Here is a 104,630-nt window from a genome sequence, read left to right as displayed (position 1 = left end):
AGGTCAAAGCCCGTCTTGGGCTCGAAGACCGCCTGCATTTCGATACCTCTTCTCGATGGTTACTCGGAGAATCCGGCGGTTGGTGCAGGCCGCTCTAGGTGATCGCCGCGCCGCTGACGGCCACGTAGACGCTGCCGTAGGCGATGGCGCTGGTGACAACAGTGCCCGTGCCGAAACCGGCCCACGTGGACCAGCCCGGGGCCTCCATGGCCTCAAGCTCCTGCATGCCGAGCTCAAGTGCCGGCACAGACAGGTCCTGCGAGAAGTTGGTAACTCCCTGCATGATGTTTCCCTCCCTCTGAAATCGGATTCTCTGTGTGTTCCCCCGTTCTCCGCGCCGTGATCACGGCGCGAGAACGGAAGTCTTTGGTGACGCCGCGTCAGCGCAGGGCTGGTTCCGCGTCAAGTACGGCGCCGTCGAGCAGGCCGCGTACGTCGGCGGCCCGCAGCCCGCCGAGCATCGGCAGCCCGGCTCCCCAGGCGCGCACGGTCCGGGCCGTCACCGTGTCCAGCCGAGCGGCGTCGGCGCTGATCCGCCGGTCCACCAGCCAGGAATCGGTCAGTGCGCCGATCCCCTCCGCCGGATCCTCGGGCAGGGCGTCCGGGGCGGTGGCACGCAGCAGCGCCCAGATCCGGGACAGTCGCCGGGCCGACCCCAGCCGCTGGTCGCCGTCGGCGATGGCCCGCCACAGCGGTTCCAGCAGCGCTGCCACGGCGGTCATCTTGCGCAGCCCGAGCACGGACGACAGCTCGTTGGCGAGATACCAGCCCTTGGCCCCGTACCGGTCGCGTCCGATGTACGTCCAGCCGAGGTGGGTCAGTCCGCTCACCTTGGCGATCTCCAGCCGGATCCGGTCGTCGCTGCGCCCGCCGCCCAGCCGTACGTCACGCAGCTGATGCCCGAGCTGGGCCAGCCGCGTGGCCAGGGTCTCGGCCAGCGCGTCCTCGGTCGGCAGGTCCCGGTGGTCGCCCGCGTACAGGCTCACCACCCGGAACAGGGCCTCCAGCACGCCCTCGGCGATCAGCTCGTCCGGCAGTGTGCTGGTGGCCAGCGGGTCCAGTACGGCGACCTCGGGCTGCAGCGACTCCCCCAGGATCAGCCGCCTGCCCTGGGGGAAGGCCAGGCATGCCGCCGCGCTCACCTCCGCCCCCGTACCGACGGTGGTGGGCACCGCGACCAGGGGAAGGCCGCGCTGGATCCCGGGCGGGAGCAGGATCAGCCCGCTGCGCTGCGGCAGGGTCAGCCGCGTGCGGGCGGCCGGGTTGTTCCGCGCCAGGGCCGCCAGCTTGGCCTGGTCCAGCAGGGCGCCGCCGCCGACTGCGACGATCACGTCCGTGCCGTGGAGGTTGTCCCCCAGCGCGAGGACGCCTTCCGCGTCGCTGGCCCCTTCCAGCGCGAGGACGAGCACGTCACGGCCCGATCCTGCGACCGAGGTCCGCACCCGGGAAACGATCGGGCTGTCGGCGACGGCTGCGTCGACCAGCACGGTGATGTGCCGCACGGCAGGCCGTGCGTCAAGCCATCCGGCGATCCCGTCGGCGCCGAACAGCGTCAGCGTCGGGCAGTGCCAGCTGAGGTTCATCCGGCCACCCCGGCCACCCCGGCCGTCGCGGCCGTCGCCTGCCGCGTGTACGCCGTGAGTCCGGTCCGCACCCGGTCGAGCAGCTCGGCCAGTTCGGCATCACTGTAGGTCAGCGCGGGGAAGAGCTGGATGCCGTGCGGTCCGGGATGCACGATTGCACCCGCCGCTCTGATCGCCGCGACCACGGCGGGGACCTCGGTCTGCGGCAGGGGTGTCCCGTCCCGGCCGCACAGTCGCAGGGCCCGGAAGCAGCCGACGCCGCTGGTGGCGGTGACGTCGGGCCGCTCGGCGACCAGCCGGTCCAGCTCGGTGTCCAGGAGTACGGCCAGGCTTCGGCCGGCGGCGATCGCGTCGAGCCGGCGCATCTCCTCAAGGGTGGCGAGGATCGCGGCGCAGGTCGCCGGGGTTCCCGCTTGGGTCTCGCCGTGCGCAAGCACGGCTCCCGCGTCGTTGAACACCCGGGCCACCTCGGTCGAGACGACGACCGCGGCGGCGGGCATGGTGCCGTTCGTGAGCCCCTTGGAGACGACCAGCAGATCGGGCTGCCCGGCCCACCTCTGCGAGGCGAGGAAGGAACCGGTACGGCCGAAGCCGGTGGCCACCTCGTCGGCGACCAGCAGGAATCCGTGCTCGTCGCGCAACCGCAGCAGAGCGTTCACGTACTCCTCGGTGAGCGGTACCGCACCGTTGCCGAGGACGGGCTCGACGACGACGGCCGCGATCTGGCTCCCCTGCCTGCCGAGCAGCGTCACCAGCTCGGCCGGGTCGTTCGGGGCCACGTGCCGCACCAGCCTCTGATCGACGCCATACACCGACTGGCCCAGATCATCACCGGTCAGCGCAAAGCTGCCGAAGGTCAGGCCGTGGTAGCTGCCGCGCAGACCGACCACCACCTTGCGCCGGGCGTCGCCGCGCAGCGCGTGGTGCAGCCTGGCGATCTTCATCACCAGGTCGTTGGCGGCGCCGCCGGAGGTGGAGAACAGCACCCGGCCGTAGTGGTCGGCGCCGCAGACGTCGACGAGAGCCGACGCGGCCTTGCGGGCGTAGCTGTTCTCGTACCGGAAGACGGAGAGGTAGGAAGCGTCACGCAGGGCCGCCGCCACCGCCTCGGCGATGACGGGATTGCCGTAGCCGATGTTGGTGTTCCACAACCCGCTGGTGCCACAGAGCAGTTCACGGCCGTCGGCGAAGCGGACGCGGACGCCTTCGGCGGAGACCGCGCACAGCGTGTCGTCGCCCTGCTGCGCGGGCGGCAACAGCGAGGGCCACAGGGCCTGTCCGTCGTTCATCGGGGCTCCACCTCTGCTTCCAGCAGTACGGATTCGTGTCGGTCGCCACCGGTGCGCAGCGTGAGGCGGGTGTTCACCCGGAAACCGGCGGCGGCCAGTTCGTTCTCCAACAGGTCGGCCGGGAGGGCCGCGACCGTCGAGGTGCACACGTGGACCGGGCCCTCGGAGAGATCGGCCGCGTGGAGGGTGACGGTGCGCGTGCCGGTCTGCGGGGACCAGTGCTCGTGCAGGTGGTAGAGCCGGCCGCTGGCACCGGCCATGTCGATGCGTATCTCGTCCTGGGTGGATCCGGTGGTGGGATACGTGGTGGAGAGCAGGAACGCCCCGCCGGGGGCCAGATGGTCGCGCACCGTGCGATAGAGCGCGGTACGGCCCTCTTCGTCGAGTAGCGAGATCGAGGTCGTCCCGAGGACGACCGCCCCGAACCGGCGGTCCAGCGTGAAGGACGCCATGTCCCCCTCGATGGTGGTGCAGCGTTCGCGCAGCCGCTCGGGGGCCTCCTGGAGGCGGGCCAGGAGCAGGTCCAGCATGGGGCGTTCCAGTTCGAGTGCCGTGACGTCCCTGCCGAGTGCGAGCAGGGGCATCGTCAACCGGCCCGTTCCGGCGGCGAGTTCCAGGACCGGTCCGGGGCGTCGGCGGACGAGACCGATCAGTTCACGGACCTCATGGGTGTCGTTCCTGCTCAGGTCGTCGTAGATCAGTGAGCCGACCTCGTCGTAGATCCCGCACATGACCACCCGGTCCCCGAGCTCGGCCAGCGCGCGGCCGGCCCGTCCGGGGACCGACCGCGGCGTTCCGCCGACGGCCGTCGCCGTCATCGGACGGCCGCCATCGGGACCGTGAGCCGGGCACCGGCGGAGGAGAAGAGGGTCTCGACCTGAGTCAGCGCGGCACGGTCCGCGTGGGCGGCGGCGGCCTCGACCGATCCGTGGACCAGCAGGGTTTCGGCCAGCTCCGCGGCGCCACGGCCGAGAGCGAAGAACCGGCCGGTGCGGGCACTGTGCACCACGGCGTTCTCCCCGGTCCACAGCAGCAGTGGAGCATCCACGTCATCGCGGTCGGCGGCGCTGTCACCGAGTTCCGCCAGGCCGGGCACCAGACGGGCGCCGAATCCGGAGACTTTGAGGCCGGTGATCCCCCGGGAACGGAGCTCCCGGACGGCGTCGAGTGCGGCCAGATACCGGCCGAGCCACGGCCGTGCGGTCAGCGCGTCCGTACGTGCCCGGTCGGGCACGACGAGGCCCAGGGAGACCGCGCAGGGATGTGCGCTCCCGGAGTTGAGCCTGGTCCACTCCGCCGCCAGAGCGGCGCCGCCGTCGGCGACGGTGCCCAGGGGCAGGGCCACGGGTGAGAGGGACACCTCGCCGGTGGACCGCACGTACAGGCGGGTGAACGGGCCGTCGCCGACCGGGCCCGCGCCCAGCGCGGAGAGGTCGCCGATCCGCACGGCGGGGTCGGTCGCAAAGTCGGCGAACGTACCCTGGTTCCGGGCGCGGTCCGCGTCCGCCAGGTACCCGTCGAAGTCGGCCTCTTCGGTGATCCTGATCAGCGTGGGACCGATCACCGACATGTACTCGCTGGTGGCGTAGTCCTGGGTCTGCAGGAAGAAGGAGTCTCCGACCGACATCTCGTCGCCGGGCTCGGCCAGGGACCCTTCGTACGGGACGACGAGGGGCCCGACCGCACCCGGGGCCTGCGGATCCGCCTGGCGTACCGGGCGGCCGTTCTGGCCGTCCGGCACGAAGACGACGGTCCGGTCGCCGACGAAGTCCGAGGCCAGCACCGGAGAGAGCTGTGCGGCGCTCTCCAGTACGACGGTCGCGGTGCAGGCCTCCTGGGCCGGGCCGTCGTTCCCCGGGCCGGTGCGGCCTGTTCCCCAGGACGCCAACTGCCGCTTGGCCCGCTTGAGCTGACTGTGTTCCATGTCCCCCGTGCCCTTCATTACGCGACAGCCGCCAGAATCGTCTTGAGGTCCGCCATGGCCGCATGATGGCCGTGCAGGTTGAACACTCCGGTCGTGTTCAACACGACCTCGTCCACCCCCGCCTCCCGGTACTCGGCGAGCTGTTCGACCAGTCCGTCGATGTCCCCGTGGAGGAAACCGCGTCCTTCCACGAGTCGCCGGGCGCTCAGTGCCGTATCGCCCTCGTCCACCGCGATACCGGCGCGCTGGAGCATGTCGATGTAGTGCGGTGCCGCGAGGTGTGGAGCGTTGCTGGCCAGCGCGACCTCTGCCGGGTCGCGGTCCGGCCGGCGCAGGGCCAGCGGCACCATGGCCACGATCCGGGGCACCGGCCGGCCTGCCGCCGCGGCACCCTCCCGCAGGGCGGGCAGCACCGTGTCGCGCAGGTACGACGCCGGGGTCAGCCAAGTGATGGCGCAGTCCGCGACCGCACCGGCGACTCGTGCCATGCCAGGGCGCAGCACACCGAGTCCGAGTTCCACCGCAGGAGCCGGGCTCGGCGCGAGGGCGCCGTGGCACGAGAAGTAATCCCCTTCGGCCTGCACGGTTTCGCCGTTCAGCAGACCGCGGACGATGCCGAGATACTCACGGGCCGCAGTCAGCGGGCTGGCGTACGGGGCGCCGACGAGACTTTGCTGGAACGAGGCCCCACCGGGCCCGAACCCTGCCACCACCGGATGGCCGGTGGCCATGGCCAGCGATCTGACCTGGTGCGCCGCCTCGAAGGGATGCCTCAACGGCATCAGCGTGACACCGAGCCCCACCGGGACCCGGAACCCGGACCCCGCCGCGGCGGCGAAGCCCTGGAAGGGATCGACGAGCATCGACTGGCCCTGCCACAGCCGTTCCGCCGCCGTCCAGTCCACCAGAGCGGCATACGGCAGCAACTGTTCCGGCCTGCGTGGCAGGAACGGAACAAGAACTGAATACTTGGTCATCTGTCCCCCCGAATCGCGCACATCGACATTGCGCACAATCGACATCGCGCACATCGACGGTCAGTTCGAGTGCAACGAGAATCCTTGCGACTACGGCGACATATTATGTCTGGTCGCCGCAGAATTCTCCCGCCAAGACCCCTTGCGGGAATCTCGTTGGCGACATGGATAAAAGTAGACGCCGCGGGAGGGCCGACGCCCCCGTCGCGAGGCTAGTATCGCCCCCTCCGCAGACCGGGATGCCCCCCACCTGGCCTCCCTCGGGGTGCCTGCCTGCAGTGACGTACAGATCCACACCGCCGGGGACAGCCTGCGGACCCGTGGAAACGCAGCGTGTTGACACCGGCCCACCTTTCTGTTCAACCTATTCCCTGGCATTCCATTACGGATGGTGCGGGCCGCGGAATCCTTCAAGGACCGATGGCTCGGCGCGAGGGCGAGAACAACGCCCTTTATTGCGGAAACAATGCGATCCAAGGGGCCCTCGCGCCTGTCAACCGACGAACGGAAGGAGTCGCCGATGCCCCGCGTCTCCGTTATATGCCCGACCTACAACCGCAGCCGGGCCATCCTGCCCACGCTGGACTCCGTCCGAGCGCAGTCGATGCGTGACTGGGAGATGATCGTCGTATCCGACGGCAGCGACGACGACACGGACGAGGTCGTGGCCGAGGTCGCGGCGCAGGACGACCGGATCCGGCTGCGGCGGGTCCCGCACTTCGGCTTCCAGGCCGGCCCCACCAACCTCGTTCTGCCCGAGGCGAAGGGCGAGTACATCGCCTACCTGGACCACGACGACCGCTGGGAGAGCGGCCATCTCGGGCTCCTGACAGCCGCCTTCGACGACGGCGCGCAGTTCGTGGCCACCCGGGCGAGGAAGGTGAACGCGTCCGGCACGGTCACCACCACGGCCGATCCGCTGACCATGTGCTGGGCGCCCGAACTCCAGCTGATGAATCCCCTGTTCGAGAACTCGTGCGCCGCGCACAGGGCAGGCCTCGCGGAGTCGGTGGGCGGCTGGCGCGAGTCCCCGGTCGGCCTTGAGGACTGGGACCTGTGGCTGCGCATGACCGACGCGGGGGTCCGTTGCACGACGCTCCTCGACGTCACGGTCAACATGCTGGACGACCCCGGCACTCGGCAGCACAGCCTTCCGTGCGACTACGACCATGAGATCGCGCGGTTCGAGGATGCCCGTGCCGCCCGCGCCGCGTACCGGGCCCTCACCCATCCCCGGCACTTCCGAGCGGGGCTCGAAGCCAGCCGCACTGATCTCCATCACTGGTACGGCTCGCTGGCCGATTCCGGCGAACTGGTGCTGCCCCTCGGCTGGGAAGGCGGTACCGACGCCCTGACCGGCGCCGTCGACCGGCATGTGGAAGCCGTCCGGATGGTGTGGAACAACCTGATCATCGAGCCCAAGGACGGCTACGTCGCCCTCGCGATGGTGCTGGGCACCATGACCGCCGAGCACGCGGAGCGCTACAGCGCCCACTTCCGCACCACGATGGCCCACCAGCAGGCGTTCTTCGAGGACGTCCTGCCCGCGGGAAGTGTGGTGCGGTGACATCCTTGGAGGGGTTCCACCGCGCGCTCGACGACGCCCGGGACCGCATGTTCACCACGGTCCGAAGAGTGCCGCTCGACGCCCTCGCCGGATGGACCGCGGACCCGGCCACCGGGACCATCCGTCATCACGGCGGCCGCTTCTTCACCGTGGAGGGAGTGCGCGTCGACCGCCCGGGGCACCCGGTCGACCACTGGTCCCAGCCGATCATCGACCAGCCGGAGATCGGGATACTGGGCATCCTGGTCAAGGAGTTCGACGGCGTTCCGCACTATCTGATGCAGCTGAAGGCCGAGCCCGGCAACTGCGACGGCATCCAGGTCTCCCCGACCGTTCAGGCGACCCGGAGCAACTACCTCCGGGTGCACGGCGGCAAACCCGTCCCCTACCTCGACTACTTCAGGAACCCGTCCCGGCACCGGGTGGTGGCCGATGTCCGCCAGTCCGAACAAGGTGCCTGGTTCCTGCGCAAGCGCAATCGCAACATGGTGGTCGAGGTCCGGGGCGAGGTGCGACTCCACGACGGGTTCCACTGGCTGTCGCTGCCTCAACTGCACCGGCTGCTGGCCCAGGACGATCTGGTCAACATGGACACCCGTTCGGTGCTGGCCTGTCTGCCCCTCACGGAGCCGGAGCCGGAACCCGGGCGGGAGCGGGAACCCGGGCGGGAGCGGGACGAGTTCGCCATGGCACTGCTCCGGTCGTGCCGTGCGGGCTCGCCCACGCATCACACGGAGCGGAGTCTCCTCAGCTGGATCACTGACACGCGGGTGCGCGCCGACCTCGCCGTCAGCCGGGTGCCGCTGACCGGACTCCCCGGATGGCGGCGGACGGAAGGCCGGATCTCCCACGAAAGCGGCCGGTTCTTCGACGTCATCGGTGTACAGGTGACAGCGGCGGGCCGCGAGGTCGCCCGCTGGGACCAGCCGATGATCGCGCCGCGCGGCATGGGGGTCGTGGGCCTCCTCGTCACCCGTATCGACGGCGTCCTGCACGCTCTCGTCCAACTGCGTGCGGAGGTCGGGTACGTGGACGCCGTGGAACTCGCCCCGACCCTGCAGTGCGTGCCGGAGAACTACGACGTCCTTCCCGCCGCCGCCCGGCCACCGCTGCTCGACGAGGTGCTGGGGGCGCCCGCCTCCGCCGTCAGGTTCGACACGGTCCAGTCGGAGGAGGGCGGCCGCTTCTACCATGCGCGAACCCGGCACCTCATCGTCGAGACGCCGTACCGCCCGGAGCTGGCCGAGCACCCGGACTTCCGCTGGATGACGCCTCACCAGCTGTCCGGCCTGCTGCGTCACAGCCACTACGTGAGCATGGAGACCCGCAGCCTGCTCGCCTGTCTGCACTCCCTGGCCACGGCGCCCCGTCCCGTCGGAGTGCGGTGATGGCCGGGGCCCGGACGCCGGCCGCCCGCCCTCTGGTCACTGTGCTCGGCGCGTCGGGTTACATCGGTTCGGCCGTCGTCGCACTCCTGCGCAGTCGGCCGGTCCGGTTGCGTACGGTGTCGCGCCGCCCTTGCCCCGTGGCCGGTGACGGCCTCGCGGAACCGGACGTCCGCACGGCCGACCTCACCGACCCCGGCGCGGTCGCCGACGCGGTGGCGGGTTCGGACGCCGTGATCCATCTGGTCACCCACCGTTCGGCCACGGGCGACTGGCGGACACGGGACGGCGACCCGGACGGCGAACACGCCAACGTCACCGTGACGCTCGACCTCGTCGAGAGCCTCAGGTCCGGCCGGACCGACGGGCCGCCACCCGCGGTGATCTACGCCAGTACGGTCCTCCCGCCCGGCGGCCCGGCCCCGGCGAACGCCTACGAACGGCAGAAGCTGGCCTCCGAGCGCATCCTGCGCGCGGCCTTCGCGGCGGGCTCGCTCCGTGGCGCGGTCCTGCGCCTGCCGACCGTCTACGGCCAGGGCCCCGTGCCGGGAGATCTCGGCCGGGGCGTAGTGGCGGCCATGATCCGCCGAGGCTTCGCCGGTGAGCCGCTGACCATGTGGCACGACGGCACGATCGAGCGCGACCTCCTCCACGTCGACGACGCGGCCCGCGCCTTCCTGTCGGCGCTGGACCACGCGGATGCCCTCGCCGGCCGGCACTGGGACGTCGGCTGCGGCCTCGGCCACGGCCTCGGGGAAGTGTTCCGGACGATCGCCGAGATCGTCGGTCGGCACACCGGGCGGCCACCGGTACCTGTGCTGCGAGTGGACCCGCCGGACGGTGCCATCGGTCTGGACTTCCGCAGCGTACGAGCCGATTCGTCCGCCTTCCGGTCGGTCACCGGGTGGGCGCCCAGGGCAGTTCTGCGCGACGCACTGGAGCAGGCCGTCGCCGCTCACGCCGTGTCCACGGCACACGTACCCACGCCCACACCCACACCTCACACCGGTCCATCGGCCAAGGAAGGGATCCACCTGTGACCACGTATGTCTGGGACTACCTGGAGGAGTACGCGAAGGAGCGTACGGACCTCCTGGACGCCGTCGAAACGGTCTTCGGTTCCGGGCAGCTCGTGCTCGGCAAGAGCGTGCACGGCTTCGAGACGGAGTTCGCCGCCTACCACGGTGTGGACCACTGCGTGGGCCTGGACAACGGCACCAACGCGATCAAGCTCGCGCTCCAGGCACTGGGCGTCGGTCCGGGCGACGAGGTGATCACCGTGTCGAACACGGCAGCCCCCACCGTGCTGGCGATCGACGCGGTCGGCGCCACCCCGGTCTTCGTCGATGTGCGTGAGGAGGACTTCCTCATGGACACCGACCAGGTCGCCGCGGCGATCACCCCCCGGACGCGCTGCATCCTTCCGGTCCACCTCTACGGCCAGTGCGCCGACATGGAGGTGCTGAAGGACATCGCCACGGCACACGGCCTGGTCCTCCTTGAGGACTGCGCCCAGGCGCACGGCGCCCGACGGCACGGCCGGCAGGCGGGCACCATCGGCGACGCCGCCGCGTTCTCCTTCTACCCGACGAAGGTGCTCGGGGCGTACGGCGACGCCGGCGCGGCGATCACCTCCGACGCGGCCGTGGCCGACCGGTTGCGCCGACTGCGGTACTACGGCATGGAGGAGCGGTACTACGTCGTCGAGACCCCCGGGCACAACAGCCGGCTCGACGAACTCCAGGCCGAGATCCTGCGCCGCAAACTCGGTCGCCTCGACGCCTACATCGAGGGGCGTCGCGCCGTCGCCCGGCGCTACGCCGAGGGACTGAAGGACACCGGGCTGATCCTGCCGGCCACCGCACCCGGCAACGACCACGTCTACTACGTCTACGTGGTCCGCCATCCCCAACGGGACCGCATCATCGAGGCGTTGAAGTCGCGCGGGATCTCCCTCAACATCAGCTATCCGTGGCCGGTGCACACCATGTCCGGCTTCGCCCACCTCGGCTACTCCCGCGGCGCGCTTCCGGTCACGGAGGCCCTCGCGGGCGAGATCTTCTCGCTTCCCATGTACCCCTCACTGCCACGCGATGTGCAGGACCGGGTGATCGGCGCGCTGCTCGACGTACTGGCGGAACTGTCGTGAAGGCACGCGAGCTCTCCGTTCCCGGCGCGGTGGAGTTCACCCCCACCCGCTACCCGGACGACCGGGGCCTGTTCGTCTCCACCTTCGAGGAGCGGTCCGCCGGGCCGCTCTTCCCGGTGAGACAGGCTAGTCAGAGTCTTTCCCGCAGGGGCGTGGTACGGGGTGTGCACTACACCGCCGTGTCCCCGGGCACCGAGAAGTACGTCCACTGCCCGCGCGGTTCGGCCCTGGACCTCGTCGTCGACCTCCGCGTCGGTTCGCCGGCGTTCGGCACCTGGGACTCCGTCGTACTGGACGACCGGAGCTTCCGCGCCGTATACATCCCACCCGGCGTGGGGCACGCCTTCGTGGCCCTGGAGGACGACACGGTCATGTCCTACCTGCTGTCGACCGGCTACGTCGCGGAGCACGAGCTCGCCGTGTCCGTCCTGGACCCGGAACTCGGCCTACCCATTCCGCGTGACATCACCCCGGTCCTCTCGGAGCGGGACCGGCTGGCGCTCACCCTCGCGGAAGCGGCCGCCGAGGGCATGCTCCCGCTCTTCGCACACCCTCAGGAGAACCGATGACCATCTGCCGTATCTGCGCGGGCCCGCTGACCGAGTTCCTCGATCTGGGGGCGCAGCCCAACTCCGACGCCTTCCCCAAGCCCGGGGAGACGCACGGCGAGTTCTTCTTCCGGCTCGCCGTCGGGCGGTGCGGTTCCTGCACGATGGTGCAGCTGATGGAGGAGGTTCCGCGCGAGCGGATGTTCCACGAGGACTACCCGTACCACTCCTCGGGATCCTCGGTGATGCGGGAGCACTTCGAGGCCACGGCCCGGGGCATTCTCGCCACCGTGGCCGCCGACCCGGACCCGTTCGTCGTCGAGATCGGCTGCAACGACGGCGTCATGCTGGCCACCGTCGCCGGGGCCGGGGTGCGTCATCTGGGTGTCGATCCCTCAGCAGGCGTGGCCGACCGGGCGCGGGCCAAGGGAGTGCGGGTCCGTACCGCGTTCTTCGAGGAGGAGACGGCGCTCGCCATCGCCGCGGCCGAGGGCCGGGCGGATGTCGTCTACGCCGCCAACACCCTGTGCCATCTCCCGTACCTGGACTCGATCTTCCGCGGCTTGGACGCGCTGCTCAAGCCGGAGGGGGTGTTCGTCTTCGAGGACCCCTACCTCGGCGATATCGTCGAGCGGACCTCGTTCGACCAGATCTACGACGAGCACTTCTACTTCTTCACGGCCCGTTCGGTGCAGAGCATGGCCCACCACTACGGCTTCGAGCTGGTCGACGTCCTCCGCCTGCCCGTGCACGGCGGCGAGGTCCGCTACACCCTCGCACGCCGGGGTACGCGGGTGCCCACGGCGTCCGTGGCTGAGCTGCTGGCCGACGAGGACAGCAAGGACCTCGCCGAGCCGGTCACGCTGGAGCGCTTCGCCGCCGAGGTCCGGCGCACCCGCGACGAGCTGACCGCTCTGCTCACCCGGTTGCGGGCGGAAGGCCGCCGGGTCGTCGCCTACGGTGCCACGGCCAAGAGCGCCACCGTCGCCAACTACTGCGGCATCGGACCCGAGCTGATCTCCTTCGTCTGCGACAGCACCCCCGCCAAGCAGGGCCGGCTCACTCCCGGCTCCCACATCCCGGTCCGGACCCCGGATGCCTTCGGCGACCCCTACCCCGAATACGCGCTGCTCTTCGCCTGGAATCACGCGGAGGAAATCATGGCGAAGGAGCAGAGGTTCCGCGAGCAGGGCGGCAAGTGGATCCTCTACACCCCGGACGTGCGCATAGTCTGAACAGCGTCGACAGAGGGTGCGAGCGGACTACGGAGCGTCGGGCGCCGGGCAGGACCTGTCAGCGCGCCGGGACCGCGTCTGAGTTCCACAGGGGCCTCGCCCTGCTCCTGGACGGCCTGGGCCGCTGACCCACCGGGCCGCCTGCCGCGTGCCCCGCCTGGCGCCCCGCCGAAGCGCCGTGTTCCCACCCTCCGCGCCGTACGGCACACTGGAGGTTTGACCTGAATGAAACGGGGCGCCGCGCGTGAATGGTCCACTCATCGTCCAGAGCGACAAAACCCTCCTTCTCGAAGTCGACCACGAGCTCGCCGGAGCCGCCCGGCGTGCCATCGCCCCCTTCGCCGAGCTGGAGCGGGCCCCCGAGCACATCCACACCTACCGGATCACCCCGCTCGGCCTGTGGAACGCCCGGGCCGCCGGCCATGACGCCGAGCAGGTCGTCGACGCGCTCGTCGAGTACTCCCGCTACCCCGTCCCGCACGCACTCCTCGTCGACGTCGCCGAGACCATGGCGCGCTACGGCCGCCTGACCCTCTCCAAGCACCCCGTCCACGGACTGGTGCTCACCAGCACCGACCGGCCGGTGCTGGAGGAGATCCTGCGGTCCAAGAAGGTCGCCCCGCTCGTCGGTGCGCGGCTCGACGCCGACACCGTGGCCGTGCACCCCTCCGAGCGCGGGCAGATCAAGCAGACGCTGCTCAAGCTGGGCTGGCCCGCCGAGGACCTCGCCGGCTACGTGGACGGCGAGGCGCACCCGATCGACCTGGCCGAGAACGGCTGGGCCCTGCGGCCGTACCAGCAGCAGGCCGTCGAGGGCTTCTGGCACGGCGGCTCCGGTGTGGTCGTGCTGCCCTGCGGCGCCGGCAAGACGCTGGTCGGCGCCGGGGCCATGGCGATGGCCAAGGCGACGACGCTGATCCTGGTGACCAACACCGTCTCGGCCCGCCAGTGGAAGCACGAGCTGGTCAAGCGGACCTCGCTGACGGAGGACGAGATCGGCGAGTACTCCGGTACCCGCAAGGAGATCCGGCCCGTCACCATCGCCACCTACCAGGTCCTGACGACCAAGCGGAAGGGCGTCTACCCGCACCTGGAGCTCTTCGACTCCCGGGACTGGGGCCTGATCGTCTACGACGAGGTGCACCTGCTGCCCGCGCCGGTCTTCAAGTTCACCGCCGACCTGCAGGCGCGCCGCCGGCTCGGCCTGACCGCGACGCTGGTGCGCGAGGACGGGCGGGAGTCGGACGTCTTCTCCCTCATCGGGCCGAAGCGGTTCGACGCCCCGTGGAAGGAGATCGAGGCGCAGGGCTACATCGCGCCCGCCGACTGCGTGGAGGTCCGGGTCAATCTGACGGAGTCGGAGCGGCTCGCGTACGCGACGGCCGAGACGGAGGAGAAGTACCGCTTCTGCGCGACGACGGCGACGAAGCGCAAGGTCACCGAGGCGCTGGTGGCCAAGCACCGCGGTGAGCAGACCCTCGTCATCGGGCAGTACATCGACCAGCTCGACGAGCTGGGCGAGCACCTGAACGCCCCCGTCATCAAGGGCGAGACCTCCAACGCGCAGCGCGAGAAGCTCTTCAACGCCTTCCGCGAGGGCGAGATCAGCGTGCTGGTCGTCTCGAAGGTCGCGAACTTCTCCATCGACCTGCCGGAGGCCACCGTCGCCATCCAGGTGTCGGGCACCTTCGGCTCCCGCCAGGAGGAGGCCCAGCGCCTGGGCCGCGTGCTGCGGCCGAAGGCGGACGGCCACGAGGCGCGGTTCTACTCGGTCGTCGCACGCGACACGATCGACCAGGACTTCGCGGCGCACCGCCAGCGGTTCCTCGCCGAGCAGGGGTACGCCTACCGGATCATGGACGCCGACGAGCTGCTGGCGAGCGACTGACTCCGGCACGCGCGGGCCGTCAGGACGGCCAGTAAGGGAGCGCACCAGACCCACAGCGGCGGCCAGTCCAGTACGAGGGCCCGGGCCGCTTCGGCCAGGTGCCGGGTCCAGAACTCGGCGGAGGCCTCCGGCAGGACCAGCAGCCCGAGCAGGGCGGTCCCGGCCGAGGCCGCCAGCGCGGTGAGCCCGGCGCGGACGCGGCGGGTCAGCAGGAGGTACGCGGCGATGGCCGCCGGGGCGAGGGTGATCCCGGCGGCGACGCCCAGCGCGAAGCCCTTGCCGAGCGCGGAGCGCGGCCGGCCGAGGTCCCACAGCACCAGGCAGGCGAGCGCCAGGTTGATCAGACCGGGCAGCGGTGCCTGGAACAGCGGCTGCAGCCACAGCCCGGCGATGGTGGCGGCCAGCACGGGCCCGGGCCGGGACCGGAGTCCCGCGAGGCGGCAGGACAGGGTGATCAGCAGGGCGAGCAGGCCGGCGTTGCCGAGGACGAGGACGGCCTTCAGCGCGCCGCTCGGCAGCCACGCGGCGGGCGTGAACAGGATCGCGGCGAACGGCGGATACGTGGCGGACGGCCCCCACTCGGCGGCGGAGAAACCCTGGACGAGGGCGTCGGCCACCGGAATGCGCAGGGCGATGCAGAGCACGCCGAGCAGCAGCAGCGAGCCGGTCAGCAGCACACCGGCGAAGGACGACGGTGAGCGGCTGGGAACGGGACTCCGGGTCACCCGCGAGACCCTAGTGGATCAGTGGATGTGCTGCGCGGGACCCGAGGTCAGTGGCGTATGACGCCCGCGTCCTCGGCGTATTCACCGAGCACGACGACGCTGACGGCGGTCGCCGCGAAAATCTTGACGGCGCGCAGCATGCCGCCGAGGCCGTTGCGCGGAAGGGAGTCGGATTCGGCGCCGCTAGGACGGCTGCCCTGGATCGAGGTGAAGGTTGCGGGGCTCATGCATCCATGGTGCGTTTTCGCGCCGTCCCGCACATCGCTCCCGGGAGGGAACCTCACGGCCCCCCGGGTCCTCCTCCCGTCGCATGCGTACCCCTAGGGGTGGATACCAAGGTCTGACACTCCCCGGTACGACGCGGTACGACACCCGTCCGGATGCACGGGGGCCGCTCGGGACGGACCCTGGGAAGGTCCGCGGTGCCGGCGACCACGCCAGGGGAGTGATCCGCATGACCCACCGTTCCCGGACGCAGCGCCTCGCGCTGCTCTCCGCATCGACAGCCCTCGCCACAGGAGCGCTGCTGCCGTCCGCCACCGCGTTCGCCGCCCCGGCACACGCCGCCGCGGTCGCTATCGCTGCCGCCCCCACACCCACACCCACACCCACCCAGCCCGCCCAGGGCGCGGTGAAGGCCACCGATCCCCCCAGCGGCATCACGGCCGAGCTACCCGGAAAGGCCGAGGTCCGCATGGGTGCCGTCCCCATGGAGGGCGGGTCGGTCGACGCCCGCGTGTACGGGGTGGAGACCCCGGGCGGAGCCACCGGCTTCGCCGTCTACGACATGCCGGGCGACCGGATCCCGCTGGAGGACGCCCTCAAGGGCTTCATCGACGCGTACGGCCTGACCGGCGGCGGGACCCTGACCAGTGACAACGTCCGCAAGACGACGGTGGACGGCCGTCCGGCCCTCGACGCGAGCCTCTCCGGCGAGGACGCCGACGGGGCCGCGGTCGGCTCCATCCGCTTCATCTCCGACGACGACCATCTCGTCATGGCCCTGACCTACGGTCCCGAGGCCAAGGAGAAGGACCTGAAGGAGATGCACCAGCAGCTCCTCTCCTCCCTCACGATCCCCTGATCCGCGCCTTCGATATTCGTTCGCGTCGCACCGCCCCGGTGGCTAGAATCTCCGCTCTTGCCGCCTCCCGCCGCCTCATTGGGGAGAGCCGCCCTCCGGCCGGAAACCGGCGGGCCATCTGTTCCGCATCCAGCAGCTGGAGGCAGTTCCGTGCCCGCGCACGCCCCCGAGACCACGCAAGACGACCCGACCGCGAGCCCGACGGCGGACCCGACCGCGGACCCGGCGGCGGACCCGGCGGCGGACCCGGCGGCGCCCACCGACCCGCTGGGCCGTGAGCGGGCCCACCTCACCGCCTCGCGTTCCGCCCTGCGCGCCATGCGCGCGGACGTCGAGTCCCTCGACATCCGCGACGTCACCGCGAACTGGGTCAACGCGATCGTCCTCCAGGCCCAGATCGACGACCGCATCAAAGCCCTCGCCGACCTCGCCCACACCCCGCTGTTCTTCGGCCGCCTCAACTACCTGCACGCACCCGGCGCGGAGCTCGCCGAGGGTGCGGAGGGCGAGCAGTTCTACATCGGCCGCCGCCACGTCCACGACGCCGGCGGCGACCCGATGGTCATCGACTGGCGCGCGCCCGTCTCCCAGCCGTTCTACCGGGCCTCCAAGACCGACCCGCAGGACATCTCCCTGCGCCGCCGCTTCGGGTACACCGGCGGCGAGCTGACGGCGTACGAGGACGAGCACCTGTCCGACCCCGGCGAGGCGGCCGCGGTCAGCAAGCTGCTCCAGCAGGAGATCGAGCGCCCGCGCGTGGGCCCGATGCGGGACATCGTCGCGACGATCCAGCCCGAGCAGGACAAACTCGTCCGCTCCGGCCTGACCGGCTCCGTCTGCGTGCAGGGCGGCCCCGGCACCGGCAAGACCGCCGTCGGCCTGCACCGGGTCGCGTACCTGCTCTACGCGCACCGCGACCGCCTCGCCCGCACGGGCACGCTCGTCATCGGGCCGAACCGTTCCTTCCTGCACTACATCGAGCAGGTCCTGCCGGCCCTGGGCGAGCTGGAGGTCAAGCAGGCCACCGTCGACGACCTGGTCGCCCGCGCCGGCCTGGAGGTACGCGGCACGGACGCCGCCGAAACCGCCGTGGTCAAGGGCGACGCCCGCATGGCGGAGGTACTGAACCGCGCCGTCCGCTCGCACGTCACCCGCCCCACGGAGCCGCTGATGGTGGTCCGCGGCTCGCGCCGCTGGCGGGTGCCCGCGTACGAGCTGGAGGAGATGGTCGAGGAGCTGCAGAAGCGCGACATCCGCTACGGCGCGGCCAGGGAGGCCCTGCCGCAGCGCATCGCGCACGCGGTGCTCGTACGGATGGAGCAGGCGGGCGAGGCCCCGGACGACCGGGTGCAGGACGCGGTGGCCCGCAACGCGGCGGTGAAGGCGGCGGTCAAGGAGATCTGGCCGGCCGTCGAACCGGCGAAGCTGGTCCTGCGGCTGCTGTCCGACCCCGAGTTCCTCGCGCTGCACGCGGCGGACGTGCTCACCGAGGACGAGCAGAAGCTGCTGCTGTGGCCGAAGCCGTTCCGGAGCGTGAAGTCGGCGAAGTGGTCGGCGGCGGACCTGGTGCTGATCGACGAGGCGGCCGACCTGGTGGAACGGACGCATTCGCTGGGCCACGTGGTCCTCGACGAGGCCCAGGACCTGTCGCCGATGCAGTACCGGGCGGTGGGACGGCGCTGCACCACGGGCTCGGCGACGGTCCTCGGCGACCTCGCGCAGGGCACCACGCCGTGGGCCACGCGCAGCTGGGACGAGGCCCTCACGCACCTGGGCAAGCCGCAGGCGGTGCTGGAGGAACTGACGGCGGGCTTCCGCGTGCCGCGCGAGGTGATCGCCTACGCCTCCCGGCTGCTGCCGTCGATCTCCCCGGGCCTGGCCCCGGTCTCCTCCGTCCGCGAGACGCCGGGATCGCTGCGGATCGAGGAGGCGGCGGACCTGACGGCGGCGGTGGTCGCCGCGTGCCGTGACTCTCTGGCCAACGAGGGGTCGATCGGCCTGATCGCGGCGGACGCGCGGATCCCGGTGCTCGCGGAGGCGCTGGCGGAGGCGGGGATGCCGTACCTGTCTCCCGGCGAGGAGACGACCGCGGAATCCCGCCTGACGCTGGTCCCGGCGTCGCTGGCGAAGGGTCTGGAGTACGACTACGTGGTCCTGGACGAGCCCACGGCGATCGTGGACGGCGAGCCGGACGAGCGGACGGGCCTGCGCCGCCTGTACGTCTGCCTCACCCGCGCGGTCTCGGGCCTGACGGCCCTCCACGCGGCCCCGCTCCCGACCGCCCTGTCCTGACCTGCGGCCCGCCCTCCCGGGGCTCCGCCCCGGGTATTTCAGCCCCGCCGGCGTTTGAGGCGCGGGGGTCCGGGGCGGAGCCCCCGGCAGCGGCGGCGCGCCCGACCGCCGGACCCCGTCAGGACAGGGCGGCACGCCCGACCGCCGGACCCCGTCAGGACAGGGCGGTGCGCCACTGCGCGACGGCCGCCGCCGAGACCGGCCCGCCCCACCCGGAGGGCCGCGCCGCGCCGCCGATGTGGAAGGCGTCGATCCCGCCCGCACGCAGCACCGGCAGGTGCGCAAGCGTCAGCCCGCCGCCCACCAGGATCCGCGCCCCGTACCCCGGCTCACCGCCGCGCCCCGCCTCCGCCAGCAGCACCGGCAGCCCGGCCTCCACCCCCGCCGCCGCGCCCGCCGTGAGGTACGTGTCCAGCCCCGGCACATCGGCCAGCGCCTTGCGCAGCTGGTCCCGGTCCGCCGCGCGGTCGATCGCCCGGTGGAAGGTCCAGCGGCAGCCGTCCAGCTCCGCGACGACCGCCTCGACCGCGGCCAGGTCGGGGGCCCCGTCGGCGTCCAGGAAGCCGAGGACGAACTCCCGCGCGCCCTCCGCCCGCAGTTCCCGTGCCGCCCGGGCCAACGCGGAGACGTCGTCGGCCGCGAAGCCGTCCGTCTTGCGGAGCATCACGCGCAGCGGGATGTCGACCGCCGCCCTGATCGCCGCGAAGGTCTCGCGCGGCGGGGTGAGCCCGTCGGCGGCCATGTCGGTGACCAGTTCGAGTCGGTCCGCCCCACCGGCCTGGGCCGCGACCGCGTCCTCCACGTCGAGGGCGATCACCTCCAGGAGCGCACGGTTGCTCATTCGATCCCATCCTTCTTCGGAAAGCTCGGGAAAACTCCGGAAATAGGTCTAGTCCAATATTCAGAATACGGGCCTCCACCCGCCCTTCACCAGCACAATCACGCCACCCCACAATGTGCCCATGGACACAGGCACCCAGAGCAGCGACACCCACCCGGACACCGCCGGCCTGCGGGCCCGCTGGCAGGCGACCGTCACCGCCGCCGGCGCCGCCGCCGACCGTGATCCCGCGCCCTACGCCGACCGCCTCCTCACCGCCTGGGCGGAGCCGCAGCGCCGGTACCACACCACCGCGCACCTGGCCGACGTACTCGCGCGGATCGACGTACTGGCCCCGCACGCCGCCGATCCGGCCGCCGTTCAGCTCGCCGCCTGGTTCCACGACGCCGTCTACCGCCCCGACCGGTCCGAGAACGAGGAGCGCAGCGCCGCCCTCGCCGAGCGCGCCCTCCCCGAGCTCGGCATCGACCCCGCGCGCACCGCCGAGGTGGCCCGCCTCGTCCGGCTCACCGTCACCCACGACCCCGCCCCCGGAGACACCGACGGCGAGGCCCTCTGCGACGCCGACCTGGCCGTCCTGGCCGGGGATCCCGACGCGTACGCCGCCTACGCGGCCGCCGTCCGCGCCGAGTACGGCTTCGTCCCCGACGACGCCTTCCGCACCGGCCGCGCCGCCGTCCTGCGCCAGCTCCTCGACCTGCCGCGGCTCTTCCGCACGCCCTACGGAGCCGCGCACTGGGAGGCCCCGGCCCGCGCCAACCTCGCCGCGGAACTCACCGGCCTCACCGGCCTCACCGCCGACGACCGGGGAATGTGATCGCGTTCGCGCTGGTTGGTGACAGTCATGCCCGCAGCAGCCGCACGCCCCCGCATGCCCGTCGCCGTGTACGTCCTCGGACTGTCCGTGTTCGCGCTCGGCACCAGCGAATTCATGCTCTCCGGTCTGCTGCCACCCATCGCCGAGGACATGGGCGTCACCATCCCGCAGGCGGGCCTGCTCATATCCGCCTTCGCGATCGGCATGGTCGTGGGCGCACCGCTGCTGGCCGTGGCCACCCTGCGGCTCCCCCGCCGCACCACCCTCATCGCCCTCATCAGCCTCTTCGGCCTCGGGCAGGTCGCGGGCGCGCTGGCCCCCACGTACGAGCTCCTCTTCGCCTCCCGCGTGGTCTCCGCGTTCGCCTGCGCCGGCTTCTGGGCCGTGGGCGCGGCCGTCGCCATCGCCATGGTCGACAAGGACCAGCGGGCCCGCGCGATGGCCGTCATGATCGGCGGCCTGTCGATCGCGAACGTCCTCGGCGTCCCCGCAGGCGCCTTCCTCGGCGAGCACCTGGGCTGGCGCTCCGCCTTCTGGTCGGTCGCCGCCGCCTCCGCGATCGCCCTCGCCGGCATCCTGGCGCTGATCCCGAAGATCCCGCTGCCCGCCGAGAAGCCGTCGCTCGGGCGCGAACTGCGCATCTACCGCGACCGCCAGGTGTGGCTCTCCATCGGCATCACCGCGCTGGCCGCGGGCGGCGTCTTCTGCGCCTTCAGCTACCTGTCACCGCTGCTCACGGACGTGGCCGGGCTGGACTCGCGGTGGGTCCCCTGGATCCTCGGCCTCTTCGGCATCGGCGCGCTCGCCGGCACCACCGTCGGCGGCCGGGTCGCCGACGCGCATCTGTTCGGCGTGATGATCTGGGGCATCACCGCCTCCACCGTCTTCCTCACCGCGCTCGCCCTGCTGGCCTCCACCGCCGCCGCGGCGATCGCCCTGGCCTTCCTGCTCGGCTTCTCCGCCTTCTTCACCGCCCCGGCGCTCAACGCCCGTATGTTCAACGTGGCCGGCGCGGCCCCGACCCTGGCCGGCGCCACCACCACGGCCGCCTTCAACCTCGGCAACACCGGTGGCCCCTGGCTCGGCGGCACCGTCATCGACGCCGGCCTGGGCTTCGCCGCCACCGCCTGGGCGGGCGCCGCCATGACCGTCACCGCGATCGCCCTCACCGTGCTCGCCCTGCGCCTGGACCGCCGCCGTACGCAGCCGCAGGCGACCCGCGTGATCGCCACCGGCGGCGTCACCGCGAGCCCCGCCGAGGAGCCCGCCCGCGCCTGACCGCGCCTGACCGCCGGGCCCTGACCGCGCCTGACCGCGGTCCCGGTCGCCGCCCCGGACCCGCCTTCCTACGATGAGAAGGTCCGCTCGGGGAGCCGGGGACCGCTCGGGGACGTGCGTCAGAGGAGATCCTCCATGGGCCGGTACCGCACGCCCACCGTCTTGGCAGCCGCCTCCCTGCTGCTGACCGCGCTGTGCGCGGGCCAGGCCCCCGCGGCCGCCCCGCCGGGCCGGGTCGACATCGACCCGGTGATCGCCGAGCAGCTCGACGACGCGATCACCGCGGCCATGCGCAAGGCCGCCATCCCCGGGGTGGGCGTCGGCATGTGGATCGACGGCGAAGACCCTTACGTGCGCACCTTCGGCACCGCCGACAAGGCCACCGGCGTCCCCATCAAGACCGACATGCACACCCGCATCGGAAGCGTCACCAAGACGTTCACCATCACCGCCGTCCTCCAGCTCGTCGACGACGGGAAGGTACGGCTCGACGCGCCGATCTCGACGTACCTCGACGGCGTGCCCGGCGGCGAGAAGATCACCGTCCGGCAGCTCGCCGACATGCGCAGCGGCCTGTACGACTACACCGATGACCCGCGCATGCTGGCCGGCTACAAGGCCGACCCGCACCGCGCCTGGACCCCGCAGGAGCTGCTGGACATCGCCTTCGCGCACCCCGCCGATTTCCCGCCGGGCGCGCGCTGGGAGTACTCCAACACCAACACCGTCCTGCTCGGCCTGCTCGTCGAGAAGCTCGGCGGGCAGCCCCTGCACACCTACCTGGAGCAGCACGTCATCGAACCGGCCGGTCTGGACGCGACCTCGCTGCCGACCGGCGCGGAGATCGCCGCCCCGTACGTGCACGGCTACACGAACTTCACCCCGGACGGCGCGACCGTCGACGCCTCCACCTGGAACCCGTCCTGGGCCTGGGCGGCCGGCGCGATGATCTCCACCATGGACGACCTGCACTCCTGGGTCCCGACCCTGGTCAGCGGGAAGCTGCCCGACGGCGACCGGCTGCTGGAGCCGGGCACCCAGGCCCAGCGACTGCGCATGCTGCCCACCGGGCACCCCGACGTGGGCTACGGGCTCGGCATCGCCGAGCTCGACGGCTGGATCGGCCACAACGGCGAGCTGCCCGGCTACGAGACCGTCGCCGTCCGGCTCCCGCAGGCCCGCGCCACGATGGTGATCGTGGTGAACTCCGACGTCGACGGGAAGTTCGGCAACCTGAGCTCCCTCATCGCCAACACGGTCACCAAGATCGTGACCCCGGATCACGTCTGGGCGCTCCCGGCGGCGGCCCAGCCCAACGCCGTCCCGGAGCCGTCCGCGCCCTCGACCCCGAAGCCGGGTTCCTAGCCCGCCGGCGGGCCCTTCGGGTGGTCCGGCCGGAGCCCCATCATGGCCCCGGGTCATTCGCCGTCGAAGATGTCCTCGGCTGCCGGGGCGGTGACGGCGCGGGTGAGCCAGCGGCGCAAGGTGTCGGGGTCGTCGCAGCCGGTGATCCGTTCGCGGACGTCGTCGGGCACGTCGAGGCCGCGCTGTTCCAGCACGATCAGCAGGTCCTCGGCGCGGCCCTGGGCGCGGCCTTCGTCCCGGATCTCTTCGGAGATGTACGACTTGTAGAAGGAGAGGTCCACGGCCACCAGGGTCCTCCAGAGCTCGTTGGCCGGGCGGTTGCCCAGCCCCTGTGCGGTGAATTCGATCATCGGGTCGGCGACGTTCTCAGGGACGTCCCGCAGTAGGCGTCGGGCCTGGTGCGGCAGCCGCCGCAGGTGCCCGGTTCCGGGCCGCGGAAGGCGCGGTCGCAGTTGTCGCAGTTGTGGAGCGGGTGCCTGGCGGCCGGGGGTGCGTCCCGGGCGCGGAACGGCGGCACGGGCGGGAGCTGGGCGGCGAGGCGGTGGGCCAGGAGGGCGGCCGGGCGGTGCAGGGGCTCCGACGGCAGGTCGGCGGTCAGGGCGTGGTGCACGGCGCTCGGGGGCAGATCGCGCTCCAGCCAGGCCGCGACTCCGGGGGCGAGGTGCTCGACCTCCGTGAGGGAGAGCAGGAGGCGGGGATCCCCACGGCGGAGGCCGACGAGGACCTCGATGGCGGACTGAAGCAGGTCAGGGGCGGGGTACGCGGGCTGCGGCACGGCGGGCAGGGCACGGCGCGGCGGCTCGCCCTCCCGGCGGGCGGGGCGCTTGGGCTTCGGTTTCGGCTCCGGCTCCGGGCCGTCCGTGGCGCCGGACCGGCCCGGCTGGTTGCAGGAGACCGTGCGGGTGACGACGCGGCCGCTGCTGGTGCGTTCGCAGGTGCGGCGCAGATAGCCGTGGGCCTCCAGTTCGCGCAGGGCGGCGGCGATCCGGGTCTTCCCCTCGGGGAAACGCGCGGCGAGGGTCCTGATGTCGATGAGGGAGCCGCCGGGAAGGGACTGGATGTGGACGGCCAGGCCGATGGCCAGCAGCGACAGCTCGGCGTGCTGGGCGAGGTGATTGCCGATCACGGTGAAGCGCGTGGTGTGGCGGGCGTTGTCGTGGATGACACCGCCGGAGCGTGTGCGCGCACGGGTGCGCCGGGACGGGTGGTTTTCCCCGTCGTTACGGGACTGGGCGTGCGGGCGCGCGCTAGTGTTCTGGGTATCCATCGGGAAGGTCTCGACTTCCTCGGTGGTCAGGCCCTCGCACTGGGATTGCAGTCCCGGCGGGGGCCGACGTATGTCAGCGGTGATGTGGTGTGTCGCGCTGAGCGTAGATCAGGCAACCCGTCCCGAAGCCAGCCAAGTTGGTGTTTTTCACTCAAGTGAGTGAGCGTGCGCCATGGGCGGGAGGGGTGGGGTTTGGTGTGGTCCTTTGCCTCCCGTGTCTTGAATCCTGGGATCGCCCCTGCCACCGGAGGCCCAGCGCGCGGGCTCCGGTGCGCGAACGATATCCGCAGGTCAGGGGCGCGGCAGGGCGAGTTCGGCCCCTACGGTCTTCCGGGGGACGGGACGGGCCGAGCCCGACCCCGCACCGGTCGGCGGGCGCCCCGCCGAGGAGCAGGCCGTGGGTGGCGGCGTTCGCGGTGAAGCCACTACGCCGCCGGCCGGCCCTTCGGGCGGCGCAGGCCCGCCGCGGTGAGGCGGCGGACGAGTTCCTTGCTGCCGATCTCCACCGCACCGGCGGCAACCGCGTCCGCGTACCGGTACGAGGGCACGTCGTAGTGGTCCCGCTCGAAGGCGCGCGGCGGGCAGCCGATGGCCGCCGCGAAGGCGTGCAGCTCCTCGTACGAGATGTCGCTGACCAGGTGCGACCACATGCGGCCGTGGCCCGGCCAGGTCGGCGGGTCGATGTAGACGGTCACCGGCGGCTCACCGGAGTCCGAAGACCGGGCCCAGGCCGCCGATCGCGGCCACCTTCACACCCGCCTCCGAACACACCCAGTGCGGGTCGGGTCCCAGCTCCGGCTCCACGTCCAGCGCGTGCGGCTCGCCGTGGCCGCAGACCGGGCACAGCGGCCATCGTCCGTACTTCTCCAGCAGCGCGTCCTTCACGTCTTGGGCTACGAGTCCGGCAAGGTAGTCGACACCCTCCGGCCACTGCTCCACCCACCACCGGCGGTGCGTGACCGAGTCCTCGACGAGGGAGACGACATCGGCTTCGGCGACCTCGCCGGCGGCGAGGTCGGCGAGAACAAGGGCGCGGGCGACGTGCAGCGCCTGCTCCAGGGGGGTCGCGTGGTCCATGCGCCCATTGTGGACCCGCAAGGGCCCGGCGATGAAGGCCCTCTTTCCGGGGGCCCAATGGCGTATTGACCGGACCTTGCGCTGAAAATAAATTTCAAGAGTGAGCCAGAACCCGAAGGAAACTGCCAGCCACACCCCCGTCCCCGCCTCAGGCCGCGCCGCAGACCCCGGCGCAAGCCCCGCCCCGGCTCCCCCGCCCCACGCCCTCCGGGCCCGGATCCGCAGCCTCGGCCCCTCCATGACCCGCTCCGTGCAGGCCGTCGCCGACGCCGTCGCCGCCGACCCCGCCGCATGCGCCCGGCTCACCGTCTCCGCCCTCGCCGCACACACCGGCACCAGCGAGGCCACCGTCGTCCGCACCGCCCGCCTGCTCGGCTACCCCGGCTACCGCGACCTGCGCCTCGCGCTCGCCGCCCTCGCCGCCCAGCAGGAGTCCGGCACCGCCCCCGCCGTCACCGTCGACATAGCCGTCGACGACCCGCTCGCGGACGTCGTCGCCAAGCTGGCCCAGGAGGAGGCGCAGACCCTCACCGACACCGCCGCCGCCCTCGACCTCACCCAGCTCGCCGCCGCCGTCACCGCGCTCGCCACCGCCCGCCGCATCGACATCTACGGCGTCGGCGCCTCCGCCCTCGTCGGCCAGGACCTCGCCCAGAAGCTGCTGCGCATCGGCCTCCTCGCCCACGCCCACAGCGACCCCCACCTGGCCGTCACGGGCGCCGTGCAACTCCGCCCCGGCGACGTCGCCGTCGCCATCACCCACTCGGGCACCACCGGCGACGTGATCGAACCGCTGCGCACCGCCTTCGAGCGCGGTGCCACCACCCTCGCCCTCACCGGCCGCCCGAACAGCCCCGTCACCCGCCACGCCGACCTCGTACTGACCACCTCCGCCGCCCGCGAGAGCCAGCTGCGCCCGGCCGCCATGTCCAGCCGGACCAGCCAGCTGCTCGTCGTCGACTGCCTCTTCGTCGGCGTCGCCCAGCAGAACTACGAGACCGCCGCCCCCGCCCTCGCCGCCTCCTACGAAGCCCTCGCCCACCGCCACAAGTCCAGCCCCGCCACATCCAGCCCCTCCGGCGTTTGAGGAGCGGAGCCGGGGGCGGAGCCCCGGTGTTCCAGCCCCTCCGGCGTTTGAGGAGCGGGGTCCGGGGCGGAGCCCCGATCTTGCAGCTCAGCCCGCGCACCACCCGCCACCCGCCGCCCGCCACCCGCCACCCGCCAGGGAGCCACGTGACCGCGTACGAAGAACTCCGCGCCCAGCTGGACACCCTCACCACCGAGGCCTTCCGCCAGGACCTCGCCGAGATCGACCGGCTGTCCACCCTCGACATCGCCCGCACCATGAACGCCGAGGACGCCACCGTCCCGGCCGCCGTCGCCGCGCAACTGCCCCGGATCGCCGCCGCCGTCGACGCGATCGCCGAGCGGATGGCCCAAGGCGGGCGGCTGGTTTACGCGGGCGCGGGCACGGCCGGCCGGATGGGCGTCCTGGACGCCAGCGAGTGCCCGCCCACCTTCAACACCGACCCCGCCGACGTGGTCGGACTGATCGCGGGCGGCCCCTCCGCCATGGTCAAGGCCGTCGAGGGCGCCGAGGACTCGAAGGAGCTGGCCGCCGAGGACCTCACCGCGCTGGACATCGGGCCGCACGACACGGTCGTCGGCATCTCCGCCTCCGGCCGCACCCCGTACGCGATCGGCGCCGTCGAGTTCGCCCGTACCCGCGGCGCCCTCACCGTCGGGCTCTCCTGCAACGCCGGATCCGCCCTCGCCGCGGCCGCCGACCACGGCATCGAGGTCGTCGTCGGACCCGAACTCCTCACCGGATCCACCCGCCTGAAGGCCGGCACCGCGCAGAAGCTCGTCCTCAACCTCATCTCGACCATCACGATGATCCGCCTCGGGAAGACGTACGGGAACCTGATGGTCGACATGCGCTCCTCGAACGAGAAGCTGCACGCCCGCGCCCGCCGCATCGTGGCGCTGGCCACCGGCGCACCCGACGAGGAAATCGAGGCCGCCCTGACCGCCACCGGCGGCGAGGTGAAGAACGCCGTGCTCGTCGTCCTCGGCGGAGTCGACGGCCCCACCGCCGCCGAGCTGCTCGCCGCCTCGCAGGGCCACCTGCGCGCCGCCCTCGAACGCGCCCTCGCCCACACCCGCTGACCCCCGAGCCAAGGCGATCCCCCATGTCCACTGACAAGAACCGCGCCACCGCCGCCGCGATCCTTCCGCTGGTCGGCGGCCCGGACAACATCACCTCGATCGCGCACTGCATGACCCGCCTGCGCATCTCGCTGCGCGACCGCTCGCTGGTCCAGGACGAGGCCCTGCGCGCCCTCCCGGCGGTCCTCGGTGTGGTCGAGGACGACACCTACCAGATCGTGCTGGGCCCGGGCGCCGTCGCCCGCGTGACCCCGGAGTTCGAGGCACTCGTCGAGGAGGCCCGCTCGGCCACGCCGGCAGCCCCGGCGGCCCAGCCCTCCGGCGGGATCACCGCGGACGACCTCGCCGCTCAGGGCGCGGCGCTGAAGGAGGCTCAGAAGGCCCGGAACGCCACGCCCTTCAAGCTGTTCCTGCGCCGCATCGCGAACATCTTCGTTCCGCTGATCCCGGCACTGATCGGCTGCGGCATCATCGCCGGGCTGAACGGCCTGCTGACGAATCTCGGCTGGGTGCCCGCCGTCGTCCCCGCCCTCGCCGCCATCGCATCCGGCTTCATGTCCCTGATCGCGGTCTTCGTCGGATACAACACGGCCAAGGAGTTCGGCGGTACGCCGGTCCTGGGCGGCGCGGTCGCCGCGATCATCGTCTTCCCGGGCGTCGCGAAGATCGACGCCTTCGGCCTGGAGCTCAAGCCCGGCCAGGGCGGCGTCCTCGGCGCGCTCGCCGCCGCCCTCCTCGCCGTGTACGTGGAGAAGTGGTGCCGCAGGTGGGTCCCGGAGGCCCTGGACGTCCTGATCACCCCCACCCTCACCGTGCTGATCTCGGGCCTGGTCACCCTTTTCGGCCTGATGTACCTCGCCGGTGAGGCCTCCGCCGCCATCGGCACCTTCGCCAACTGGCTCCTCGCCAGTGGCGGCGCCTTCGCGGGCCTGGTCCTGGGCGGCCTCTTCCTCCCCCTCGTGATGCTCGGCCTGCACCAGGCCCTGATCCCCATCCACACCACCCTCATCGAGCAGGACGGCTACACCGTCCTGCTGCCCATCCTGGCCATGGCGGGCGCGGGCCAGGTCGGCGCGGCCATCGCCGTCTACTACCGCCTCCCTCGCAACGTCTCGCTCCGCGCCACCATCAAGTCAGCGCTCCCGGCCGGGTTCCTGGGCATCGGCGAACCGCTGATCTACGGCGTCTCCCTGCCGCTCGGCCGCCCCTTCGTCACCGCCTGCATCGGCGGCGCGGCCGGCGGTGCCTTCGTCGGCCTCTTCCACCAACTGGGCGTCGCCTTCGGCTCCACCGCCATCGGCCCCTCAGGCTGGGCCCTGTTCCCCCTGCTCGACGGCCGCTCCGGCGCGGGCATCACCCTCGCCATCTACGCGGGCGGCCTGCTGGTCGGCTACCTGGCGGGCTTCACCGCCACCTACTTCTTCGGCTTCACCCGCCAGATGCTGACCGACCTCGACACCGACACCGGCCCGGACCAGGCCCCGGACACCACGACGGCCACCACCGGAACACCCCCGAAGGAACGGATCCCCGCATAGCCGAGCGGTCCGTCATGATGCAGGGATGATCAACTCCATACCTCCCGTGGTCCCCGCCGGCCGGATGCGCGCCCTGCCGCAGCCGGAGTTCGAGCTGCCGGGCGGCCTGCTGCTGCGCCGCTGGGCGGCCCACGACGTCCCCGCGCTCGTCGAGTCCTGCCTCGACCCGGACATCCGGCACTGGAACCGGCCCGCCCTCCTGACCCCGGCCGAGGCCGAGGAGCGGATCGCCCGCTGGCACGCCCGCTGGCAGGACGAGGAGGCCGCGATCTGGGCCGTCGCCCCCGCCGGCGGAGCCCCGGCCGTCGGGCTCATCGGCATCGGCGACCTCGATCTCGCGGGCGGCAGCGGCGAGATCCTCTACTGGCTGCTGCCCGCCGGGCGCGGCCGCGGGGCCATGGTGGCGGCCACGGAACGCGTCACCCGCTGGGCGTTCGAGGACCTCGGCCTGCACCGGATACGGATCACCCACTCGGTGGCCAACCCGGCCTCGTGCGCCATCGCGACGAAGGCGGGCTACCCCCTGGAGGGCACCATGCGCGGCGCCCTCCTGCACGCGGACGGCTGGCACGACGAGCACCTGCACGCCCGCCTGCGTACCGACGCCCCGGTGTGAGAGGGGGTCACCGGGCCTGGGGCCGGGGCTGGAGCGGTGGCTGGAACGGGGTCGGAGTCGGGGTCGCGGTCGGAGTCGGGCTCACGGTCGAAGGCGAGGGCGGGGTCGCGCCCTTCTCGGTGGCGCTGGCCTTTTCCAGGAGCTCTGTGTAGGGCGTCTCCGCCGTGGAGCCGCGCACCGGCGAGAGACCGTACCGTTCACGGGCCTTCTCTTCGTTTTTGCTGGGGTTTCGGGGGTCGAAGGGGATCCGTTCATCCGGTGGCGACACATCCACAATGACGTGCGGATTCTTGCCGCCGGTCCTCCACAGGGTGATGCGCTGTGGGCCGCGGGTCACGTTCAGGACTTCGCTGCTGTTCGAGATCCCGGTCCGGTACCTGTACTTCGCATCGGCCGGATCCCCCGGCTGGCAGTCCTCCTTGATCTCCTTCTCCGTCATCCTGGAGCGCTCGTATTTCGCGGTCAGCCTCATTCTGTCTTTCCTGATCACGTACACCTCGGTCCGGGCCCTGACCGCTTCGTACTTGTGAGGAACCGCACCGTCTATCTCAATGACCGCGTCCTGGGCAATCTCTTCCCCTGGATGCAGTACGCGGCCGACCGGCGAGACGAAATCGCCATCGTAAATCAAGTCGGCCGCGGCAGGCTTGGCGTCGAACTTGCTACTCGCAGGCACGCCATGGACCCAGTAGATGCTGCCGAGGACGTAGACGGGCACTTGGCCGGCGTTCTTAACGAATAGATGCACCGTCACATACACCCGCTGCGACCCCTTCTCCATGTTCGACTCCTTGAACTCGGCCCCACTTTGGATCAGCGGCATCGTCACAAAGGGAACATAGATCTGCGAATACGCAAGGTTGGCGGTGGCGAGAAGGGTGGAAATTATCAACCCGATCGCGACCTTCCTGGGAACGCGGAGCCCCTTCCACGCCCCGCATTTGAGAAGTCCGTACAGGGCCACCGAGGACCAGACACCGAGGGCTATCCCGACCTCGGTGTAACCCGTGAACCGCTCGCCGATCTGCAGCAGGAGCAGGGCGACGCTACAGAGGAGGGAGATCACGACTCCGACCAGAACGACCACTCCCGAGTAATGCCACCGACGCTTGGTCCAGTAGTCGATGGCGGCCACGGCGGCCGACATCTCCACCACGGCCACGACGAGGATGGTGAGTCCCGCGATCCGTCCGGCGTACGTGAGGGCATCGCCGCTGTCCGACAGTCCGATCCGGAAGAGCGGACATGCCGTTGTGAGGAGGCCGACGACCATGAAGAAGCAAATGGTTCGCCGCACCCACGCCACGTCCGGCCAGACGGTGTGGTCTCCGCCGAGCCAGTGGATCTCGTGCCCCGGTTCCACACCAGCACGATCCAGGATTTTTCGGAGTTCCTTGAGGGACCCAGCCTTGCCGACCCGCCTGCCGCCCACCGAAACCGGCCGCAAGCCGAGGTCTCCAGGCGGCCCCACGGATACCTCGGGCGTGTTCGCCATAACACCAGCCTGCCGCTCGACCGCGAGCGGCGCCCCTCGTGCGCCCCTTTGTGCGCCCCCCACCAGGGTGCGCCCGACCCGCCGCAGAGGGAGGCTGGTGTTGACGTGTTGATGTCGCTCGACCCCCGGAGGAGTCCATGCGTACTCGAATTCTTGCGGTCACCGCCGCCCTCGTACTGGCCGCCTTCGGCGCCACGGTCCCCGTTGCACAGGGCGCCGTACCGACTGTCTCCGGACCGTTGTGCGAGCACAGAGGGGGAACCGTGGAGTACGACTCCGCCACCGGCGTGTGGAACTGCGTAGGCGGCACGTACGACGGCGAACGCATCACCAGCTGAAGCTGAATACGGCTCAGCCCGCGGCAGTACGCAAGAACCGCACCAGGTCATCGACGCCGTAGCCGAGCTTCGGCCCGCGCTCGGCGGCCATCAGCAGCAGCTGGCCCACGATCTCCGCGCCCCAGCCGTCGGTACCGTCCTCGGACCACTCCCACAGCTTCTCGATGCCGAGGTCGGACATGAGCAGCCCGTGCTCCGTCCGGACCTCCCGGCAGGTCTCGGCGACGGCATCCAGCAGCCGCGCCCCCGGCCGTTCGCAGCGCAGCCCGAAGTACCCGCCGACGTACTCGACCACGCACCCCTGCGGCGGCCGCGCCTCGATGCGCTCGTAGCTCGGTGACTCCCCCACCGGGCAATGGATCAGAGTGAACCGGTGCCACCCCGGCGGCGGAGGCGGCTTGGGGCGCCACGCGGTCAGCCCGAAGGCCTCTTGCACCAGCGCGGTCGCCTCGTCCGCAGTGGCGGCCGTCCGCGCCTCCCGCCGCTCCCCGTCGTCCCCGACGGCCGTCCAGAGCGTGCCGCCCTCTTCGCCCTGCACGCGCACGGACAGTCCCATGCCTCCACGCCTCCACGCGCCACTGGCCAGGGCCGTCTCCAGCCCCCGCAGCTTCCAGCCGAGTTCGAAGGCGAAGTTCACCGCCTCCACGGACTCGCTCACGCGCCCGCCGCCCGCTCGTGCAGTACGGCGGCCAGCCGGAGCGCGGTGTCCAGGTTGCAGCGGCCGAGGTCGACCAGCGGCAGGCCGTACGTACCGGCGGCCGAGACCCGCTCCACGTCCAGCGAGGGGAACAGCACCCCGACCCCGGCGAGGGATTCCCGCAGCTGCTGGACGGCCTCCTCGGCCGCCTGCATGCGCTCCTGTGGGGAGAGCACCATGACATGTCACCTTTCTACTCTGAGTATCCGACTTCTTCACACAGAGTGGCGACGCGCTCACTAGCCTTTCAAGTGCGGACCCCGCAACAACCGCACATGTTGCTCAGGGAGTTGCCATGGCACGGAAGAACCTCGATCCCTCCTCCTCACCCCGCGCCCTCCTGGGCGCGGAACTGCGCGTAGCGCGCGAACGCGCGGGCATGAGCCAGGCCGAACTCGGCGAACGGCTCTTCGTCAGCGGGTCGTTCATCGGCCAGCTCGAAGCGGGCACGCGTCGTATGCACCTGGAATTCGCCAAGCAGATCGACGAGATCCTCGGCACCGGCGGCTTCTTCGCCCGTAACTGCGGGGCGCTGGCCAAGTCGAAGTACCCGAACCACTTCGCGGAGGCCGCTGAAGCAGAGGCGGAAGCGAAGACGATCCGGGAGTACGCGCCCCTGGCGCTACCCGGGATGCTCCAAACGAAGGCATACGCCCGGGCTGTTTTCATCGCCTACCAGCCAACAGCTACCGAGGAGGTCATCTCCGAACTGGTGCAGAACCGGCTGGACCGGGCCGGTGTCCTCAGCGATCCAACAACCCCGTTGTTCTGGTGTGTACTCGACGAATCGGCCCTTCGACGAGTCGTCGGCAGCCGGGCAGTGATGGCCGAAGTCCTACGCCACATCGCAGCCCTGATCCGGGCACGCCGGATCTTCGTGCAGGTCCTGCCCTTCAGCGCCGGAGCCCACTCGTCCATGGGCGGCACCCTGAAGCTGATGACCTTCGAGGACGCTCCCCCACTCGCGTACGTCCAGGGCAACGACATAGGGGTGCTTCTGGACGATCCGGCAACCGTGACACGCCATTCGCTGACCTACGATCTCCTCACGGCCGGCGCGCTGTCACCCAGCGAATCACTGGCTTTGATCGAGTCCGTGGCGGAGGATTACGAACATGACCAGCACGCCTGAGTACGACCTGTCAGCGGCCATTTGGCACAAGTCCAGCTACAGCGACGGCACTGGCGGCGACTGCCTGGAGATGGCCACCTGGCGGAAGTCCACCCACAGCGGCGGCAGCGGCGGCGACTGCCTCGAAGTGGCCGACGGCCACCCCGGCCTCGTCCCCGTGAGGGACTCCAAGCAGCCCGAAGGCCCGCACGTGGTGTTCCACGCACGGGCCTGGGCGACCTTCGTCGCGGCGCTCTGAGCGATCAGAGACCGTCGGTGAACAGCAGCTTGTTCGGGCTGTCGTCGCTGAGGTTCTGGACGATGTCCTTCGTGGACACCTCGTCCAGGAAGTCCGACACCTCCGCCGGCAGCGCGTTCGGGTGCTCCGACTTGTAGAGCGCGGCCACACCGGCGACGTGCGGCGCGGCCATGGACGTACCGTTCAGGGCCACGCTGCCGCCGCCCAGACGCGCGGAGATGATGTCCTTGCCGGGGGCGTAGAGGCCCAGGCAGGTGCCCCAGTTCGAGAAGTCGGTCTCCTCGTCGAAGCGGTTCGTCGCGCCGACCGTCACCACGCGCGCGGCGGACGCGGGCGAGACCCGGCAGGCGTCGATGTTGTCGTTGCCCGCCGCGATGACCGGCAGCACGCCCCGGTCGGACACGGCGGTCGCGGCCGTGTTGACCGCTTCGAGCCGGCCGCCGCCCAGGGAGGCGTTCAGGACGGCGGGCTGCCGGATGTTGTTGGCCACCCAGTCGAAGCCGGCGATGATGCCCGCCCAGGAACCGCGGTTGTCACACCCGAGGACCCGGACGCTCACCAGGCTCACCTTGCGCGCCACGCCGAACGTCTCACCGCCGACCGTGCCCGCGACGTGCGTGCCGTGGCCGTTGCAGTCCGCGCCGTTGCGGCCGTCCCCGATCGCGTCGAAGCCCGCCTGCGCGCGGCCCCCGAATTCGGGGTGCCGGAAGTCGATGCCGCTGTCGACGATGTACGCCGTCACGCCCTGACCGCTGCGGTTGGCGCTGAAGTCGTTGTTCAGCGGCAGGAACCGCTGGTCGATGCGGTCCAGACCCCAGGAGTGGGCGGGCGACTTGGTGCCGATCCCGTTCGCGGGGGTCGGCGGCGCGGTCACCATCGCGTCCTCCGACACAGACGTCACACCTTGCGTCGCACGAACCGACTTCAGCTGCTCCGCCGTGAGGGACGCCGCGAAGCCGTTGATCGTCTTGGTGTAGGTGAACTTCGCCGCCAGGCCCAGCCGCTTCGCGAACGCCGCCGGGGCGACCTGCTGGTCGAGGGTGACGATGTAGCTGCCCGGGATGGCGTCCGCGGACGTGAGGAGCGGCGCCGGGGTCGGCTCCGGGGTGTCGGCGGAAGCCGCGCCGGCCGCGACGGGTGTCAGTGCGAGGAGGGCTGCGGCGGTCAGGGCTGCGAGCTGACGCATGAAGGGAACTCCCTGAAGTGCGTGGTAGATCGGCGTGGGGGAGCCGCCCCCGCGGTCTGGAGTCCTCCGCGGGTGCGGCCCTCACCTTCATCGGGTCCGGACCGAAGAGGACTTGAGCCGCCCGCCTCCGCCTGGCGGATATCCCGGGGCGGCGGCGGGAGGGCTTTCGAACCCGGTGCAGAAAGGGTCATTCCGGGCTGCCGTCGGGGCCTCGCCCCGATCGGACAGCCTCGGAAGATTCACTCGTACGAGCACCCGGGCGCCCGTATCCGGACCGGGTCAGAGACCGCCGGTGTTGAGCAGCTGGTTGGGGGAGCTCTTGCTGACCTTGGACAGGACGTCCTTGGCGGACTCCTCGTCGATGAACTCGGCGATCGCCCCCGGCGTCTCGGTCGGGTGCGCCTGCAGGTAGAGCGCGACGACGCCGGTGACGTGCGGGGCGGCCATGGACGTACCGCTCTCGCTCATACTGCCTCCGCCGAGCTTCGCCGAGACGATCTCCTCGCCGGGTGCGTAGAGCTCGACGCACGTACCCCAGTTGGAGAAGTCCGTCTCCTCGTCGTAGCGGTTGCTCGCCGCCACGGTCACCACCCTCTCCGCGGACGCGGGGGAGACCTGGCAGGCGTCCTTCGCCTCGTTGCCCGCCGCGAGGACCGGCAGGACGCCCGCATCGCTGAGCGCGGTGGCAGCGTCGTTGAGGGCCTTGGACAGCGAGCCGCCCAGCGAGCCGTTCAGCACGGCCGGCTGCTTGGCGTTCTTGGCCACCCAGTCCATCCCCGCGATCATCCCCGCGTAGGTGCCCTGGCCGTCGCACCCGAGGACGCGGACGCTGACGAGGTTCACCTTGGTCGCCACGCCGTACGTCTTGCCGCCCACCGTGCCCGCGACGTGCGTGCCGTGGCCGTTGCAGTCCAGGCCCTTCTGGGTGGCGGCGTCGGGCATGGCGTCGTAGCCGAACGTGGCGCGCGGGCCGAACTCGGTGTGCGTGTAGTCGATACCGGTGTCGAGGATGTAGGCGGTCACCCCGGCGCCGTTGCCGTTGACGGTGAAGCTGTTGTCGAGCGGCAGCTGCTTCTGGTCGATCCGGTCCTGGCCCCAGGACGAGGCCACGCCGAGGGTGGAGGCACCGTCGTCACGGGACCGGGACGACGGGGCGGACACCTTGGTGTCCTGTTCGACGGACTTCACGCCGAGCGCGTTGCGGACGATCGTCAGCTGGAGCGGGGTCAGCGGGACGGCGAAGCCGTTCAGTGCACTGCCGTAGGTGAAGGTCGGCTGCACGCCCAGCGTCTTGGCCAGTTTCACCGCGTCCACACCCTTGTCGAGGGTCACGATGTACTGGCCGGGCACGGCGTTCGCCGAGGCGATCAGCGGGGCCGGGGTCGGCTCCGGGGCTGCGGCCGAGGCAGTGCCGGCCAGGGCGGGCGTCACGGTGAGCAGGGCAGCGGTCGTCACTCGTGCGAGCAGGCGCATGGAAGGAACTCCCTGGCGGGGTGGAAGGCCGGCATGGGTGAGCCGCCCCTGCGGCATCACGTGCTCCTGCGGGGGCGGCCCGACGTTCCATCGGTCCCACCTCTCGGCGGGTTGAAGCCTCACCCCCGCCCGGCCGCTCGTCCGCCGCCGCCGCGGGTACGCCCGCCGCCCGCACTGCAGAAAGGATCATCCCCCTGTGCCGTCAGGACCGTTCCCCGGCCCGTACGCCCCGTGGCGCCCGTAACAAGATCACCCGTACGGTCCGCCGCCACCTCAGGGGGGCGCACGGCCGGTGCGCCGCCCATGCCCCCGCCACACCCCCGGACACCCCCGGACCTCGTTGACCTGCCCCGCAGCGCGTGATGGCCTCGGTCCATGCGCATCCGTCTGAGCCGAGCCCTGCCCGTGGCCGTCGCCGTACTGGCCGCCGTCTCCGTACTGCCCGTGGCCGCGGCCACCGCCGACGTGCCGGAACCCGTACCGCACACGGCTCCCGCCGCCGATCACGCCACGTACATCGTCACCGTGCGCGAGGACAGCGACCCCGCCGAGGTGGCGGACCGGGTCGGCGCCACCCCCGTCCACGTCTTCCGCTCCGTCCTGCACGGCTTCTCGGCCCGGCTGAGCCCCGAGCAGCTCACGGCCCTGGAATCGATGCCGGACGTCGAGTCCATCGAGGAGGACGGTCAGGCGACCGGCAGCAACGTCTCCGGCCGATACTGGGGGTGGGGGTCCTCGGGCGTGTGACCCGCGGTCGCGCCCGCGGTCAGGCCCCCGGTCCGGCCGGCCGACCGACGGGGGAGACACCCGAGTTGAAGATCAAGCAGGGCGCTGCGGTGCTCGTCGTGTCCCTCGCCCTCACCGCCCTCGCCCTCACCGCCCTCGGCGGATGCGGCCTGACCGGATCCGGCGACGCGGACCCCGGCTCCGACGGGATACCCCTCGCGGGCACCAGTACTTCGCGCGACGCCGCCGCCGCGGTGGAGAAGGTGTCGGCCGAGCTTCGCGGCCTCACCGGAGTCGAGGGGAAGCCGTCCGAAGGGCTGGCCGGCGTCACGGAGTGCCCGGGCAGGGACCCGGCCAGGTACTTCCAGGTCTTCCACCCGTGGAGCTTCCACCCCGCCTCGGACGACCGGCTCGACGAGGCGATGGAACGGCTCAAGGCCGCGCTCCCCGCGCACGGTTGGAAGGTCGCCCGGTACGGACCCGACACGAGCCAGAACAAGAACCTCAGCCTCACCGCCGACAACGGAGAGAAGAAGTACGGCGTCAGCGTCGTGCAGATGAAGAAGAACGACCCGCCGAAGCTGAGCCTGACCGTCGTCTCCGGCTGCTACGAGGTCCCGGAGGGCAAGGAGGTCGAGAGGTTCTGACCTCTCGATCCGGTCGGCGGGGACACTGTGCCCATGCAGCTCCCCGCCGAAGTCCTGACCGGTACCGCGTTGATCGAGGTGGTACGGATCTCCGCCCTCCCGGCGAAGAACGGCGCCCCGTACCCGGGCAGGACCGTCGCCCACTGGTCCGGGAGCGAGGTGACCGACGCCCTGGCGCTCATCGGGACCCTGCCGGGCCGCGGTCGGCACCGTTGCGGCTTCTCTCCGGGATGGAGCATCCGCGGCTACGAGGACTCCCTCGAACTGGTCCTCTTCGAGGCGGCGTTCTGCTTCAGCTGCCACGAGGTCCGCATGCACGGACCGGCGGTCCCGCCCGCCCTGGCCACGCAGTTCTTCCACGCGGACGCGCCGCCCGCCCAGGCCCTTCTCGCCCTCTTCCGCGCGGCCGGGCCGTGACGTCGGCCGGCCGCCGTCACCAGCCGAAGACCGGATCCATGTCGAAGATCGGCGGCAGCAGGCCCTTGCGGTCCAGATTGACGAAGACGTAGGAGCCGGGCGGGCCGGGGTAGAACGCGAACCGCTCGCCCAGCGGCAGGTCGCGCAGGACCGTGGGCTCCGCCCGGCCCCTGCCGTCTGCCAGGCCGCGGTGGGTGAGGTACGTCCACCAGCGGCCGGAGGTCACCACGCCGACCTCTCCCGGGCCGGTCGGGGCCAGCCCGCGGACCTCCTCGTCGCCGGCGCCCGCCTGCCAGAGGCGACGGCCGTCGGTGAGGGAGTAGGCGGACACGCCGTTCTTCTTCCCCTGCTTCACCGCGGTGACCAGCGTGTCCCCGGTCAGCAGCGGGGACGGCTCGGACAGCAGGTCCCCGTCCGGGCCCGAGGCGGGTACGGAGCCCCGCACGCGGCCCGTGTCGTCGAGCAGCAGCACCGCGTCCATGCCGCGTTCCGCGGTCTCCGTGACGCGCAGGACCGGCGGGACGGCGGACAGCACCCGTACCTCGCGCAGCCGGCTCGCCGTCGGCAGCGCGCTCTGCCAGGCGCGGGTACCCGTACGGGAGTCGACGGCGGTGATCCGGGCGGCGTCGCCGCACTCCTCCACGTACAGGGCGTGTCGCTCCGAGCCGTCGACGGCCTTCACCGTGCAGTCGGCGGGTATCGGGACCCGCCAGCGCTCCGTGCCGCTGCGCAGGTCGAGGCCGGTCACCGTGTCTCGGTCGGCCACGACGGCGCTCGCGCCGGCCGCGGCCACCAGCGCCCGGCCGGCGTCCCGGGTCCACTCGACGTGGCCGTCGGCCAGGTCCACGGCGACGACCTGCGAGCCGCACGCCCCCGGGCTCTCCCCGTAGGTGAGGAGGCCGATGCCCGACGGGGTCGTCCGGCTGAGCGCGCAGAGCGGCGTACGCTCCGGGGCGGGCAGCCGCCAGCCCCTGCGGCCCTCCCCGTTGTAGGCGACGAGGCCGTCGGTCCGGGCCCGTACGAGCATTCCGGGCCTGGGCGCCCAGACGCCGACCGGGGCCGCCGCCGGATGCACCGCCTCCTGCCACCCGGACAGGTCCATGTGCGGGCCGCGCGCGTACTCGAAGCCCAGCCAGCCGGGGGCCGGCGCGGCCAGCGCCACGCAGACGGCGATCACCCGGACGTGCACCGGGGCGCGGCCGTGGCCGCGTTTCCTCGGCGTCCGCCACAGCAGCCACGCGGCGGCGGCGCACAGCGGGGCGAGGAGCGCGAGGCCGCCCGTGCCGCGCGGGCAGCTGTCGATCCCGCACACGCGGCCGGGGCCGTCGGTGAACACCAGTTTGGCCAGGAGGATCAGGTACAGCGCCGCCACCGCGGCGAACGCGGCGGCCGCGGTGAACGCGAGGTGGCCCAAGAGCCGTGCGGGCCGCGATCGTTCCATGTCCATGATCCCCTCCGACCGCAGCCTAACCGGGGGCTCGGAACTCAGAGCGCGGAGCCTCCGGTGGCGTCGACCACACGCCCGGTCACCCAGCGAGCGGCGTCGGAGGCGAGGAAACCGACGACGTCCGCGATGTCCTCGGGACGGCCGACGCGGCCGAGCGCGGAGAGGGATGCGGCGTGCGCCTCGGCCTCGGCGTTGCCGCGCAGCCAGCCGGCGTTGACGTCGGTGTCGACGATGCCGGGGGCGACCGAGTTCACGGTGATGCCGCGGGCGCCGAGGGCCTTGGCGAGGTTCAGCGTCAGGGTGTCGAGCGCGCCCTTGGTGGCCCCGTAGGCGAGGATCTCGGGCATCGCGATGCGGGCGGCGCCGCTGGAGATGTTGATGATCCGGCCCCCGTCGCGCAGCCGCCCGAGTGCCTCCTGCACCACGAAGAACGGCGCCCGCACGTTCACCGCGAAGACGCGGTCGAAGTCCTGCTCGGTGATCTCGCCGAGTGGAATGGGCAGTCCGATGCCCGCGTTGTTGACGATGATGTCGACCCCGTCCAGCCCCAGCTCGTCGTACGCCGCCCAGAGCGCGGCGGCGGAGCCGGGGCTGCCGAGCTCCGCCCGCAGGGTGAAGGCCCGGCCGCCGTCCTCGGCGATCCGCCGGGCGGTCTCGTGGGCGGCCGCCTCGTCGCTCGCGTACGTGAGCACCACCGTGACGCCGTCGGCGGCGAGCCGCTCGGCGATGGCCCGGCCGATGCCCCGGCTGCCGCCCGTGACCAGTGCTGTCCTGCTCATGAAGTCCCCCGCGAGATTCCGTAATGATCACTACAGAATTAACCTAACACGGTGCGCCGGTCCGTCAAGCCCCGAATGTTCGCGCCGTGACGCGGGGATCCGCGCGAGGCGCAATGGAGTCCAGCCCACTCCCCCGACACACCACAGAGGACCGTCCCCATGACCTTCACGAGGACCCGTCGCCTGGCCTTCGCCCTCGTCGCCCTGCTGGCCGGCCGCCCGACTCCCGTCCGCGTCGCCGGCTGACCCCTGCCGCGGCGAGCCGTGTTCCACCGGTCAGTGCGCTCGGGCGGCCTCGATGAAGGCGCGGATCAGCTCCGGCGACTTCACGCCACGCTCCCGCTCCACCCCGCTGGACACGTCCACGCCCCAGGCCCCGGTGGCCGCGAGCGCCGCCCGCACATTGCCCGGGTTCAGTCCGCCGGCGAGCAGCCACCGCCCCTCGGGCGCGGTAAAGTCCGCCGCGCCCCAGTTCCACGGCTTGCCGGAGCCCGGGTCGGGCGCGTCCAGCAGCAGCAGGTCCTCGCCGTACTCGCCGCAGCGCTTCACGTGCTCGGCGGTGGCCCGCAGCAGGGTCCGGCCGTCGGCGCGCAGCGCCGCGAAGTCCTCGGGGCCCTCCTCGCCGTGCAGCTGCACCCCGCGCACCCCGCTCTCCTCGGCGAACCGGCGCACCTCCGCCACCGCCTGCCGCCGGAACACCCCGACGGTCAGCACCCCGTCCGGCACCCGCGCGGCGAGCTCCCGCGCGGTGGCGGCATCGACCGTACGCGGGCTGCCGGGCGCGAAGACGAACCCGACGGCGTCCGCCCCGGCGGCCACGGCCACGTCGACATCGTGCGCGGTCCTGAGCCCGCAGATCTTGACGAAGAGATCAGCCATGCGCCCAGCCTATGCGGACGGCCGCGTCAGCGGCCCAGCTGCACGGGACCCAGCACCGACCCGCCGATCGCGGCCGCGAGATGGGCCGCGCCCGCCTCGTCGGCGTACCGGAAGTGCACGTAGACCGTGTGCCGGCCGTCGGGATGCTCCTCGTTGACGTCGAGTTCCACCCGCTGGTTCGTCGACTCCTCCACCGCGGACGGGATCTCGGGGACGAACGGCCAGGCTCCGTACCAGAGCATCGTGGCCGCCCCGCGGCCCAGCGCACGCAGGAAGGCCTGTTCGACCGGGCCCGGAGCGGCGTACGCGTCGACGGTCAGCGGCAGTTCGGCCGCCAGCTCCCGGTCGTCGCCGGGCAGTTCGGCGCCCACGAACCAGACGTCCCGGTCCCAGTCGTACGACGGATCGAACCGGCCCGCGGGAAGGACCCCCGCCAGCCCCCGGGCCTCCTCGACGGTGTGCGCCTGCGCGCACAGCCACATCTCCGCGTCCAGTGGCTTCATCCGCCCGCACAGCAGGCGGGCCCGCCGGTAGGCCTCGGCGAGGTCGTCGGTCCGGAACACGGGGTAGGCCCTCGAACTTCCCATCCCGCGCTCAGCCCCGCTCGGCGGGCCGGGCGAGCAGCACAGACGGATGTGGAGCCGTGCCGCAGGCCTCGGCGGTGCGCAGCACGGGATGAGCGACGGAGTTCCCCATGGCCGACCGTCACACGGCCACACCCGCCCCGGCCAGCGGTTTTCACCACCCGATCGAAGGGGACCGCTCCGAGCACCGGGCGAGGCCCGTGTCACGGCACTAGCCTGAAACGAGGCACGGGCTCAGCACTGCACGCCATCCGGAGGAATACGGTGACGATCATGATCGAGCGGGCCACACCCATAGAGACGTCGTCGGCGCCACCGGCCTTCGAGGACCTTCTGCGCACGGTCGCGGAGATGGACACGCCAGACGGTTTCAAGGCCGAGCTCATCCGGGGGAAGATCGTCGTGTCACCGTTTTCCAGGCTGCGCTACTCCCGTCGCATGCGCCTGTTGCGCGAGCAGCTCCAGTCTCACGTGCCCGACGGTCACTTCGCTGACACCTCCCCCTTCCTCTTCCGGTTCCCGTCGGCAGAGCGCGGCTACGGACCGGACCTGTACGTCGCGGACGAGGCAGCCTTCGAAGAGGACGGGCTGCATGCGGACGGAGCCGCACTGTCCCTGGTCGGAGAGTTCACGTCCGTCTCCACCAAGGACGCCGACTGGAACGAGAAGCTCGACGTCTACGGACGCCTCGTACCCGTCTACCTGGTCGTCGACATGCAGGACTCGGAGATCACCTGCTTCTGGGACCCCTCCCCGCACGGGTACCGCTCCCGCACGACGGTGTCCTTCGGCAAGCCCCTGCACGTCCCGGAGCCGTTCGACTTCGCGATCGACACCGCCGGCTTCTGATTCCGGGGAACATGGAAACGCCCGAGGGCGGCACCCCTTGCGGGGTGCCGCCCTCGTTCGAGAACAGCCGATCAACCAGTGGCCGGAGCCGGGGTCGATCAGAAGTCCATGTCACCACCCGGCATGCCGCCGCCCGCGGGGGCACCGGCCTTCTCGGGCTTGTCGGCGATGACGGCCTCGGTCGTCAGGAACAGCGCGGCGATCGACGCGGCGTTCTGCAGCGCGGAGCGCGTGACCTTCGCCGGGTCGATGATGCCCTCGGCGATCATGTCGACGTACTCGCCGGTCGCGGCGTTCAGGCCGTGACCGATCGGCAGGTTGCGCACCTTCTCGACGACGACGCCACCCTCAAGACCACCGTTGACGGCGATCTGCTTGAGCGGGGCCTCCAGCGCGAGCTTCACGGCGTTGGCGCCGGTCGCCTCGTCACCCTCCAGCTCCAGCTTCTCGAAGACCGCGGAAGCCTGCAGCAGCGCCACGCCACCACCGGCGACGATGCCCTCCTCGACGGCCGCCTTCGCGTTGCGAACGGCGTCCTCGATGCGGTGCTTGCGCTCCTTGAGCTCGACCTCGGTCGCGGCACCGGCCTTGATGACGGCCACGCCGCCGGCCAGCTTCGCGAGGCGCTCCTGGAGCTTCTCGCGGTCGTAGTCCGAGTCGGAGTTCTCGATCTCGGCGCGGATCTGGTTCACGCGACCGGCGACCTGGTCGCTGTCACCGGCACCGTCGACGATGGTGGTCTCGTCCTTGGTGATGACGACCTTGCGGGCGCGGCCGAGCAGGTCGAGACCGGCGTTCTCCAGCTTGAGGCCGACCTCCTCGGAGATGACCGTGCCGCCCGTGAGGATGGCGATGTCACCGAGCATGGCCTTGCGGCGGTCACCGAAGCCCGGGGCCTTGACGGCGACGGACTTGAAGGTGCCACGGATCTTGTTGACGACGAGGGTGGAGAGCGCCTCGCCCTCGACGTCCTCGGCGATGATCAGCAGCGGCTTGCCAGACTGCATGACCTTCTCCAGGAGCGGCAGCAGGTCCTTGACCGAGCCGATCTTGGAGTTGACGATCAGGATGTACGGGTCGTCGAGGGACGACTCCATGCGCTCCATGTCGGTGGCGAAGTACGCCGAGATGTAGCCCTTGTCGAAGCGCATACCCTCGGTGAGCTCCAGCTCCAGACCGAAGGTCTGGGACTCCTCGACGGTGATGACGCCTTCCTTGCCGACCTTGTCCATGGCCTCGGCGATGAGCTCGCCGATCTGGGTGTCGGCGGCGGAGATGGAGGCCGTCGAAGCGATCTGCTCCTTGGTCTCGACATCCTTCGCCTGGGCGAGCAGGGCGGCGGAGACGGCCTCGACGGCCTTCTCGATACCACGCTTGAGGGCCATCGGGTTGGCACCGGCGGCCACGTTGCGCAGGCCCTCGCGGACGAGCGCCTGGGCCAGGACGGTGGCGGTGGTCGTACCGTCGCCGGCGACGTCGTCCGTCTTCTTGGCGACTTCCTTGACCAGCTCGGCGCCGATCTTCTCGTACGGGTCCTCGAGCTCGATCTCCTTGGCGATGGAGACACCATCGTTGGTGATCGTGGGGGCGCCCCACTTCTTCTCAAGGACGACGTTGCGACCCTTGGGGCCAAGGGTGACCTTGACGGCGTCGGCGAGCTGGTTCATCCCACGCTCGAGACCACGCCGGGCCTCCTCGTTGAACGCAATGATCTTGGCCATCTGAAGTGGTCCTCCCGGACAGCGGTGGATTGCTCCCAGGACCGCGCCCGCGCCCGCGACGGACGGCCTGCGTGCCCGGCGGTTCCTTCCCGCCGGACCCTGCGGGCCTCACCGACCCGGTCCTCGTTTCAGTAGCACTCTCACGTGGAGAGTGCTAACGCCAATGATTAGCACTCGACCCCCGAGAGTGCAAGCGGCTTCGAAGAAGCCTCGTTGAGGGGTGGCGGTCGGGTGACGGGTGGGCGCAAGCGGCTTCGCGCAACGCCCCGCTACTCCCGGGCACACGCACGAGGGGCCCCCATCCCGTGTCCAGGATGTGGGCCCCTCGTGGTGTTCCAGGTCTTCGATGAAGACTGTGCGTCGGTGGTCGATCGCTCCAGGACTAGCCGAGTGCGAGCTTGACCATGTCCGCCTGCGGACCCTTCTGGCCCTGCGAGATCTCGAACTCGACCCGCTGACCCTCTTCAAGGGTGCGGTACCCGTCCATCTGGATGGCGCTGTAGTGGACGAACACATCCGCACCACCGTCGACCGCGATGAAGCCGTAGCCCTTCTCCGCGTTGAACCACTTGACGGTGCCCTGAGCCATGCCTAACTCCCCTATTACTGGCCCTTGCGCAGGAACGCACTTCACGATCCCGGGTCAGAACTTGCGTCGGAACGCGTCGACCGAGGCTGAATGTATCTGCGCGGATGCTGTCTGCAACAGGTCAATCCGATGAGAATTCTGGACACCGAGAAACATTGAAATAGAGTGAAAATTTGCCATACTCCAGGGCAACTCGGGCCTGACATATCTCGCCAAAGCCCCATACCGCACCTGCACATTGGCCCAATGTCGACCCTCACGCGGCCCGTTCATATGCGGCGGGCAAAAACAGCGGAGGGGACTTCCCCAACCCTACCGTGCCCAATCAAGCAGAATTGCCCCCTCCGCTTTAGCGGAGGGGGCAATTTCGGTTTGCGCGTGTCACCTAAGCGGTGACCCGGGCGATCCGGGAGATCCCGGATATCCCGGATATCCCGGATATCCGGGGAATCAGCAACCGCCGGCGACGGCCGGGATGATCGAGACGCCGGCGCCGTCGGGCGTCGCCGCCTGCAGCCCGCCCTCGAAGCGCACGTCGTCGTCGTTGACGTAGACGTTCACGAAACGGCGCAGCTTGCCCTGGTCGTCCAGGACGCGCGCGGCGATGCCCGGGTGGCTCTTCTCCAGGGACTCGATGACCTCGGCGAGGGTCGCGCCCTCGGCCGGGACCTCGGCGACGCCGCCGGTGTAGGTGCGCAGGATGGTGGGGATGCGGACGTTGACGCTCATGGCGCTACTGCCTTTCCGGTAGGGCGGAGGAGAAGGGGAGGGGGGTCCGGCGGGTCAGGCCCGGGCCCGGCCATGACCCGCCGGACACCCCCTAGGCCAGGCCGGCGGCGCGGAACGCGTCCAGGCTCGGGCGGATGGTGGCGGTCTGCCCGCTGTCCGCGGCCACCGCCTCCAGGGTCTTGAGGCCGTCACCGGTGTTGAGGACGACGGTGGTCAGCGCCGGGTCGAGCTGCCCGTTGTCGATGAGCTTCTTCGTCACGCCGACGGTCACACCGCCCGCGGTCTCGGCGAAGATGCCCTCGGTCTGCGCAAGGATCTTGATGGCCTCGACGACCTGCTCGTCGGTGACGTCCTCGACGAAACCGCCGGTGCGGCGGGCGATGTCCAGGACGTACGGGCCGTCCGCCGGGTTGCCGATGGCCAGCGACTTGGCGATGGTGTTCGGCTTCTGCGGGCGGACCACGTCGTGACCGGCCTTGAAGGCGGTGGACACCGGGGAGCAGCCCTCGGCCTGGGCACCGAAGATCTTGTACGGCTTGTCCTCGACGAGGCCGAGCTTGATGAGCTCCTGCAGACCCTTGTCGATCTTCGTCAGCTGCGAGCCGGACGCGATCGGGATCACGATCTGGTCGGGCAGCTGCCAGCCGAGCTGCTCGCAGATCTCGTACGCGAGCGTCTTGGAGCCCTCGCCGTAGTACGGGCGCAGGTTGACGTTGACGAAGCCCCAGCCCTCGCCCAGCGGGTCGCCGATGAGCTCGGAGCAGAAGCGGTTGACGTCGTCGTAGTTGCCCTCGATGCCGACCAGGTCGCCGCCGTACACACCGGCCATGACGACCTTGCCCTGCTCCAGGTCGTGCGGGATGAACACGCAGGAGCGGAAACCGGCCCGGGCGGCCGCGGCGCCGACGGCGCCGGCCAGGTTGCCGGTCGAGGAGCAGGACAGGGTGGTGAAGCCGAAGGCGCGGGCGGCCTCGACGGCGATGGCCACGACGCGGTCCTTGAAGGAGTGCGTCGGGTTGCCGGAGTCGTCCTTGACGTAGAGCTTGCCGGTGATGCCCAGTTCCTTGGCCAGGTTGGCCGCGTCCACGAGCTTGGTGAAGCCGGGGTTCAGGCTGGGCTTGCCGGCCACGTCCGCGGGGACGGGCAGCAGCGGCGCGTAGCGCCAGATGTTGTTCGGGCCGGCCTCGATCGCGGCGCGCAGGGCCTCGGGGTCGCCGGTCGGCAGGTCGTAGGCGACTTCCAGCGGTCCGAAGCACTCGGCGCACGCGAAGATGGGGCCGAGCTCGAAGCGGGTGCCGCACTCGCGACAGGAAAGGCCGGTGGCAGGTCCGAGATCAACAGAGGTGGCGACAGTCTGTGCAGCCATGATGGCGAGGCCCTTTCTCCTCATCTTCCCCATGGCGCACTTCGCCATGAGACGGAATTGGCACCTTCCCTAGCCGGGGACCTCGCTGACGAGCGCTGACGCGCGATCGCGAGAACCGACTGGAGGGTTGCCGGGGCTTCAACGGGCCGTGTCCCTCTGCCCCTCTGGATGAGCGGTATGGCACCGGCACACGCGCTCTATGGCGCGCCGGTGCGTTTGTACGCGGGGACCCCCGGCATGCGGTGGTCCTTCGCGTTGTTCAAGACTGTAACCGAAGGCCCGGGCGGTTGAGACAGCCGTCCGAACCGCGAGATGGATCACATAAGGGCGAATATCACCGACACGCAGGGAGTGCTGAGGGTGCTGGAAGAGGTGGAGCGATGGCTGGCCGACCGCTCCTGGTCCGCCGCCGACCGACCGCTCGACCAGCTGCTCGACCGGAAACGGGCGGCCGGGACCACGGTCAGCGTCGTGCTGCCCGCGCTGGACGAGGAGGCGACGGTCGGCGCGATCGTCGAGACCGTCCGGCGTGAGCTGATCGAGGGACTGCCGGTCCCCCTGGTCGACGAACTGGTCGTCATCGACTCGGGCTCCGCCGACCGGACCGCGGAGGTCGCGGCGAAGGCCGGGGCCCGGGTGGTGCACCGCGACGAGATCCTGCCCCGCCTCCCGGCGCTGCCCGGCAAGGGCGAGGTGCTGTGGCGCTCGCTGCTGGCCACCGGCGGGGACATCGTCTGCTTCGTCGACGCCGACCTGCGGGACTTCTCCGCCACCTTCGTCTCCGGCATCGTCGGACCACTGCTGACCGACCCCGACGTGCAGTTCGTCAAGGCGATGTACGACCGCCCGCTCGGGGACACCCCGGGCCAGGGCGGCCGGGTCACCGAGCTGGTCGCCCGCCCGCTCCTCAACCTCCACTGGCCGCAGCTGGCCGGCTTCGTGCAGCCGCTGGGCGGCGAGTACGCCGTACGCCGCTCCCTGCTGGAACGGCTGCCGTTCCCCGTCGGGTACGGCGTCGAGCTGGGCCTGCTGGTCGACGCGCTGCACACGGTCGGGCTGGACGCGCTGGCCCAGGTGGACGTGGGCGTACGGGTCCACCGCCACCAGGACGGTCAGGCGCTGGGCCGAATGGCCGCGGCGATCTACCGCACCGCCCAGGTACGGCTCTCCCGCGGGCACCTCGTACGGCCCGAGCTCACCCAGTTCGAGCGCGGAGCGGAGGGCTTCGTACCGCGGACGTACCCCGTGGACACGGAGGAGCGGCCGCCGATGGCGGGCATCAAGGAGTACGCGCTGCGTCGCGTGGCGTGAGGGAACGTACGGTTTGAGCGGGCGCGGGCCGGGCTAGGTTGGCCGCATGGCTTCCCAGGTGCTCGTCGCAGCGAACCGCGGCCCCCTCTCCTACGCCCTCGCCGAGGACCGGACGCTCAGCGCCCGGCGCGGCGGGGGCGGTCTCGTCTCCGGACTCTCCACGGCCCTCGCGGAGCAGCCGGAGGCGCTGTGGATCTGCGCGGCCCTGTCGGACGCGGACCGGGAGGCGGTCCGCCGGGGCGTGGCCGAACCGGGCGTCCGGATGCTGGACATCGATCCCACGATGTACGACGACGCGTACAACGGCATCGCCAACTCTGTGCTGTGGTTCACGCACCACCACCTGTACGACATCCCGCGCGAGCCGGTCTTCGATGCGGAGTTCCGGCGGCGGTGGGAGTCGTACGAGCGCTACAACCAGGCCTTCGCCGAGGCCCTGGCCGAGGAGGCCGCCGAGGGCGCGCAGGTGCTGGTCCAGGACTACCACCTGGCGCTGGTGCCCGGAATGCTGCGGGCGCTCCGTCCCGACCTGCGGATCGCCCATTTCACGCACACCCCGTGGGCCGCGCCCGGCTATCTCGCCATGCTGCCGGACGTGGTCCGCGAGACCCTGCTGTGGGGCATGCTCGGCGCGGACGTGCTCGGCTTCCACACCGAGGCCTGGGCGGCCGAGTTCCTGGGCTCCGCGCGGCTCGACGACGCGTGGGGGCGGTCCGAGGTGCGCGACGGCTCGGTGGTGGAGCACAGCCGGTACACAATGTGGCCCACCCGCACCACGCACGTGCGCACGTACCCGCTGGGCGTGGACGGGGACGAGCTGCGGGCGCTGGCGCACCGGCCGGAGGTGAACGCCAAGCTGGCGGAGCTGCGGGCGGAGGTCGACGGCCTGCGGACGATCGTCCGCGTGGACCGCACGGAGCTGTCGAAGAACGTCCTGCGCGGCCTGCTGGCCTACCGGGAACTGCTGACCACGCGCCCGCAGTGGCGGGGCCGGGTGGTGCACCTGGCGTCGGCGTACCCCTCGCGGCAGGACCTGAAGGTGTACCGGGACTACACCCAGTCGGTGCGGGATCTGGCGGCGGAGATCAACGCGGAGTTCGGTACGGCGCAGTGGCAGCCGGTGCTGCTGTCGGTGAAGGACGACTTCGAACGCTCGCTGGCGGCGTACCGGCTGGCGGACGTGGCGCTGGTGAACCCGGTGCGGGACGGGATGAACCTGGTGGCGAAGGAGATCCCGGTGGTGTCGGAGGCGGGGTGCGTGCTGGTGCTGTCCACCGGGGCGGGGGCGTACGAGGAGCTCCGCCAGGACGCGCTGACGGTGAACCCGTACGACGTGACGGCGACGGCGGACGCGCTGCACGCGGCGCTGTCCATGCCGGTGGGTGAGCGCGCGGAACGCACCAAACGCCTGGCGGCGGCTGCCACGTCCCTCCCCCCGACGGCCTGGTTCACGGCCCAGCTGTCGGCCCTGACGCCGCCCGCCTGACCGTCCGCTGCCGGGGCGCCGCCCCAGACCCCGCCGAATCCAGCCCCGCCAGGGGGCACCTCCCAGCGGTAGCTGGGGGAGTTTGAGGCGCGGGGGTCCGGGGGCCGGCCCCCGGACCGACGGCCCTGCTGCCGGGGCGCCGCCCCAGACCCCGCTCCTCGATCGCCGGAGGGGCTGGATATGCCGCTCCGCGGCCAACCAGCCCTCCGGGCGGCGTTCGCGGCTGAAACGTCAGCGGCGGATGGCCTCGGCCAGGGTGGAGAGGAAGGCGGCCACCGAGGCCGGGCCCGGGAGGACGAGGTCGGCGCGTGAGGCCAGTTCCGGCACCTCCGCGGAGCCACTGCACACCAGCAACCCCGGCAGCCCGTCCTTACGGCCCTCCTCCACGGCCGCGAAGGCGGCGAGGTCACCCAGGTCGTCGCCCGCGTACAGCACCGCCTCCACGTCCCGCTCCGCCAGGAACTCGGTCAGGGCGACGCCCTTGTCCATGCCGGGCGGCCTCAGCTCCAGCACCGCCCGCCCCGGTTCGACCATCAGCCCGTGCCGCGCCGCGAGCTCCGCCAGCGGCTCCCGCAGCGCCGCGAAGGCCGCCGCCGGATCCTCCGCCCGGCGGGTGTGCACGGCCAGTGCCCGGCCCTTCTCCTCGATCCAGGTGCCGCGCCAGGCCCCGATGGAGTCCAGGAACCCCGGCAGCTCCGCCCGGACCGCCGCCACCCCGGGGTGCTCGGCGGGCGCGTGGACGATGCCGGTGACGGCGTCCCACCGTTCGGCTCCGTAGTGGCCGAGGACGACCAGGTGCTGCAGGCCGGGGACTCCGGCGAAGCCCCCGTAGCGGACGGCGACGCCCGCCGGCCGTCCGGTGATGACCGCCACCGAGTCGACCTCGGGGGCGAGTGCGGACAGGGCCGGGACGGCTCCGGGGTGGGCTCGGGCCTGGTCCGGGTCCGGGACGATGTCGGCGAGGGTGCCGTCGAAGTCCAGGGCGACCACGGACCGGCGGGGTGCGCGCAGCAGGGCCGCGAGTCCCTCGCGTCCGGCTGCGGTGACGGGCATCGGCAGGTCGTGCGGATGACTCCCCATACGCACGACCCTAACGGCCGGGCGGTGCCACGGCTACGGCTATCGCCGGGCTCGCTGGGCCTCGCGGATCCTGCGCAGCCGGTTGACCGTGCCCGGGGCGTGGGCCAGGGCCCGCGGGTCGTCCATCAGTGCGTTGAGCAACTGGTAGTAGCGGACGGGGGTCATCCCCAGCCCTTCCCGTATGGCCCGTTCCTTGGCTCCGGGCCCGGGCCAGGTGCGTCCCTCGTACGCGAGCACCGCGGCCTCCGTGGCCGTCAGCTGCCCCTCGTCCGTCATACCGCCAGATTAACGCCGCGCTCTGACACCCGGCCCGCCGCCACCGGTCAGCGCGGGTCCGCCGCCCGGGCGGTGGTGGCGAGCTGCTCCAGCACCTTCGCGGGCTGTCCGCCCGGCTGGACGGTCTTGCCGATGTTCTGCTTGATGTCCTCGCTGACGCCCGCCCAGGACTTCTTGCCGACCGGGTACAGCCGGGAGCTGGGCAGTGCCGCCAGGAAGGGCTTCAGCGGCGCGGCCGAGCCGCCCGTGGCGGCCTGCTTGGCCTGGTAGCCGCTGGTGGTGGCGGGCAGCAGGTCGTACTTCTCGGTGAAGGCCGTCACGTTCTTCGGCTGGTACAGGAAGTCCAGGAACTTGCCGGACTCCTGGCGGTGGCCGTTCTTGAAGGCCATGACCCAGTCCGCGACGCCCATTGCGGGCTGGTCGCTGCCGTCGGACGTGGGCAGCGGCACCATGCCGAACTTCACGCCCTTGGCGGCGGCCTGCTTGAGCAGCGTCGGGTGCCCGTTGAGCATGCCGACCTCGCCCTTGGTGAAGCCGTCGAAGGCGGCCTGGCGGTCCAGCTTGCCGGGCTCCACGGGGCCGGTCAGCCCCTGGCCGACCATCTTGTCCCGCAGGAACTCCAGCGCCCTGACGTTGGGGGCGGAGTCGATCGAGTACGACTCCTCGTTGTCGGTGTAGCCGCCACCGCCCGCGAGCATCCACATCATGGTCTCGGCCTGCGCCTCCTCGCGGCCCAGCGGCAGCGCGAAGGGGGTGGGCACGTTCGCGGCCTTGAGCTTCTTGGCGGCGGCTTCGAGGTCCGCCCAGCTCTTCGGCTGCCAGCCCTTGGCGTCCTTGCCGATCACACCGGCGTCGGCGAGCAGCTTCTCGTTGTAGAAGAGCAGCCGGGTGCTGGCCACGAAGGGCATGCCGTACTGGACCTGCTTGACCTTGCCTGCGTCCGCGAGCGGCCCGAGGAAGTCGGCCTCGGTCTTCACGGAGAGCAGTTCCTCCGCCGAGTACAGCTTGCCGGCGGCCGCGTAGTCGGAGTAGGCGCCGATCTGGGCTATGTCGGGGGCCTTGCCGGCCTTGACCATCTCGGCGACCTTGGCGTCGACCTCGGACCAGGAGTAGACGCTGACCTCGACCTTGGTGCCCGGGTTGGCCTTCTCGAAGCCCGCGGCGAGGTCCTTCCAGTACGCCACGGAGGAGTTCTGCGGATTGTCCCCGTAGTCGGCCGCCACGACCCGCAGGGTCACCTCGTTGTCTCCGGTGAGTCCGCCGATGGCTCCGCAGCCCGTCAGCGTCACGGCGGTCAGGCACAGCGCGGCGCCGGACGCGGCCAGGCTCAGGTAACGGCCCTTCACAGTTCTCCATCCACCCCTTCTTGTACGTACGATCCACGTAAGGTCTACACCACTTTGGCGGCTCGTCCACATCGGGCTCCCGACCTGGGTCCCGAATTTGTATGGCCGCTCAACAATCTCCCTCATTGGACTAGACCTTTCCCCGCCGAGCACGCGAGACTGTCTCTGTGAAACCCGTGAAACACGTCATCGCCCTCGATGTGGGCGGCACCGGGATGAAGGCCGCCCTCGTCGCCGACGACGGCACGCTGCTCCATGAAGCGCGCCGCGCCACCGGCCGCGAGCGGGGCCCCGACGCCGTCGTCGAGACGATCCAGGACTTCGCCGCCGAGCTGCTCGACACCGGCCGGGAACGCTTCGGACGGCCCGCCTCGGCCGCCGGCGTCGCCGTCCCGGGCATCGTCGACGCCGAGAACGGGATCGCCGTCTACGCGGCGAACCTGGGCTGGCGCGACGTACCGATGCGCGCCCTGCTCAGCAGCCGCCTCGGCGGCATCCCGGTGGCCCTCGGCCACGACGTGCGCACGGGCGGGCTCGCCGAGGGCCGCATCGGCGCCGGCCGGGGCGCCGACCGCTTCCTCTTCGTCCCGCTCGGCACCGGCATCGCCGGAGCCATCGGCATCGCCGGCCGCATCGAGGCCGGCGCCCACGGGTACGCGGGCGAGATCGGGCACATCGTGGTGCGCCCGGGCGGCCCCGCCTGCGGCTGCGGCCAGCACGGCTGCCTGGAGACCCTCGCCTCCGCCGCGGCCGTCAGCCGCGCCTGGGCGGCCGCCTCCGGCGACCCGGAGGCCGACGCCGCGGACTGCGCCAAGGCCGTCGCGTCCGGGGACGCGCGCGCCCGGGAGGTCTGGCTGGCCGCCGTCGGCGCCCTCGCCGACGGACTGGTCACCGCCATCACCCTGCTGGACCCGCGCACGCTGATCATCGGCGGCGGGCTGGCGGAGGCCGGGGAGACCTTGTTCACACCACTACGGACGGCCGTGGAGGAGCGCGTGACGTTCCAGCGGCTCCCCCACATCGTTCCGGCTGCCCTCGGGGACACCGCCGGATGCCTGGGCGCAGGGCTGCTCGCCTGGGACCTACTCGCCACGGAGGTACCTGCCTGATGTCCGGAAGCGCGCACAGCACTGTTCTTTCGGGCGCCAGGGTGGTGCTGCCCACCGGAACGGTGGCGAACGGCAGGGTCATCGTCGACGGCGACCGGATCGCCGGCAGCGCCCACGAGGGTGCGCGGACCGTCGACCTGACCGGGCACTGGATCGTCCCCGGCTTCGTCGACATGCACAACCACGGCGGCGGCGGCGCCTCGTTCACCTCCGGCACCGCCGAGGACGTCCTCAAGGGCGTCCGCACCCACCGCGAGCACGGCACCACCACCCTGGTCGCCTCCACCGTCACCGGGGACCTGGCCGAACTGGCCCGCCGCGCCGCCCTGCTCGCCGAGCTGACCCAGCAGGGCGAGATCGCCGGCATCCACTTCGAGGGGCCGTTCATCAACCCCTGCCGCAAGGGCGCCCACAAGGAGGACCTGCTCCGCGACCCCGATCCGGCCGAGGTCCGCAAGCTGATCGACGCCGCGCACGGCGCCGCCCGCATGGTCACCCTCGCCACCGAACTGCCGGGCGGCCTGGACTCCGTACGGCTGCTCGCCGAACACGGGGTCATCGCGGCGATCGGCCACACGGACGCCACGTACGAGCAGACGCGCGCCGCCATCGACGCGGGCGCGACCGTGGCCACCCACCTCTTCAACGCGATGCCGCCCCTCGCCCACCGCGAACCCGGCCCGATCGCCGCGCTGCTGGAGGACGAGCGGATCACCGTCGAGCTCATCAACGACGGCACCCACCTGCACCCGGCAGCCCTCGAACTGGCCTTCCACCACGCGGGCGCGCACCGCGTCGCGCTGATCACCGACGCGATGGACGCGGCCGGCTTCGGCGACGGGACCTACCACCTGGGCCCGCTGGAGGTCGAGGTCAAACACGGCGTGGCACGGCTGGTGGAGGGCGGCTCCATCGCCGGCTCGACGCTGACCCTGGACACCGCCTTCAAGCGCTCGGTGACCCTCGACAAGCTGCCGGTGGAGTCCGTGGTCCAGGCGATCTCCGCCAACCCGGCCAAGCTGATCGGCCTGTACGACGAGATCGGCTCGCTGGAGCCCGGCAAGTACGCGGACCTCGTCGTGCTGGACGCCGCGTTCGACGTCACGGGAGTCATGCGGCGCGGTGAATGGATCGTCAGCCCGCCGTCCCGGCCGGCGATCTGACGGCCGGGCGGCTGTACGCAGGGAAAACGGTCGGCCCCGGGACTGGGCCGACCGCCCTGCGTTTGGCATGATCCCGGCAGCATCAGACCCGGGAGTGCCGATGATCCTTACCGTGACGCTCAACACCGCGCTCGACGTCACGTACCAAGTGCCGAGGCTGCTTCCGCACGCCTCGCACCGGGTCTCCGCCGTCACCGAACGCGCCGGCGGCAAGGGGATCAACGTCGCGCACGTCCTGGCCGCCCTCGGCCACGAGGTGACCGCGACGGGCTTCGCCGGCGGCCCCGTCGGCTCCGTCGTACGGGGACTGCTCGCACGGTCCCCGGGGGTGGTCGACGCCCTGGTGCCCTGCGCGGGCAACACCCGCCGCACGGTCGCCGTGGCCGACGCGGCCTCCGGCGACACCACACAGTTCAACGAGCCGGGGCCGCTGATCACGGCAGGCGAGTGGTCGCGCTTCCTCGCGCGCTACGAGGACCTCGTGCACGGCGCCCGCGCCGTCGCCCTGTGCGGCAGCCTCCCGCCGGGCGTGCCGGTGGGCGCGTACGCGCTGCTCGTACGGTCGGCCCGCGCGGCCGGGGTGCCCGTCCTGCTGGACACCAGCGGCGAGGCCCTGCGCCGCGGGGTCGCCGCCCGCCCGGAGATCATCAAGCCGAACGCCGCCGAGCTGGCCGAGCTCACCGGATCCCGCGACCCGCTCCCGGCCACCCGGGACGCCCGCCGCCGGGGCGCCCACGCGGTGGTCACCTCGCTCGGCCCGGACGGCCTGCTGGCCGCCACCGCCGAGGGCTGCTGGCAGGCGGCCCCGCCGCGCCGGCTCTCCGGCAACCCGACCGGAGCCGGCGACTCCGCGGTCGCCGGCCTGCTGTCCGCACTGGCGGAGGGCCTGGACTGGCCGGAACGCCTCACCCGCGCGGTCGCCCTCTCGGCGGCCACGGTCCTCGCCCCGGTGGCGGGGGCCTTCGACCCCGGCGTCTACGAGGAGTTGCGGCACGCCGTACGCGTCACCGACGGCGGCTGACGACTCCGCGGACATGACGGGACATCCGTCAAAATGCTGTGCAGACCACACTCTTGACGGCAGCACAACGGAATGAGGCTCTGCCGCACCTGCGCGGCAGAGCCTGATCCGTTCCGGGGGCGTCCGCCCCCGCCGTCAGCGCCTGACGTGGCCCGAAGCCAGCTCCAGCTGGTCGAAGACGACGTCGCACTGGTTGCCGGCCTCGCACGAGATCTTCATCGCGTTCGTGCCCTTCTTGAGGTTGATGAACGCGAAGGTGCGCGTCCAGCCCTTGTCCCAGGCGCCGTCCGCCGCCTTGGCGAAGTTGTCCAGGTTCAGCGACTGGTTCGGGCTCTGCCCGTTGACCGTGAGGGTCGCCTTGCCGGGCTTGCCGGGAACGCCGTAGTTGACGAACAGCGTGTATTCACCCGCCTCCGGCACGTCCACCGTCCAGGTGAGCGCAGCACCGGGCTGGTTGAAGCCGGCGACGTACTGGCCGCCCGAGCTCTTCGAACCGGGCACCGTGTTCTCCAGCCGCGCACCGCCGGTCAGCACCATGCCCGCACCGGCCGCCTCGCCCTTCGGCAGCGGGGCCTGCGAGGGCTTCGGGCTGCTCGGGGCCTGGCTGGCCGGGTTCTGGGGGGCCGCCGACTGCTGGCCGTCGTTGGCGGTGGGCTGCTGCTTGTCCTTGTCCTTGTCGCCGAACTGCAGCGCCGCGACGATGCCGATCACGACCACGGCCACCACCGCGACGGCCGCGATCAGCAGACCGCGCCGGCTGGAGCCACCGCCACCGCCACGACCGCCGCCGTGGCCGCCCGGCTGCGCGACCGTCTGCGTCTGCTGCGCCGGAACTCCGTAGCCGCCCGCCTGGAGCGCTTCCGGGGCCTGGTACTGGGCCTGGTAGCCGGGGGGCTGCTGCGCGGGGCCCTGCTGGTGCGGGACGGGGCCGCGCTGGCCGCCGTTCCTGCGCTCGCCGACCGTACGCACCTGGTGGTGCGAGGTGCGGGGGACGCCGGGCTGGGGTCCGGGGTGACCGCCGGCCGACGCGCCCGGGTAGCCGTATCCACCGCCCGATGCGGGCGGGGTGGCTCCGGCCGCCTGGCCATCCTCGTAGAGGTAGCCGAACGGATCGTCGTCCTCGGGCTTGTTCGCCCCACCGTGCGGGCCGTTGTTCGCGGGCGTCGTCATCGCAGGTCACTCCTTTCGACCCCCGGGAGCCTACCCCGAACACGTGCGCCCACGAGCGGCAGACCGGCTCATCCGGCCCGGCGATGAGCCTTCGACCGGGACCTTTTCTCGATATACATCCGCTGGTCGGCGGAGCGCAGCACCTCGTCGGCGGACATCCCGCAGCTGGCCCAGCCGATGCCGAAACTGGCCCCGACCCGCACCGCACGGCCGTCCACCCGGATCGGCGGGATGATCGCGTTGCGCAGCCGGACGGCGAGGTCGGCGGCGTCGGCGGCGCCCAGGCCGTCGGCGAGGACGACGAATTCATCACCACCCAGCCGGGCGACGGTGTCACCGTCCCTGACGCCGGTCGTCAGCCGCCGGGCCACCTCGATCAGGACCGCGTCGCCCGTGTGGTGCCCGAACCGGTCGTTGATCGACTTGAAGCCGTCCAGGTCGCAGAAGAGGACCGCGAGTCCCTTCGTCCCGTCGTCGATGTCGGTCGCGGGCGCCACCGTGTGCACGTGGTGGTCGTACGGACCGTCCGACGGGGCGGGCGGCGCCCCGGGGAATTCGAAGGGGTCGGACCCGGAGAACCGGTCGGGGCCGTCCGCATGAAACCCGTGCTCACCGGCACCACCCGCCTCCGCCCCCACCGGGTGCCCGTCGTGCCCCGCGTGCGCCGTATGCCCGCCGCTGGTCCCGTCGGCCCCGTGCGCCGCGTGCCCGTCGTATCCGTCGCGCCCCTCGAAGGCCGCGTCCAGCGCCTCGATCGCGCTGGCCCGTACGGACTGTGGCCTACGGCACAGCCGGGCGCCGAGCCGGGCCCGCAGCTCGGCGCTGTTGGGGAGGCCCGTCAGCGAGTCGTGGCTGGCGCGGTGGGCGAGCTGGAGCTCGTGCCGCTTGCGCTCCTCGATGTCCTCGACGTGCGTGAGCAGGAAGCGGGGTCCGTCGGCGGCGTCGGCGACGACGGAGTTGCGCAGCGAGACCCATACATACGTGCCGTCGCGGCGGCCCAGGCGCAGCTCGGCGCGGCCGCCCTCGGCGGAGGTGCGCAGCAGGGTGCCGATGTCCTCGGGGTGGACCAGGTCGGAGAAGGAGTAGCGGCGCAGGACGGAGGCGGGCCGGCCGAGGAGCCGGCACAGCGCGTCGTTGGTCCGCAGCAGCCGGCCGTGCTGGTCGCCGCCCATCTCGGCGATGGCCATGCCGCTGGGGGCGTACTCGAAGGCCTGGCGGAACGACTCTTCGCTGGCCCGCAGTGCCTGCTGCTCGCGTTCCAGCCGGACGAGGGCGCGCTGCATGTTCGCCCGGAGCCTGGCATTGCTGATCGCAATGGCCGCCTGGAAGGCGTACATCTGGAGCGCTTCGCGGCCCCAGGCGCCGGGCCGGCGGCCGTTGCGCGGTCTGTCCACCGAAATGACACCCAGAAGTTCCCCGCCGGACGCATACATGGGCGCATAGAGCCGGTCCTCGGGGTGCCACTCGTCCTCGAAGCGCGGATCGGGGCCGTCGGTGTGCCACTGCGGGACGTCGTCCTCCATGAGGACCCAGCCCTCGGTGTGCGGGATGAACCTGAGCCCGTCCCAGTTCTCACCCATCGTCAGGCGGCGTTCCCAGGAGGCGCGGGAGCCGACGCGGCCGGTGATGAGGGCCTCCGCGGCGGGGTCGCCGGCGAAGGCCGCGACGACGAGATCACCGTCCGGGCGAACGAGGTTGACACAGGCGAGTTCGTAGCCGAGCCCCACGACGATGCCGTCCACGACGGTCTGCAGAGTGTCCGCCAGGCTCCGGGCCGTATTGAGCTCGGCCACCACCCGGTGCAGCTGCCGCAGGGTCGCAAGACGGACGTACGGCTCCGACTCGGTCTCCATTGCTCGCTCTCCCCGAGACCTCGACAGCAACTCCAGGTTTGTCATCGGCGTTTCGTTGCGGTGTCCCGTCCACTGAATCACAGTGAGCTGTGCGGCAGGTACACAGGGTCAACAAATCTTGCCCTCTGTGACTCAAGTCACATCAGGTGAATATCGGTGCGCAGTGGGGTCGTGCACGGCTGGGAGCGCTCCCTCCCATTCCCGTGAGCAAACGATACGCCCGGGCCTAGGCCAAGGGGCGGGGACGCGACTCGGACCAGGGCCCGATGTGCGGCGCGGAAGGGCGAGATTAGCGTTTCAGCGTGCTGAAGACGACCCCCGTACCCGCCCCGTCCCACGGAACCCCCCATGCTGAGGGAGTGAGCAATGACGAGTTCCGGGCCGCGATGTCCCGGCTGGCGGCGGGCGTGTGCCTGATCACCGCGCACGAGCCCCCGCTGACGGCGGACGGCCCGCGCGGCGAGGACGTCGGCATGACGGCGACCGCCTTCATGTCCGTGTCCCTGGACCCGGCGCTGGTCCTGGTGAGCCTGCGCGAGGGCTCCCGGATGGACGACCTGCTGGCGGAACAGCCCCTGTGGGCGGTGTCGGTCCTCGCCGACCACCAGCTCCAGGTGGCGGGCCGCTTCGCGATGAAGGGCCGCATCAGCGACCGGCTGCTCTTCGCCGACCTGCCGTACGCACGCGGCGAGGCCTCCGGCGCACCCCTGCTGAGCGGCGCCCTGGCCACCCTGGAATGCCGTACGGAGAACCGCGTCGAGGCGGGCGACCACACCCTGGTCGTCGGCCGGGTCCTGACGGCCGGGCTGCCGTCCCCGGACGGGCAGCCGCTGACGTACTTCCGCGGGCGCTACCGGCACCTGGGCTCGTAGGGATCCCGAGGCGCGTAAGACGGGCACGGGCGGGGCTACCAGTCCCGCCCGGTGCGGCCGCGCTTGGTCTCGGCCCGTGCCTTCTTCTCCCGCAGCCGCCGTTCGTTGATCCCGCGCGGGATCTTCGTCGCCCGGCGCTGCTTCGGCGGCGGCGCCGTCGCCTCCGCCAGCAGCGAGGCCAGCCGGACCAGCGCCATCTCCCGGTTGCGCAGCTGCGAGCGGTGCTCGGAGGCCCGTACGGTCACCACCCCGTCCACCAGCTTCGCCGCGAGCCGCTCCAGCGCCCGCTCCTTCCACACCTCGGGCAGCGCCTTCGTCGCCGCCAGGTCGAACAGCAGCTCCGCGCGCGAGTCCGAGGTGTTCACGTGCTGACCGCCGGGCCCCGAGGACCGCGAGAAGCGCCAGGCGAGCTCTCCCTCGGGGAGCACGACCGAACCGCGGATGACATAAGGACCAGGCATGCCCCTATGATCCGCCCCCGGCCCGGCCGCCGTCACCCTTATTTACCGCCCTCCGCATCCGGCTCGCGGAATGCGCCGTCACGGACAATTCACGACGGGAACCCGACCGGCCTCTCGTCGCGTTATAGGAGGCAGCGGTAGTTTGACCGCCTGTACGTGCATGTTGGATGAGGAAAGGGACATTCCCATGGCTGTCAGCCTGTCCAAGGGCGGCAACGTCTCGCTCACGAAGGAGGCCCCGGGCCTCGCTGCCGTCACGGTCGGCCTCGGCTGGGACGTCCGTACGACGACCGGTGTCGACTTCGACCTCGACGCCTCGGCCATCGCGGTCAACCCGACCGGCAAGGTCGTCTCCGAAGGCCACTTCGTCTTCTTCAACAACAAGTCCACCCCGGACCAGACCATCGTCCACACCGGTGACAACCGCACCGGCGAGGGCGCGGGCGACGACGAGGCCATCAACGTCAACCTCGCCGGCCTCCCGGCCGACGTGGACAAGATCGTCTTCCCCGTCTCCATCTACGACGCCGAGGCCCGCAGCCAGAACTTCGGCCAGGTCCGCAACGCGTACATCCGCGTCGTGAACCAGGCCGGCGGCGCCGAGATCGCCCGCTACGACCTCTCCGAGGACGCGGCGACCGAGACCGCCATGGTCTTCGGCGAGCTCTACCGCAACGGCGCCGAGTGGAAGTTCCGCGCGGTCGGCCAGGGTTACGCCTCCGGCCTCACCGGCATCGCGCAGGACTTCGGCGTCAACGTCTAAGTCCGCCAGGTCCGGCACCCGCCGGACACCAGCGCTGGTGAAGCCCCCTCCCGGCCGTCCGGGGAGGGGGCTTCGCTACCGTTCGACAGGTGATCCTGCAACCGCTCGTCCCCATCGACGGCGCCCTTCCCGGCCCGGTACTCACCGAGATCGCCGCCCTCTACTCGACGAACCACGCGTTCTTCGAACTCGGCGGAGACTTCCCCGACCCGGACCGCATCACGGTCGAACAGGTCGCCGCCGCGCTCGCCGGTGAACTCGCCCACGACAGCGCCGAGGTGCTCCTCGCCCGGTCCGCCGGCCGCCTCGTCGGACTGGCCGCCACCCTCGCGCAGGCACCCGCCGCCGACGACCCGGACCCGTGGATCGGCCTGCTGCTCATCGACGCCACCGCGCACCGCGAGGGATACGGCCGCGCCGTGGCCACCCTGGTCGAGGACCGCTTCCGCGCCGCCGGACGCGCGGGCGTACGCATCGCCGTACTGGACAACAACCCCAAGGCCCTCGCCTTCTGGCAGTCCCGGGGGTACGTCACCCTGCGCAAGTCCAAGGACCGCGAGATGGGCCGCGACTGCACCGTGCTGCGCAAGCCCCTCGAAGCCCCGTAGCGGACCGCGTCCCTACTCGGGGCGGTCCTTCCCGTACAGCCACACGTCCCAGACCTTCTTCAGGTCGTGCCCCGTCTTCTCCTCGGCGTAGGCGGTGAACTCGGCCGTGCTCGCGTTCCCGTGCCGGTGGTCGGCGGCCCAGCCGCGCACCAGGGCGAAGAACTTCTCGTCGCCCACCTCCTGCCGGATCCGGTGCAGCACCATCGCGCCGCGGTAGTACACCGGTTCCGCGGAGATGTCCTGGGGCCCGGGCGGGTCGGCCGGCGGAAACGCGTACCAGTCGACACCGGCGTCCTCGTCGACGTCCGTGTCACCGGTCCGGAAGGCCTCGAAGTGCTCCTGCGCCGTGGGGCCGCCGTGGTCCTCGGCCCACAGCCACTCGGCGTAGGTCGCGAAACCCTCGTTGAGCCACATGTCCTTCCAGGACTTCGGCGACACCGAATCGCCGAACCACTGGTGCGCGAGCTCGTGCACGACGAGCTCCTCGCTCTTGGGCGCGCCGGGGTAGACGGGCCGGCCCTGGGTCTCCAGCGCGTAGGCGAGGGTCCCGGCGGGCACCACGATCGCGCCCGCCGTGGCGAAGGGGTACGGGCCGAACCGGCCGCTGCCCCACTCCACCATCTCCGGCAGCCGCGCGAGCGGACCGGTGCTCGCGGCCTCCTCCCCGGGCGCCACGGCGCTGTAGAGGCCGATCCCCGAAGGCGTCCGCCCGGTCGTCACCTTGTACGGCCCGATGGCGGCGGTCGCCAGATAGCTCGCCATCGGCTCCGGGCTGTGCCACGCGAAGGCGGTCCGCCCGTCCGCGTCCTCGGTACGGGAGCGCAACTCGCCGTTCGACACCGCCTCGTAGCCACGCGGAACGGTGAGGGTGATGTCGTACGCGGCCTTATCGCTCGGATGGTGGTTGCCGGGGAACCAGGTCATCGAACCGACCGGCTCGCCGACGGCGACCGCGCCGTCCTCCGTGGTGACCCAGCCCTCCTTGGAGCCGTCCGGATCCGCGAGGGGCTTCGGCTTCCCGCTGTAGTCGACCTCCGTACGGAAGACCTCGCCCTTCTCCAGGTCCTCGGCGGGGCGCACGGTCAGCTCGTTGCCGGTCCGGTTGTAGCGGGCCCCCTCGCCCTGGACGGTCACGCCCTCGACGTCCAGGCCGCTGAAGTCCAGGTTGAAGGAGCTGAGCGCCTGCTCGGCGCGGGCGGTGATCACGGCCGTACCGTGCAGCTGCCCGTCGGCGGGGTCGTAGTCCAGGTCCAGCGCGTAGTGGTCGACCTGGTAGCCGCCGTTCCCGGCCCGGGGGAAGTACGGGTCACGCAACCCCGACGCACCCGGCCGCCCCTGCACCGTGTCCCCCGAACACCCCGTGGTGAGGGCGAGCAGGGCGGCGACGGCAGGGGCGGCGAGGCGGGAGAGAGCACGGGGTTCCACGCACTCGATCCTAGGCGCGCCGGCCGGGCTACTTGCCGAGCGCGTCCACGCCCGCCTTGGCGAACTTCTCGTCCAGGTCACCGCTCGGGGCACCGGCCACACCGACACCGGCGACGGGCGCGCCGTTCGCCTGGACCGGGGTGCCGCCGCCGAGGAAGAGGGTGCCCGGGATGTCCTTCAGGTTCGGGGTCTGGGCCAGCCGGCCCGCGAGCACCGAGGTCGGGGCGTTCCAGGACACGGCGGTGAAGGCCTTGCGCTGCGCCGACTCGTAGGACTGCGGACCCGCGCCGTCGCCGCGCAGGGTGACGATGGTGTTGCCGTTGCGGTCGACGACCGCGACCGTCACCTTCTGGTTCTCGGACTCGGCGGCCTTCAGGGCGGCCTCGGCGGCGCGGGTCGCGGCGTCGATGGTGAGGTGCGTGGTCGTGGTGAAGTTCTTGTCGCCCGGCCCGTCCTTCTTCGAGGAGACCGAGGCGACGGACGCGGAAGCGACGTCGGAGGCGGGGGTCGCGCTGGCGCTCACGGCACCGAAGGCTCCGGCGCCCAGGGCGACGGCGAGGGCGGTACCGGTGAGAACGCGGGTGCGGGTGTTCATCTCTGCTCCTGAGAACGGTGGCACGGTGGCACGGGGTCGGCATCGGGTCGGTCCGGGCCGGCCGGACCGGCTCCTTCACTGCTCCAAGCCTCGGCCCGGAACCCCCCGCGCCCCGTCCCCGTACCGGCTCGCCCCACCCACCGCACCGGCTGACCCGAGGGTCATCCGATCGGTCGATGCGCACCGCCTCCGGCGAGGTATTTCCTGGTCACGGCCCCGCCTGCCCGATCCAGCCCGGCCGGCCGCTTCAGCCCCGCCGGCCCTTCCAGCACCGCCGGCGTTTGAGGCGCGGGGTCCGGGGGCCGAGCCCCGCTCCTTCAGCCTCGCCGGCGATTGAGGCGCGGGGTCCGGGGCAGCGCCCCGGCAACGGCGCCCCGGGCGACAATGAACGCGACCCCCGCACACCAGGAGCAACCGGTGAGCCACCCCACCAGCAAGCCGGACACCCGAACACTGACCACGGTCGCCCACACCGCGTTCTTCCTGCTCCTCGGCGCCTCCGTGGTCCGCTTCCTGCTGCGCCACCCCGGCGAACCCCGCACCCCGTGGATCATCGCCCTCAGCATCACCCTGGCCCTGCTCTACGTACTGGGCCCCGCCCTCGGCGCCGCCCCCACCGCCCGACGGCTGCTGTGGCTCGGCCTGGTCGTCACCACCTGGATGGTCCTGGTCCTCCTCGCACCGAGCTTCGCCTGGTGCGCCGTACCACTGTTCTTCACCGCCCTGCGCACCCTCCCGCCGCGCGCCGCCGTCGTCCTCGTGGCCCTCCTCACGGGCTTCGTGGTGATCGCCCAGCTCCAGCTGGCCAAGTCCTTCGACCCCAACCTCCTCCTGGCCCCGCCCGCCGTCGCCGCCCTCGCCACCGCCGTCTTCGTCCACATGGAACGCCAGGCCCAGGCCCAGCGCACCCTCATCGACGACCTGATCCGCACCCGCCGCGAGCTGGCCGCCACCGAACGCCGCGAAGGCACCCTCGCCGAACGGCAGCGGCTGTCCATGGAGATCCACGACACCCTCGCCCAGAACCTGTCCAGCCAGCAGATGCTGCTCCAGGCCGCGGACCGCACCTGGGACACCGACCCGGCCACCGCCCGCGCGCACGTCCGTACCGCCACCGGCATCGCCGCACACGGCCTCGCCGAGGCCCGCCGGCTCGTCCACGACCTGGCCCCGCCCGAGCTCGCCGACGGCGCCGGCCTCGCCGAAGCCCTGCGCTCCCTCGACGCCGGCCCGGACATCGAGGTCCGCTTCCACCTCGAAGGCACCCCGGCCCCGCTCCCCGGCCGCGTCCAGTCCGCCCTGCTGCGCATAGCCCAAGGCGCGCTGGCCAACGTCCGCGAGCACTCCGGCGCCCGTACGGCCGCACTCACCCTGAGCTTCCTGGGCGACCAGGTCGTCCTGGACATCGCCGACGACGGCCACGGCTTCACCGAACCCCGCACCGGCCCCGGCGCCGCCGGGCGCGGCCACGGCCTCCCGGCCATGCGCGCCCGCGTCCGCCAGCTCGGCGGCACCCTGACGATCGAATCCGCGCCGGGCGAGGGCACCGTCCTCTCCGCGGCCATCCCCCTGGAGCCGGCCCCATGACCACGATCCTCCTCTGCGACGACCACGTGGTGGTCCGCGCCGGACTCCTGGCCCTGCTCGGCAGCGAGCCCGACATCGAGGTCCTCGGCGAGGCGGGCAGCGGCGAGGAGGCCGTCGCCCTCGCCGCGAAGCTCCACCCCGACGTGGTCCTGATGGACCTCCAGCTGGGCGAGGGCATCGACGGAGTCGAGGCCACCCGCCGCATCACGGCGCTCCCCCGGCCCCCGCACGTCCTCGTCCTCACCACCTACGACACCGACGCGGACATCACCCGCGCGATCGGCGCCGGCGCCACCGGCTACCTCCTCAAGGCCGAACGCCCGGAGGAGCTCTTCGCCGCCATCCACTCCGCGGCCCAGGGCCGCACCACCCTGTCCGCACCGGTGGCCAGCCGGGTCATGGCCCACATGCGCGGCACCCGCCCCACCCTGACCGACCGCGAACTCGACATCCTCGGCCAGCTGGCCCGGGGCCTGGGCAACCGCGACATCGCCCGCGCCCTGTTCATCAGCGAGGCCACCGTCAAGACCCACCTGGGCCGCATCTACGACAAGCTCGGCGTCGACACCCGCGCCGGCGCGGTCTCCGTGGCCAAGGAACAGCGCCTCCTGCCCTGACACCGGAGGTGAGCGCCCCCGGCACCCGTGACACCATCAGCTACGTGCTCGACATCGGCTACTCCCTCTCCCGGCGTTTCCCGGACCCCCCGCAGACCGACTACCGCTCCGCGGACGTCCACACCCTGCGGCACGACCTGTTCTGCGGGGACGTCTACCTCGCCGACACCAACGCGGACCGGGAAGTGTCCACAGCCTGGGGATGGGTGCCCGTACTGGACTTCGCCTGGGCGCTGTGCGACATCGTCGAACAGCTCGACAAGGACCCCCGCGGCAACCGCTCCGCCAACCGGCAGTACGCCGAACTCGACTTCACCGAGTCCACGGACCGGATGCTCTTCGAGCGCCGCTTCGGCTGGGTCGACGTCGAAGCCGACTGGATGCCGGCCGAGGAAGCCCCGCTGACCTTCAGCCACCGCCTGCTGCGCCGCGAAGCCCGCGACTTCCTGCACGACCTCATCGCGGACCTGATCGACATGCACGACGGTCTCGCCGACAACCCGGCCATCTGGACCCTCCAGGCCCGCTTCCCCCGCGTCCCGGCGTAGCGGTCAGGCCGGCGGCGGGCCCGTCGTCGGCCCGGCGGACAGGAACTCCCGGAACACCTGGGTGGAGCGCGGGTTCTGCCCGCACTGCCACACGCCGTGCGGGCAGTAGTCGGTGATGCTCTGGTAGAACGGCTCGTGCTCGGCGAACCAGGCCAGCATGCGCCGCACGTACTCGGGGTTGTCGCCGTGCCGGAACAGCCCCCATTCGGGGTACGAGATCCGCTTGCCGTGCGCCTTCGCGAAGTCGACCTGCTGCTGGAGTCCGTAGGGCTGGGTGACCTGCTCGTCGAAGGTGAGGCCGGGCTCCTGGTCGTAGGAATCCATACCGACGACGTCGACGACGTCGTCGCCGGGATAGCAGCTGGTCCAGGCGATCGCGTCACCCCCGCGGTTCGGGGCGTAGTCGAAAAGGAACCGCTGCCCCTCCACCGAACGCATGGCGGCCACGATGCGCCGCCAGTACGTCTTCCAGTTCTCGGGGTCGGGACTGCACCGGTGGGTGTAGTCGAAGCCGTTCATCTCCCAGCCGAGCACGATCACCGTGTCCGGCACCCCGAGGTCGACCAGACGCCTGGCCAGCTGCCGGAAGTGGTGATCGTTCGCGCCCTGGGCGCCGGAGCGGATCAGCTCCGCGACCTGGCCGTCGGGGACACCGGCCTCGTTGCGCTCCTGCATGGGCACGTTCAGGACGAACAGCCGATCGGCACTCTCGTTGCGCCACCGTGCCCAGGTGCGCAGGGAATCGGGCGCCCCCTCGATGTTCGACCAGGTGTCGCCGGGCAGGTAGGTGTGCCCGGCGCGCAGCTCGGTACCGCCGAGCCAGCGCGAGAGTTCCTGCATCCGCTCGACGCCGGGCGAGCCGTAGTGGAGATAGGCGCCCACGGCGGTCCCGGCGCCCTCGCCCTCGCCCTCGGCGCCTCTGCTGCCCCCGGCTCCTTCCCGCGGCGGCGGTGTGCCGAGGATGACCCAGACGACGAGCAGGCCGACGGCGACCGCACCGGCGCAGGCGCCCGCCAGCCGGCGGATCCGATGGGACATGGCACCTCCACAGGCCTCGTGCACCGATGTGTCTGACTGCGACGTTAGGCACCTCACCCGGTGCCCCGCCCGTCCGGACACCCGGCAGCTCCGCCATTCGCCGTAACCGCCCCACCCCGGCCCCACCCGGCCCCTTCCAGCCCCGCCAGGGGGCACCGCCCAGCGGTAGCCGGGGGAGTCTGAGGCGCGGGTCCGGGCAGCGCGCCCGGCGGGGGCCCGGGGGCAGCGCCCGGCGGAGGCCCGGGGGCAGCGCCCGGCGGAGGCCCGGGGGCAGCGCCCGGCGGAGGCCCGGGGGCAGCGCCCGGCGGAGGCCCGGGGGCAGCGCCCCCGCAACGGCGCCGCACCCGGCTGGTCTACGAGACCACCCGCACCCCCAGCTGGGAGGCAAGCGCCGGGGCCAGGTCGAACAGCTGCGCCGGGCTGATCACCGCCCCGGCCAGCGCCTCCACCCCCCGCGCGATCTCCAGCACGGACGCCTCCCGCAGATCCACGTCCGCCATCCGCACCCCGCTGAAATCCACCCCCCGCAGCGCACAGTCCCGGAACTCCACCCGCTCCAGCACCGCCCCCGCGAAGTCCGGCTCCACCAGCACGCACCCCTCGAAGACCACGTCCTTGAGGTGTGCCTTCCGCAGGTTCAGGTAGTCGATCTTTCCCCCGCGGACCACCACCCGCTCCAGCACCGCCCCGTGCAGCTGCACCCCGCCCAGCCGCGCGTCCACCACCTCCACGTCCCGCAGCGAGGCCCCCGACAGGTCCGTCCCCACCCCCCGGACCCCCTCCAGCACCGAATCCAGGACCCGCGCCTTCGCCAGACCCGCCTCGTCCAGCGCACACCGCCGCACCGCGCAGTCCATGAACCGGGCCCCGATCCCCTCCTGCCCCGCCAGGTCGAGATCCGCGAACTCCAGCCCGTCGTAGTCCCCGTCCGGCTCCAGCTCGCCCCCGTCCCACACCGTCAGCTCCGGCAGCCGCAGCTCCGGCCGCCGCGCCGCCTTCACCGTCTGCTGCCCCTGCTGTCCTTTGCGCGCCATGCCCCCATCGTGAACCAGCCCACTGACAACGGCCGACAACGGCCGCCCTTGACCTCAAGCCCGCTTGAGGTCGCACCGTGGTCGCCATGACCACCATGCGAGCCATCCGCCTCCACGCCTTCGGCCCCGCCGGGAACCTCTCCTACGAGCACACCGACACCCCCGTCCCCGCCCCCGGCCAGGTCCGCATCGCCGTCGCCGCCGCCGGCGTCCACCTCCTCGACACCAGCCTCCGCCAAGGCATCCAGGGCCCGCCCGCCCCACTCCCCGAACTCCCCACCGTCCCCGGCCGCGAGGTCGCCGGCACCGTCGACGCCCTCGGCCCCGGCACCGACCCCGCCTGGCTCGGCCGCACCGTCGTCGTCCACCTCGGGTTCGCCCCCGGCGGCTACGCCCAGTACGCCGTCGCCGACGCCGACCGCCTGCACCCCGTACCGCCCGGCCTCGGCCCCGCCGAAGCCGTCGCCATGATCGGCACCGGCCGCACCACCCTCGGGATCCTGCAGTTCGCCGACCTCGGCCCGGACTCGGTCGCCCTGGTCCCCGCCGCCGCCGGCGGCATCGGCACCCTCCTCGTCCAGTACGCCGTCAACGCCGGCGCCACCGTCATCGCCCTCGCCGGCGGTCCCGCCAAAACCGCCCGGGCCGCGGCGAACGGCGCCCACCTCGCCCTCGACTACACCGACCCCGGCTGGCCCGACGCCGTACGCACCCACCACCCCGACGGCGCCACCGTCCTCTTCGACTCCGTCGGCGGCGAAACCGCCCGCACCGCCCTCGGCCTCCTCGCCCCCGGCGCCCGGCACCTCGTCTTCGGCTGGTCCGGCGGCCCCCTCCACCTCACCGACGCCGAACGCGCCGGCCTCGACGCCCGCGCCATCACCACCCAGGGCGTCCTCGGCCCCACCATGCTCCAGCGGGTCGGCGCCCCCGACCCCCTGCGCGTCCTGGAAACCCGCGCCCTCGCCGAGGCCGCCGCAGGCCGCCTGCGCCCCGCCCTGACCCGCTACCCGCTCGCCGAGGCCGCCACCGCCCACCACGACCTCGAAACCCGCGCCACCACCGGCAAGGTCATCCTGGAACCCTGACCGGCCCCGCCCCGCCGCTACGAGGTCCCCAACTCCGCCAGCGCCCCGTCCGTCAGCCGGTACACCGACCACTCCTCCTGCGGCCGGGCGCCCAGGGCCTCGTAGAAGGCGATCGTCGGCGCGTTCCACCTCAGGACCGACCACTCCAGCCGCTCGTAGCCCCGCTCCACACACGTCCGCGCCAACTCCCGCAGCAGCGCCTTGCCGTGGCCGCCGCCGCGCACCCCCGGCCGCACGTACAGGTCCTCCAGATAGATCCCGTGCGCCCCGCGCCACGTCGAGAAGGACAGGAACCACGCCGCGAAGCCCACGGCCTCCCCGTCCTCCGTCTCCGCGATGTGCGCGAACACCGCCGGACTCGCCCCGAACAGCGCCTCCCGCAGCTGCTCCTCGGTGGCCCGCGCCTCGTGCGGCACCTTCTCGTACTCCGCGAGCTCGCGGATCATCGCGTGGATGGCGGGAACATCGTCGATTTCAGCGGTACGGATCATGCCCGCAGCCTAGAGCTGAGCCCCGTCACCGCTCCAGGAGCACCTCGGCGACCGTCAACTGGTCGTCGTCCAGCCGCTCTTCGCCGTCCTCCACGTCCCACAGGCAGTTCTGCAGCACCCGCCCCAGCGTCCAGGCGCGTGCCCGCTCGCGCTCCAGCCCCGCCACCTCCGTCAGTAGGTCGAACCGCCACCGCACGTCCCCGGCCCGGAAGTTGTTGATGATCGCCGGCATCAGATCGAAGCCCGGATCGCCCGCCAAGGGCTTCGGGTCGATCGCCAGCCACGGCTCCCGGCCGCCCGCCAGCACGTTCTCGTAGTGCAGGTCCCAGTGCAGCAGCCGGTCCCCCGGCTCCCCCACGACCTCCGCCACCGCCGCCGCGCAGTCCTTCAGCAACCGGCGGTCCCGCGCCTCCACCAGCTGCCCCAGCGCCCGCGGCACCTCCTCCAGCATCCCGGCGGCCATCTCACCGAGCCCGCGCAACCCGGCCGGAGCCCGCACCGCCGTCAGCCGCGCCAACAGCTCCCCGACCACCACCACCGCCTGCCGCGCGTCCTCACGCGCGAGCGCCGCCAGGTCCCGCCCCTCGTCCAACCGCTCCAGCAGCAGGGTCCCGGTGTCCACGTCGTGCTCCAGCAGCCGTACGCACCCCTCCCCGGCCCACGCGCGCAGCGCGACCGGCTCCCCCACGCTCTCCTCGTCCACCGACACCAGCTTCAGCACGGCCCCACTCCCGTCGGCCCGCTCCACCGGCAGCACCAGCGCCGTCACCCCGTGCATCACCGGCCCGGTCCGCCGCAGCTCCCACTGCTCCAGAAAATGCGCGGCCCGCCCGGGCAACGCGGCGATGAACTCCCGCCCCGCGTCCCCGTTGTACGTGACCTGCGCCTCGACCAACCCATGAGGAATCTCGACCATGCGGTGACCGTAGCCCGGAGCCCGTGCCCCTGCGGGCGGCTCGGCAGTGCACGGCAGGTCCGAATCCACGCCGGGCGCTGCCCGGACCCGCGCCTCAATCGCCGACGGGGCTTGGTGGTGTGGGTCGGTGCCCCGCACGAGGGTCTCCTCGGCTCGCGCCAGGCGGCCGTGGTTCTGCCAGACGGCCTGGGTTGCGCGCTCGTCCTGCGGGGACCCTCCTGCGTGTCCCCGCCCCACGGCAGGGCTCCGACAGCGCGACTCCCGTCCCCCCTGTGGGCCTGCACGGCTGAGGGGTGGGGGGACGGGGCGGGGTGTCCCCGCAGGACGAGCGCGCAACCACCGCGCACAGCCGAGACAAACCCGCACGCGCCGAGCCGAGGAGACACCCCGCCCCGGCACCCCGCCCCGGCACCCCGCCCCGACACCTTGCCGACAGGCCCGCCACTTCCAGCCCCGCCACCCCCTGAGGCGCGGGCCCGCATCTTCAGCCCCGCCGGCGTTTGAGGCGCGGGTCCGGGCGGAGCCCGGCGTGGATCCGGCCGAGCCGCACACCGCCGAGCCGCCCGCAGGGCAACGGCGCGGGTCCGGGCAGAGCCCGGCAGACGGCGCGGCCGAGCCGCACACCGCCGAGCCGCCCGCAGGGCAACCGGCATGCGGCCACTCCCACCGCCCGGAACCACGACACCCCGTCCCTGGACACCCTTCCGGAACGAGGTGTACCAACTCCCCCATGACGATCAACGGCGGTATTTCCTTCTGGTACGCGTCCGAGCGAAGCGGCACCCCGGCCACCCCACCCCGCGCACCCCTCACCACCGACACCACGGCCGACGTCGTCATCGTCGGCGGCGGCTACACCGGCCTGTGGACCGCCTACTACCTCAAGCGCGCCGCCCCCGACCTCCGCATCACCGTCCTGGAACAGAAGTTCTGCGGCTACGGCGCCTCCGGCCGCAACGGCGGCTGGCTCTACAACGGCATCGCCGGCCGCGACCGCTACGCCGCCCTCCACGGTCCCGACGCCGCCCGCCGCCTCCAGCGGGCCATGACCGAGACCGTCACCGAGGTCATCGACGTCACCACCAAGGAAGGCATCGACGCCGACATCCACCGCGGCGGTGTCCTCGAAGTCGCCCGCACCCCCGCCCAACTCACCCGGCTGAAGGCCTTCCACGCCCACGAGGTCGCCTTCGGCGAGACCGACCGCGAACTCCACGACGCCCCCGCCACCCGCGCCCGCATCGACATCGCCGACGCCGTCGGCTCCAGCTGGAGCCCCCACGGCGCCCGCATCCACCCCCTGAAGCTGGTCAAGGGCCTGGCCGCCGCCGTCGAAGCCCTCGGGGTGGTCATCCACGAGTCCACCCCCGTCACCGAGATCGCCCCGCGCCGCGCCGTCACCCCGTACGGCACGGTCCGCGCCCCCTACGTACTGCGCTGCACCGAGGGCTTCACCGCCGCCCTCAAGGGCCAGAAGCGCTCATGGCTCCCCATGAACTCCTCGATGATCGTGACGGCCCCGCTCCCCGCCGAGACCTGGTCCCGGCTGGGCTGGTCGGACAGCACGCTCCTCGGCGACTTGGCCCACGCGTACATGTACGCCCAGCGCACCGCCGACGACCGCATCGCCATCGGCGGCCGCGGGGTCCCGTACCGCTTCGGCTCCCGCACCGACCACGACGGCCGCACCCAGCCGGCCACCGTCTCCGCCCTGACCACCCTCCTGACCTCCTTCTTCCCGCAGCTCGCGGGTACGGAGATCACCCATGCCTGGTCGGGCGTGCTCGGCGTGCCCCGCGACTGGTGCGCCACCGTCACCCTGGACCGCACCTCGGGCCTGGGCTGGGCGGGCGGCTACGTGGGCTCGGGCGTCGCCACCGCCAACCTCGCGGCCCGCACCCTGCGCGATCTGGTCCTCGGCGAATCCACCGAACTGACCACCCTGCCCTGGGTCAACCACCGCGTCCGCCGCTGGGAGCCGGAACCCTTCCGCTGGCTCGGCGTCCAGGCCCTCTACGCCGCCTACCGCGAGGCGGACCGCCACGAGACCACCACCCACCGCCCGACGACCACCCCCCTGGCCCGCCTGGCCGACCGCATCTCGGGCCGCCACTGATCAGACGGCCGAGGTCAGGCCCTCGATCGCCGTCCGGGCCCATTCCTGCGCCCCCACCGCCGTTCCGGCCACCACCCCGGTCGCCACCGGTGCCAGGACTCCCTTGAGCGCGGCCAGGGCGCGGCGCAGCCGCCCCTGGTCGGGCTCGCCCGTCCCGGCGACCTCCGCGAGGACGTCCTGGGCTGCGGCCTCGGCGTCCTCGCGGTCCCGGTCGGGCAGACCTGCCCCGGGCAGCTGCCGCAGCAGGTCGGCGACGAGAGCGGCGAGGGCGGCGACGGCCTCGGAGCCGGGCGCGGGCGCGGTGTTGTTCTGCTGGTTCTGGGTGACCGTGTCGTTGCCCCAGGCGAACTGGGCTCCGGAGACGGCGTCGTGGAAGACCGGACCGGACCGGTCGGCGTTCTGCTGCTGATCGCTCATGTGCGGGTACCGTCCTCGTTCGTCGTCTGGTTCAGGACGGCGTGGACGTTGTTCCACGCCAGCTGGACATCGTGGACCGGGCCGTTGAAGACCGGTCCGTCGTAGTGGTGGTGGACGACCGTCGGGCCCGGTTCGGTCCGGACGGCCTTTTCGAGCACCGGCAGCGACGTGCGCACCCCGGTCAGGTCGACGAGCCCGTTGTGCAGGACGCCCAGCTGCCCCGTCCCCGTCACGGAACAGTCCTCCAGCCGGCCTCCGGAGCGGTCGACGAAACTCGCGCCGCTCACCGCGCAGTCGGCGAGGGTGGCGCCGACGACCTCCAGCCGGGCCGCGTCCCTCGCGAAGACGCCCAGTCCGCCGCTGCCGGCCACGGTGAGGTTCCGCGCGACGGCCCGCGCGCTGCCGAAGGCGGACGCCCCGCAGGTGGTCACCGCCGCGGCCCGGCAATCGTCGAGGAGCAACTGGGTCTCCTCCCCGGCGCCGAAGGCCAGCGCCGCCCGCTCCACCGACACCCGGCGCAGCGTCACCCAGGTCTGTCCGAGAGCGGTCACCGCGGCCATGCCGATGTCACGCATCACGCCGTCGGTGACCTCGGCCTGCGTGCCGCCGTTTCCCTTGGTCTCCAGCCCGGACGGGCAGCGTTCCACCGTGACGTGCTCGAAGACGGCGGTGGCCTCGTCGTGGACCCGCAGTGCGGCACTGGTCAGGTCCCGGACCTCGATCCGGGTGAACCGGCCCCGGCCGCCGTCGGTCACGGCGACACCGACCTTGCCGTCCGCGATACGGCAGCCGTTGACCTCCGGGGCGCCGCCCCGGGTCACGTGTACCGCGACGTTGCCCGCCCCGGAGATCTCGCAGTCCTCGAACCGTCCGCGGCCCCCGTTGTTGACGTCGAGGCCGGTGTCACGGCAGCCGGTGAGCACACAGTCGCGCACCACCGGGTCGGCACCGCTCGCCACCGCGATCCCGAACCGCGCGTCGACGACCCGGGTGCGCTCCACGCGGCCCCGGGACTGCTCGACGTACGCGATGCCCTCCGCCTCCACGGATTCGACGAGGCAGTCGGTCACGGTCAGTTCCGCCCGCGCGCCCGCGAGGACCGCGGCCATCCCGGTGCGGGTCAGCACGCACCCCTCGATCCGGGCCTGCCCGCCAATGACGCGGACCCCGTGGATCCGGCTGCCCTCGATCCGGCTGCCGACAAGCGAGAGCCGGCCGCCGTCGATCACGGCGAGCGCGTTGTCCGCGGCGTCGGTGAACCGGCACCGCTCGACGAGCCCGCCGGCCCCCGCGAGCAGGACCCGGCCGTGCAGGACCGTACTGTCCCGCAGCGTCACCGAGGTGCCCGGCCGGGCGTGCACGGCGACGCCGTCGTGGGCCCGGATCTCGGTCCGCTCCAGCGTCAGCGTCCCCGCGTGGCAGCCCACCACGTCGGCGTCGCGGCCGACCAGTACGAGCCCCTGGACGACCACCGGCGCGAAGGAGTCCAGGACGGCGCCCCGGGGCCGCGCCACCACGACCGAGCCGGGCCCCCCGACCGCGACCAGCCTGACCTCGCCGCGGACGGTGAGCGTCTCCTCGTAGTGGCCGGGCTCGATCTCGATCAGTGCCGCCCGCCCGCGCCGGGCCGCCTCGGCGAGGGCGGAGCCGATGTCCCGGTGGGCGCGCCGGCCCCCGTGCGGTGAGACGACGTACCGCGCGACCATTCCCGCCTCCCCTGCCGGACAGCCCCCGAACGGTCAGAGGCCCTGCCGTCCGCTCGGACGACAGGGCCTCTGGTGTACTTCCTCGGAGCCCCCTGTCGGATTCGAACCGACGACCTACGCTTTACAAGAGCGTTGCTCTGGCCAGCTGAGCTAAGGAGGCGCAACCGCCCTCACTCTACACAGCGGCCCACATCGCGTTATGCGAAATTCGACACCTTCCCGGTGCTGACAGGAGCCGTCCGGGCGGGTAGCGTCGAGCGGAAGTTCCACCTAGTGGACTAGACCCATTCTTCCTTCCACTCGGATCGTCCGGCACGTTCCTGCCGGTAGAAGGGATTCATCACCATGGCTTCTGTCACTTTCGACAAGGCGACCCGGCTGTACCCCGGCGGCGACAAGCCCGCCGTCGACCAGCTCGAGCTGGAGATCCAGGACGGCGAGTTCCTCGTCCTCGTCGGCCCGTCCGGCTGCGGCAAGTCCACCTCGCTGCGCATGCTGGCCGGCCTGGAGGACGTCAACGGCGGCGCCATCCGCATCGGCGACCGCGACGTCACGCACCTGCCGCCCAAGGACCGGGACATCGCGATGGTGTTCCAGAACTACGCGCTCTACCCGCACATGTCCGTCGCCGACAACATGGGCTTCGCGCTCAAGATCGCCGGTGAGGACAAGGCCACCATCCGCAAGAAGGTGGAGGACGCGGCGAAGATGCTCGACCTCACCCAGTACCTCGACCGGAAGCCGAAGGCGCTCTCCGGCGGCCAGCGCCAGCGCGTCGCCATGGGCCGCGCCATCGTGCGCAAGCCGCAGGTGTTCCTCATGGACGAGCCGCTGTCGAACCTCGACGCCAAGCTCCGCGTCTCCACCCGCACGCAGATCGCGGCGCTCCAGCGCGACCTCGGCATCACCACGGTCTACGTCACCCACGACCAGGTCGAGGCCATGACGATGGGCGACCGCGTGGCCGTCCTGAAGGACGGGCTGCTCCAGCAGGTCGACACCCCGCGCAACATGTACGACCGCCCCGCGAACCTCTTCGTCGCCGGCTTCATCGGCTCGCCGGCCATGAACCTGGTCGAGGTCCCGATCACCGACGGCGGCGTGAAGTTCGGCGACAGCGTCGTCCCGGTGTCCCGCGAGGCGCTGTCCGCGGCGGCCGACGCGGGCGACCGCACCGTCACCGTCGGCGTCCGCCCGGAGCACTTCGACGTCGCCGAGACCGGCGGCCTGACCATCGTCGTGAACGTCGTCGAGGAACTCGGCGCCGACGGCTACGTCTACGGCTCCACGACCTCCGCCGAGGGCTCGCAGGACCTCGTCGTCCGCGTGGGCGGCCGCCAGGTCCCGGAGAAGGGCTCCAGCCTCCACGTGGTGCCGCGCGCGGACGAGATCCACGTCTTCTCGACCTCCTCCGGCGAGCGGCTGTCCGACTAGGTCGTCGGCCTGGCAGTTCCCGCAGGTTTCACAGTCGTTGGAGGGGCGTCCCGTCAAGGGGCGCCCCTCCTGCGTCCGTTGCCCGTCCGCCGCCCGTCCGGGAGCACTGCAGGAACCCCGGCAGACCGGGCCATTCGGCCCCAACCGTCAACCCTTAATTCGAAAAACCACGTCGAACCATCCCCCGACAGGGTGACTAAATGTCGCCAAATCTTCACCGAGCGCTACTCTCGCCCTCGTGACCCACACTGCCCGCCGTATCGGCCGTTCCCTCGCCCTGGTCCTGCCCGTCGTCCTGGTCCTGTCCGGGACCCTCGCGGTCACCATGGTCCCCTGGGCGGACACTTCGTCCTCCCAGGTCCTGACCGCCTCCGCCGAGGACGTCTCCGTCCCCGCGAAGCCGCGTGCCGCGCACGAGGTGCTGCGCGATCAGCTCGTCGGTGAGCTGCAGCAGGGCGGGCGGCCGGACGACGTGCTCACCCACCTCCAGCAGGAGGTGAACCGGCGGCCGTCGCTCGCCGAGCACTGCGTGGGGATCGCGCGGGCGCTGGGGCGGGCCGCCGTGGACGCGTACGGCCCGACGAAGGCCCAGTCGTTCGCCCGGCCCGTCTGCGACACCTCGTACGCCTCCGGCGTCGCCTCCATGGGCTGACGCGCGCCACCTCCCTACGCTGGCCGTCATGACCGACGACCACCGATCCGCTCCATCCGCTCCATCCGCTCCGCCCGCTCCCCCCGCAGCCGCGTTCCCCGCCGCCCCCACCCAGGCCGTCGTCCTGGCGGGCGGCCAGGGTTCGCGGCTGCGGCCGTACACGGACGACCGCCCGAAGCCGATGATCGAGATCCCGGGGACGGGGGTGCCGATCATCGGGCACCAGCTGGCCTGGCTGGCCTCCGAGGGGGTCACGGACGCCGTGGTCTCCTGCGGGCACCTGGCCGAGGTGCTCCAGGAGTGGCTCGCCGGGGCCCGGTTGCCGCTGCGCGTGACCACGGTGGTCGAGGAGGAGCCGCTGGGACGCGGCGGCGGTCTCAAGTACGCCGCCCGGCACCTCCCGCATCCCGACGGGGCCTGGTACGCGACCAACGGCGACATCTGGACCCGGTTCTCGCTCCGCGAGATGGCCGCCTTCCACGCCGAGCGCGGCGCGGTGGCCACGCTCGCGCTGGCGCGGCCGCGGATCCCGTGGGGGGTCGTGGAGACCAACGAGTTCGGACAGGTGCTGGACTTCATCGAGGCCCCGCCGTCGCCCTATCCGGTCAACGCCGGCGTGTACGTCTTCAGTCCCGAATTCGCCGCCTTGCTCCCGGACTTGGGGGACCACGAGCGCACGACGTTCCCGCGCCTGGCCCGTGAACGGCGCCTCGCGGGCTTCCCGCTGCCCCAGGGGGCCTACTGGCGGGCGATCGACACGGCGAAGGACCTCACCGAGGCCGCACGGGAGTTGGCGGCGCAGAAGGGCGTCTGAGGCCCTTCACGGACCGGCCGGCCCCCGTACGTACGCGGCTTCGCGCGCCCGGCACACGCACCGGGGCCCGGCACGCTCGCGCGTGCCGGGCCCCGGTTTCGCCGTGCCGGTGTCAGCCGATGAGCCCGCCGATCAGGCCCGGCTGCTTGGGGGCCGGAGCCCCGCCGCCCGTGCTGCTGCCCGCGGAGGAGGACGGCTGCTTCGGTGAGGTGGACTGGCGGGGGGTGCTGCGCGGGGTCTGCTGCTGCTTGCCGGTGGTGCCGCGCGTCGCGGCGGGCGACTCGGAGCGTGTCCCCGAGGTCCCCTTGGAGGGAGTGCCGGACGCGGTCTTCCCGGACTTGGCGGCGGGCTCGGTCGCGCCGGCCGAGGGCGAGGCGGCCTTGGTCGGCGGCTTCGTGGGCTGCTGCTGTCCGGGCTGCGGGCCGGCCGGTGCCTCCTGCGGCAGCGGACGGCCGGGCAGGTAGTTGCTGGGGGCCTCGCCCGGCCCGGGGACGGTGACGACGGTGGAGGAACGGACGGCGCCGCCGAGGAGCGAGCCGACGATCAGGGTGAGCCCGCACACGACGGTGGCCATGACGGCCCCGCGGCGCAGTACGCGCCGCCGCAGCCGCCAGATCTCGGAGCGCGGGCCGAGGGTGCGCCAGGCCTCGCCGGCCAGGCGTCCGTCGAGGGAGTAGACCGGGGCGCCGGCGATGATCAGCGGGCTCCAGGCGGCGAGGTAGATGATGTCGGGCGCGTCGTAGGCCGGGACGGTCTTCCAGCTCACCGTCATCAGCAGTGCGGCGGACAGCAGCGCCCCGAAGCAGGCGGCGAACCGCTGCCACAGGCCGAAGACCGTGAGCACACCGACGATGACCTGGAGGAAGGCCACGCTCAGGCCCGCGCCGACCGGGTGGGCGAGGGCGAAGTCCCGCAGCGGCTCGGCGAGGGCCCAGGGGTTCAGCGTGTGCAGCCAGGTGACCATGGAGCCGCGTTCGCCGCCGTCGAAGTAGACGGGGTCGCACAGCTTGCCCATGCCGGCGTAGATGGAGATGAAGCCGAGGAAGACGCGCAGCGGGAGCAGCACGACGCCGAGGTTCATCCGGCGGCCGGGGTAGTAGGAGGCCTGGCCGCGGGTGTCGGGTCCGGCCCGGCGGGAGTCGGCCCCGGGGCCGAAGCCGGGCGGCTCCTGGTGGTAGGGCAGGTCGCGTACGGCGGCCAGGGGGCGGGTCTCGGCGGGGTCCCCGTAGCTGCGCTGGCCGATGACGGTCGGCCTGGCGAGGGTGTCCTCGGCGAGGTCGTGGGCCAGGTCGACGCGGGGGATGACCTGGGTGGCGCCGCCGTCGTACTCGTCGTGTCCGCGGCCGGCCTCGCGGACGGCCTGGAGCAGTCCGCCCATGGCGGCGGCGTCGCCGGCGTCGGACTTGCCGCTCCAGACCACGGGGGCCCGGCGGCGGGTGGCCCCGGCGGCCGCCACCACGGCGCCACCCAGAACGGGTGCGCGGCCGGGGGCCTTCGCGGGCTTGGAACGCGCGCTCGGGCTCGGTGCGAGCCGCACGCGGAAGCTGGCGTGGTTGACGATGACCTGTGCGGGGTCGCACGGCACCTTGACCATGCTCAGCGCGGGCTGGTCGTCGAACCCTGACGTTCTGGTGTCCACACTCATCTAACCGAGTGATCAGTGCTTAGGACACTGCCTTGACGTCAGGGATGTGTCCGAGACCCGTCAAGATCAAGCCACCCCGCCCGAATCGGGCGGGGTGACACGCTCACGGGTCATATTCCGTGAGCCAAGTGGATCAGTTGCGCGAGGGATCCGCCGCGCGGAGATCCCTCGTGCGGGGATCAGATACGGCCGCGGTCGGCGCGGCGGCGGGCCGCCTCGTACAGGACCACACCGGCGGCGACACCGGCGTTGAGGGACTCGGCGCCACCCGGCATCGGGATGCGGACGAGGTAGTCGCAGTTCTCGCCGACGAGGCGGCCGAGGCCCTTGCCCTCGGAGCCGACGACGATGACGACCGGGCCCGCCAGCTCGGCCAGGTCGTTGACCGTGTGCGTGCCCTCGGCCGCGAGGCCGACGATGGTGATGCCGGCCTTCTTGTAGTCCTGGAGGGCGCGGGTCAGGTTGGTGACGCGCGAGACCGGGGTGCGGGCGGCCGTGCCGGCCGAGGTCTTCCAGGCGCCGGCGGTCATGCCGGCGGCGCGGCGCTCGGGGATGACCACGCCGTGGCCGCCGAAGGCGGAGACGGAACGGACGATCGCGCCGAGGTTGCGCGGGTCGGTGACGCCGTCGAGGGCGACGATCAGCGGGTCCTCGCCGTTGTCGTACGCGGCGGCGGTGAGGTCCTCCGGGTGCGCGTACTCGTACGGCGGGACCTGGAGGACCATGCCCTGGTGGTTGAGCCCGTTGGTCATGCGGTCGAGCTCGGGGCGCGGGGCTTCCATCAGGTTGATGTTGCCGCGCTCGGCGGCGAGCTGGAGTGCCTCGCGGACGCGCTCGTCGTTGTCGATGAACTGCTGGACGTAGAGCGTGGTGGCGGGAACGCCGTCGCGCAGCGCCTCGAAGACCGGGTTGCGGCCGACGACCATCTCGCTGGTGCCCTTGGGGCCGCCGCGGCGGGGGGCGGGGCGGCGCTTGGCGGCCTGGCGGGCCATGGCGTTGCTGATGCGGTTCGCCTTGTGCTTCTTGCGGTCCTCGGCCTTGGGCGTGGGGCCCTTGCCTTCCAGACCCTTGCGCCGCTGGCCACCGCTGCCGACCGTCGCGCCCTTCTTGTTGGACGTGCGGCGGTTCCTGCGCTGGCTGTTCCCGGCCATGACTTCTACCTGTTTTCGTTGGTGCTGCGGTATGTACGTATGAAGAGTGTGCCGCCCGGAGCTCCGGGCAGCACACCAAGCTCAGCTGCCTGGGCTCAGCGGGGGCCGAGCGTCCAGCGCGGACCCGTGGGGCTGTCCTCGATGACCAGCCCGGACTGCTGGAGCTGGTCGCGGATCGCGTCGGCGGTCGCCCAGTCCTTGCGGGCCCGGGCGGACTCGCGCTGCTCCAGGACGAGTCGCACGAGGGTGTCCACGGCGCCGTGGAGCTCCTCGCCGCGGTCGGAACCGTTCCCGCCGTCCCAGTGGGGGTCGAGCGGGTCCAGGCCGAGGACGCCCAGCATGGCCCGCACCTCGGACAGGCGCGCGATGGCCGCGTCCTTGTCGTCGGCGGCGAGCGCGCTGTTGCCCTGGCGGACGGTGGTGTGGACGATCGCGAGCGCCTGCGGGACACCCAGGTCGTCGTCCATGGCCTCGGCGAAGGCGGGCGGGACCTCGCCCGCCGGCTCGACGGGGCCGCCGGCCTTCTCGATGACGCGCTGGTAGAAGCCCTCGATCCGGGCGAAGGCCGACTCGGCCTCGCGCAGGGCCTCCTCGCTGTACTCGATCATCGACCGGTAGTGCGGGGTGCCGAGGTAGTAGCGCAGGACGATCGGGCGCCACTGCTTGACCATCTCGGAGACGAGGACGGAGTTGCCCAGCGACTTGGACATCTTCTCGCCGGACATGGTGACCCAGGCGTTGTGGACCCAGTACTTCGCGAACTCGTCGCCGAAGGCCTTGGCCTGGGCGATCTCGTTCTCGTGGTGCGGGAAGATCAGGTCGAGCCCGCCGCCGTGGATGTCGAAGGCCTCACCGAGGTACTTGTGCGCCATGGCGGAGCACTCCAGGTGCCAGCCGGGACGGCCGCGGCCCCACGGGGTCTCCCAGGAGGGCTCGCCGGGCTTGACGGACTTCCACATGGCGAAGTCGCGGGCGTCGCGCTTGCCCGTCTCGCCGGTGGACTCCGGCTGACGGATGTTGTCGAGCTCCTGGCGGGAGAGCGACAGGTAGTCGGCGTACGACTTCACGTCGAAGTAGACGTTGCCCTCGGACTCGTACGCGTGACCGCGCTCGATGAGCCCGCGCATCATCTCGATCATCTCCGGGACGTGCCCGGTGGCGCGCGGCTCGTAGGTGGGCGGGAGGCAGCCGAGGGCGCTGTAGCCGTCGTTGAAGGCGCGCTCGTTCTCGTAGCCGATGGACCACCACGGGCGGCGCTGCTCGGCGGCCTTCGTGATGATCTTGTCGTCGATGTCCGTGACGTTGCGGATGAAGGTGACCTCGTAGCCCCGGTACTCGAACCAGCGGCGCATCATGTCGAAGTTGAGGCCCGACCGGATGTGCCCGATGTGCGGGGCGGCCTGCACCGTGGCGCCACACAGGTAGATCGAGACACAGCCCGCGGTGAGCGGGGTGAAGTCGCGGATCTGCCGGGCGCTGGTGTCGTACAGGCGAATAGTCACGGCATCCAGGGTAGTGGCCCTGTAGCAGTGCCCCGCGACCCTTTCGGGACCCGGGGCACCTTTGTTGCCGAAGATGTACGGCCGCTACGAGGGATCAGGCCCGGTTCGTCCGGTACACGAGGGCCGTGGCGATCGCGGCGAGGCCTTCGGCGCGGCCGGTGAGCCCCAGCCCGTCGGTGGTGGTGCCGGACACGGAGACGGGGGCGCCGGCGGCGGCCGCGAGCGCCTTCTGTGCTTCTTCGCGCCGCTTGCCGATCTTCGGGCGTACACCGATCACCTGGATGGCGATGTTGCCGATCTCGAAGCCCTCGGCGCGGACGATACGGGCCGCCTCCGCCAGAAGGGTGACGCCGGCGGCGCCGGACCACTCGGGACGGGAGGTGCCGAAGTGCGCCCCGAGGTCACCTGCACCGGCGGCGGAGAAGAGCGCGTCGCAGGCGGCGTGGGCGGCGACGTCACCGTCGGAGTGCCCGGCGAGACCGTCCTCGCCCTCCCAGAGCAGGCCGGCGCACCACAGCTCGCGGCCGGTCTCGAAGGCGTGCACGTCGGTGCCGATGCCGACGAGCGGGATCAGCGGGGCGGTGTGCGCGGTCGGCTCAGTAGCCATCGTTGGCCCTCCTGCGGGCGAGTACGGCCTCTGCGAGGACCAGGTCGAGCGGGCGGGTGACCTTGAAGGCCTCTTCGTGGCCGGGGATCACCACGACGGTGACACCGAGCCGTTCCACCATTCCGGCGTCGTCGGTGGCGCCCTCGCCGTCGACGGCGATCGCGGCGTGCGCCTGCCGGAGGGTGGCGAGGTCGAAGCCCTGCGGGGTCTGCACGGCGCGCAGCCGGGCCCGCTCGGGCGTGCCGAGGACCGGCTCGGGCTCGCCGGGCCTGCCGGGCTCGACCTCCTTGACGGTGTCGGCCAGGGGCAGGGCGGGCACCACGGCGGGCGCTCCGTCGCGTACGGCCTCGATCACCGAGTCCACGGTGTCCACGGGGACGAGCGGGCGGGCCGCGTCGTGGATGAGTACGGAGGTGATGTCCGGGGGCAGCGCGTCCAGGCCGGCGCGGACGGACTCCTGGCGGGTCTCCCCGCCGGGGACGACCAGCAGCTCGGTGCGCTCGGGCAGCGTGTGCTCGCCCAGCAGCAGGCGCACCTCGGCGGCCTCGGCGGGCGGGGCGACGACCACCACGAGGGAGACCGCGCGGGAGCGGGCCATCGCGCGTACGGCGTGGATGAGCATCGGGGTGCCGCCTAGGGCCCGCAGAGCCTTGGGGGCACCGGGACCGAGGCGTACCCCCCGGCCGGCGGCCGGGATCACCGCGGCGGTGCGGTGGGGACGCGTTACGTCAGACATCAGTAGCTCCGAGCCAGGTTTGTGACTTCGGCCGACATGGGTATGGCCTGAAGGGTGCCGGGTGCGACGCCCCTCGCCCCTTCCGTGACGACCGGTCGAGCAGGCTGCCCGGGCCCGGCACGCCATCGAGATGGTGGCAGTGAGGCAGTAAGGCAAAAGGTACGGATACAGACATGCCGCAGCGCCCGGCAACAGGCCTCTCGTGGAGGAGAGACCTTGTCATCGGGCACCGCGGCAAGCTGCGCACCAAATGGTGCACGGATACTCGCGTCAGGACGCGAGCACCTCGTCGAGGAGGGCCTCGGCCTTGTCCTCGTTCGTGTTCTCAGCGAGCGCGAGCTCGCTCACCAGGATCTGGCGTGCCTTCGCGAGCATGCGCTTCTCACCCGCGGAAAGCCCGCGCTCACGCTCACGACGCCACAGGTCACGCACCACTTCGGCGACCTTGATGACATCGCCAGAAGCGAGCTTCTCCAGATTTGCCTTGTAGCGCCGGGACCAGTTCGTCGGCTCTTCTGCATACGGTGCACGAAGCACCTCGAAGACCCGGTCCAGCCCGTCCTGGCCGACTACGTCGCGAACGCCGACGAACTCCGCATTGTCCGCAGGCACACGAACCGTCAGGTCGCCCTGGGCGACCTTGAGCACCAAGTAGGTCTTGTCCACGCCTTTGATCTGACGAGTCTCAATGGCCTCGATCAGCGCGGCCCCGTGATGGGGATAGACCACGGTGTCGCCAACCTTGAACGTCATGTGACAGGTACCCCTTCCGTGGCTATCCAGGGTAACACGAGAACTGACTGTTATGAATGGCGTTTTCGCAGGTCAGGGCACATCTCGGGGCTTGACAACAGCGACACGAACGTGCTGCGGAGAGCTTCCGGAAGGGGGTATTCGCAGGTCGGGGGCGCTGCGCGGACCAGGCGAAAGGGCCACGCTACACCTGCCCGGCACCCCCATCAGGGTGACGTACGTCCCGTTTTGCCGGGTTCGGAGTCGAGAAACCGAACTACTCCGTCCGACTGGCGGCCGCCCTCACCGGGCGGGTTCCGGCCCAATCCCGAATTGATCACGAAGTGCGTTCGAGGGAATCCGAAAATTGATCAACAGGGGTCCGGCGCACGATATGCGAACGCCACAAGATCGGCGCGGTGAACGGCACCGCGGAATGCAAGATCGCGGGACGCTCCCGGGGCGGCGGCTGCGCTGCGGAGGGTCGGGTGCGGGGGCGGGGCGGCGGCTCGGTAACCTAAGCGCGCTGACACACCCTTAGAGCGGCTTTACCTCGGCCGTTCCGAGCGTCCACCCGCCCCTTCCGTTCGTCCAAGGAGTTGCCGCCGCCGTGAGCCGCAGCCTTCGACGCGGCGCCCTCGCCGCCACTGCCGTCGTGTTCTCGATCGCCTCGCTGGCCGCATGCGGTGCGGGCCAGGAAGCGCAGACCCTCCAGATCAAGCCGGACAACGCCGCCGCCGCCAAGGGCGAGATCGAGGTCCAGAACGCACTGGTGATCACCCAGGGCCAGAAGGGCGAGAAGGGCCCCGCGGTCGTCTCCGCGACGGTCTTCAACAACGGCACCAAGGCGGAGACCCTTGACGGCATCACCCTCCCGGGTGGCAAGGGCAAGGTCGCGCTGAAGCCGGCCGAAGGCTCCGGCAAGGTCACCGTGCCGGCCCTCGGCTACGTCGTGATCGGCGGCAAGGGCAACGCCTCTGCCGTGATCGAGGACGGCGCCGCGACCGTCCGGGACGGCGAGGTCCAGAAGGTCCTCTTCCAGCTGAGCAGCACGGGCGGCATCGAGCTGGAGGCCTTCGTGGTCCCGGCCACCGGCGCGTACGCGCCGTTCGGCCCGACCGCGGCCCCGGCCCCGGCCGCCACGCCTTCCGGCTCCCCCTCGGGCACGCCGTCGGGCTCCCCGTCCGGCTCCCCGTCGGCCGGGGCCACCGGCGCGGCCGCGGGCGCCACCCCGTCCGGGTCCGCCTCGGGCGGCGCCACCGGTACGCCGTCGGGTTCCCCCTCGCACAGCGCCGGCCACTGACGCGGCCCCCGCGTACGCATACGGGAAGGGCCCCCATCCGCATCAGCGGATGGGGGCCCTTCCCGTACGGCCTTCAGGGCCGGGTCCGGCTTACGGCTCGAACTTGTAGCCGAGGCCGCGCACCGTGACCAGGTAGCGCGGCGCGCCCGGGTCCGGCTCGATTTTGGCGCGCAGGCGCTTGACGTGGACGTCGAGGGTCTTGGTGTCACCGACGTAGTCGGCGCCCCAGACCCGGTCGATGAGCTGCATACGGGTCAGCACGCGGCCCGCGTTGCGCAGCAGCATCTCCAGCAGGTCGAACTCCTTCAGCGGGAGGTCCACCTTGCCGCCGGAGACGGTGACCACGTGGCGGTCGACGTCCATCCGTACGGGGCCGGCCTCCAGCGCCGCCGGGGTGACCTCCTCCGGTTCGCCCCGGCGGCGCAGGACCGCGCGGATGCGGGCGACCAGCTCGCGGGAGGAGAAGGGCTTCGTGACGTAGTCATCTGCTCCTATCTCCAGCCCGACGACCTTGTCGATCTCGCTGTCCTTGGCGGTCACCATGATCACGGGAACGTTGGAGCGGCCGCGCAGCTGCCGGCAGACCTCCGTGCCGGGCAGGCCGGGAAGCATCAGGTCGAGGAGGACGAGGTCGGCGCCGTTGCGCTCGAACTCGTCCAGCCCGTCGGGCCCGGTCGCGGCGATGGCGACCTCGAAGCCCTCCTTGCGGAGCATGTAGGACAGGGCGTCGCTGAAGGATTCCTCATCCTCGACGACGAGCACTCGGGTCACGGAAGGACCTCCGGGGCAGGAATGGCTGGAGCGGTTCTGGGTCAGGCAGGGGTCGGGTGGGTGCGGGGGGCCGCCGCCGGGGCCGGGGCGGCTGCTTCAGGGAGTCGCAGGGTGAACGTGGAACCCTGGCCCTCCGAGCTCCATACCGACACCTCCCCGCCGTGCGAGGCCGCCACGTGCTTCACGATCGCAAGGCCGAGGCCGGTTCCTCCCGTGGCTCGGGAGCGGGCCGGGTCCACGCGGTAGAAGCGCTCGAAGATGCGCTCGCGGTCCTTTTCCGGGATGCCGATGCCCTGGTCGGTCACGGCGATCTCGATCAAGTCTCCCCCAGGAGCCGTCACCCTGCGTCCGGCGATGCCGACGCGGGTGCGGGCGGGGCTGTAGTTGACGGCGTTCTCGACCAGATTTCCGAGGGCGGCCGCGAGCTGTCCGCGGTTGCCCCATACGCGCAGGTCGGCGGTGCCGCCCGCGGCCATGGTGATCTGCTTCGAGGACGCCGTGTGGCGGCAGCGGTCTATGGCCTCGGCGACCAGCGTGTCCACGCGTACGGGCTCGGCGTCCTCCAGCGGGTCGTCGTTCTGTACCCGGGAGAGGTCGATGAGCTCCTGCACGAGGTTGATCAGCCGGGTGGACTCGATCTGCATGCGGCCCGCGAAGCGGCTGACCGCCTCGGGGTCGTCCGCGGCATCCATGACCGCCTCGGACAGCAGGGAGATCGCTCCGACCGGGGTCTTCAGCTCGTGGGACACGTTGGCCACGAAGTCGCGGCGTACGGCCTCGATGCGGCGGGCCTCGGTGAGGTCCTCGACCAGGAGGAGCACCAGCCGGGAGCCGAGCGGGGCGACGCGCGCCGAGACCGCAAGGGCCTCTCCCCGGCCGGTACCGCGCCGGGGCAGGTCCAGCTCGACCTGGCGTATCTCCCCGTCACGGCGGGTGTCGCGGGCCATGTGGAGCATCGGCTCCACGGCGAGCTTGCCGCCGCGGACCAGGCCGAGGGCGTAGGCCGCCGAGCTGGCCTTGACCACCGCGTCGCCCTCGTCCAGTACGACCGCCGAGGAGCGCAGCACGGAGAGGACGGTGTCCACGCCGGGCGGCAGCACCGCGTTGAGGTCGGGGCGCATGGAGCTCCGGGTGGGGCGGGCCTGGTCGCGCTCGCTCCAGCGGAACGCCAGCATCGCGATCACACCGGTGCAAAGACCGGCGATCGCTGCAGCTGCGGCGACCGCCGCGTTCACGTCCATGGATCCAGGTTAAGCAGGCACGACGACACTTCCACAGCCGTTCGGGTGGCACCTCGAACAGTCGTCGCCCAGAGTTCACCCTGGCGACGGGGTTGATTCACTTGTGGTGCCGGAGTCGGACGCGTTTGCGGCTCACCGTGTCAACGTGGGGCCGCTGGCCGCCCCGGCCCGCCCACGGGCAGTACCGCAGTAGTAGGTCGAGAGAGGGACACGAGACATGCGCGACGCGTACCACGAGGAACTGGACTCGATCGGAGAAAGCCTGGTCGAGATGGCCCGGCTCGTCGGCTCCGCGATCGGGCGGGCCACGACGTCCATGCTCGACGCCGACCTGAAGCTCGCCGAGAGCGTCATCGCCGCCGACCAGAAGGTCGACGACCTCCAGCACGACCTGGAGGCCCGTGCCATCGCCCTGCTGGCCCGCCAGCAGCCGGTCGCCACCGACCTGCGCATCGTCGTGACCTCCCTGCGGATGAGCGCCGACCTGGAGCGCAGCGGTGACCTCGCCCAGCACGTGGCGAAGCTGGCCCGGCTGCGCTTCCCGGACCGGGCGGTGCCGCGGGACCTGCACGCCACCATCCTGGAGATGGGACAGCTGGCCCAGCGCCTGATGGCGAAGGCCGCCGAGGTGATCATCACGAAGGACGTCGACCTCGCCCTCCAGCTGGAGCAGGACGACGACGAGATGGACCAGCTGCACCGCACGCTGTTCCAGCACCTGATGGACGACCGCTGGAAGCACGGCATCGAGACGGCCGTGGACGTGACCCTGCTGGGCCGCTACTACGAGCGCTTCGCGGACCACGCGGTGTCGGTGGCCAAGCGCGTGGTCTACCTGGTGACGGGTGAGCACGCGGACGACCTCCAGCAGCCGACGCAGGTCGAGGGCGTCTGACACCGGCCTCGGAAGCGGGGAATCCGGAAGAAGGGCATCCGGACCGCGGGCCACGCCGAGCCCCAATGCGCCGTTGACGCGCCGGTACCGCTGGGCATGAATGAGGGCGAGGGCGGTCGTCGTACGAAGTCCCGTATGCCGCGGGGCACCGCCCCTGCGAGGAGGAACCATGCCCGATTCCCCCGTCCCCATCACCCCGGAGCAGGAGCAGCAGCCGCGGCCGGAGCCACTGCGGCTACCGCTGCTCGCGGCCTGCGGGTGCGGCTCCGGCTGCGGCTGCGGCTGCCAGTCCGGCGCCCCCTGCCAGTGCGGCGGCTGACCGCCTCCCACCGGCTGCACACGTACGTCGGGCCCCGTCCGAGTTCTCTCGGACGGGGCCTTTCGCATGCGTGCGCGCACGCGCGGAACCGTCACGTACACCTGCACGTCCTAGATCCTGAACGCGTTCGAATCGATCTTGGGGGCGGCGTGCCGCGAAAGACGCAGTGGATGATCGCCCTGGCGGTCCTCTTCGCGGCCGTGGTGGAGGTGCCCGCACTGGTCTGGTTCTGCGGGCTCCTCTACGCGCTCGACCACGCGGGCGAGACGGAGACGCGCGCCACGGGGTGCGGGAAGGCCATGACGGCGATCGGCTGGAAGCTGCCGCCCGGCGCGGAGCGCCAGGAGTGCTCCGAGATCGACGACCCGGCCTGGCCCAGCCAGTGGTCGGGAACGTTCCGCATGCCCCGGTCCGAGGTCCCGGCCTGGATCGAGTCCCGCCCCGCGGCGCGCTACGGGAACCGGCCGGCCGACGGCGCCGGCAACGGCGGCAACGGCGGCGGCGGCGGGGCGACCGGGGGCACGGACGGACTCCACCTCGCCCTCGGCTACCCGCGCTCGCCCAACTTCGGGAACGGCGGGATCGACAAGGTGACCGTCGAGGTCGTATGGGAGGGCCAGGACAGCGCCGCGGTCACGTTCAAGACCTTCGACGACTAGACGGCCCGGGCCGTCCCTCGTGTCAGGCGCCTATCTCAGGAGCCAGTTCCGGGTCAGCTCCATGACCTCCGCGCGCGTGCGACCACCGTGGTCGACGTGGATGAAGTGTTCGCCGATCCGCAGCGAGTAGGCCAGCAGGCAGCGGACCTCGACGTCGTCCTCGTCGGTGCAGATGGCGCGGAACAGCGAACGCAGGTACTCCATGCGCCGGTTGTCGGTACGCCGCAGCCGCTGCGCGACGTCCTCGTCGCGCCTGGCCCAGTCGCGGATCGCGAGGTCGGCCGTGGTGCCCCTGACCGGCCCGTCGGCCGATGAGGCGATCGCGAACAGCCGCTCCAGCCTGGCCCGGGCGTCTCCCCCGCCGCTCTCGACCTGCTCGATCACGGCCTCGGCCACCTCGTGCTCCCAGGTGTCGAGCATCTCGGTGAGCAGCGCGCCGCGGCTGCCGAAGTACCCGTAGAAGCCGCCCTTGCTGACGCCGAGCGCCTGCGCCAGCGCTTCGACGCGGACGGCCTCGGGGCCGCCGGCGGCGAGCGCCCGCAGCCCTTCCTCGATCCACTTTCCGCGCGGTGTGCGGGTCGCGCCCATGCTGTGCTCCTCCTCACACGGCCCCCATCTATACGGTGCCGTATAGATGAGTGCTAGCCTCGATCTATACGGCATCGTATAGATAAGGGGCCGACCGATGAGACTCCCCAAGACCGCGCACACCTCCCGCCCCTGGCGGGTCCACGAGATCGCCCGCGACTTCCAGGTCGAGGACGTGTGGGCGCTGCCGACCCCGGGCGGGCCCGACGACCTCGCACGCCTGGTGCGCCAGTTCGCGGGTGGCACGGGGGATCCCGTCCCCTCCCCCGTGGCGCGCGTACTCTTCGCGGTCCGCTGGAAGCTCGGCAAGCTGTTCGGCTGGGACGAGCCCGACGGCGGCGTCGGCACCCGGGTCCCGACCCTGCGCGACCGTCTGCCGGCCGACCTCCGCGAGGGCGAGCGGGGCCCCGACCTCCGGTCGGCCCCGTTCACCTCGGTCTTCCAGACCCACGACGAGTGGGTGGCGGAGAGCGCCAACCGGACCATGCACGGACTGCTGCACATCGGCTGGGTCCCGGACGGCGAGGGCGGCTACCGCGGCCAGATGACCGTCCTGGTGAAGCCGAACGGCCGCCTCGGCGCCCTCTACATGCTGGGCATCAAGCCCTTCCGGTACCTCGGGGTCTACCCGGCCCTGCTGCGCTCGATCGGCCGCGAATGGCGCGAGAACACCCCCACCGCCACCCCCTGACCCACAACCGCCCCCGCCCTCACCGGAGCCCCGCCCGCCGTTCCCCGGCGAGCGGGGGCTCTGCGCGCGGCGGGAAGGGGGCGGGTCCGGCCGGACGGGGGGTCGGGCGGGGCTGAACGGGGGACCGGTGGGGTGGGGCGGTAACCGGAGGGACGGGCGGGGCGTTCCCCGCGCATGAAGCTGAATCGAACGTCGCTCGTCGGCGCTCTCTCCGGCGCCGTCCTGCTCCTCGGCGGTGCGCCCGCCCAGGCCGCCGACAACCCGCTGCTCTCGCTCCTCGACAACCTCAACATCTCCGACATCTCGGAGGTCGTGCACGTGCCGGTCGAGCGCGTCCTGAACCCCAACGTCGTCCTGTCCAACGGCAACGTGGCCGCGCTCCAGGACGCGGCGGAGTCCCTCCTGGCCAAGCCCGCCGCACCGGCCGTCGCCCCGGCCGCGCCCGCCACGCCGGCCGCGCCGGCCGCGCCGGCCGCCCCCTGACCCCCCTCCACGCGGGAGGGCCGTTGCCCCGGCCACGGCGGCCGCCACGCCGCCGAGTCAGCACAAGGGCCCTGCCTGGAGTCTCCGGACAGGGCCCCGCTCCGCGCACGGGCTCCGGTCAGCCGCCGCACCGGCACGGCGCGCCCGACTGGCAGCCGCAGCCGCAGGCTGCGAGGAACTGAAGCCGAGTACCCCGGGCACTCCGACCCCGGGCCGACTCTGAAGGTGTACGCGCACCTGATGCCCAGCAGCCGGGACCGGGCCCGGAAGGCTCTCGGCGAGGCGCTCCGCCCGCAAGACCCGCCAGCCTGAGGGCCCAGAGTGGACCCAGGGTCTGAAAATGCCCCCCACCGGCGCCGTATGCGCAGATGGGAGGCATGATCACGAAACTTACTTCTTCTTGCCCTGGTTCTTGACGGCCTCGATGGCGGCCGCTGCCGCGTCCGGGTCGAGGTAGGTGCCGCCCGGGTTCAGGGGCTTGAAGTCGGCGTCCAGCTCGTAGACGAGCGGGATGCCGGTCGGGATGTTCAGGCCCGTGATGTCGGCGTCGGAGATGCCGTCCAGGTGCTTGACCAGACCGCGCAGGGAGTTGCCGTGCGCGGCGACCAGGACCGTGCGGCCGGCCAGCAGGTCCGGGACGATGCCGTCGTACCAGTACGGCAGCATGCGCTCGACGACGTCCTTGAGGCACTCCGTGCGCGGACGCAGCTCGTTCGGGATCGACGCGTAGCGCGGGTCCGCGGACTGCGAGAACTCCGTACCGTCTTCCAGGACCGGCGGCGGGGTGTCGTACGAGCGGCGCCACAGCATGAACTGCTCCTCGCCGAACTCCGCGAGGGTCTGCGCCTTGTCCTTGCCCTGGAGCGCACCGTAGTGGCGCTCGTTCAGGCGCCAGGAGCGGTGCACCGGGATCCAGTGGCGGTCGGCGGCCTCCAGCGCGAGCTGCGCCGTGCGGATGGCGCGCTTCTGGAGGGACGTGTGGAGCACGTCGGGCAGCAGGCCGGCGTCCTTGAGCAGCTCACCGCCCCGGACCGCCTCCTTCTCGCCCTTCTCGGTGAGGTTGACGTCCACCCAGCCGGTGAACAGGTTCTTCGCGTTCCAGTCGCTCTCGCCGTGGCGGAGGAGGATCAGCTTGTACGGTGCGTCGGCCATGCGTACGAGCCTAGTGGACGCCCGGGGGCGCTCGCGCGCGGTGCGGGGTCCGGCCGGATTGACGGTGCGCGTCAATCGAGTGGCGCCCGGAAGCCTGCCACTCGTAATGTGCACGCCGTACGAGTGATGCTTACACCGCCGGGGGGATCCCTTATGTCCGCTGCCCGTTTCGGACAGGCCGCCCGGGAGAGCGTCTCCGGGCTGCCCCGGGCCTTCTGGTGGCTCTGGACGAGCACCCTGGTGAACCGGCTCGGCGCCTTCGTCGCTACCTTCATGACCCTCTACCTGACCCTGGACCGGGGCTATTCGGCCTCCTTCGCCGGGCTCGTCGTCGCCCTCCACGGGCTCGGTGGTGTCGTCTCCTCGCTCGTCGCGGGGGTGATGACCGACCGGCTCGGGCGACGCCCCACCCTGCTGGCGGCCCAGGCCTCGACCGCGTTCTCGGTGGCGCTGCTCGGCTTCATGGAGCACCCGGCGGCGATCGCGGCCGTGGCCCTGCTGGTCGGCGTGACCTCGAACGCCTCCCGGCCGGCGGTCTCGGCGATGATGGCGGACATCGTCCGCCCCGAGGACCGCGTACGGGCCTTCGCGCTCAACTACTGGGCCATCAACCTCGGCTTCGCCGTCAGCGCGACGGCGGCGGGCGTGATCGCGGAGTACAGCTACCTGGCCGGCTTCCTGGGCGAGGCCGCCCTGACGCTGGTCTGCGCGGTGCTGGTCTTCCTCAAGCTGCCCGAGTCCCGGCCGGAACGGCCCGGGGGCGCGTCGGCCGCCGCCGGCGAGGAGCCCGCGATCGGGCTCGGGACGGTGCTGCGGGACGGCCGGTTCATGGGCGTGGTCGGGCTGTCGTTCCTGATCTCGCTGATCTTCACGCAGGGCTCGGTGGGCCTGCCGGTCGCGATGGGCGCCGCCGGGTTCTCCCCCGGGGACTACGGGCTGGTCGTCGCCGTGAACGGGGTGCTGATCGTGCTGCTGCAGATCCCGGTCACGGCGTTCATCGAGCGGCGCGACCCGCAGAAGCTGCTGGTGATCTCGGCGCTGCTGGCCGGGTACGGGTTCGCGCTGACGGCCTTCGCCGGACCGGTGTGGGCGTACGCGCTGACGGTGTGCGTGTGGACGCTGGCGGAGATCGTGAACTCGCCGACCCAGATGGGCCTGGTCGTACGGCTGTCGCCGGTGCACGGGCGCGGCCGCTACCAGGGGGTCTACAACCTGTCCTGGGCGGTGGCCTCGCTGGTGGCGCCGCTCATGGCGGGCCTGCTGATCGACCGGTACGGGGCCGACTGGCTCTGGGGGGCCACGGGCGTGCTGGGCACGGTGGCGGCGGCCGGCTACTGGCTGCTGATGCGGGGGCTCTCCGAGGACGATGCGGGTACGGGCGGTACGGCCGTGGCCGGTGGTGCCGGCGCGGCGATGTCCAAGCCGGTTCCGGCCGACGTCGAGGCTTAGCGCGGCCTGCGCCGCTGCTGGGGCTCCGCCCCGGACCCCGCGCCTCCAACGCCGGCGAGGCGATACTCCACCCGTTACGACGGCTGCGTGAGGTGCTTGAACGCGTCGAGGTTGAAGGTCGGCTCGCCGCGCGAGACCCGCCACTCGTACTCGCGCCGGATCGCGCTCGCGAAGCCCAGCTCCAGCAGGGTGTTGAAGGAGCCGTCCGCCGCCTCCAGGACCGTGCCGAGCAGCCGGTCCAGCTCCTCCGGGTCGACGACCGAGAGCGGGAGCCGGGCCGTCAGGTAGATGTCGCCGAGGCGGTCCACCGCGTACGCCATGCCGTACAGCTTGAGGTTGCGCTCCAGCAGCCAGCGGTGGACGCCCGCCTCGTTCTCGTCGGGGTGCCGGATCACGAAGGCGTTGACCGACAGCGAGTGCCGGCCGACCTTGAGCGAGCAGGTGGTGCTCAGTTTGCGGGTGCCGGGGAGCTGGACGACGTAGGACCCCGGCTCGGGGCTCTCCCAGCTCAGCTCCGCGCCGGTGAGCGCGCTCTCGATGATCTCGGCGGTGTCAGCCATGGTGGGAGCGTACGCGACGGCGATGATCATGCATGGCCGCGGTGTAGACGTCGGCCGTGCCGCCCGCCGCGGTGTCCCAGCCGAAGAACTGCGCGTGCCGCGCCGCCTGGGTGCCCAACCGGTCCGCGAGCGCCGGCTCGTCCACGAAGCGCCGCAGCTCCCGTGCGTAGTCCACCGGGTCGTGCCCGGGTACGAGGATCCCCGTGACCCCGTCGTTGACGGCGACGGGCAGCCCGCCGACCTCGGCGGCGAGCACCGGCGTGCCGGCGGCCTGCGCCTCTATGGCGACGAGCCCGAAGGACTCGCTGTAGGAGGGCATGACCAGCACGGACGCGGCCCGGAACCAGTCCGCGAGGCCGTCCTGCGCGACCGGCGGGTGGAAGTGCACGAGGTCGGCGATGCCGAGCGTCGCGGCGAGCTTCTGCAGGCCTTCCGGCTTGGCGAGGCCGCTGCCGCTGGGCCCGCCGACGACGGGGACGAAGAGGCGGCGGCGCAGCGAGGGGTCCTGGTCGACCATGACGGCGACGGCGCGCAGCAGGATGTCGGGGGCCTTCAGCGGCTGGATCCGCCCGGCGAAGAGGGGGATGACGGCGTCCCGCGGGAGGCCGAGGCGGGCGCGTGCGGCGGCCCGGCCGTCGCCGACGGTGAACCGGTCGAGGTTGACTCCGGGGTGGACGACGGCCACCTTGGCGGGGTCGGCCTCGTAGTGCCGGACGAGCTCGTCGGCCTCCTCGGCGGTGTTCGCGATGAGCCGGTCGGCGGCGGACACGATCTGGGTCTCGCCTATGACGCGGGCGGCGGGCTCGGGCGTGTCCCCCTCGGCCAGCGCCGCGTTCTTGACCTTCGCCATGGTGTGCATGGCGTGCACGAGCGGGACGCCCCAGCGTTCGGCGGCGAGCCAGCCCACGTGGCCGGAAAGCCAGTAGTGGGAGTGGACGAGGTCGTAGTAGCCGGGGCGGTGGCCGGCCCAGGCCTGCATGACGCCGTGGGTGAAGGCGCACAGCTGGGCCGGGAGCTCCTCCTTGGCGAGGCCTTCGTAGGGGCCCGCGTCCACGTGCCGGACGAGGACCCCGGGGGCCAGGTCGACCACGGGCGGCAGCCCGCCGGTGGTGGCCCGGGTGAAGATCTCGACCTCGATGTTGATCGCGGCGAGCCGCTTGGCCAGCTCGACGATGTAGACGTTCATGCCGCCGGCGTCGCCGGTACCGGGCTGGTGCAGCGGTGAGGTGTGCACGCTGAGCATGGCCACGCGGCGCGGCTTGCGGTGGTGGCCGACGGCCGGAAGGCGCAGGCGGGGCGGCTCGTGGCGGGTGGCACGGGCGGCGGCGAGGCGGCCACTGAGGCGGGACACGTACTGGCTCAAAGGACCAGTCCTCTCGGCTCGGACGGCGCCCGCACGACGCTCGGACGGCATGACGGACCGCATGCCGGACGGCATGACGGCGAGGGCGCGGAAGACGCCCTGCAAGGAGTGCAACCCGGATGGCCGTCCCGCGCATTCCGGGGTGTCCGGTTTTCCTGGAGGTTTCCTCGTATTCAGTGCTGCGTCGGGGGGTTTTCACGGTGCGCGGGCCCTCCGCTTACCCTCGGCTCATGGCCTCCCGCAGTACCCCGCCCTCCAGCCGCGCGCCCGGCCGCCCTGTGGGCTCGGTGACGCGCGGGACGACCAATCCGAACCGGTTGCGCCGGATGGACCGCTGGATCGCGGCCACCCACGGGGCCGCGCTGCGGCGCGCGGAGGCGCCGGTCGCGGTGGACCTGGGCTACGGGGCCGCGCCCTGGACGGCGGTCGAGCTGCTGGCGCGGCTGCGGGACGCGGCGCCGCGGGTGCGGGTGGTCGGCATCGAGATCGAACCGGCGCGGGTGGCGGGGGCGAAGCCGTACGAGCGGGAGGGGCTGAGCTTCCGGCACGGCGGTTTCGAGGTGCCGCTGGACGGCGGGGCCCGCCCGGCACTGATCCGCGCGGCGAACGTATTGCGCCAATATGACGAGGAGCAGGTCGCCGAGGTCTGGGCGCGGCTGTGCGGGCGGCTGGCCCCGGACGGGCTGCTGGTGGAGGGGACCTGCGACGAGATCGGGCGGCGGCACGTGTGGGTGGCGCTGGGCCCGGAGGGGGCGCGCACGGTGACGTTCGCGACCCGGCTGGGCTCCCTGGAGCGCCCCTCGGACCTGGCGGAACGGCTGCCGAAGGCGCTGATCCACCGGAACGTGCCGGGCGAGCCGGTGCACGCGTTCCTGCGCGACTTCGACCGGGCGTGGGCGGCGGCGGCTCCGTACGCCTCGTACGGGGCGCGGCAGCGCTGGATCCGGACGGCGCGGGCGCTGGCCGGCGACTGGCCGCTGGTGGACGGGCCGCGGCGGTGGCGGCAGGGGGAACTGACGCTGCCCTGGGAGGCGTTGCGCCCGGTGGGGTGAATGCGGTGCGCGGGGGAACCGGGTGTGGGGGTGGTCCGTTGAACCGTGCGGGGCCAGGAATGGCGTCCGTTGGAGCGGACAAGATCGGATCGCCCTCCACAAGGGTGTTGGAATTCATCGACTCGTGGCACCATCCCGATGGCAGTGCGAAGTTACTGATGAATAGTCAGATCTGATACGGGGTCTGACTCGGGTGCCTGGGGGGACCATGGGAGCCGCAAGGCAACGGCGAGGCGCAAGCTCTCTCGTGCTGCTGTGCACGATGGCGATACTGACGGTGCCGGGCCTCGCGACGGGCATGGCGTACGCGGCTCCGGCGGCGCCGGCGAGCCCGGCGGCTCCGGCCGCGCCCGTCCCCGAACCGGGCGGCAAGTCCCTGGAACAGGTCCGCAAGGAGATCGAGGAGCTGTACCGGCAGGCGGGCACCGCCACGGACGCCTACAACCTCGCCGAGGCCGAGACCAAGGCCCAGTCGGACAAGATCGTCGAGATCGCCAAGCTCGTCGTCGCCGGCAAGGAGAGGATCACCACTCTGAAGAACCGGGCGGGTGCCGCCGCCCGCGCCCAGTACCGCACGGGCGGAATGCCGCCGGGCGCCCAGCTGGCGCTGAGCGACGACCCGAACCACTACCTCGACGGGGCGGGCCGGCTGCGCCAGGGCGAGAAGGCCACCTCGGGCATGCTCTCCGAACTCGACCGGACCCAGGCCGACTTGCAGCGCTACGCCCAGGAGGCGAGCGAGCGCTGGACCACCCTGGAGGCCAACCGGGTCAAGTCGGAGGAGTCCAAGAAGCAGATCGAGGAGAAGATCAAGGCCGCGGAGGAGCTGGAGAGCAAGCTGGAGGCCGAGGAGAAGGCCCGGCTGATCCAGCTGGAGCAGGAAGCCCAGTACAAGGCGCAGACGGCATGGCTGTCGACGGGCGCGATGAAGGACGTCACCGGCACGGCCACGGATGCGGGCAAGCGGGCCGTGCAGTTCGCCACCGCCCAGATGGGCAAGCCGTACAAATGGGGCGCCGTGGGTCCGGGGTCCTTCGACTGCTCCGGGCTGACCTCCCAGGCCTGGCTGGCGGCGGGCCGGGGCATCCCGCGCACCTCGCAGGAGCAGCTGCGGCTGCTGCCGAAGGTCGCGGTGAAGGACATGCGCCCGGGCGACCTGATCATCTACTTCGACGACGCCAGCCACGTCGGCATGTACGTCGGCGACGGCGCGATGGTCCACGCCCCGCGCCCCGGCCGGAACATCACGATGGCGGGCGCGGGCTCGATGCCGATCAAGGCAGTGGTCCGCCCCGACGCGTAGCCCCTGCGGGGCCGCTCGGCGATACGGGTGCGGCGGTGCCGGGGCGCGGCCCCGGACCCGCCGCCGGGCACGGCCCCTCGCCTTCGGCCCGTCCGAGGCCGCGGGCGGCGAATCGGAATCTTCGGCCCGTCCCGCGTACGAGGACCGGCGTACGAGGGCCCGCGAACGAGGACCCGGGTCCGGGGCGGAGCGCCGGCCAGGGTCCGCCCGTCCGGCGGATCGGGTGACGCAGGCAACCCGGCGGGGCTCGGACACGTCTCGCTGGACGGGACGGAACACGGCCCCGCCGTGACCTTTGTCATCCAGTGAGGCCGATTTTCCCCCGCGATAACCGCATATGCCGGAGGCCCTCACCGACAACGGCATTCCATTCGCCGGGCCGGGACCGCTAGGGTCTGCCGGACGAGCGCACCCTCGGGGGGAGGGAAGGAACCGGAGACGATGCCCGTACCCGTACCGCGGCAGAGGGACACCTCGGCCACGGAGAGCGGTCAGGCCGTTCTGCACACCGCCGCCCCGGCCGTAGCCGCCACGGGCGTCGCGCAAGCGACCCCTCACACGACCCCGCTGACCCTCCTGGTCATCGAGGACGACCCGGCAGGCGGCCTCACCGTCCCCGAGATCCTCGACGTGGACGGCCACCGCATCCGGCTCCGCACCGCCCGCAACCTCACCGAGGCCGAGCGGCTGCTCACGCCCGACGTGCACTGCATCCTCCTCGACCTCTCCCTCCCGGACGCCAGCGCCCGTACGCCGGGAGCTGCGGCCAACGGCTCGGCCACCGCACCGGCCAACGGGACCGGGGCCGGGACCGCCACCGCCACCGGCACCACCACCGCCGTGGACCAGCTGGTCGCCCTCCGCCAGGTGCTGCGCATCGCCCCGCGCCATGCCGTCCTCGTCCTCACCGGCGAGGACGACGCCGAGCGCGCCGCCGAGGCCGTCCGGGTCGGCGCCCAGGACTTCCTCTTCCGGGACGAGCTGGACGGCCGGCTGCTGAGCCGCGCCATCCGCTACGCCGTGGAGAGAAAACGGGCGGACATCGCCCAGTACAAGCTCGCAGAATCGAAACTGCGCGCCCAGGAGAACGCCCGGCTGGAACGCGGCCTGCTCCCCACGCCCCTCCTGGACGGCTCCGACCTCCGCTTCGCCGCCCGCTATCGCCCCGGCCGCAGCCGGGCCCTGCTCGGCGGTGACTTCTACGACACCGTCCGCACCCCCGACGGCACCGTCCACGCCATGATCGGCGACGTCTGCGGCCACGGCCCCGACGAGGCCGCGCTCGGCGTCGAGCTCCGCATCGCCTGGCGCGCCCTGACCCTGGCCGGCCTCTGCGGCGACGACCTGCTGTCCACCCTCCAGGAGGTCCTGGAGGTGGAGCGGCCGTGTGAGGAGATCTTCGCGACGCTGTGCACGGTCGACATCGCCCCGGACGGACGCCGCGCCGGTCTGTGCCTGGCCGGCCATCCGGCCCCGCTGATCTCCCGGCCGGGCCGCCGCGCGCGGCTGCTCCCGTACGAGAACAGCGGCCCGGCCCTCGGGCTGCTGCCCCGGGCCCGCTGGCCGCGCCGACAGGTGGAGCTCGGCGGCACCTGGAGTCTGATGCTCTACACCGATGGCCTGATCGAGGGCCACATCGGCGAGGGCAAGGAACGTCTGGGCCAGGACGGCATGGTCGACATGATCAACCGCCACCTGGACCGCGGTCTGAGCGGTGAGGGCCTGCTGGAGGCCTCCGTCACCGAGGCCCGCCGGCTCAACGGCGGCGAGCTGACCGACGACGTGGCCGTGGTCCTGCTCTCCCGCGCCGAGGGCTGAGCCCGCCGCGCTCCGGCGCCGCCACGGCTCCGGCCAGGGCTACGGCTACGGCCAGAGCTACGGCTCCGGCCAGGGCTCCGGCTACGGCTACGGCTACGGCTACGGCCGCAGCGCGCCTACCGTCCGCCGTTGTAGGGCCCGTACGGCCCGTCGCTGCTGCTGCCGCCGCGCCGGCCGCCACCGCCCGAGACCTGCTTGAGGGCCGGGCGTACGTCGACGAAGAACACGATGGTCGCGACGAGACCGGCGATCTGCAGGAACAGCATCCCCAGGAAGAAGTCCACGGCCACGGTGACGCCGAGGATGACCAGCCAGAAGGTCTTGCTCTGCTTGTCGGCCGCCCGGTACGCGTCCTCCCGCGCCACCAGGGCGAACACGAAGGCCACGACGGCGAGCACCAGCATGACGAGCCCGAGGAACGGGATCACGCCTCGATCGAACCCTTCCATCAACATCGCTTCGACCGCCTTCTCAGCTTCTGCTTCGCACTTCCGATGTCGCCCGACTCCACGCTACCGGCACAGGCCCCTTCATGAACCACAACGGGCCGGGCACCTGAAGGGTGCCCGGCCCGCCGTCGCTCATGCGGCTGCGCTTCAGCTCGCGTCGTCCGCCGTGACCACGGCCTTCTTGGCCGTGGTCTTGCGCGCGGGGGTCTTCTTCGCGACGGGCTTCTCCTCGCCGGCGGCCGCGGCCACCGGCTCCGAGGCCGGCTCGGCCGCCGGCTCCGCCTCGGGCTCGACGGCCACGGCGATGTCGACGATCTCGGCGGAGAACTCGCCCCGCCAGTTCCGCACGGCCTGCTCGCCGTGCACGGCGACCTTGTCGTACGTCTCCTTGGCGCGCACCGCGTACTCGGCGGCCACGCCGACACCGCGCAGCGCCAGGTCCTGGGCGGTCTCCCCGAGCTTCTTCGGGTCGATCGCGCCGAGCACCTCGGCGAACTTGGCGGTGACCGCATCCTGCACAGCCTTCGGGTCCGTGTTCTTCACGGCCTCGATGCGCGCGGGAGCCTCGGCGCGCAGCTGCTCGATCAGGTCGGGCACCTTCTTGGCCTGCTGCACGGCCAGGTCGGCGGTGCCGGCGGCGAAGTAGAGGGGAGTGGGGTCGGTGAGGGTCTTCTTCAGGTCATCGGCGATGGCCATGTGCTGGTCCTCCCGGATCAACTTCAGTTCGTCTTCGACGGCATCTCGTCGGAGGGCGCATCGAGCGCGTTCTCCTTGCGGAACGACTCGTAGATCTGGAGCAGCACCTGCTTCTGCCGCTCGTTGATCGACGGGTCGGCGAGTATGACGGCTCGCGTCTCCACCTCGTCCGGGTCCCGCTCATCCAGGATCCCGGCCTGCACGTACAGCGTCTCCGCGGAGATCCGCAGCGCCTTGGCCAGCTGCTGCAGGATGTCCGCGCTCGGCTTGCGCAGCCCGCGCTCGATCTGGCTCAGGTACGGATTCGACACCCCCGCCTGCTCGGCCAGCTGCCGCAGCGAAAGCTGAGCCTGCCGACGCTGCTCACGGAGGTACTCGCCGAGATTTCCGACGTTGAGCGATGCCATGCTCAGATCCTGCCCGACCTTGCTAACTATTGCAAGCGCATCGCTAGCAACATCTCCCACCCGGCGAGTTCCGCTCAGTGTGACTGCTCGCGATAGCTGTCACCTCGCAGCTGCCGGACGACAGACGGATGGGCTCTGGCACAACTTCTGTGGACCCATGGCAGTGGTCTCCGGCTTCCCGGATAAAGATTCGTCCGCAGCGAACGGTGTCTCTACCCTGAGTCGCAGCGGGAGCGCGCGCATTCCCGCAGGTTGCAGTGCCGTGGCAGAGCGGCCCATTGCGATCGACGTGGGCGAGGTCCCTCCCACGGCGACGGACGGAGACGGAGCGGACCTGCTCCCATCTGTCCGCGGGTTCGAATCCCGTCGGCACTGCAGCCGACCTGGACTTGGTCCAGCGCACGGACCTGCCGCATCGCGCCAGGTCCACAGAAGTTGTGCCAGAGCCGACGGATGTCAGTGGCTGACGACAGGAGGTGTCAGTGGTCGGCGACATGAGGTGTGTCAGCAGGGATTGACGTCGCCGGTGTCGATGGCGCGGAGGCTGTAGTGGACTTCGCCGGCCGGGACGGTGTCGCCGTCGGTGGTGACGGTGAGGAGTCCGGCGTTCTCTCTGTCCGGTGCGGCACGGGCAGCCGCTCATAGGATCGGCAAATGATCAGACGACCACCGCCGCCTCCCCCCTCCGTGTCCTTCGACGTGCCCGACGGACACGGCGTCATCGAAGTGACAGGCGACGAGGGTGGCAGCCTGCTCCTGATGGCCGGCGATCCGGTGTTTCTGGAAGCCAACGACGGTTGCGGAAGCGTGGGCTGGCTGGCAGCCCGTGCGGGCACGGGCGGCCCCGGGCTCTGCGAGGTCAAGTACCTCACCGAGTGGCTCAGCGCCCCCGGCCTCGTGCCCGATCCGCGCACCGGCCAGGCCGAGCCACCGGATCCGGAATGTCTGCGCCCGCTGCTGTCGCTGCTCGCCTCCGGGCGGTACGTGATGACGGCCGCGGTCGCTCCGCACCACCTGCGGGTGGTCCACCCGCGCGCCCTCCAGGTCCACGGCTGGTACGCCGACGAGGAGCTCGCGCTGGTGACCACCGGCGCGTGGCCGCCCCACGACCACAGGGCGGTGCGCCGCTACCGCGACCACATCCGCGCCGGCGGCGACCTGCCGGCGCTGGTCGTGCTGTTCCCTACCGCCGAAAGCCGGGTGGGTTACCTCCTCGACGGGCACCACAAGCTCGCCGCGTACGAGCAGGCGGGGGCCCCGCCGATGGTCATCAGGCTGACCCCCCAAGTGCCCCGCCCCTTCCGGCGCGACGACCTCGACCGGGCCTGGGCGGCATTCTCCGACAGCGCGCCCCGGGATCAGGACGCCGCGCTGGGCAGGGTCTTCTCTGACATGCGGGCGGAATCCGTCTGAGTCGGCAGCGCCCCTGTCCTCACATTGTCCGAGCTACTGACATTTCCGCTGCCGCCCACCACTGACGTTCCCGGGCCGCCCGACAGCAGCGCGAACTGTCACCGCCCGGACGCTCGCGTCGGTCGAGGACCACCGGCGCCTGTACGACGATCCAGGTCACCGACTCGCGCGTACGTCGGTGTGGTGACAACTACCGCCGCGAGTCACACTCAGTCGTTGAAGTGGAGCTCGGGCCGGGTCCAGAGGGTGAGGTCGCTGCTGGTGGCGACCGCCAGCGTCAGGCCGGAGGGAGAGAACCCGGCTGCGCGGAGTTCCGAGTACTCGGAGTGGAAGACGTGCCACCACGTCCCTCCCGCCGGGCCTTTGTGGGACCCGCCGTCGGCGGAGAGGATGACGCGGTCGTGGGGCCACTCGGGGCGGACGACGCCGAGGGTCCAGCCGTCCGGTGTGGTGCTGTGCAGGCCGCCGCCGAAGAGCCCGGCAATGCGCACCGGCGTGTCCTCGATCGGGCCGAGCCCGGGGCAGGCGAGGTCCGGGTGGGCGTCGGGGGTGCTCGTTTCGGGGTCGGGATCCCGGTCGCGGGCGATCTTCTCGCCGGTGACCGCGTCGAAGAGTCCATGGCCGTCACCGGACACGACCATGACGAGGTCGTGCCCGCTGTCGGGATCGACGGCGAAGCCAATGCCGAGCAGCCCCCCGATGGGGGTCCTGCGGTCCAGCACCGGCTGCCACGGCTCCGGAGCCGGCATGACGCGGGCGGCGATGTAGCGCTCACGCAGCTTCTGCTGGTACTCGGTGATCAACTCGTCTCCTCCGGGCTGTCGGTGTCGGGGTCAAGACCACGAACGATCTCGCGGAACGGCGTACCAGTGGCGGTGCACGAGCGGCTCGACACACAGCACCGCGGCGCCCGCCACCACGCCCACCAGGAGCGCGGGCACACCCCCGCGTACGAGGCGCCGGCACAGGCGGCGGTCACCACCAGCGGCCGCAGCAGTTCCTCGCTGAGCCGCTGCAGTTCGGTGCGCACGCCGATCATGAGCCGGTCCACGGCGAGCGGGTCCAGCACGTCGTGCCGGTCGGCGGGCAGCGCGGCGACGATGCGTGCGGCGCGCCGGTCCCCGGCCTCACGGAGCCGGCGCACCACCCCACCCCGGCGCACGGGCAGGCGCGCTCCGCTGCGCGGGTCCGTGGCGGTGATGAGGTCGGATATTTCGAGGTGAGGCACGGTCGAGACCCTAATCGCTGCCCCGTCCCCGCCCCCGTCCCCGCCCCCGCCGCGGCAATACTCGGTGGATCCGGTCGGGCGGCCGCCACAGGATGGGGCGCATGAGTCTGCCGACCGTCCCGCCCGTGCCGCACCGGGTGGAGTTCCTGCGCCACCCCCACCCCGACTTCCCGCACCTCACCGCCTGGGGCATCCGCATCGACGGCACCGACCTGCGCGTCCTCGTCGCGGAGGCGACGCGCGCGCTCTGGAGCCGGGAGCTCGACGAGGACGACGACACCCCGCAGGAGCGCGACGAGTTCCTGCTGCGCCAGCACGCCCCGCTGCACGTGGACGACGACGCCGACGGCGCCCGTGCCCGGGCCCACTTCCTGGGCGAGGCGCCACCGGAGCTCCGCGACCACCACACCGGCGCCCTGTGCCTTCTGAGCTGCTCCTGCGGGATCGACGCCTGCTGGCCCCTGCTCGCCATGGTCCGTGTGACGGAGAGCGAGGTCACCTGGTCCGGCTTCTA

General features: G+C 71.8%; 106 protein-coding genes, 2 tRNA genes, 3 pseudogenes and 1 riboswitch (1 of these 112 only partly in view). Of the genes and pseudogenes, 53 read left to right on the top strand and 58 right to left on the bottom strand.

The window, feature by feature from the left end; genetic code table 11:
• Positions 1-94: 94 nt before the first annotated feature.
• The 6 genes from ACFY04_RS31670 to ACFY04_RS31645 form a co-directional block, all read right to left on the bottom strand.
• Positions 95-283 carry a daptide-type RiPP gene (locus ACFY04_RS31670; protein ID WP_389122009.1) on the bottom strand — a complete coding sequence of 63 codons (189 nt, stop codon included), beginning with the start codon at positions 281-283 and terminating at the stop codon, positions 95-97.
• Between the two features lie 97 nt (positions 284-380).
• On the bottom strand, positions 381-1,583 hold the full coding sequence (mpaC, locus tag ACFY04_RS31665; protein WP_389122007.1) for a daptide-type RiPP biosynthesis dehydogenase: 1,203 nt from the start codon (positions 1,581-1,583) through the stop codon (positions 381-383).
• Positions 1,580-2,872: a daptide-type RiPP biosynthesis aminotransferase gene (gene mpaD / locus ACFY04_RS31660; protein WP_389122005.1), complete on the bottom strand. Its 1,293-nt coding sequence runs from the start codon at positions 2,870-2,872 to the stop codon at positions 1,580-1,582. The genes mpaC and mpaD overlap by 4 nt, the downstream gene beginning before the upstream one ends.
• Entirely contained in the window at positions 2,869-3,690 is an 822-nt protein-coding gene (mpaM, locus tag ACFY04_RS31655; protein WP_389122003.1) for a daptide-type RiPP biosynthesis methyltransferase, read from the bottom strand. Before mpaM ends, mpaD begins: the two co-directional genes overlap by 4 nt.
• A complete protein-coding gene (gene mpaB, locus ACFY04_RS31650; protein ID WP_389122000.1) occupies positions 3,687-4,796 on the bottom strand; it encodes a daptide biosynthesis RiPP recognition protein in 1,110 nt (369 codons plus the stop codon). Before mpaB ends, mpaM begins: the two co-directional genes overlap by 4 nt.
• Before the next feature lie 17 nt (positions 4,797-4,813).
• Positions 4,814-5,818, bottom strand: coding sequence for an LLM class flavin-dependent oxidoreductase (locus tag ACFY04_RS31645; RefSeq protein ID WP_389121998.1), 1,005 nt, complete (start codon positions 5,816-5,818; stop codon positions 4,814-4,816).
• A 475-nt stretch (positions 5,819-6,293) separates the two neighbouring features.
• On the opposite strand from ACFY04_RS31645, the gene ACFY04_RS31640 reads away from it, so the two are divergent.
• The 7 genes from ACFY04_RS31640 to ACFY04_RS31610 all read left to right on the top strand — a co-directional run bounded on the left by ACFY04_RS31640 (position 6,294) and on the right by ACFY04_RS31610 (position 14,545).
• On the top strand, positions 6,294-7,340 hold the full coding sequence (locus ACFY04_RS31640) for a glycosyltransferase family 2 protein (protein WP_389121996.1): 1,047 nt from the start codon (positions 6,294-6,296) through the stop codon (positions 7,338-7,340).
• Positions 7,337-8,728 (top strand): NDP-hexose 2,3-dehydratase family protein, encoded by a 1,392-nt coding sequence (locus tag ACFY04_RS31635; RefSeq protein ID WP_389121993.1) that lies wholly within the window; start codon positions 7,337-7,339, stop codon positions 8,726-8,728. Before ACFY04_RS31640 ends, ACFY04_RS31635 begins: the two co-directional genes overlap by 4 nt.
• The gene (locus ACFY04_RS31630; RefSeq protein WP_389121991.1) at positions 8,728-9,765 is read left to right on the top strand and encodes an NAD-dependent epimerase/dehydratase family protein; all 1,038 of its coding nucleotides are present in this window, start codon (positions 8,728-8,730) and stop codon (positions 9,763-9,765) included. Before ACFY04_RS31635 ends, ACFY04_RS31630 begins: the two co-directional genes overlap by 1 nt.
• Positions 9,762-10,874, top strand: a complete 1,113-nt coding sequence (locus tag ACFY04_RS31625; protein ID WP_389121989.1) for a DegT/DnrJ/EryC1/StrS family aminotransferase — start codon at positions 9,762-9,764, stop codon at positions 10,872-10,874. The genes ACFY04_RS31630 and ACFY04_RS31625 overlap by 4 nt, the downstream gene beginning before the upstream one ends.
• Positions 10,871-11,443, top strand: a complete 573-nt coding sequence (locus tag ACFY04_RS31620; protein WP_389121987.1) for a dTDP-4-dehydrorhamnose 3,5-epimerase family protein — start codon at positions 10,871-10,873, stop codon at positions 11,441-11,443. Before ACFY04_RS31625 ends, ACFY04_RS31620 begins: the two co-directional genes overlap by 4 nt.
• Positions 11,440-12,657, top strand: coding sequence for a methyltransferase domain-containing protein (locus tag ACFY04_RS31615; RefSeq protein ID WP_389121984.1), 1,218 nt, complete (start codon positions 11,440-11,442; stop codon positions 12,655-12,657). The genes ACFY04_RS31620 and ACFY04_RS31615 overlap by 4 nt, the downstream gene beginning before the upstream one ends.
• Before the next feature lie 244 nt (positions 12,658-12,901).
• Positions 12,902-14,545, top strand: a complete 1,644-nt coding sequence (locus ACFY04_RS31610) for a DNA repair helicase XPB (RefSeq protein WP_389121981.1) — start codon at positions 12,902-12,904, stop codon at positions 14,543-14,545.
• Here the strand turns inward: ACFY04_RS31610 and ACFY04_RS31605 are convergent.
• Both ACFY04_RS31605 and ACFY04_RS31600 read right to left on the bottom strand, forming a co-directional pair.
• Positions 14,503-15,270 carry a glycosyltransferase 87 family protein gene (locus ACFY04_RS31605; protein ID WP_389121980.1) on the bottom strand — a complete coding sequence of 256 codons (768 nt, stop codon included), beginning with the start codon at positions 15,268-15,270 and terminating at the stop codon, positions 14,503-14,505. The two genes, ACFY04_RS31610 and ACFY04_RS31605, sit on opposite strands and share 43 nt — an antisense overlap.
• A gap of 47 nt (positions 15,271-15,317) precedes the next feature.
• A complete protein-coding gene (locus tag ACFY04_RS31600; protein ID WP_314251905.1) occupies positions 15,318-15,497 on the bottom strand; it encodes a hypothetical protein in 180 nt (59 codons plus the stop codon).
• Positions 15,498-15,724: 227 nt separating this feature from the next.
• Here ACFY04_RS31600 and ACFY04_RS31595 point away from each other — a divergent pair, with 227 nt between their 5' ends.
• Positions 15,725-16,354, top strand: coding sequence for a hypothetical protein (locus ACFY04_RS31595; protein ID WP_389121977.1), 630 nt, complete (start codon positions 15,725-15,727; stop codon positions 16,352-16,354).
• Between the two features lie 318 nt (positions 16,355-16,672).
• The gene (locus ACFY04_RS31590) at positions 16,673-18,646 is read left to right on the top strand and encodes a HelD family protein (protein WP_389122021.1); all 1,974 of its coding nucleotides are present in this window, start codon (positions 16,673-16,675) and stop codon (positions 18,644-18,646) included.
• Between the two features lie 154 nt (positions 18,647-18,800).
• On the opposite strand, the gene ACFY04_RS31585 is transcribed toward ACFY04_RS31590, so the two are convergent.
• Positions 18,801-19,487 (bottom strand): copper homeostasis protein CutC, encoded by a 687-nt coding sequence (locus ACFY04_RS31585; protein ID WP_389121976.1) that lies wholly within the window; start codon positions 19,485-19,487, stop codon positions 18,801-18,803.
• 121 nt (positions 19,488-19,608) lie between these two features.
• On the opposite strand from ACFY04_RS31585, the gene ACFY04_RS31580 reads away from it, so the two are divergent.
• The 3 genes from ACFY04_RS31580 to ACFY04_RS31570 all read left to right on the top strand — a co-directional run bounded on the left by ACFY04_RS31580 (position 19,609) and on the right by ACFY04_RS31570 (position 22,947).
• Positions 19,609-20,304, top strand: a complete 696-nt coding sequence (locus ACFY04_RS31580) for a hypothetical protein (protein ID WP_389121974.1) — start codon at positions 19,609-19,611, stop codon at positions 20,302-20,304.
• 54 nt (positions 20,305-20,358) lie between these two features.
• Positions 20,359-21,582, top strand: coding sequence for a Cmx/CmrA family chloramphenicol efflux MFS transporter (locus ACFY04_RS31575; protein WP_389122018.1), 1,224 nt, complete (start codon positions 20,359-20,361; stop codon positions 21,580-21,582).
• 135 nt (positions 21,583-21,717) lie between these two features.
• Positions 21,718-22,947 carry a serine hydrolase domain-containing protein gene (locus ACFY04_RS31570; protein ID WP_389121973.1) on the top strand — a complete coding sequence of 410 codons (1,230 nt, stop codon included), beginning with the start codon at positions 21,718-21,720 and terminating at the stop codon, positions 22,945-22,947.
• 53 nt (positions 22,948-23,000) lie between these two features.
• Here the strand turns inward: ACFY04_RS31570 and ACFY04_RS31565 are convergent.
• From ACFY04_RS31565 to ACFY04_RS31550, 4 genes and pseudogenes are all read right to left on the bottom strand, one after another.
• Positions 23,001-23,330, bottom strand: a pseudogene (locus tag ACFY04_RS31565) (hypothetical protein); the annotation flags it as partial.
• Positions 23,294-24,214 (bottom strand): helix-turn-helix domain-containing protein, encoded by a 921-nt coding sequence (locus ACFY04_RS31560; RefSeq protein WP_389121971.1) that lies wholly within the window; start codon positions 24,212-24,214, stop codon positions 23,294-23,296. The pseudogene ACFY04_RS31565 and the gene ACFY04_RS31560, both read right to left, overlap by 37 nt.
• A gap of 425 nt (positions 24,215-24,639) precedes the next feature.
• Positions 24,640-24,909 (bottom strand): DUF4031 domain-containing protein, encoded by a 270-nt coding sequence (locus ACFY04_RS31555; protein ID WP_389121970.1) that lies wholly within the window; start codon positions 24,907-24,909, stop codon positions 24,640-24,642.
• A gap of 7 nt (positions 24,910-24,916) precedes the next feature.
• Positions 24,917-25,291 carry a hypothetical protein gene (locus tag ACFY04_RS31550; protein ID WP_389121968.1) on the bottom strand — a complete coding sequence of 125 codons (375 nt, stop codon included), beginning with the start codon at positions 25,289-25,291 and terminating at the stop codon, positions 24,917-24,919.
• A 100-nt stretch (positions 25,292-25,391) separates the two neighbouring features.
• Here ACFY04_RS31550 and ACFY04_RS31545 point away from each other — a divergent pair, with 100 nt between their 5' ends.
• The 4 genes from ACFY04_RS31545 to ACFY04_RS31530 all read left to right on the top strand — a co-directional run bounded on the left by ACFY04_RS31545 (position 25,392) and on the right by ACFY04_RS31530 (position 29,614).
• The gene (locus tag ACFY04_RS31545) at positions 25,392-26,378 is read left to right on the top strand and encodes a MurR/RpiR family transcriptional regulator (RefSeq protein WP_389121967.1); all 987 of its coding nucleotides are present in this window, start codon (positions 25,392-25,394) and stop codon (positions 26,376-26,378) included.
• A gap of 146 nt (positions 26,379-26,524) precedes the next feature.
• Positions 26,525-27,460 carry an N-acetylmuramic acid 6-phosphate etherase gene (murQ, locus tag ACFY04_RS31540; RefSeq protein ID WP_389121965.1) on the top strand — a complete coding sequence of 312 codons (936 nt, stop codon included), beginning with the start codon at positions 26,525-26,527 and terminating at the stop codon, positions 27,458-27,460.
• 23 nt (positions 27,461-27,483) lie between these two features.
• On the top strand, positions 27,484-28,998 hold the full coding sequence (locus tag ACFY04_RS31535; RefSeq protein ID WP_389121964.1) for a PTS transporter subunit EIIC: 1,515 nt from the start codon (positions 27,484-27,486) through the stop codon (positions 28,996-28,998).
• A gap of 25 nt (positions 28,999-29,023) precedes the next feature.
• A complete protein-coding gene (locus ACFY04_RS31530) occupies positions 29,024-29,614 on the top strand; it encodes a GNAT family N-acetyltransferase (RefSeq protein ID WP_389121961.1) in 591 nt (196 codons plus the stop codon).
• Positions 29,615-29,621: 7 nt separating this feature from the next.
• Here the strand turns inward: ACFY04_RS31530 and ACFY04_RS31525 are convergent, their stop codons facing one another.
• The gene (locus ACFY04_RS31525; RefSeq protein ID WP_389121959.1) at positions 29,622-31,109 is read right to left on the bottom strand and encodes a hypothetical protein; all 1,488 of its coding nucleotides are present in this window, start codon (positions 31,107-31,109) and stop codon (positions 29,622-29,624) included.
• 137 nt (positions 31,110-31,246) lie between these two features.
• Here ACFY04_RS31525 and ACFY04_RS31520 point away from each other — a divergent pair, with 137 nt between their 5' ends.
• On the top strand, positions 31,247-31,447 hold the full coding sequence (locus tag ACFY04_RS31520; protein ID WP_389121956.1) for a hypothetical protein: 201 nt from the start codon (positions 31,247-31,249) through the stop codon (positions 31,445-31,447).
• A gap of 13 nt (positions 31,448-31,460) precedes the next feature.
• On the opposite strand, the gene ACFY04_RS31515 is transcribed toward ACFY04_RS31520, so the two are convergent.
• The gene (locus ACFY04_RS31515; RefSeq protein ID WP_389121954.1) at positions 31,461-32,105 is read right to left on the bottom strand and encodes a hypothetical protein; all 645 of its coding nucleotides are present in this window, start codon (positions 32,103-32,105) and stop codon (positions 31,461-31,463) included.
• Positions 32,102-32,323, bottom strand: coding sequence for a hypothetical protein (locus ACFY04_RS31510; RefSeq protein ID WP_314251933.1), 222 nt, complete (start codon positions 32,321-32,323; stop codon positions 32,102-32,104). Before ACFY04_RS31510 ends, ACFY04_RS31515 begins: the two co-directional genes overlap by 4 nt.
• Before the next feature lie 116 nt (positions 32,324-32,439).
• On the opposite strand from ACFY04_RS31510, the gene ACFY04_RS31505 reads away from it, so the two are divergent.
• Positions 32,440-33,276, top strand: a complete 837-nt coding sequence (locus ACFY04_RS31505) for a Scr1 family TA system antitoxin-like transcriptional regulator (RefSeq protein ID WP_389121952.1) — start codon at positions 32,440-32,442, stop codon at positions 33,274-33,276.
• Positions 33,260-33,514, top strand: a complete 255-nt coding sequence (locus ACFY04_RS31500) for a DUF397 domain-containing protein (RefSeq protein WP_389121950.1) — start codon at positions 33,260-33,262, stop codon at positions 33,512-33,514. Before ACFY04_RS31505 ends, ACFY04_RS31500 begins: the two co-directional genes overlap by 17 nt.
• 4 nt (positions 33,515-33,518) lie before the next feature.
• Here ACFY04_RS31500 and ACFY04_RS31495 read toward each other — a convergent pair whose 3' ends face one another.
• Both ACFY04_RS31495 and ACFY04_RS31490 read right to left on the bottom strand, forming a co-directional pair.
• The gene (locus ACFY04_RS31495) at positions 33,519-34,700 is read right to left on the bottom strand and encodes a S8 family peptidase (protein ID WP_389121947.1); all 1,182 of its coding nucleotides are present in this window, start codon (positions 34,698-34,700) and stop codon (positions 33,519-33,521) included.
• 279 nt (positions 34,701-34,979) lie between these two features.
• Positions 34,980-36,173, bottom strand: coding sequence for a S8 family serine peptidase (locus ACFY04_RS31490; protein WP_389121946.1), 1,194 nt, complete (start codon positions 36,171-36,173; stop codon positions 34,980-34,982).
• A gap of 375 nt (positions 36,174-36,548) precedes the next feature.
• On the opposite strand from ACFY04_RS31490, the gene ACFY04_RS31485 reads away from it, so the two are divergent.
• The 3 genes from ACFY04_RS31485 to ACFY04_RS31475 all read left to right on the top strand — a co-directional run bounded on the left by ACFY04_RS31485 (position 36,549) and on the right by ACFY04_RS31475 (position 37,963).
• Positions 36,549-36,920 carry a protease inhibitor I9 family protein gene (locus ACFY04_RS31485; RefSeq protein ID WP_389121945.1) on the top strand — a complete coding sequence of 124 codons (372 nt, stop codon included), beginning with the start codon at positions 36,549-36,551 and terminating at the stop codon, positions 36,918-36,920.
• Positions 36,921-36,985: 65 nt separating this feature from the next.
• Positions 36,986-37,546, top strand: a complete 561-nt coding sequence (locus ACFY04_RS31480) for a hypothetical protein (RefSeq protein ID WP_389121943.1) — start codon at positions 36,986-36,988, stop codon at positions 37,544-37,546.
• A 33-nt stretch (positions 37,547-37,579) separates the two neighbouring features.
• Positions 37,580-37,963 carry a hypothetical protein gene (locus tag ACFY04_RS31475; protein WP_389121941.1) on the top strand — a complete coding sequence of 128 codons (384 nt, stop codon included), beginning with the start codon at positions 37,580-37,582 and terminating at the stop codon, positions 37,961-37,963.
• A gap of 16 nt (positions 37,964-37,979) precedes the next feature.
• Here the strand turns inward: ACFY04_RS31475 and ACFY04_RS31470 are convergent, their stop codons facing one another.
• The 4 genes from ACFY04_RS31470 to ACFY04_RS31455 all read right to left on the bottom strand — a co-directional run bounded on the left by ACFY04_RS31470 (position 37,980) and on the right by ACFY04_RS31455 (position 41,655).
• The gene (locus ACFY04_RS31470; RefSeq protein WP_389121939.1) at positions 37,980-39,410 is read right to left on the bottom strand and encodes a PQQ-binding-like beta-propeller repeat protein; all 1,431 of its coding nucleotides are present in this window, start codon (positions 39,408-39,410) and stop codon (positions 37,980-37,982) included.
• 38 nt (positions 39,411-39,448) lie between these two features.
• Complete coding sequence (locus ACFY04_RS31465; protein ID WP_389121936.1) at positions 39,449-40,189, bottom strand: SDR family oxidoreductase; 741 nt, start codon at positions 40,187-40,189, stop codon at positions 39,449-39,451.
• A gap of 276 nt (positions 40,190-40,465) precedes the next feature.
• The gene (locus tag ACFY04_RS31460) at positions 40,466-41,068 is read right to left on the bottom strand and encodes a phosphoribosylanthranilate isomerase (protein ID WP_389121933.1); all 603 of its coding nucleotides are present in this window, start codon (positions 41,066-41,068) and stop codon (positions 40,466-40,468) included.
• Positions 41,069-41,094: 26 nt separating this feature from the next.
• The gene (locus ACFY04_RS31455; RefSeq protein WP_389121931.1) at positions 41,095-41,655 is read right to left on the bottom strand and encodes a hypothetical protein; all 561 of its coding nucleotides are present in this window, start codon (positions 41,653-41,655) and stop codon (positions 41,095-41,097) included.
• A 270-nt stretch (positions 41,656-41,925) separates the two neighbouring features.
• On the opposite strand from ACFY04_RS31455, the gene ACFY04_RS31450 reads away from it, so the two are divergent.
• Positions 41,926-42,501, top strand: a complete 576-nt coding sequence (locus tag ACFY04_RS31450; protein WP_389122016.1) for a Uma2 family endonuclease — start codon at positions 41,926-41,928, stop codon at positions 42,499-42,501.
• A 98-nt stretch (positions 42,502-42,599) separates the two neighbouring features.
• On the opposite strand, the gene groL is transcribed toward ACFY04_RS31450, so the two are convergent.
• The 4 genes from groL to thrC form a co-directional block, all read right to left on the bottom strand.
• Positions 42,600-44,222 carry a chaperonin GroEL gene (gene groL / locus ACFY04_RS31445; RefSeq protein ID WP_351163805.1) on the bottom strand — a complete coding sequence of 541 codons (1,623 nt, stop codon included), beginning with the start codon at positions 44,220-44,222 and terminating at the stop codon, positions 42,600-42,602.
• Positions 44,223-44,604: 382 nt separating this feature from the next.
• Positions 44,605-44,811 (bottom strand): cold-shock protein, encoded by a 207-nt coding sequence (locus ACFY04_RS31440; RefSeq protein ID WP_030009783.1) that lies wholly within the window; start codon positions 44,809-44,811, stop codon positions 44,605-44,607.
• 450 nt (positions 44,812-45,261) lie between these two features.
• Positions 45,262-45,540 carry a MoaD/ThiS family protein gene (locus ACFY04_RS31435; RefSeq protein ID WP_030727568.1) on the bottom strand — a complete coding sequence of 93 codons (279 nt, stop codon included), beginning with the start codon at positions 45,538-45,540 and terminating at the stop codon, positions 45,262-45,264.
• Positions 45,541-45,631: 91 nt separating this feature from the next.
• Positions 45,632-46,930: a threonine synthase gene (thrC, locus tag ACFY04_RS31430; RefSeq protein ID WP_314254660.1), complete on the bottom strand. Its 1,299-nt coding sequence runs from the start codon at positions 46,928-46,930 to the stop codon at positions 45,632-45,634.
• A riboswitch (SAM riboswitch) is annotated at positions 46,924-47,081 on the bottom strand. (Overlaps the previous gene by 7 nt.)
• Positions 47,082-47,266: 185 nt before the next feature.
• Here thrC and ACFY04_RS31425 point away from each other — a divergent pair.
• Both ACFY04_RS31425 and ACFY04_RS31420 read left to right on the top strand, forming a co-directional pair.
• Positions 47,267-48,217: a glucosyl-3-phosphoglycerate synthase gene (locus ACFY04_RS31425; RefSeq protein ID WP_389121927.1), complete on the top strand. Its 951-nt coding sequence runs from the start codon at positions 47,267-47,269 to the stop codon at positions 48,215-48,217.
• A gap of 46 nt (positions 48,218-48,263) precedes the next feature.
• Positions 48,264-49,703, top strand: a complete 1,440-nt coding sequence (locus ACFY04_RS31420; protein WP_389121925.1) for a trehalose-6-phosphate synthase — start codon at positions 48,264-48,266, stop codon at positions 49,701-49,703.
• Between the two features lie 231 nt (positions 49,704-49,934).
• Here ACFY04_RS31420 and otsB read toward each other — a convergent pair whose 3' ends face one another.
• The 3 genes from otsB to ACFY04_RS31405 are packed head-to-tail and all read right to left on the bottom strand — an operon-like array spanning position 49,935 to position 52,405.
• Entirely contained in the window at positions 49,935-50,783 is an 849-nt protein-coding gene (gene otsB / locus ACFY04_RS31415) for a trehalose-phosphatase (RefSeq protein WP_389121922.1), read from the bottom strand.
• Positions 50,784-50,822: 39 nt separating this feature from the next.
• A complete protein-coding gene (locus tag ACFY04_RS31410) occupies positions 50,823-51,059 on the bottom strand; it encodes a DUF3263 domain-containing protein (RefSeq protein ID WP_030031449.1) in 237 nt (78 codons plus the stop codon).
• 47 nt (positions 51,060-51,106) lie between these two features.
• Positions 51,107-52,405, bottom strand: a complete 1,299-nt coding sequence (locus ACFY04_RS31405) for an extracellular solute-binding protein (RefSeq protein ID WP_389121919.1) — start codon at positions 52,403-52,405, stop codon at positions 51,107-51,109.
• Positions 52,406-52,581: 176 nt separating this feature from the next.
• Between ACFY04_RS31405 and ACFY04_RS31400 the strand changes: the two genes are divergently transcribed.
• The 3 genes from ACFY04_RS31400 to ACFY04_RS31390 all read left to right on the top strand — a co-directional run bounded on the left by ACFY04_RS31400 (position 52,582) and on the right by ACFY04_RS31390 (position 55,698).
• Positions 52,582-53,514, top strand: coding sequence for an ROK family protein (locus ACFY04_RS31400; RefSeq protein WP_314254678.1), 933 nt, complete (start codon positions 52,582-52,584; stop codon positions 53,512-53,514).
• Positions 53,514-54,677 carry an N-acetylglucosamine-6-phosphate deacetylase gene (nagA, locus tag ACFY04_RS31395; RefSeq protein WP_389121918.1) on the top strand — a complete coding sequence of 388 codons (1,164 nt, stop codon included), beginning with the start codon at positions 53,514-53,516 and terminating at the stop codon, positions 54,675-54,677. Before ACFY04_RS31400 ends, nagA begins: the two co-directional genes overlap by 1 nt.
• 100 nt (positions 54,678-54,777) lie before the next feature.
• Positions 54,778-55,698, top strand: a complete 921-nt coding sequence (locus ACFY04_RS31390; protein ID WP_389121915.1) for a 1-phosphofructokinase family hexose kinase — start codon at positions 54,778-54,780, stop codon at positions 55,696-55,698.
• Between the two features lie 135 nt (positions 55,699-55,833).
• Here ACFY04_RS31390 and ACFY04_RS31385 read toward each other — a convergent pair whose 3' ends face one another.
• Together ACFY04_RS31385 and cdgB are read right to left on the bottom strand one after the other, a co-directional pair.
• On the bottom strand, positions 55,834-56,868 hold the full coding sequence (locus ACFY04_RS31385; protein WP_389121913.1) for a CBM35 domain-containing protein: 1,035 nt from the start codon (positions 56,866-56,868) through the stop codon (positions 55,834-55,836).
• 68 nt (positions 56,869-56,936) lie between these two features.
• Positions 56,937-58,721 (bottom strand): diguanylate cyclase CdgB, encoded by a 1,785-nt coding sequence (gene cdgB / locus ACFY04_RS31380; RefSeq protein WP_389121910.1) that lies wholly within the window; start codon positions 58,719-58,721, stop codon positions 56,937-56,939.
• A gap of 302 nt (positions 58,722-59,023) precedes the next feature.
• Between cdgB and ACFY04_RS31375 the strand changes: the two genes are divergently transcribed.
• Positions 59,024-59,593 carry a flavin reductase family protein gene (locus ACFY04_RS31375; RefSeq protein ID WP_389121908.1) on the top strand — a complete coding sequence of 190 codons (570 nt, stop codon included), beginning with the start codon at positions 59,024-59,026 and terminating at the stop codon, positions 59,591-59,593.
• Positions 59,594-59,628: 35 nt separating this feature from the next.
• Here the strand turns inward: ACFY04_RS31375 and arfB are convergent, their stop codons facing one another.
• Positions 59,629-60,054 (bottom strand): alternative ribosome rescue aminoacyl-tRNA hydrolase ArfB, encoded by a 426-nt coding sequence (gene arfB, locus ACFY04_RS31370; protein WP_109780030.1) that lies wholly within the window; start codon positions 60,052-60,054, stop codon positions 59,629-59,631.
• Positions 60,055-60,241: 187 nt separating this feature from the next.
• On the opposite strand from arfB, the gene ACFY04_RS31365 reads away from it, so the two are divergent.
• Entirely contained in the window at positions 60,242-60,817 is a 576-nt protein-coding gene (locus ACFY04_RS31365; protein WP_389121905.1) for a TerD family protein, read from the top strand.
• An 89-nt stretch (positions 60,818-60,906) separates the two neighbouring features.
• Positions 60,907-61,425, top strand: a complete 519-nt coding sequence (locus ACFY04_RS31360; protein WP_389121902.1) for a GNAT family N-acetyltransferase — start codon at positions 60,907-60,909, stop codon at positions 61,423-61,425.
• A gap of 12 nt (positions 61,426-61,437) precedes the next feature.
• Here ACFY04_RS31360 and ACFY04_RS31355 read toward each other — a convergent pair whose 3' ends face one another.
• Both ACFY04_RS31355 and ACFY04_RS31350 read right to left on the bottom strand, forming a co-directional pair.
• On the bottom strand, positions 61,438-62,850 hold the full coding sequence (locus ACFY04_RS31355) for a M1 family metallopeptidase (RefSeq protein ID WP_389121899.1): 1,413 nt from the start codon (positions 62,848-62,850) through the stop codon (positions 61,438-61,440).
• A gap of 28 nt (positions 62,851-62,878) precedes the next feature.
• Entirely contained in the window at positions 62,879-63,445 is a 567-nt protein-coding gene (locus ACFY04_RS31350) for a heme-binding protein (RefSeq protein WP_373044633.1), read from the bottom strand.
• Between the two features lie 384 nt (positions 63,446-63,829).
• On the opposite strand from ACFY04_RS31350, the gene ACFY04_RS31345 reads away from it, so the two are divergent.
• From ACFY04_RS31345 to ACFY04_RS31335, 3 genes are read left to right on the top strand one after another with little or no spacing between them, the layout of a single operon-like run.
• Positions 63,830-65,032, top strand: coding sequence for a sensor histidine kinase (locus ACFY04_RS31345; RefSeq protein ID WP_389121896.1), 1,203 nt, complete (start codon positions 63,830-63,832; stop codon positions 65,030-65,032).
• Positions 65,029-65,649 carry a response regulator transcription factor gene (locus ACFY04_RS31340; RefSeq protein ID WP_030009243.1) on the top strand — a complete coding sequence of 207 codons (621 nt, stop codon included), beginning with the start codon at positions 65,029-65,031 and terminating at the stop codon, positions 65,647-65,649. Before ACFY04_RS31345 ends, ACFY04_RS31340 begins: the two co-directional genes overlap by 4 nt.
• 44 nt (positions 65,650-65,693) lie before the next feature.
• Complete coding sequence (locus tag ACFY04_RS31335; protein ID WP_079405330.1) at positions 65,694-66,197, top strand: hypothetical protein; 504 nt, start codon at positions 65,694-65,696, stop codon at positions 66,195-66,197.
• Between the two features lie 9 nt (positions 66,198-66,206).
• On the opposite strand, the pseudogene ACFY04_RS31330 reads toward ACFY04_RS31335, so the two are convergent.
• A pseudogene (locus ACFY04_RS31330) lies at positions 66,207-67,235 on the bottom strand (glycosyl hydrolase); the annotation flags it as partial.
• 353 nt (positions 67,236-67,588) lie between these two features.
• Positions 67,589-68,269, bottom strand: a complete 681-nt coding sequence (locus tag ACFY04_RS31325) for a pentapeptide repeat-containing protein (protein ID WP_389121893.1) — start codon at positions 68,267-68,269, stop codon at positions 67,589-67,591.
• A gap of 95 nt (positions 68,270-68,364) precedes the next feature.
• Between ACFY04_RS31325 and ACFY04_RS31320 the strand changes: the two genes are divergently transcribed.
• Positions 68,365-69,357, top strand: coding sequence for a zinc-binding dehydrogenase (locus ACFY04_RS31320; RefSeq protein WP_389122013.1), 993 nt, complete (start codon positions 68,365-68,367; stop codon positions 69,355-69,357).
• Between the two features lie 17 nt (positions 69,358-69,374).
• Here ACFY04_RS31320 and ACFY04_RS31315 read toward each other — a convergent pair whose 3' ends face one another.
• Together ACFY04_RS31315 and ACFY04_RS31310 are read right to left on the bottom strand one after the other, a co-directional pair.
• A complete protein-coding gene (locus ACFY04_RS31315; protein ID WP_389121891.1) occupies positions 69,375-69,848 on the bottom strand; it encodes a GNAT family N-acetyltransferase in 474 nt (157 codons plus the stop codon).
• A 25-nt stretch (positions 69,849-69,873) separates the two neighbouring features.
• On the bottom strand, positions 69,874-70,764 hold the full coding sequence (locus ACFY04_RS31310; protein ID WP_389121888.1) for an aminoglycoside phosphotransferase family protein: 891 nt from the start codon (positions 70,762-70,764) through the stop codon (positions 69,874-69,876).
• Positions 70,765-71,494: 730 nt separating this feature from the next.
• On the opposite strand from ACFY04_RS31310, the gene ACFY04_RS31305 reads away from it, so the two are divergent.
• Positions 71,495-72,880 (top strand): NAD(P)/FAD-dependent oxidoreductase, encoded by a 1,386-nt coding sequence (locus ACFY04_RS31305; RefSeq protein WP_389121887.1) that lies wholly within the window; start codon positions 71,495-71,497, stop codon positions 72,878-72,880.
• Here the strand turns inward: ACFY04_RS31305 and ACFY04_RS31300 are convergent, their stop codons facing one another.
• The 3 genes from ACFY04_RS31300 to ACFY04_RS31290 all read right to left on the bottom strand — a co-directional run bounded on the left by ACFY04_RS31300 (position 72,881) and on the right by ACFY04_RS31290 (position 75,163).
• Positions 72,881-73,297, bottom strand: a complete 417-nt coding sequence (locus tag ACFY04_RS31300; protein ID WP_389121885.1) for a hypothetical protein — start codon at positions 73,295-73,297, stop codon at positions 72,881-72,883.
• Positions 73,294-75,003: a right-handed parallel beta-helix repeat-containing protein gene (locus ACFY04_RS31295; RefSeq protein ID WP_389121883.1), complete on the bottom strand. Its 1,710-nt coding sequence runs from the start codon at positions 75,001-75,003 to the stop codon at positions 73,294-73,296. Before ACFY04_RS31295 ends, ACFY04_RS31300 begins: the two co-directional genes overlap by 4 nt.
• A gap of 86 nt (positions 75,004-75,089) precedes the next feature.
• Positions 75,090-75,163: transfer RNA gene (locus tag ACFY04_RS31290), tRNA-Thr, on the bottom strand.
• Between the two features lie 185 nt (positions 75,164-75,348).
• Between ACFY04_RS31290 and ACFY04_RS31285 the strand changes: the two genes are divergently transcribed.
• The 3 genes from ACFY04_RS31285 (at position 75,349) to ACFY04_RS31275 (ending at position 77,903) form a co-directional block, all read left to right on the top strand.
• A complete protein-coding gene (locus ACFY04_RS31285; RefSeq protein WP_389121881.1) occupies positions 75,349-76,437 on the top strand; it encodes an ABC transporter ATP-binding protein in 1,089 nt (362 codons plus the stop codon).
• A 238-nt stretch (positions 76,438-76,675) separates the two neighbouring features.
• Positions 76,676-77,089 (top strand): hypothetical protein, encoded by a 414-nt coding sequence (locus tag ACFY04_RS31280; RefSeq protein ID WP_314254209.1) that lies wholly within the window; start codon positions 76,676-76,678, stop codon positions 77,087-77,089.
• A gap of 28 nt (positions 77,090-77,117) precedes the next feature.
• Positions 77,118-77,903, top strand: coding sequence for an NDP-sugar synthase (locus ACFY04_RS31275; RefSeq protein ID WP_389121878.1), 786 nt, complete (start codon positions 77,118-77,120; stop codon positions 77,901-77,903).
• A 112-nt stretch (positions 77,904-78,015) separates the two neighbouring features.
• On the opposite strand, the gene ACFY04_RS31270 is transcribed toward ACFY04_RS31275, so the two are convergent.
• The 6 genes from ACFY04_RS31270 to ACFY04_RS31245 form a co-directional block, all read right to left on the bottom strand.
• Positions 78,016-79,548 (bottom strand): DoxX family membrane protein, encoded by a 1,533-nt coding sequence (locus ACFY04_RS31270; RefSeq protein ID WP_389121876.1) that lies wholly within the window; start codon positions 79,546-79,548, stop codon positions 78,016-78,018.
• A gap of 179 nt (positions 79,549-79,727) precedes the next feature.
• The gene (rlmB, locus tag ACFY04_RS31265) at positions 79,728-80,699 is read right to left on the bottom strand and encodes a 23S rRNA (guanosine(2251)-2'-O)-methyltransferase RlmB (protein ID WP_373045757.1); all 972 of its coding nucleotides are present in this window, start codon (positions 80,697-80,699) and stop codon (positions 79,728-79,730) included.
• Between the two features lie 95 nt (positions 80,700-80,794).
• Positions 80,795-82,201: a cysteine--tRNA ligase gene (gene cysS, locus ACFY04_RS31260; protein ID WP_389121873.1), complete on the bottom strand. Its 1,407-nt coding sequence runs from the start codon at positions 82,199-82,201 to the stop codon at positions 80,795-80,797.
• 94 nt (positions 82,202-82,295) lie between these two features.
• The gene (gene ispF / locus ACFY04_RS31255) at positions 82,296-82,808 is read right to left on the bottom strand and encodes a 2-C-methyl-D-erythritol 2,4-cyclodiphosphate synthase (protein ID WP_389121870.1); all 513 of its coding nucleotides are present in this window, start codon (positions 82,806-82,808) and stop codon (positions 82,296-82,298) included.
• Positions 82,798-83,544, bottom strand: coding sequence for a 2-C-methyl-D-erythritol 4-phosphate cytidylyltransferase (gene ispD, locus ACFY04_RS31250; RefSeq protein ID WP_389121868.1), 747 nt, complete (start codon positions 83,542-83,544; stop codon positions 82,798-82,800). The genes ispF and ispD overlap by 11 nt, the downstream gene beginning before the upstream one ends.
• A 270-nt stretch (positions 83,545-83,814) precedes the next feature.
• Complete coding sequence (locus tag ACFY04_RS31245) at positions 83,815-84,297, bottom strand: CarD family transcriptional regulator (protein ID WP_003953493.1); 483 nt, start codon at positions 84,295-84,297, stop codon at positions 83,815-83,817.
• A gap of 589 nt (positions 84,298-84,886) precedes the next feature.
• Here ACFY04_RS31245 and ACFY04_RS31240 point away from each other — a divergent pair.
• Positions 84,887-85,579 carry a DUF461 domain-containing protein gene (locus ACFY04_RS31240; RefSeq protein WP_389121867.1) on the top strand — a complete coding sequence of 231 codons (693 nt, stop codon included), beginning with the start codon at positions 84,887-84,889 and terminating at the stop codon, positions 85,577-85,579.
• Between the two features lie 90 nt (positions 85,580-85,669).
• On the opposite strand, the gene ACFY04_RS31235 is transcribed toward ACFY04_RS31240, so the two are convergent.
• Positions 85,670-86,350 carry a response regulator transcription factor gene (locus ACFY04_RS31235; RefSeq protein WP_030009598.1) on the bottom strand — a complete coding sequence of 227 codons (681 nt, stop codon included), beginning with the start codon at positions 86,348-86,350 and terminating at the stop codon, positions 85,670-85,672.
• A 41-nt stretch (positions 86,351-86,391) separates the two neighbouring features.
• Entirely contained in the window at positions 86,392-87,591 is a 1,200-nt protein-coding gene (locus ACFY04_RS31230) for an ATP-binding protein (protein WP_314254193.1), read from the bottom strand.
• A 217-nt stretch (positions 87,592-87,808) separates the two neighbouring features.
• Between ACFY04_RS31230 and phoU the strand changes: the two genes are divergently transcribed.
• The 3 genes from phoU (at position 87,809) to ACFY04_RS31215 (ending at position 89,464) form a co-directional block, all read left to right on the top strand.
• Positions 87,809-88,486, top strand: coding sequence for a phosphate signaling complex protein PhoU (gene phoU, locus ACFY04_RS31225; protein ID WP_358895737.1), 678 nt, complete (start codon positions 87,809-87,811; stop codon positions 88,484-88,486).
• 169 nt (positions 88,487-88,655) lie between these two features.
• Positions 88,656-88,805, top strand: a complete 150-nt coding sequence (locus tag ACFY04_RS31220; protein WP_008743931.1) for a hypothetical protein — start codon at positions 88,656-88,658, stop codon at positions 88,803-88,805.
• 149 nt (positions 88,806-88,954) lie between these two features.
• Positions 88,955-89,464 (top strand): hypothetical protein, encoded by a 510-nt coding sequence (locus tag ACFY04_RS31215; protein ID WP_389121864.1) that lies wholly within the window; start codon positions 88,955-88,957, stop codon positions 89,462-89,464.
• Between the two features lie 30 nt (positions 89,465-89,494).
• On the opposite strand, the gene ACFY04_RS31210 is transcribed toward ACFY04_RS31215, so the two are convergent.
• A complete protein-coding gene (locus ACFY04_RS31210; protein WP_389121862.1) occupies positions 89,495-90,052 on the bottom strand; it encodes a TetR/AcrR family transcriptional regulator in 558 nt (185 codons plus the stop codon).
• Between the two features lie 97 nt (positions 90,053-90,149).
• Between ACFY04_RS31210 and ACFY04_RS31205 the strand changes: the two genes are divergently transcribed.
• The 3 genes and pseudogenes from ACFY04_RS31205 to ACFY04_RS31195 all read left to right on the top strand — a co-directional run.
• Entirely contained in the window at positions 90,150-90,743 is a 594-nt protein-coding gene (locus ACFY04_RS31205; protein WP_389121859.1) for a DUF2867 domain-containing protein, read from the top strand.
• Between the two features lie 174 nt (positions 90,744-90,917).
• Complete coding sequence (locus ACFY04_RS31200; RefSeq protein ID WP_389121857.1) at positions 90,918-91,226, top strand: hypothetical protein; 309 nt, start codon at positions 90,918-90,920, stop codon at positions 91,224-91,226.
• 183 nt (positions 91,227-91,409) lie between these two features.
• Positions 91,410-91,538 (top strand): annotated as a pseudogene (locus tag ACFY04_RS31195) (integrase); the annotation flags it as partial.
• Positions 91,539-91,616: 78 nt separating this feature from the next.
• On the opposite strand, the gene ACFY04_RS31190 reads toward ACFY04_RS31195, so the two are convergent.
• Positions 91,617-92,378, bottom strand: a complete 762-nt coding sequence (locus tag ACFY04_RS31190; RefSeq protein WP_030728436.1) for a phosphoglyceromutase — start codon at positions 92,376-92,378, stop codon at positions 91,617-91,619.
• Positions 92,379-92,531: 153 nt separating this feature from the next.
• Between ACFY04_RS31190 and ACFY04_RS31185 the strand changes: the two genes are divergently transcribed.
• Positions 92,532-93,827 carry an MDR family MFS transporter gene (locus ACFY04_RS31185; protein ID WP_389121854.1) on the top strand — a complete coding sequence of 432 codons (1,296 nt, stop codon included), beginning with the start codon at positions 92,532-92,534 and terminating at the stop codon, positions 93,825-93,827.
• Positions 93,828-93,901: 74 nt separating this feature from the next.
• Here the strand turns inward: ACFY04_RS31185 and ACFY04_RS31180 are convergent, their stop codons facing one another.
• Positions 93,902-94,387, bottom strand: coding sequence for a YbjN domain-containing protein (locus ACFY04_RS31180; protein ID WP_030012782.1), 486 nt, complete (start codon positions 94,385-94,387; stop codon positions 93,902-93,904).
• The gene (gene mshA / locus ACFY04_RS31175; RefSeq protein ID WP_389121851.1) at positions 94,380-95,750 is read right to left on the bottom strand and encodes a D-inositol-3-phosphate glycosyltransferase; all 1,371 of its coding nucleotides are present in this window, start codon (positions 95,748-95,750) and stop codon (positions 94,380-94,382) included. Before mshA ends, ACFY04_RS31180 begins: the two co-directional genes overlap by 8 nt.
• A gap of 230 nt (positions 95,751-95,980) precedes the next feature.
• On the opposite strand from mshA, the gene ACFY04_RS31170 reads away from it, so the two are divergent.
• From ACFY04_RS31170 to ACFY04_RS31160, 3 genes are all read left to right on the top strand, one after another.
• Complete coding sequence (locus ACFY04_RS31170) at positions 95,981-96,802, top strand: class I SAM-dependent methyltransferase (protein ID WP_189734895.1); 822 nt, start codon at positions 95,981-95,983, stop codon at positions 96,800-96,802.
• 262 nt (positions 96,803-97,064) lie between these two features.
• Positions 97,065-98,105, top strand: a complete 1,041-nt coding sequence (locus ACFY04_RS31165; RefSeq protein WP_389121849.1) for an NlpC/P60 family protein — start codon at positions 97,065-97,067, stop codon at positions 98,103-98,105.
• A 441-nt stretch (positions 98,106-98,546) separates the two neighbouring features.
• Entirely contained in the window at positions 98,547-99,923 is a 1,377-nt protein-coding gene (locus ACFY04_RS31160) for a PP2C family protein-serine/threonine phosphatase (RefSeq protein WP_389121847.1), read from the top strand.
• Between the two features lie 116 nt (positions 99,924-100,039).
• Here ACFY04_RS31160 and ACFY04_RS31155 read toward each other — a convergent pair whose 3' ends face one another.
• The 3 genes from ACFY04_RS31155 to ACFY04_RS31145 all read right to left on the bottom strand — a co-directional run bounded on the left by ACFY04_RS31155 (position 100,040) and on the right by ACFY04_RS31145 (position 101,475).
• Complete coding sequence (locus tag ACFY04_RS31155; protein ID WP_189734889.1) at positions 100,040-100,378, bottom strand: DUF2516 family protein; 339 nt, start codon at positions 100,376-100,378, stop codon at positions 100,040-100,042.
• A 141-nt stretch (positions 100,379-100,519) separates the two neighbouring features.
• Positions 100,520-101,068: a hypothetical protein gene (locus ACFY04_RS31150; protein WP_389121846.1), complete on the bottom strand. Its 549-nt coding sequence runs from the start codon at positions 101,066-101,068 to the stop codon at positions 100,520-100,522.
• Positions 101,069-101,091: 23 nt separating this feature from the next.
• Positions 101,092-101,475 carry a helix-turn-helix domain-containing protein gene (locus ACFY04_RS31145; RefSeq protein WP_389121844.1) on the bottom strand — a complete coding sequence of 128 codons (384 nt, stop codon included), beginning with the start codon at positions 101,473-101,475 and terminating at the stop codon, positions 101,092-101,094.
• A gap of 256 nt (positions 101,476-101,731) precedes the next feature.
• Between ACFY04_RS31145 and ACFY04_RS31140 the strand changes: the two genes are divergently transcribed.
• Positions 101,732-101,850 (top strand) — tRNA-Gly (locus tag ACFY04_RS31140).
• Positions 101,851-102,129: 279 nt separating this feature from the next.
• Complete coding sequence (locus tag ACFY04_RS31135) at positions 102,130-102,888, top strand: hypothetical protein (RefSeq protein WP_389121842.1); 759 nt, start codon at positions 102,130-102,132, stop codon at positions 102,886-102,888.
• A 209-nt stretch (positions 102,889-103,097) separates the two neighbouring features.
• Here the strand turns inward: ACFY04_RS31135 and ACFY04_RS31130 are convergent, their stop codons facing one another.
• Together ACFY04_RS31130 and ACFY04_RS31125 are read right to left on the bottom strand one after the other, a co-directional pair.
• Entirely contained in the window at positions 103,098-103,691 is a 594-nt protein-coding gene (locus ACFY04_RS31130; RefSeq protein WP_389121841.1) for a hypothetical protein, read from the bottom strand.
• Positions 103,688-104,116, bottom strand: coding sequence for a hypothetical protein (locus ACFY04_RS31125; RefSeq protein WP_389121840.1), 429 nt, complete (start codon positions 104,114-104,116; stop codon positions 103,688-103,690). The genes ACFY04_RS31130 and ACFY04_RS31125 overlap by 4 nt, the downstream gene beginning before the upstream one ends.
• Positions 104,117-104,217: 101 nt before the next feature.
• On the opposite strand from ACFY04_RS31125, the gene ACFY04_RS31120 reads away from it, so the two are divergent.
• Positions 104,218-104,630, top strand: the 5' portion of a protein-coding gene (locus tag ACFY04_RS31120) for a hypothetical protein (protein WP_389121838.1). The gene runs 136 nt beyond the window's last position; the window shows 413 of its 549 coding nt (coding positions 1-413); it begins with the start codon at positions 104,218-104,220; its stop codon lies beyond the right edge, outside the window.

Origin of the sequence: Streptomyces sp. NPDC001549, assembly GCF_042894025.1 — a bacterium.
GTDB lineage: Bacteria > Actinomycetota > Actinomycetes > Streptomycetales > Streptomycetaceae > Streptomyces > Streptomyces kutzneri.
This window is presented reverse-complemented; position numbering and strand designations above follow the sequence as displayed.

Excerpts from the sequence above, each read along its gene's own strand:
- ACFY04_RS31465 (WP_389121936.1), bottom strand. The coding sequence starts at position 40,189 with ATGAGCAGGACAGCACTGGTCACGGGCGGCAGCCGGGGCATCGGCCGG.
- ACFY04_RS31300 (WP_389121885.1), bottom strand. The coding sequence starts at position 73,297 with ATGAGCGATCAGCAGCAGAACGCCGACCGGTCCGGTCCGGTCTTCCAC.
- nagA (WP_389121918.1), top strand. The coding sequence starts at position 53,514 with ATGTCCGGAAGCGCGCACAGCACTGTTCTTTCGGGCGCCAGGGTGGTG.
- ACFY04_RS31470 (WP_389121939.1), bottom strand. The coding sequence starts at position 39,410 with ATGGACATGGAACGATCGCGGCCCGCACGGCTCTTGGGCCACCTCGCG.
- phoU (WP_358895737.1), top strand. The coding sequence starts at position 87,809 with ATGCGCGACGCGTACCACGAGGAACTGGACTCGATCGGAGAAAGCCTG.
- ACFY04_RS31590 (WP_389122021.1), top strand. The coding sequence starts at position 16,673 with ATGCGCGCGGACGTCGAGTCCCTCGACATCCGCGACGTCACCGCGAAC.
- ACFY04_RS31640 (WP_389121996.1), top strand. The coding sequence starts at position 6,294 with ATGCCCCGCGTCTCCGTTATATGCCCGACCTACAACCGCAGCCGGGCC.
- ACFY04_RS31550 (WP_389121968.1), bottom strand. The coding sequence starts at position 25,291 with ATGGACCACGCGACCCCCCTGGAGCAGGCGCTGCACGTCGCCCGCGCC.
- ACFY04_RS31410 (WP_030031449.1), bottom strand. The coding sequence starts at position 51,059 with ATGACGGACGAGGGGCAGCTGACGGCCACGGAGGCCGCGGTGCTCGCG.
- ACFY04_RS31160 (WP_389121847.1), top strand. The coding sequence starts at position 98,547 with ATGCCCGTACCCGTACCGCGGCAGAGGGACACCTCGGCCACGGAGAGC.
- ACFY04_RS31600 (WP_314251905.1), bottom strand. The coding sequence starts at position 15,497 with ATGAGCCCCGCAACCTTCACCTCGATCCAGGGCAGCCGTCCTAGCGGC.
- ACFY04_RS31475 (WP_389121941.1), top strand. The coding sequence starts at position 37,580 with ATGCAGCTCCCCGCCGAAGTCCTGACCGGTACCGCGTTGATCGAGGTG.
- ACFY04_RS31450 (WP_389122016.1), top strand. The coding sequence starts at position 41,926 with ATGATCGAGCGGGCCACACCCATAGAGACGTCGTCGGCGCCACCGGCC.
- ACFY04_RS31145 (WP_389121844.1), bottom strand. The coding sequence starts at position 101,475 with ATGGCATCGCTCAACGTCGGAAATCTCGGCGAGTACCTCCGTGAGCAG.
- ACFY04_RS31435 (WP_030727568.1), bottom strand. The coding sequence starts at position 45,540 with ATGAGCGTCAACGTCCGCATCCCCACCATCCTGCGCACCTACACCGGC.
- ACFY04_RS31230 (WP_314254193.1), bottom strand. The coding sequence starts at position 87,591 with ATGGACGTGAACGCGGCGGTCGCCGCAGCTGCAGCGATCGCCGGTCTT.
- ACFY04_RS31615 (WP_389121984.1), top strand. The coding sequence starts at position 11,440 with ATGACCATCTGCCGTATCTGCGCGGGCCCGCTGACCGAGTTCCTCGAT.
- ACFY04_RS31135 (WP_389121842.1), top strand. The coding sequence starts at position 102,130 with ATGATCAGACGACCACCGCCGCCTCCCCCCTCCGTGTCCTTCGACGTG.
- ACFY04_RS31345 (WP_389121896.1), top strand. The coding sequence starts at position 63,830 with ATGAACGCGACCCCCGCACACCAGGAGCAACCGGTGAGCCACCCCACC.
- otsB (WP_389121922.1), bottom strand. The coding sequence starts at position 50,783 with ATGGGGAGTCATCCGCACGACCTGCCGATGCCCGTCACCGCAGCCGGA.
- ACFY04_RS31630 (WP_389121991.1), top strand. The coding sequence starts at position 8,728 with ATGGCCGGGGCCCGGACGCCGGCCGCCCGCCCTCTGGTCACTGTGCTC.
- ACFY04_RS31390 (WP_389121915.1), top strand. The coding sequence starts at position 54,778 with ATGATCCTTACCGTGACGCTCAACACCGCGCTCGACGTCACGTACCAA.
- ACFY04_RS31420 (WP_389121925.1), top strand. The coding sequence starts at position 48,264 with ATGGCTTCCCAGGTGCTCGTCGCAGCGAACCGCGGCCCCCTCTCCTAC.
- ACFY04_RS31165 (WP_389121849.1), top strand. The coding sequence starts at position 97,065 with ATGGCGATACTGACGGTGCCGGGCCTCGCGACGGGCATGGCGTACGCG.
- ACFY04_RS31585 (WP_389121976.1), bottom strand. The coding sequence starts at position 19,487 with ATGAGCAACCGTGCGCTCCTGGAGGTGATCGCCCTCGACGTGGAGGAC.
- thrC (WP_314254660.1), bottom strand. The coding sequence starts at position 46,930 with ATGAGGAGAAAGGGCCTCGCCATCATGGCTGCACAGACTGTCGCCACC.
- ACFY04_RS31270 (WP_389121876.1), bottom strand. The coding sequence starts at position 79,548 with ATGAGTGTGGACACCAGAACGTCAGGGTTCGACGACCAGCCCGCGCTG.
- ACFY04_RS31310 (WP_389121888.1), bottom strand. The coding sequence starts at position 70,764 with ATGGTCGAGATTCCTCATGGGTTGGTCGAGGCGCAGGTCACGTACAAC.
- ACFY04_RS31285 (WP_389121881.1), top strand. The coding sequence starts at position 75,349 with ATGGCTTCTGTCACTTTCGACAAGGCGACCCGGCTGTACCCCGGCGGC.
- ACFY04_RS31190 (WP_030728436.1), bottom strand. The coding sequence starts at position 92,378 with ATGGCCGACGCACCGTACAAGCTGATCCTCCTCCGCCACGGCGAGAGC.
- ACFY04_RS31210 (WP_389121862.1), bottom strand. The coding sequence starts at position 90,052 with ATGGGCGCGACCCGCACACCGCGCGGAAAGTGGATCGAGGAAGGGCTG.
- ACFY04_RS31525 (WP_389121959.1), bottom strand. The coding sequence starts at position 31,109 with ATGGCGAACACGCCCGAGGTATCCGTGGGGCCGCCTGGAGACCTCGGC.
- ACFY04_RS31245 (WP_003953493.1), bottom strand. The coding sequence starts at position 84,297 with ATGACGTTCAAGGTTGGCGACACCGTGGTCTATCCCCATCACGGGGCC.
- ACFY04_RS31570 (WP_389121973.1), top strand. The coding sequence starts at position 21,718 with ATGGGCCGGTACCGCACGCCCACCGTCTTGGCAGCCGCCTCCCTGCTG.
- ACFY04_RS31170 (WP_189734895.1), top strand. The coding sequence starts at position 95,981 with ATGGCCTCCCGCAGTACCCCGCCCTCCAGCCGCGCGCCCGGCCGCCCT.
- ACFY04_RS31385 (WP_389121913.1), bottom strand. The coding sequence starts at position 56,868 with ATGACGACGCCCGCGAACAACGGCCCGCACGGTGGGGCGAACAAGCCC.
- ACFY04_RS31535 (WP_389121964.1), top strand. The coding sequence starts at position 27,484 with ATGTCCACTGACAAGAACCGCGCCACCGCCGCCGCGATCCTTCCGCTG.
- ACFY04_RS31220 (WP_008743931.1), top strand. The coding sequence starts at position 88,656 with ATGCCCGATTCCCCCGTCCCCATCACCCCGGAGCAGGAGCAGCAGCCG.
- ACFY04_RS31350 (WP_373044633.1), bottom strand. The coding sequence starts at position 63,445 with ATGAACACCCGCACCCGCGTTCTCACCGGTACCGCCCTCGCCGTCGCC.
- ACFY04_RS31325 (WP_389121893.1), bottom strand. The coding sequence starts at position 68,269 with ATGGCGCGCAAAGGACAGCAGGGGCAGCAGACGGTGAAGGCGGCGCGG.
- ACFY04_RS31155 (WP_189734889.1), bottom strand. The coding sequence starts at position 100,378 with ATGTTGATGGAAGGGTTCGATCGAGGCGTGATCCCGTTCCTCGGGCTC.
- ACFY04_RS31150 (WP_389121846.1), bottom strand. The coding sequence starts at position 101,068 with ATGGCCATCGCCGATGACCTGAAGAAGACCCTCACCGACCCCACTCCC.
- ACFY04_RS31580 (WP_389121974.1), top strand. The coding sequence starts at position 19,609 with ATGGACACAGGCACCCAGAGCAGCGACACCCACCCGGACACCGCCGGC.
- ACFY04_RS31520 (WP_389121956.1), top strand. The coding sequence starts at position 31,247 with ATGCGTACTCGAATTCTTGCGGTCACCGCCGCCCTCGTACTGGCCGCC.
- groL (WP_351163805.1), bottom strand. The coding sequence starts at position 44,222 with ATGGCCAAGATCATTGCGTTCAACGAGGAGGCCCGGCGTGGTCTCGAG.
- ACFY04_RS31490 (WP_389121946.1), bottom strand. The coding sequence starts at position 36,173 with ATGCGCCTGCTCGCACGAGTGACGACCGCTGCCCTGCTCACCGTGACG.
- ACFY04_RS31305 (WP_389121887.1), top strand. The coding sequence starts at position 71,495 with ATGACGATCAACGGCGGTATTTCCTTCTGGTACGCGTCCGAGCGAAGC.
- ACFY04_RS31200 (WP_389121857.1), top strand. The coding sequence starts at position 90,918 with ATGAAGCTGAATCGAACGTCGCTCGTCGGCGCTCTCTCCGGCGCCGTC.
- ACFY04_RS31320 (WP_389122013.1), top strand. The coding sequence starts at position 68,365 with ATGCGAGCCATCCGCCTCCACGCCTTCGGCCCCGCCGGGAACCTCTCC.
- ACFY04_RS31595 (WP_389121977.1), top strand. The coding sequence starts at position 15,725 with ATGACCCACCGTTCCCGGACGCAGCGCCTCGCGCTGCTCTCCGCATCG.
- ACFY04_RS31440 (WP_030009783.1), bottom strand. The coding sequence starts at position 44,811 with ATGGCTCAGGGCACCGTCAAGTGGTTCAACGCGGAGAAGGGCTACGGC.
- ACFY04_RS31510 (WP_314251933.1), bottom strand. The coding sequence starts at position 32,323 with ATGGTGCTCTCCCCACAGGAGCGCATGCAGGCGGCCGAGGAGGCCGTC.
- ACFY04_RS31500 (WP_389121950.1), top strand. The coding sequence starts at position 33,260 with ATGACCAGCACGCCTGAGTACGACCTGTCAGCGGCCATTTGGCACAAG.
- ACFY04_RS31530 (WP_389121961.1), top strand. The coding sequence starts at position 29,024 with ATGATCAACTCCATACCTCCCGTGGTCCCCGCCGGCCGGATGCGCGCC.
- ACFY04_RS31670 (WP_389122009.1), bottom strand. The coding sequence starts at position 283 with ATGCAGGGAGTTACCAACTTCTCGCAGGACCTGTCTGTGCCGGCACTT.
- ACFY04_RS31180 (WP_030012782.1), bottom strand. The coding sequence starts at position 94,387 with ATGGCTGACACCGCCGAGATCATCGAGAGCGCGCTCACCGGCGCGGAG.
- ACFY04_RS31455 (WP_389121931.1), bottom strand. The coding sequence starts at position 41,655 with ATGGGAAGTTCGAGGGCCTACCCCGTGTTCCGGACCGACGACCTCGCC.
- ACFY04_RS31365 (WP_389121905.1), top strand. The coding sequence starts at position 60,242 with ATGGCTGTCAGCCTGTCCAAGGGCGGCAACGTCTCGCTCACGAAGGAG.
- ispF (WP_389121870.1), bottom strand. The coding sequence starts at position 82,808 with ATGGCTACTGAGCCGACCGCGCACACCGCCCCGCTGATCCCGCTCGTC.
- cdgB (WP_389121910.1), bottom strand. The coding sequence starts at position 58,721 with ATGGAGACCGAGTCGGAGCCGTACGTCCGTCTTGCGACCCTGCGGCAG.
- mpaB (WP_389122000.1), bottom strand. The coding sequence starts at position 4,796 with ATGGAACACAGTCAGCTCAAGCGGGCCAAGCGGCAGTTGGCGTCCTGG.
- rlmB (WP_373045757.1), bottom strand. The coding sequence starts at position 80,699 with ATGGCCGGGAACAGCCAGCGCAGGAACCGCCGCACGTCCAACAAGAAG.
- mpaM (WP_389122003.1), bottom strand. The coding sequence starts at position 3,690 with ATGACGGCGACGGCCGTCGGCGGAACGCCGCGGTCGGTCCCCGGACGG.
- ACFY04_RS31315 (WP_389121891.1), bottom strand. The coding sequence starts at position 69,848 with ATGATCCGTACCGCTGAAATCGACGATGTTCCCGCCATCCACGCGATG.
- ACFY04_RS31645 (WP_389121998.1), bottom strand. The coding sequence starts at position 5,818 with ATGTCGATTGTGCGCAATGTCGATGTGCGCGATTCGGGGGGACAGATG.
- ACFY04_RS31340 (WP_030009243.1), top strand. The coding sequence starts at position 65,029 with ATGACCACGATCCTCCTCTGCGACGACCACGTGGTGGTCCGCGCCGGA.
- ispD (WP_389121868.1), bottom strand. The coding sequence starts at position 83,544 with ATGTCTGACGTAACGCGTCCCCACCGCACCGCCGCGGTGATCCCGGCC.
- ACFY04_RS31295 (WP_389121883.1), bottom strand. The coding sequence starts at position 75,003 with ATGGTCGCGCGGTACGTCGTCTCACCGCACGGGGGCCGGCGCGCCCAC.
- ACFY04_RS31575 (WP_389122018.1), top strand. The coding sequence starts at position 20,359 with ATGCCCGTCGCCGTGTACGTCCTCGGACTGTCCGTGTTCGCGCTCGGC.
- arfB (WP_109780030.1), bottom strand. The coding sequence starts at position 60,054 with ATGCCTGGTCCTTATGTCATCCGCGGTTCGGTCGTGCTCCCCGAGGGA.
- ACFY04_RS31505 (WP_389121952.1), top strand. The coding sequence starts at position 32,440 with ATGGCACGGAAGAACCTCGATCCCTCCTCCTCACCCCGCGCCCTCCTG.
- ACFY04_RS31485 (WP_389121945.1), top strand. The coding sequence starts at position 36,549 with ATGCGCATCCGTCTGAGCCGAGCCCTGCCCGTGGCCGTCGCCGTACTG.
- ACFY04_RS31495 (WP_389121947.1), bottom strand. The coding sequence starts at position 34,700 with ATGCGTCAGCTCGCAGCCCTGACCGCCGCAGCCCTCCTCGCACTGACA.
- ACFY04_RS31560 (WP_389121971.1), bottom strand. The coding sequence starts at position 24,214 with ATGGATACCCAGAACACTAGCGCGCGCCCGCACGCCCAGTCCCGTAAC.
- mpaC (WP_389122007.1), bottom strand. The coding sequence starts at position 1,583 with ATGAACCTCAGCTGGCACTGCCCGACGCTGACGCTGTTCGGCGCCGAC.
- ACFY04_RS31205 (WP_389121859.1), top strand. The coding sequence starts at position 90,150 with ATGAGACTCCCCAAGACCGCGCACACCTCCCGCCCCTGGCGGGTCCAC.
- ACFY04_RS31460 (WP_389121933.1), bottom strand. The coding sequence starts at position 41,068 with ATGGCTGATCTCTTCGTCAAGATCTGCGGGCTCAGGACCGCGCACGAT.
- mpaD (WP_389122005.1), bottom strand. The coding sequence starts at position 2,872 with ATGAACGACGGACAGGCCCTGTGGCCCTCGCTGTTGCCGCCCGCGCAG.
- ACFY04_RS31185 (WP_389121854.1), top strand. The coding sequence starts at position 92,532 with ATGTCCGCTGCCCGTTTCGGACAGGCCGCCCGGGAGAGCGTCTCCGGG.
- ACFY04_RS31275 (WP_389121878.1), top strand. The coding sequence starts at position 77,118 with ATGACCGACGACCACCGATCCGCTCCATCCGCTCCATCCGCTCCGCCC.